General features: G+C 33.8%; 125 protein-coding genes, 2 pseudogenes and 3 other annotated features (2 of these 130 cut by a window edge). Of the genes and pseudogenes, 35 read left to right on the top strand and 92 right to left on the bottom strand.

Translation table 11 applies throughout. The features are described 5' to 3' along the window. Both A6J74_RS02460 and A6J74_RS02455 read right to left on the bottom strand, forming a co-directional pair. Positions 1 to 17 carry the 5' end (the start) of an AAA family ATPase gene (locus A6J74_RS02460; protein ID WP_000668770.1) on the bottom strand. It extends 544 nt beyond the left edge of the window, so the window shows 17 of its 561 coding nt (coding positions 1-17); its start codon is at positions 15 to 17; its stop codon lies off the left edge, out of view. A 100-nt stretch (positions 18 to 117) separates the two neighbouring features. Then, the gene (locus A6J74_RS02455; protein ID WP_000490896.1) at positions 118 to 879 is read right to left on the bottom strand and encodes a class I SAM-dependent methyltransferase; all 762 of its coding nucleotides are present in this window, start codon (positions 877 to 879) and stop codon (positions 118 to 120) included. A 204-nt stretch (positions 880 to 1083) separates the two neighbouring features. On the opposite strand from A6J74_RS02455, the gene A6J74_RS02450 reads away from it, so the two are divergent. Continuing rightward, entirely contained in the window at positions 1084 to 1353 is a 270-nt protein-coding gene (locus A6J74_RS02450) for a hypothetical protein (protein WP_001086637.1), read from the top strand. Positions 1354 to 1433: 80 nt separating this feature from the next. Here the strand turns inward: A6J74_RS02450 and A6J74_RS02445 are convergent, their stop codons facing one another. The 3 genes from A6J74_RS02445 to A6J74_RS02435 all read right to left on the bottom strand — a co-directional run bounded on the left by A6J74_RS02445 (position 1434) and on the right by A6J74_RS02435 (position 5451). Then, positions 1434 to 3230: a Xaa-Pro dipeptidyl-peptidase gene (locus tag A6J74_RS02445; RefSeq protein WP_000412268.1), complete on the bottom strand. Its 1797-nt coding sequence runs from the start codon at positions 3228 to 3230 to the stop codon at positions 1434 to 1436. A 204-nt stretch (positions 3231 to 3434) separates the two neighbouring features. After that, the gene (locus A6J74_RS02440) at positions 3435 to 4811 is read right to left on the bottom strand and encodes a HAMP domain-containing sensor histidine kinase (protein WP_001037230.1); all 1377 of its coding nucleotides are present in this window, start codon (positions 4809 to 4811) and stop codon (positions 3435 to 3437) included. Beyond that, positions 4804 to 5451, bottom strand: coding sequence for a response regulator transcription factor (locus tag A6J74_RS02435; protein WP_000865955.1), 648 nt, complete (start codon positions 5449 to 5451; stop codon positions 4804 to 4806). The genes A6J74_RS02440 and A6J74_RS02435 overlap by 8 nt, the downstream gene beginning before the upstream one ends. A 121-nt stretch (positions 5452 to 5572) precedes the next feature. On the opposite strand from A6J74_RS02435, the gene A6J74_RS02430 reads away from it, so the two are divergent. Then, positions 5573 to 5989, top strand: a complete 417-nt coding sequence (locus tag A6J74_RS02430) for a hypothetical protein (protein WP_000726753.1) — start codon at positions 5573 to 5575, stop codon at positions 5987 to 5989. 41 nt (positions 5990 to 6030) lie between these two features. Here the strand turns inward: A6J74_RS02430 and A6J74_RS02425 are convergent, their stop codons facing one another. The 6 genes from A6J74_RS02425 to A6J74_RS02400 all read right to left on the bottom strand — a co-directional run bounded on the left by A6J74_RS02425 (position 6031) and on the right by A6J74_RS02400 (position 11557). After that, positions 6031 to 6531, bottom strand: a complete 501-nt coding sequence (locus A6J74_RS02425) for a DinB family protein (RefSeq protein WP_000392137.1) — start codon at positions 6529 to 6531, stop codon at positions 6031 to 6033. Between the two features lie 101 nt (positions 6532 to 6632). Continuing rightward, positions 6633 to 7091 (bottom strand): GNAT family N-acetyltransferase, encoded by a 459-nt coding sequence (locus A6J74_RS02420; RefSeq protein ID WP_000651690.1) that lies wholly within the window; start codon positions 7089 to 7091, stop codon positions 6633 to 6635. 83 nt (positions 7092 to 7174) lie between these two features. After that, positions 7175 to 7849, bottom strand: coding sequence for an HAD family hydrolase (locus A6J74_RS02415; RefSeq protein ID WP_000484700.1), 675 nt, complete (start codon positions 7847 to 7849; stop codon positions 7175 to 7177). Positions 7850 to 7861: 12 nt separating this feature from the next. Further along, positions 7862 to 9451, bottom strand: coding sequence for a M3 family metallopeptidase (locus A6J74_RS02410; RefSeq protein ID WP_000544325.1), 1590 nt, complete (start codon positions 9449 to 9451; stop codon positions 7862 to 7864). A 380-nt stretch (positions 9452 to 9831) separates the two neighbouring features. Then, positions 9832 to 10392: a GNAT family N-acetyltransferase gene (locus A6J74_RS02405; RefSeq protein WP_000282372.1), complete on the bottom strand. Its 561-nt coding sequence runs from the start codon at positions 10390 to 10392 to the stop codon at positions 9832 to 9834. Between the two features lie 304 nt (positions 10393 to 10696). Beyond that, complete coding sequence (locus tag A6J74_RS02400) at positions 10697 to 11557, bottom strand: DegV family protein (protein ID WP_000538271.1); 861 nt, start codon at positions 11555 to 11557, stop codon at positions 10697 to 10699. A gap of 223 nt (positions 11558 to 11780) precedes the next feature. Between A6J74_RS02400 and A6J74_RS02395 the strand changes: the two genes are divergently transcribed. Beyond that, complete coding sequence (locus A6J74_RS02395; protein ID WP_000027173.1) at positions 11781 to 12212, top strand: GNAT family N-acetyltransferase; 432 nt, start codon at positions 11781 to 11783, stop codon at positions 12210 to 12212. A 234-nt stretch (positions 12213 to 12446) separates the two neighbouring features. On the opposite strand, the gene A6J74_RS02385 is transcribed toward A6J74_RS02395, so the two are convergent. The 3 genes from A6J74_RS02385 to A6J74_RS02370 form a co-directional block, all read right to left on the bottom strand. Further along, positions 12447 to 13679, bottom strand: coding sequence for a BC_2427 family protein (locus A6J74_RS02385; RefSeq protein WP_000795520.1), 1233 nt, complete (start codon positions 13677 to 13679; stop codon positions 12447 to 12449). Positions 13680 to 13806: 127 nt separating this feature from the next. Next, on the bottom strand, positions 13807 to 14502 hold the full coding sequence (locus tag A6J74_RS02375) for a CsxC family protein (RefSeq protein WP_001295000.1): 696 nt from the start codon (positions 14500 to 14502) through the stop codon (positions 13807 to 13809). Positions 14503 to 15050: 548 nt separating this feature from the next. After that, positions 15051 to 15821, bottom strand: a complete 771-nt coding sequence (locus A6J74_RS02370) for a GNAT family N-acetyltransferase (RefSeq protein WP_000638747.1) — start codon at positions 15819 to 15821, stop codon at positions 15051 to 15053. Between the two features lie 346 nt (positions 15822 to 16167). Here A6J74_RS02370 and A6J74_RS02365 point away from each other — a divergent pair. Further along, positions 16168 to 16359, top strand: a pseudogene (locus A6J74_RS02365) (isochorismate family cysteine hydrolase YcaC); the annotation flags it as partial. Between the two features lie 386 nt (positions 16360 to 16745). Here the strand turns inward: A6J74_RS02365 and A6J74_RS02360 are convergent. Continuing rightward, positions 16746 to 17525, bottom strand: coding sequence for a BC_2878 family exosporium-associated protein (locus A6J74_RS02360; protein ID WP_000340387.1), 780 nt, complete (start codon positions 17523 to 17525; stop codon positions 16746 to 16748). A gap of 255 nt (positions 17526 to 17780) precedes the next feature. Here A6J74_RS02360 and A6J74_RS02355 point away from each other — a divergent pair, with 255 nt between their 5' ends. Beyond that, positions 17781 to 18101 (top strand): hypothetical protein, encoded by a 321-nt coding sequence (locus A6J74_RS02355; protein WP_001062729.1) that lies wholly within the window; start codon positions 17781 to 17783, stop codon positions 18099 to 18101. Between the two features lie 55 nt (positions 18102 to 18156). Here A6J74_RS02355 and A6J74_RS02350 read toward each other — a convergent pair whose 3' ends face one another. The 5 genes from A6J74_RS02350 to A6J74_RS02330 all read right to left on the bottom strand — a co-directional run bounded on the left by A6J74_RS02350 (position 18157) and on the right by A6J74_RS02330 (position 23686). After that, the gene (locus tag A6J74_RS02350) at positions 18157 to 19692 is read right to left on the bottom strand and encodes an MDR family MFS transporter (RefSeq protein ID WP_000229598.1); all 1536 of its coding nucleotides are present in this window, start codon (positions 19690 to 19692) and stop codon (positions 18157 to 18159) included. A 24-nt stretch (positions 19693 to 19716) separates the two neighbouring features. Continuing rightward, positions 19717 to 20424, bottom strand: coding sequence for a hypothetical protein (locus tag A6J74_RS02345; protein WP_000401015.1), 708 nt, complete (start codon positions 20422 to 20424; stop codon positions 19717 to 19719). An 18-nt stretch (positions 20425 to 20442) separates the two neighbouring features. Next, positions 20443 to 21153 carry a polymer-forming cytoskeletal protein gene (locus A6J74_RS02340; RefSeq protein WP_001258574.1) on the bottom strand — a complete coding sequence of 237 codons (711 nt, stop codon included), beginning with the start codon at positions 21151 to 21153 and terminating at the stop codon, positions 20443 to 20445. 13 nt (positions 21154 to 21166) lie between these two features. Beyond that, complete coding sequence (locus tag A6J74_RS02335; protein ID WP_000106212.1) at positions 21167 to 21790, bottom strand: YhbD family protein; 624 nt, start codon at positions 21788 to 21790, stop codon at positions 21167 to 21169. Positions 21791 to 21949: 159 nt separating this feature from the next. Further along, positions 21950 to 23686: an ABC transporter substrate-binding protein gene (locus tag A6J74_RS02330; protein ID WP_000470187.1), complete on the bottom strand. Its 1737-nt coding sequence runs from the start codon at positions 23684 to 23686 to the stop codon at positions 21950 to 21952. A gap of 101 nt (positions 23687 to 23787) precedes the next feature. Between A6J74_RS02330 and A6J74_RS02325 the strand changes: the two genes are divergently transcribed. Then, on the top strand, positions 23788 to 25029 hold the full coding sequence (locus A6J74_RS02325) for an MDR family MFS transporter (RefSeq protein ID WP_001016147.1): 1242 nt from the start codon (positions 23788 to 23790) through the stop codon (positions 25027 to 25029). Between the two features lie 241 nt (positions 25030 to 25270). On the opposite strand, the gene A6J74_RS02320 is transcribed toward A6J74_RS02325, so the two are convergent. From A6J74_RS02320 to A6J74_RS02280, 9 genes are all read right to left on the bottom strand, one after another. Continuing rightward, positions 25271 to 25936, bottom strand: coding sequence for a YjgB family protein (locus A6J74_RS02320; protein ID WP_000643632.1), 666 nt, complete (start codon positions 25934 to 25936; stop codon positions 25271 to 25273). Between the two features lie 263 nt (positions 25937 to 26199). Further along, positions 26200 to 26409, bottom strand: coding sequence for a hypothetical protein (locus tag A6J74_RS02315; RefSeq protein WP_000834516.1), 210 nt, complete (start codon positions 26407 to 26409; stop codon positions 26200 to 26202). 169 nt (positions 26410 to 26578) lie between these two features. Continuing rightward, positions 26579 to 26725 carry a hypothetical protein gene (locus A6J74_RS02310; protein WP_000959555.1) on the bottom strand — a complete coding sequence of 49 codons (147 nt, stop codon included), beginning with the start codon at positions 26723 to 26725 and terminating at the stop codon, positions 26579 to 26581. Between the two features lie 184 nt (positions 26726 to 26909). Next, positions 26910 to 27305, bottom strand: a complete 396-nt coding sequence (locus A6J74_RS02305; protein WP_000844594.1) for a hypothetical protein — start codon at positions 27303 to 27305, stop codon at positions 26910 to 26912. 92 nt (positions 27306 to 27397) lie between these two features. Then, positions 27398 to 27640, bottom strand: coding sequence for a GlsB/YeaQ/YmgE family stress response membrane protein (locus A6J74_RS02300; protein ID WP_000638302.1), 243 nt, complete (start codon positions 27638 to 27640; stop codon positions 27398 to 27400). 164 nt (positions 27641 to 27804) lie between these two features. Next, on the bottom strand, positions 27805 to 28770 hold the full coding sequence (locus A6J74_RS02295; protein ID WP_001223668.1) for a nucleoside hydrolase: 966 nt from the start codon (positions 28768 to 28770) through the stop codon (positions 27805 to 27807). Between the two features lie 77 nt (positions 28771 to 28847). Beyond that, positions 28848 to 29036, bottom strand: a complete 189-nt coding sequence (locus A6J74_RS02290) for a DUF3970 family protein (RefSeq protein ID WP_000621879.1) — start codon at positions 29034 to 29036, stop codon at positions 28848 to 28850. A 69-nt stretch (positions 29037 to 29105) separates the two neighbouring features. Further along, positions 29106 to 29891, bottom strand: coding sequence for a class I SAM-dependent methyltransferase (locus A6J74_RS02285; RefSeq protein WP_000031294.1), 786 nt, complete (start codon positions 29889 to 29891; stop codon positions 29106 to 29108). 192 nt (positions 29892 to 30083) lie between these two features. After that, entirely contained in the window at positions 30084 to 30452 is a 369-nt protein-coding gene (locus A6J74_RS02280) for a hypothetical protein (RefSeq protein WP_033657361.1), read from the bottom strand. Positions 30453 to 30937: 485 nt separating this feature from the next. Between A6J74_RS02280 and A6J74_RS02270 the strand changes: the two genes are divergently transcribed. From A6J74_RS02270 to coaW, 8 genes are all read left to right on the top strand, one after another. Then, positions 30938 to 31090 (top strand): YqbF domain-containing protein, encoded by a 153-nt coding sequence (locus tag A6J74_RS02270; RefSeq protein ID WP_073990761.1) that lies wholly within the window; start codon positions 30938 to 30940, stop codon positions 31088 to 31090. Positions 31091 to 31253: 163 nt separating this feature from the next. Further along, positions 31254 to 31688, top strand: coding sequence for a hypothetical protein (locus tag A6J74_RS02265; protein ID WP_033659265.1), 435 nt, complete (start codon positions 31254 to 31256; stop codon positions 31686 to 31688). Positions 31689 to 31970: 282 nt separating this feature from the next. Further along, on the top strand, positions 31971 to 33173 hold the full coding sequence (locus A6J74_RS02260) for an MFS transporter (protein WP_000269231.1): 1203 nt from the start codon (positions 31971 to 31973) through the stop codon (positions 33171 to 33173). Between the two features lie 154 nt (positions 33174 to 33327). Next, entirely contained in the window at positions 33328 to 33621 is a 294-nt protein-coding gene (locus A6J74_RS02255) for a hypothetical protein (protein WP_002093668.1), read from the top strand. A 185-nt stretch (positions 33622 to 33806) separates the two neighbouring features. Continuing rightward, positions 33807 to 34172, top strand: a complete 366-nt coding sequence (locus tag A6J74_RS02250; protein WP_000760383.1) for a hypothetical protein — start codon at positions 33807 to 33809, stop codon at positions 34170 to 34172. A gap of 395 nt (positions 34173 to 34567) precedes the next feature. Next, the gene (locus tag A6J74_RS02245) at positions 34568 to 35767 is read left to right on the top strand and encodes an LL-diaminopimelate aminotransferase (protein ID WP_000222656.1); all 1200 of its coding nucleotides are present in this window, start codon (positions 34568 to 34570) and stop codon (positions 35765 to 35767) included. A gap of 56 nt (positions 35768 to 35823) precedes the next feature. Then, positions 35824 to 36222, top strand: coding sequence for a 3-hydroxyacyl-ACP dehydratase FabZ family protein (locus A6J74_RS02240; protein WP_000547668.1), 399 nt, complete (start codon positions 35824 to 35826; stop codon positions 36220 to 36222). 83 nt (positions 36223 to 36305) lie between these two features. Beyond that, positions 36306 to 37127, top strand: coding sequence for a type II pantothenate kinase (coaW, locus tag A6J74_RS02235; protein ID WP_000442513.1), 822 nt, complete (start codon positions 36306 to 36308; stop codon positions 37125 to 37127). A 15-nt stretch (positions 37128 to 37142) separates the two neighbouring features. Here coaW and A6J74_RS02230 read toward each other — a convergent pair whose 3' ends face one another. The 6 genes from A6J74_RS02230 to A6J74_RS02205 form a co-directional block, all read right to left on the bottom strand. Then, positions 37143 to 37652 (bottom strand): 2'-5' RNA ligase family protein, encoded by a 510-nt coding sequence (locus tag A6J74_RS02230; protein ID WP_001259264.1) that lies wholly within the window; start codon positions 37650 to 37652, stop codon positions 37143 to 37145. A gap of 118 nt (positions 37653 to 37770) precedes the next feature. Then, positions 37771 to 38250 carry a CcdC family protein gene (locus A6J74_RS02225; RefSeq protein WP_000502991.1) on the bottom strand — a complete coding sequence of 160 codons (480 nt, stop codon included), beginning with the start codon at positions 38248 to 38250 and terminating at the stop codon, positions 37771 to 37773. 41 nt (positions 38251 to 38291) lie between these two features. After that, positions 38292 to 38963 (bottom strand): DUF4052 family protein, encoded by a 672-nt coding sequence (locus tag A6J74_RS02220; protein ID WP_000177830.1) that lies wholly within the window; start codon positions 38961 to 38963, stop codon positions 38292 to 38294. Continuing rightward, positions 38960 to 39832: an ATP-binding cassette domain-containing protein gene (locus A6J74_RS02215; RefSeq protein ID WP_000457684.1), complete on the bottom strand. Its 873-nt coding sequence runs from the start codon at positions 39830 to 39832 to the stop codon at positions 38960 to 38962. Before A6J74_RS02215 ends, A6J74_RS02220 begins: the two co-directional genes overlap by 4 nt. Beyond that, on the bottom strand, positions 39832 to 40209 hold the full coding sequence (locus tag A6J74_RS02210) for a GntR family transcriptional regulator (protein ID WP_000805198.1): 378 nt from the start codon (positions 40207 to 40209) through the stop codon (positions 39832 to 39834). Before A6J74_RS02210 ends, A6J74_RS02215 begins: the two co-directional genes overlap by 1 nt. A 145-nt stretch (positions 40210 to 40354) precedes the next feature. Further along, positions 40355 to 40948 (bottom strand): DUF4825 domain-containing protein, encoded by a 594-nt coding sequence (locus tag A6J74_RS02205; RefSeq protein WP_000876550.1) that lies wholly within the window; start codon positions 40946 to 40948, stop codon positions 40355 to 40357. A gap of 440 nt (positions 40949 to 41388) precedes the next feature. Here A6J74_RS02205 and A6J74_RS02195 point away from each other — a divergent pair, with 440 nt between their 5' ends. Genes A6J74_RS02195 through A6J74_RS02170 form a run of 6 tightly spaced genes read left to right on the top strand, consistent with a single transcriptional unit; the run spans position 41389 to position 42377 of the window. After that, entirely contained in the window at positions 41389 to 41529 is a 141-nt protein-coding gene (locus tag A6J74_RS02195; RefSeq protein ID WP_000156182.1) for a YrzI family small protein, read from the top strand. Between the two features lie 27 nt (positions 41530 to 41556). Beyond that, complete coding sequence (locus A6J74_RS02190; RefSeq protein ID WP_000142746.1) at positions 41557 to 41700, top strand: YrzI family small protein; 144 nt, start codon at positions 41557 to 41559, stop codon at positions 41698 to 41700. 28 nt (positions 41701 to 41728) lie between these two features. Beyond that, the gene (locus A6J74_RS02185) at positions 41729 to 41872 is read left to right on the top strand and encodes a YrzI family small protein (protein WP_000668979.1); all 144 of its coding nucleotides are present in this window, start codon (positions 41729 to 41731) and stop codon (positions 41870 to 41872) included. A 26-nt stretch (positions 41873 to 41898) separates the two neighbouring features. Further along, positions 41899 to 42042, top strand: a complete 144-nt coding sequence (locus tag A6J74_RS02180; RefSeq protein WP_000668979.1) for a YrzI family small protein — start codon at positions 41899 to 41901, stop codon at positions 42040 to 42042. A 26-nt stretch (positions 42043 to 42068) separates the two neighbouring features. Then, entirely contained in the window at positions 42069 to 42209 is a 141-nt protein-coding gene (locus tag A6J74_RS02175; protein WP_000669820.1) for a YrzI family small protein, read from the top strand. A 27-nt stretch (positions 42210 to 42236) separates the two neighbouring features. Next, a complete protein-coding gene (locus tag A6J74_RS02170; protein WP_000668494.1) occupies positions 42237 to 42377 on the top strand; it encodes a YrzI family small protein in 141 nt (46 codons plus the stop codon). Positions 42378 to 42614: 237 nt separating this feature from the next. Here A6J74_RS02170 and A6J74_RS02165 read toward each other — a convergent pair whose 3' ends face one another. Then, complete coding sequence (locus A6J74_RS02165; protein ID WP_000837897.1) at positions 42615 to 43700, bottom strand: AI-2E family transporter; 1086 nt, start codon at positions 43698 to 43700, stop codon at positions 42615 to 42617. 149 nt (positions 43701 to 43849) lie between these two features. On the opposite strand from A6J74_RS02165, the gene A6J74_RS02160 reads away from it, so the two are divergent. Further along, a complete protein-coding gene (locus tag A6J74_RS02160; RefSeq protein ID WP_000189690.1) occupies positions 43850 to 44671 on the top strand; it encodes an HNH endonuclease in 822 nt (273 codons plus the stop codon). Positions 44672 to 44899: 228 nt separating this feature from the next. Here A6J74_RS02160 and A6J74_RS30285 read toward each other — a convergent pair whose 3' ends face one another. The 10 genes from A6J74_RS30285 to A6J74_RS02110 form a co-directional block, all read right to left on the bottom strand. Continuing rightward, positions 44900 to 44992 (bottom strand): putative holin-like toxin, encoded by a 93-nt coding sequence (locus tag A6J74_RS30285; RefSeq protein ID WP_001289320.1) that lies wholly within the window; start codon positions 44990 to 44992, stop codon positions 44900 to 44902. Between the two features lie 138 nt (positions 44993 to 45130). Further along, the gene (gene ssuD, locus A6J74_RS02150; RefSeq protein ID WP_000404867.1) at positions 45131 to 46243 is read right to left on the bottom strand and encodes an FMNH2-dependent alkanesulfonate monooxygenase; all 1113 of its coding nucleotides are present in this window, start codon (positions 46241 to 46243) and stop codon (positions 45131 to 45133) included. A gap of 76 nt (positions 46244 to 46319) precedes the next feature. Continuing rightward, entirely contained in the window at positions 46320 to 47168 is an 849-nt protein-coding gene (locus tag A6J74_RS02145) for an ABC transporter permease (RefSeq protein WP_000432143.1), read from the bottom strand. Between the two features lie 16 nt (positions 47169 to 47184). Continuing rightward, on the bottom strand, positions 47185 to 48171 hold the full coding sequence (locus A6J74_RS02140; protein ID WP_000276900.1) for an aliphatic sulfonate ABC transporter substrate-binding protein: 987 nt from the start codon (positions 48169 to 48171) through the stop codon (positions 47185 to 47187). 17 nt (positions 48172 to 48188) lie between these two features. Next, positions 48189 to 48944, bottom strand: coding sequence for an ABC transporter ATP-binding protein (locus A6J74_RS02135; protein WP_002093657.1), 756 nt, complete (start codon positions 48942 to 48944; stop codon positions 48189 to 48191). Between the two features lie 186 nt (positions 48945 to 49130). Next, positions 49131 to 49643 carry a ribonuclease FAU-1 family protein gene (locus tag A6J74_RS02130; RefSeq protein ID WP_001072801.1) on the bottom strand — a complete coding sequence of 171 codons (513 nt, stop codon included), beginning with the start codon at positions 49641 to 49643 and terminating at the stop codon, positions 49131 to 49133. A 134-nt stretch (positions 49644 to 49777) separates the two neighbouring features. Continuing rightward, positions 49778 to 50842: a hypothetical protein gene (locus tag A6J74_RS02125; protein WP_000117463.1), complete on the bottom strand. Its 1065-nt coding sequence runs from the start codon at positions 50840 to 50842 to the stop codon at positions 49778 to 49780. A 12-nt stretch (positions 50843 to 50854) separates the two neighbouring features. Next, positions 50855 to 51328, bottom strand: coding sequence for a tetratricopeptide repeat protein (locus A6J74_RS02120; RefSeq protein WP_000400640.1), 474 nt, complete (start codon positions 51326 to 51328; stop codon positions 50855 to 50857). A 142-nt stretch (positions 51329 to 51470) separates the two neighbouring features. After that, complete coding sequence (locus A6J74_RS02115) at positions 51471 to 52160, bottom strand: phosphopantothenoylcysteine decarboxylase domain-containing protein (RefSeq protein ID WP_000676697.1); 690 nt, start codon at positions 52158 to 52160, stop codon at positions 51471 to 51473. A 12-nt stretch (positions 52161 to 52172) separates the two neighbouring features. Then, a complete protein-coding gene (locus A6J74_RS02110; protein WP_141551486.1) occupies positions 52173 to 52973 on the bottom strand; it encodes an AAC(3) family N-acetyltransferase in 801 nt (266 codons plus the stop codon). Between the two features lie 185 nt (positions 52974 to 53158). Between A6J74_RS02110 and A6J74_RS02105 the strand changes: the two genes are divergently transcribed. Beyond that, positions 53159 to 53608 (top strand): hypothetical protein, encoded by a 450-nt coding sequence (locus A6J74_RS02105; protein ID WP_000721816.1) that lies wholly within the window; start codon positions 53159 to 53161, stop codon positions 53606 to 53608. A gap of 85 nt (positions 53609 to 53693) precedes the next feature. On the opposite strand, the gene A6J74_RS02100 is transcribed toward A6J74_RS02105, so the two are convergent. The 14 genes and pseudogenes from A6J74_RS02100 to A6J74_RS02035 form a co-directional block, all read right to left on the bottom strand. Further along, positions 53694 to 55063 (bottom strand): IS3-like element ISBth167 family transposase gene (locus tag A6J74_RS02100; RefSeq protein WP_087963641.1). Its coding sequence is split into 2 segments (ribosomal slippage): positions 53694 to 54598 and positions 54598 to 55063, totalling 1371 coding nucleotides; the frame shifts between segments, so codons are not numbered across the junction. 78 nt (positions 55064 to 55141) lie between these two features. Next, entirely contained in the window at positions 55142 to 56389 is a 1248-nt protein-coding gene (locus tag A6J74_RS02095; protein WP_000287862.1) for a glutathionylspermidine synthase family protein, read from the bottom strand. 20 nt (positions 56390 to 56409) lie between these two features. After that, complete coding sequence (locus A6J74_RS02090) at positions 56410 to 57018, bottom strand: hypothetical protein (protein ID WP_001242218.1); 609 nt, start codon at positions 57016 to 57018, stop codon at positions 56410 to 56412. Between the two features lie 219 nt (positions 57019 to 57237). Then, positions 57238 to 58401, bottom strand: a complete 1164-nt coding sequence (locus tag A6J74_RS02085; protein WP_000376143.1) for a DUF418 domain-containing protein — start codon at positions 58399 to 58401, stop codon at positions 57238 to 57240. A gap of 155 nt (positions 58402 to 58556) precedes the next feature. Next, positions 58557 to 58967 carry a GNAT family N-acetyltransferase gene (locus A6J74_RS02080; RefSeq protein WP_001053326.1) on the bottom strand — a complete coding sequence of 137 codons (411 nt, stop codon included), beginning with the start codon at positions 58965 to 58967 and terminating at the stop codon, positions 58557 to 58559. Positions 58968 to 59024: 57 nt separating this feature from the next. Further along, positions 59025 to 59963 (bottom strand): DMT family transporter, encoded by a 939-nt coding sequence (locus A6J74_RS02075; protein WP_080609281.1) that lies wholly within the window; start codon positions 59961 to 59963, stop codon positions 59025 to 59027. Positions 59964 to 60033: 70 nt separating this feature from the next. Beyond that, positions 60034 to 60639 (bottom strand): annotated as a pseudogene (locus A6J74_RS02070) (DinB family protein). 15 nt (positions 60640 to 60654) lie between these two features. After that, the gene (locus tag A6J74_RS02065) at positions 60655 to 61152 is read right to left on the bottom strand and encodes a GNAT family N-acetyltransferase (protein ID WP_000620331.1); all 498 of its coding nucleotides are present in this window, start codon (positions 61150 to 61152) and stop codon (positions 60655 to 60657) included. A 34-nt stretch (positions 61153 to 61186) separates the two neighbouring features. Beyond that, a complete protein-coding gene (locus tag A6J74_RS02060; RefSeq protein ID WP_000701132.1) occupies positions 61187 to 61732 on the bottom strand; it encodes a GNAT family N-acetyltransferase in 546 nt (181 codons plus the stop codon). A 15-nt stretch (positions 61733 to 61747) separates the two neighbouring features. After that, positions 61748 to 62449, bottom strand: a complete 702-nt coding sequence (locus tag A6J74_RS02055; RefSeq protein WP_000802436.1) for a nucleotidyltransferase domain-containing protein — start codon at positions 62447 to 62449, stop codon at positions 61748 to 61750. 22 nt (positions 62450 to 62471) lie between these two features. Then, complete coding sequence (locus A6J74_RS02050) at positions 62472 to 63149, bottom strand: DNA alkylation repair protein (protein ID WP_000923467.1); 678 nt, start codon at positions 63147 to 63149, stop codon at positions 62472 to 62474. A gap of 248 nt (positions 63150 to 63397) precedes the next feature. Next, positions 63398 to 64345: a PLP-dependent cysteine synthase family protein gene (locus A6J74_RS02045; protein WP_000636772.1), complete on the bottom strand. Its 948-nt coding sequence runs from the start codon at positions 64343 to 64345 to the stop codon at positions 63398 to 63400. 174 nt (positions 64346 to 64519) lie between these two features. Next, the gene (locus A6J74_RS02040) at positions 64520 to 64909 is read right to left on the bottom strand and encodes a VOC family protein (protein WP_000800673.1); all 390 of its coding nucleotides are present in this window, start codon (positions 64907 to 64909) and stop codon (positions 64520 to 64522) included. A gap of 205 nt (positions 64910 to 65114) precedes the next feature. Further along, on the bottom strand, positions 65115 to 65939 hold the full coding sequence (locus tag A6J74_RS02035) for an MBL fold metallo-hydrolase (RefSeq protein WP_000233816.1): 825 nt from the start codon (positions 65937 to 65939) through the stop codon (positions 65115 to 65117). A 383-nt stretch (positions 65940 to 66322) separates the two neighbouring features. On the opposite strand from A6J74_RS02035, the gene A6J74_RS02030 reads away from it, so the two are divergent. Both A6J74_RS02030 and A6J74_RS02025 read left to right on the top strand, forming a co-directional pair. Then, positions 66323 to 66970 carry a DJ-1/PfpI family protein gene (locus A6J74_RS02030; RefSeq protein WP_000407027.1) on the top strand — a complete coding sequence of 216 codons (648 nt, stop codon included), beginning with the start codon at positions 66323 to 66325 and terminating at the stop codon, positions 66968 to 66970. A gap of 150 nt (positions 66971 to 67120) precedes the next feature. After that, the gene (locus tag A6J74_RS02025) at positions 67121 to 67948 is read left to right on the top strand and encodes a peptidoglycan-N-acetylglucosamine deacetylase (RefSeq protein ID WP_000551440.1); all 828 of its coding nucleotides are present in this window, start codon (positions 67121 to 67123) and stop codon (positions 67946 to 67948) included. Between the two features lie 42 nt (positions 67949 to 67990). Here A6J74_RS02025 and A6J74_RS02020 read toward each other — a convergent pair whose 3' ends face one another. Together A6J74_RS02020 and A6J74_RS02015 are read right to left on the bottom strand one after the other, a co-directional pair. Then, positions 67991 to 68416 carry a WapI family immunity protein gene (locus A6J74_RS02020; RefSeq protein WP_000347502.1) on the bottom strand — a complete coding sequence of 142 codons (426 nt, stop codon included), beginning with the start codon at positions 68414 to 68416 and terminating at the stop codon, positions 67991 to 67993. A gap of 155 nt (positions 68417 to 68571) precedes the next feature. Then, positions 68572 to 69117, bottom strand: a complete 546-nt coding sequence (locus A6J74_RS02015; RefSeq protein WP_000105642.1) for a TetR/AcrR family transcriptional regulator — start codon at positions 69115 to 69117, stop codon at positions 68572 to 68574. Between the two features lie 173 nt (positions 69118 to 69290). Between A6J74_RS02015 and A6J74_RS02010 the strand changes: the two genes are divergently transcribed. Both A6J74_RS02010 and A6J74_RS02005 read left to right on the top strand, forming a co-directional pair. Continuing rightward, on the top strand, positions 69291 to 70751 hold the full coding sequence (locus tag A6J74_RS02010; protein ID WP_001168362.1) for a DHA2 family efflux MFS transporter permease subunit: 1461 nt from the start codon (positions 69291 to 69293) through the stop codon (positions 70749 to 70751). A 198-nt stretch (positions 70752 to 70949) separates the two neighbouring features. Then, on the top strand, positions 70950 to 71621 hold the full coding sequence (locus A6J74_RS02005) for a TerC family protein (protein WP_000346960.1): 672 nt from the start codon (positions 70950 to 70952) through the stop codon (positions 71619 to 71621). Between the two features lie 61 nt (positions 71622 to 71682). Here A6J74_RS02005 and ltaS read toward each other — a convergent pair whose 3' ends face one another. From ltaS to A6J74_RS01940, 12 genes are all read right to left on the bottom strand, one after another. After that, entirely contained in the window at positions 71683 to 73656 is a 1974-nt protein-coding gene (ltaS, locus tag A6J74_RS02000) for a lipoteichoic acid synthase (RefSeq protein ID WP_000808783.1), read from the bottom strand. Positions 73657 to 74204: 548 nt separating this feature from the next. Beyond that, positions 74205 to 75830, bottom strand: a complete 1626-nt coding sequence (locus tag A6J74_RS01995; RefSeq protein ID WP_000633859.1) for an ABC-F family ATP-binding cassette domain-containing protein — start codon at positions 75828 to 75830, stop codon at positions 74205 to 74207. A gap of 218 nt (positions 75831 to 76048) precedes the next feature. Continuing rightward, a complete protein-coding gene (locus tag A6J74_RS01990; RefSeq protein WP_105299422.1) occupies positions 76049 to 79165 on the bottom strand; it encodes an MMPL family transporter in 3117 nt (1038 codons plus the stop codon). Positions 79166 to 79375: 210 nt separating this feature from the next. Beyond that, the gene (locus tag A6J74_RS01985) at positions 79376 to 79942 is read right to left on the bottom strand and encodes a TetR/AcrR family transcriptional regulator (RefSeq protein ID WP_001107311.1); all 567 of its coding nucleotides are present in this window, start codon (positions 79940 to 79942) and stop codon (positions 79376 to 79378) included. A 124-nt stretch (positions 79943 to 80066) separates the two neighbouring features. Then, on the bottom strand, positions 80067 to 80522 hold the full coding sequence (locus tag A6J74_RS01980) for an NUDIX domain-containing protein (protein WP_000620964.1): 456 nt from the start codon (positions 80520 to 80522) through the stop codon (positions 80067 to 80069). A 108-nt stretch (positions 80523 to 80630) separates the two neighbouring features. Further along, positions 80631 to 81788: a GNAT family N-acetyltransferase gene (locus A6J74_RS01975; protein WP_001100940.1), complete on the bottom strand. Its 1158-nt coding sequence runs from the start codon at positions 81786 to 81788 to the stop codon at positions 80631 to 80633. Positions 81789 to 81941: 153 nt separating this feature from the next. Further along, positions 81942 to 83231, bottom strand: coding sequence for a 3-phosphoshikimate 1-carboxyvinyltransferase (gene aroA, locus A6J74_RS01970; protein WP_000664599.1), 1290 nt, complete (start codon positions 83229 to 83231; stop codon positions 81942 to 81944). A gap of 16 nt (positions 83232 to 83247) precedes the next feature. Then, complete coding sequence (gene tyrA / locus A6J74_RS01965; RefSeq protein ID WP_000335164.1) at positions 83248 to 84348, bottom strand: prephenate dehydrogenase; 1101 nt, start codon at positions 84346 to 84348, stop codon at positions 83248 to 83250. Further along, positions 84341 to 85441, bottom strand: a complete 1101-nt coding sequence (gene hisC / locus A6J74_RS01960) for a histidinol-phosphate transaminase (RefSeq protein WP_001197267.1) — start codon at positions 85439 to 85441, stop codon at positions 84341 to 84343. The genes tyrA and hisC overlap by 8 nt, the downstream gene beginning before the upstream one ends. A gap of 16 nt (positions 85442 to 85457) precedes the next feature. Beyond that, entirely contained in the window at positions 85458 to 86630 is a 1173-nt protein-coding gene (aroC, locus tag A6J74_RS01955) for a chorismate synthase (protein WP_001269417.1), read from the bottom strand. 53 nt (positions 86631 to 86683) lie between these two features. Then, positions 86684 to 86903, bottom strand: a binding site (T-box leader). A 9-nt stretch (positions 86904 to 86912) separates the two neighbouring features. Then, positions 86913 to 87989: a bifunctional 3-deoxy-7-phosphoheptulonate synthase/chorismate mutase gene (locus tag A6J74_RS01945; protein WP_001273577.1), complete on the bottom strand. Its 1077-nt coding sequence runs from the start codon at positions 87987 to 87989 to the stop codon at positions 86913 to 86915. A gap of 194 nt (positions 87990 to 88183) precedes the next feature. Beyond that, positions 88184 to 88420, bottom strand: a binding site (T-box leader). A gap of 54 nt (positions 88421 to 88474) precedes the next feature. After that, positions 88475 to 88711: a binding site (T-box leader), on the bottom strand. Positions 88712 to 88819: 108 nt separating this feature from the next. Continuing rightward, positions 88820 to 92302 (bottom strand): DUF4020 domain-containing protein, encoded by a 3483-nt coding sequence (locus A6J74_RS01940; protein WP_080609277.1) that lies wholly within the window; start codon positions 92300 to 92302, stop codon positions 88820 to 88822. 181 nt (positions 92303 to 92483) lie between these two features. Between A6J74_RS01940 and A6J74_RS01935 the strand changes: the two genes are divergently transcribed. Continuing rightward, positions 92484 to 92921, top strand: a complete 438-nt coding sequence (locus A6J74_RS01935) for a YndM family protein (protein ID WP_001013100.1) — start codon at positions 92484 to 92486, stop codon at positions 92919 to 92921. Between the two features lie 128 nt (positions 92922 to 93049). Here A6J74_RS01935 and A6J74_RS01930 read toward each other — a convergent pair whose 3' ends face one another. The 3 genes from A6J74_RS01930 to A6J74_RS01920 are packed head-to-tail and all read right to left on the bottom strand — an operon-like array spanning position 93050 to position 94437. Then, positions 93050 to 93580, bottom strand: a complete 531-nt coding sequence (locus tag A6J74_RS01930) for a cysteine hydrolase family protein (RefSeq protein ID WP_000709520.1) — start codon at positions 93578 to 93580, stop codon at positions 93050 to 93052. Positions 93581 to 93621: 41 nt separating this feature from the next. After that, positions 93622 to 94161 (bottom strand): GNAT family N-acetyltransferase, encoded by a 540-nt coding sequence (locus tag A6J74_RS01925; RefSeq protein WP_000898791.1) that lies wholly within the window; start codon positions 94159 to 94161, stop codon positions 93622 to 93624. 9 nt (positions 94162 to 94170) lie between these two features. Beyond that, entirely contained in the window at positions 94171 to 94437 is a 267-nt protein-coding gene (locus A6J74_RS01920) for a YfzA family protein (RefSeq protein WP_225988035.1), read from the bottom strand. A gap of 141 nt (positions 94438 to 94578) precedes the next feature. Here A6J74_RS01920 and A6J74_RS01915 point away from each other — a divergent pair, with 141 nt between their 5' ends. Next, positions 94579 to 95100 (top strand): kinase, encoded by a 522-nt coding sequence (locus tag A6J74_RS01915; protein WP_000987481.1) that lies wholly within the window; start codon positions 94579 to 94581, stop codon positions 95098 to 95100. Positions 95101 to 95139: 39 nt separating this feature from the next. Here the strand turns inward: A6J74_RS01915 and A6J74_RS01910 are convergent, their stop codons facing one another. The 4 genes from A6J74_RS01910 to A6J74_RS01895 all read right to left on the bottom strand — a co-directional run bounded on the left by A6J74_RS01910 (position 95140) and on the right by A6J74_RS01895 (position 98694). Continuing rightward, positions 95140 to 95805: a hypothetical protein gene (locus tag A6J74_RS01910; RefSeq protein WP_000206092.1), complete on the bottom strand. Its 666-nt coding sequence runs from the start codon at positions 95803 to 95805 to the stop codon at positions 95140 to 95142. A gap of 52 nt (positions 95806 to 95857) precedes the next feature. Then, positions 95858 to 96280 (bottom strand): SMI1/KNR4 family protein, encoded by a 423-nt coding sequence (locus A6J74_RS01905; protein ID WP_000665933.1) that lies wholly within the window; start codon positions 96278 to 96280, stop codon positions 95858 to 95860. A gap of 204 nt (positions 96281 to 96484) precedes the next feature. Then, positions 96485 to 97987 (bottom strand): cell wall-binding protein EntB, encoded by a 1503-nt coding sequence (gene entB / locus A6J74_RS01900; RefSeq protein WP_080609275.1) that lies wholly within the window; start codon positions 97985 to 97987, stop codon positions 96485 to 96487. 215 nt (positions 97988 to 98202) lie between these two features. Further along, entirely contained in the window at positions 98203 to 98694 is a 492-nt protein-coding gene (locus tag A6J74_RS01895; protein ID WP_000077241.1) for a hypothetical protein, read from the bottom strand. A gap of 180 nt (positions 98695 to 98874) precedes the next feature. Here A6J74_RS01895 and A6J74_RS01890 point away from each other — a divergent pair, with 180 nt between their 5' ends. Both A6J74_RS01890 and A6J74_RS01885 read left to right on the top strand, forming a co-directional pair. Then, entirely contained in the window at positions 98875 to 99255 is a 381-nt protein-coding gene (locus A6J74_RS01890) for a VOC family protein (RefSeq protein ID WP_000687540.1), read from the top strand. 51 nt (positions 99256 to 99306) lie between these two features. After that, positions 99307 to 99792 (top strand): GNAT family N-acetyltransferase, encoded by a 486-nt coding sequence (locus A6J74_RS01885; protein WP_001171007.1) that lies wholly within the window; start codon positions 99307 to 99309, stop codon positions 99790 to 99792. Between the two features lie 99 nt (positions 99793 to 99891). On the opposite strand, the gene A6J74_RS01880 is transcribed toward A6J74_RS01885, so the two are convergent. The 3 genes from A6J74_RS01880 to A6J74_RS01870 all read right to left on the bottom strand — a co-directional run bounded on the left by A6J74_RS01880 (position 99892) and on the right by A6J74_RS01870 (position 102419). After that, a complete protein-coding gene (locus A6J74_RS01880) occupies positions 99892 to 100437 on the bottom strand; it encodes an NADPH-dependent FMN reductase (protein WP_000335421.1) in 546 nt (181 codons plus the stop codon). A gap of 287 nt (positions 100438 to 100724) precedes the next feature. Beyond that, complete coding sequence (locus A6J74_RS01875; protein WP_001172119.1) at positions 100725 to 101261, bottom strand: DinB family protein; 537 nt, start codon at positions 101259 to 101261, stop codon at positions 100725 to 100727. A 111-nt stretch (positions 101262 to 101372) separates the two neighbouring features. After that, the gene (locus tag A6J74_RS01870; protein WP_001259285.1) at positions 101373 to 102419 is read right to left on the bottom strand and encodes a DUF2332 domain-containing protein; all 1047 of its coding nucleotides are present in this window, start codon (positions 102417 to 102419) and stop codon (positions 101373 to 101375) included. Positions 102420 to 102795: 376 nt separating this feature from the next. Here A6J74_RS01870 and A6J74_RS01865 point away from each other — a divergent pair, with 376 nt between their 5' ends. Further along, complete coding sequence (locus A6J74_RS01865; protein WP_000069153.1) at positions 102796 to 104298, top strand: malate:quinone oxidoreductase; 1503 nt, start codon at positions 102796 to 102798, stop codon at positions 104296 to 104298. A gap of 61 nt (positions 104299 to 104359) precedes the next feature. Here A6J74_RS01865 and lsrB read toward each other — a convergent pair whose 3' ends face one another. The 4 genes from lsrB to A6J74_RS01845 are packed head-to-tail and all read right to left on the bottom strand — an operon-like array spanning position 104360 to position 108817. Further along, on the bottom strand, positions 104360 to 105403 hold the full coding sequence (gene lsrB / locus A6J74_RS01860) for an autoinducer 2 ABC transporter substrate-binding protein LsrB (protein WP_000823645.1): 1044 nt from the start codon (positions 105401 to 105403) through the stop codon (positions 104360 to 104362). Beyond that, complete coding sequence (locus A6J74_RS01855) at positions 105400 to 106389, bottom strand: ABC transporter permease (protein WP_000683486.1); 990 nt, start codon at positions 106387 to 106389, stop codon at positions 105400 to 105402. Before A6J74_RS01855 ends, lsrB begins: the two co-directional genes overlap by 4 nt. Then, positions 106386 to 107339 (bottom strand): ABC transporter permease subunit, encoded by a 954-nt coding sequence (locus tag A6J74_RS01850; RefSeq protein WP_000827681.1) that lies wholly within the window; start codon positions 107337 to 107339, stop codon positions 106386 to 106388. The genes A6J74_RS01855 and A6J74_RS01850 overlap by 4 nt, the downstream gene beginning before the upstream one ends. Next, complete coding sequence (locus A6J74_RS01845; protein ID WP_000427975.1) at positions 107336 to 108817, bottom strand: sugar ABC transporter ATP-binding protein; 1482 nt, start codon at positions 108815 to 108817, stop codon at positions 107336 to 107338. The genes A6J74_RS01850 and A6J74_RS01845 overlap by 4 nt, the downstream gene beginning before the upstream one ends. A 270-nt stretch (positions 108818 to 109087) precedes the next feature. On the opposite strand from A6J74_RS01845, the gene A6J74_RS01840 reads away from it, so the two are divergent. The 4 genes from A6J74_RS01840 to lsrF are packed head-to-tail and all read left to right on the top strand — an operon-like array spanning position 109088 to position 112777. Continuing rightward, a complete protein-coding gene (locus A6J74_RS01840) occupies positions 109088 to 110038 on the top strand; it encodes a sugar-binding transcriptional regulator (protein ID WP_002048403.1) in 951 nt (316 codons plus the stop codon). Further along, complete coding sequence (lsrK, locus tag A6J74_RS01835) at positions 110038 to 111600, top strand: autoinducer-2 kinase (RefSeq protein ID WP_000105708.1); 1563 nt, start codon at positions 110038 to 110040, stop codon at positions 111598 to 111600. Before A6J74_RS01840 ends, lsrK begins: the two co-directional genes overlap by 1 nt. Before the next feature lie 25 nt (positions 111601 to 111625). Then, complete coding sequence (locus tag A6J74_RS01830) at positions 111626 to 111988, top strand: cupin domain-containing protein (protein WP_001224016.1); 363 nt, start codon at positions 111626 to 111628, stop codon at positions 111986 to 111988. A 6-nt stretch (positions 111989 to 111994) separates the two neighbouring features. Next, positions 111995 to 112777: a 3-hydroxy-5-phosphonooxypentane-2,4-dione thiolase gene (lsrF, locus tag A6J74_RS01825; protein ID WP_000219766.1), complete on the top strand. Its 783-nt coding sequence runs from the start codon at positions 111995 to 111997 to the stop codon at positions 112775 to 112777. Between the two features lie 122 nt (positions 112778 to 112899). On the opposite strand, the gene A6J74_RS01820 is transcribed toward lsrF, so the two are convergent. The 4 genes from A6J74_RS01820 to hmoA form a co-directional block, all read right to left on the bottom strand. Then, the gene (locus A6J74_RS01820; protein ID WP_000204930.1) at positions 112900 to 113403 is read right to left on the bottom strand and encodes a GNAT family N-acetyltransferase; all 504 of its coding nucleotides are present in this window, start codon (positions 113401 to 113403) and stop codon (positions 112900 to 112902) included. Between the two features lie 312 nt (positions 113404 to 113715). Next, positions 113716 to 114111, bottom strand: coding sequence for a VOC family protein (locus A6J74_RS01815; RefSeq protein WP_000773071.1), 396 nt, complete (start codon positions 114109 to 114111; stop codon positions 113716 to 113718). 226 nt (positions 114112 to 114337) lie between these two features. Further along, a complete protein-coding gene (locus A6J74_RS01810) occupies positions 114338 to 115045 on the bottom strand; it encodes a nucleotidyltransferase family protein (protein ID WP_000230058.1) in 708 nt (235 codons plus the stop codon). Positions 115046 to 115114: 69 nt separating this feature from the next. Further along, positions 115115 to 115343, bottom strand: the 3' portion of a protein-coding gene (hmoA, locus tag A6J74_RS01805) for a heme-degrading monooxygenase HmoA (RefSeq protein WP_000469501.1). Its footprint extends 98 nt past the window's final position; only the last 229 of its 327 coding nucleotides appear in the window; its start codon lies beyond the right edge, outside the window; its stop codon occupies positions 115115 to 115117.

Below are 115343 nucleotides of genomic sequence, written 5' to 3'. Positions count from 1 at the left end.
ATTAATATGAATTTCATTTATTTCCCTCCTATCGCTCTCTATAAACAATTACACAAAATAGAAAATAAGGCAGTCGATTTCGTATCGATTGCCTTATTTTTATTAATAGTTTCTGTACTATTTTTTTCGCACAGCTTCAAATGTAACCATTTGATTTGCATTTGACGGCTCTTTTTCATATACATAGTCAGCAGAGCAAGTAATGTTAGAGAAACCAATACTTTCTAAAAGGAGTTTAAACTCTTCTATACCATACCACCGCATTGCAAAACGTTGTAGTTCTGTTTGCGTTAACTGTCCTTTACTCCACTTTTCATATTTTAAATATGATACAGTAATTTGGTTCAGCCAATCTATTTCAATTGATTTATTTTCTAATGTAATTCCGTCACCACTCGGCAAAGAAAAATTTGATGTATGAATCTCTCCAGTCTTCCAGTCATGCGGAAGCATAATATCGACGATTAACCGACCACCTAGCTTAAGGTGCTCATAAAAACATTTCAATGCGTTTATAGAATCCACACGATTTTCAATTAAACAAAAAGATCCAGTAGGAATGATAATTGCCTCATATTTATGTGGCAGTGAAAATTTTTGTAAGCTTCCTTCATATAGATTAGGATGTAATCCTCTCTCTTTACATCGTATACGGCACGATTCTAGCATTTCAGGTGAATAGTCTATCCCATCTACTTTAAATCCAGCCTCTAGAAGTGGGATGATGACACGCCCTGATCCTACCGCTGCTTCGAGAATTCTTCCTCTACAATTTTTTAAACGTTCTTCATAATACTCAATATCACCATTTAAAGAATAACCGACAGGCTTTGTGTAATCATAAAGTTCCGTACAAAGTGTACTATAAAAACTAAACATTTATTTTCTCCTCCGTTTTATACGTACGGAAGATTTCAATTCAATTAATCTTCCTGTACCTTTAATTTTAATGAAAATTCGAAAGAGCTGACTGTCATACTATATCACTCGCTTTCCATAGAATATAATCACATTGTATAATATTTCCTTCAAAATGAATATATATAAATTGAAAATTCAGACTTATTTCGAAAGGATGATATGATGAATTCATTAATTGGATTTCTTTTTCTTCTTATCACTTTTAATGCTCTAATTTTCTTTATTGCAAAGAAGTATAGGCGAATATGGAAAATTGCCAGTGGCATTTTCATCCTTTCTTCCCCCATCATTTTCTTCGCGACTATGCATGTAATTGGTGAAAAAGTTGGAGATGGTTTCGCTGGAGGTGCTGCTGGGCTTATCTTTAGTGGAATTTTAATCCTAAATGCAATTGTTTTATTTGTTGTAAGTATTTTTAATAGAAATTCATAATCGCCTCCTCGTATTGATAAACAATTACACCCCAAAATTTAAAGAGCTTACTATATAGTAAGCTCTTCATTAAAAATCATTTATTTCACAATCGGTAATATTACTTCGCTTAATTTTACTGTAAGCTTCGTACCCGCTTTCGGTCTAATTGTATAATCATAGTCGCTAGCAATTAAAACCACTCCAATTTGATGCCCCGCTTTAAAGACATATTCATCTGGCTGCATGTCCCATGTAAATGTATAATCTTTTCCAGGTTGAAGTGCTGTTGAATTTTTTATACTATTTAAGTTTTGCGGGTCCATCCAGCCTCTCGTGACGATTTCAGGCTTTGCTCCACCGTAATCAACAAGTAAAGCTGTTAAATTCGCTACAGAACGGTCAATATTTCCTTTGAATGAAACTTGTGCTGTACCGCTTATTCGTGTATCTTTTTGCAATACTGGCATTGTATACACTAATCGATTTGCTACTTCTAATTCCGGGTTTGCTACTAATTGGTTTGATTTCATTTTTGCATCATCTACGAATGAGAAAGTCTTATTAGCAGATCCCATACTTAATGGCAAATTGACTGCTTTATTACTTAAATACATTCGGATTTTTGACGGCACAGCCGCTGGATCTGGCCAATTTTTTAACTTTTCCCATGTTTTATTTTCTCGTTGTACATCAACCATTGGTTCATCCATAATTCCATTTTCAATTCCGTACAACCAATAATCTAACCATTTATTTTGTGTTTGCTGCCAGTTATTACTTGATGTTCCGCCGTGTCCACCTTGATGTAACCACATTTTACGAGGTACATCATTTTCTCCAAGTGCATCCCACCATTGCGCGAACTGCTTCGTTTTTACGTTCCAATCGTTTAAACCGTGAACGACAAATACGCTCGCTTTTACATTTTTAGCATCTTTCACATAGTTACGTTTATCCCAAAAATCATTATAATTACCAGTTTTCCGGTCTTGTCCATCAGTGAGCTCTTTTATAACTTGTCCGCAAACTTCAGGGTTTTCCCTTGTTAGTACTGCTTCTGCCATATTATCTGTATCTTCCCCTTGATACCCACCTGGCGCAATGACTGCGCCATTTGCACGATAATAATCATACCAACTACTAATCGCTGCGATTGGAATAATTGTTTTTAACCCTTCAACTCCAGTCGTCGCAACAGCATTTGGTAACGTACCATTATAAGAAACCCCTGTCATACCTACATTTCCAGTAGACCAATTTGCATTTACTTCTTTTCCATCTTCTGTATATGCTTTCGCACGCCCATTTACCCAATCAATGACAGACTTCGTCCCCAATATTTCCTGTTCGTCTCCAGTCGTAGGACAGCCATCTGATTTTCCAGTACCGATACTTTCTCCTAAAATAACTGCATAACCTCTTGGCACGTAATAGTTTCCGTACGAACCAAGATTAACCGCTCCATACGGTTTTCCTTCATACGCATACAATTCTTCATCTACATTATATACAGGAACATCTTTTAATCCAGCTCGATATGGACTCATTTCATAAATAACAGGAACTTTCACATTCGGATCAGTTTTTGGACGCATAACCTTTACTGATACACGATCCTTTTTACCATCGCGATCACTATCAACTTCTGTTTCTACAAACAAATTTTCAATAATCGCTTCATCAAGTGAGTAAATAGGTTTTGTCATCCCATTTTCTAATTCAATTTTTGTGTTCGAATGTAATGCTTCTGAAACTTTTCCATTTAACTTAACGCCATTTTCATTTCTAGTGTTTGTTTCCTTATTTTCTGCATACGCAGTGATAGTAGAAACTCCTGATGTAATTGATAAAGATAAAATAGCTGATAGTGTAATTGCAATTTTCTTTTTCTCCATGCCCTTCCCTCCCCAATACTTCTCTTCTTACTATACAACAAAATTACTGAAAATTCAGTTTATATTTTATACAATAACTTGAGAAATTTGTAGAACATTCTCCCTACGAGCTTTCAAAATTATATAGTTCCACTTAATACTGTCTTATAATCATAAAAAAGCATCGTCTCCTATTGAAAATAGACGATGTTTTTTAGTTTTTAATTAGCCCTTCTTCATATAAATATCAAACTGTATCTCTCCATCTATAGTAGAGACTCCATATTCAAAACCATGTCTTTCTAAAATACTTTTCACTATCGCTAATCCTAATCCTGTACCTGATTTTTCTTTACTACGAGAAGATTCTAATACATAAAATGGTTCCCAAATTTTATCGATATCTTTAATTTGTTCAGCATGAATACCATTTTGAATTTGAAAATATATACCATCGTTTCTATTTTGTAAATAAATTTCCACATTTTGATTCGTTGTATATTTAATCGCATTAGAAATTAAATTTTGAAACACCATTCCCATTTTATTTAAATCTGCATAAATGATTGTATCACCAACAGTATTGTTCACTTGCAAATTGATTTCTTTCGATTCCAGTTCAATCTTATGTTTATCTATTATACTTTGGACTAGTGGCTCAATAGGGAATTCTTCTTTTTGTAATATATCTCTTTCTAGTTTAGAAAATCGTAATAACTCTTCAATTAGATTTGAAATTTGATCAGTTTGTTTAATAATTGTATCTACGTACGTACCATCATCTAAACCATCTTTTATTCCCATAGAATATGCTTTTACTAATGCGATAGGTGTTTTTAATTCATGAGTCATATCACCCATAAATTGTTTTAAATGTTCATTACGATCTGTTAAATCTTGATGTGCTTCATGCAATTTATCACTCATAATATTGATACTATTGGCTAAGTCTCCTATTTCATCGTTCGTTTTCACTTTCGTTCTTTTAAACTTCAAACGTGAAATTTCTTCTGCGACATCACTTAATTCTTTCAATGGTGTCGTGATTGTTTTTGAAAGTATCCACACAAGTAAAATAATGAGAAGGATTGAGAAACACAAAATGTATAAGTAGAATGTATTTAACGTATTAATAATTTCATTTGAATTTGCAATAGAAGTCCCAATTAAAATTATCGTATCATCTTTCGCAATATATTTAGCAAAAAAGCTTGCTTTTACCTTTCCTTGATCATATAGTTTATTCGATTGCCCTTCCGTTTTCACTTTTATGACTTCGTCTTTCGTAATCCACAGTTTATTTAATGTTACCTTCTTTCTCATAAGTTTTGTGTGTAGTGCTTCGTTCATATCAACTATTGACTGGTTGATTGGCGTATACACAATTGAAACATTACTTTCATTTTCAATTGTATGGATAACATCTTCTAAATCTTTTACTGATGTATTTTGTATTTGCATTGTAAATTTATTTAAGTTTTCACGTGTTTTATAAATATTATATTTCGGTAAAAGATAATTAATTAATAATAAAGAGATCATAAAAATAAGAATAACCGTTAAAGAAATGCTGAAAAATAGCTTTTTTCCAAGTTTATTCACTTTGTTCCTCCAGACTATAACCTAAACCACGATGCGTCTTTATAATATTCTCTCCGATTTTTTTACGCAATCTCCTCACATGTGTATCAACCGTTCTCTCTTCTCCAAAATAGTCAAATCCCCATACGATATCTAACAATTTTTTACGCGTTAAAATCATTCCTTTATGATTTAAAAAGCACTTTATTAATTCTAGTTCTGTTTTTGTAATATCTAATTCTATATCATTTTTATATACTTTATTTTTGGCGAAATTTATCTTTACATCTTGCACTTGAATTACATCATCCTGTTGTACAAGCTTTTTCGCTCGGGTAATTAGTACTCCTGGATGAAATGGTTTTTTCACATATTCATCTGCCCCGCTTTGAAGCGCTGCTAATTCATCTTCACTTTCACTTTTTGCCGTAAGCATTAACACTCTTACACTTGAATTCTTTTTTATTTCCTGACAGACTGTAATACCACTATGTTTCGGCATCATCCAATCTAAAATAGCTAAATCTATTTTCTCATCATAAAAAATTTGAAGTGCTTCCTCTCCATCTTTTGCTAATAAAACTTCGAAGCCTTCTTTTTCAAAATAAGCTTTTAAAATTTTCAACATATCTTGTTCATCATCTGCAATCAATACTTTCATAATTTATCCTCCATTACTTTTAAACAAAAACCAATTGTATCATACAACTTCTTTGTTACATGTATGTGACAGAAAAATATTTAAACCTTTTGAGGGTATAGTAAAGATGAGGTGTTGTATTATGAAAAAAAAAATCGGGTTCATTTCTCTTCTTTTCTTCCTATTATCAACAAATGTGCTCGCAAATACAAATCAACAAATTGAAGTGTTTGATTGCAAAAAAGAAATGGTCATTCAAAAACAATCTTTAGATCCAGCAATCCAAAAAGAAGCAGTTCAATACGCTAAAGCAATAACTGGACCATTTAAAAACTTAAACGTCGTTCCGAAAGATGGACATATGATAAAAATCCCTTTATCTAAACCTATTTCTATTACGAATCAATGGTTACATACTACAATAGACGAAGTACTTATACTGCTCCCACAAAATGAAAAACCTTATATTATGCTATATGATGATGAGAATAATCCGCATTTTTATTATGTAAAAGGTAATCCAAATAGATTATTGAAACAAATGAATGTTACATTATAATTTAAGAAAGATCCCACAAATATCATTTGCAGGATCTTTCTTTATCGGTTAACAACTTGATTTTCATTAAAAAAATGCATAACCTGTCTTTTATGATGTTTATCATGATCTACAAATTCTTTAATAATATATATAAGAGAATACGGCGTTCCAGTATGAGGACAATGTGATACTCCATTGGCAGTTACAGGTTTCTTTAGATTTCCAGCAGGCAATAAACTAAGTTCTTTTACGAGTAACTCTCTTTTTGTTTTTGCTTCTTCAAGAAGTTTCATCTTAGATATACCCGATTTGGCATAACTAGAGGCTATTTTATTATATGTATTAAAGTCAGGGAACTCCACTCCCTGTCCTTCTCTCACTGATGGTAAGACCTTACTTAAAAGACATTCATCCCAATTCATAATATGAGATACAATCTCACCAATAGTCCATTTCCCCTCTGATATTGATGCCACCCACAATTCTTCTTTCATACCTTTCAATGTATTTAACCAAATTGAATATTCATTGAAATCATGAATAATTTTATTTTCTTCCATCATCCAATTCCCCATTCTAATAATAGATTCAAATGAATTATATCATCAATCCACATAAAAATAGAACAAAAGTTCTGTCAAAGTGGATAAATAATACTTCACTACATCCTTTTATATAAGTTCAAATAATGGCTCGCTCCTACATATTTTTTCCCTTTCACAAATCCACCCGAAGTATAAAATTTGTCACCCTGTTCCGTATCTGTATTTAAGACAACGATATTAAAATATTTTTTAGCATCACTTAAAATTCGCACTAACAGTAACCTCCCTAATCCTTTCCTTCGGTATTCTTTTGCAATATAAAATCTTCTTACCCTACCAATCTTATTATTTTCTGTATATGGATCCTCATTTAGCCCTCCTATTCCAATTAACTTTTCCCTTTGAAAAATACCATATAAACATTCTCCAGTTTTATTAAATACATTTATTTTGTTTTCATATTCATTTATTAATTTTATTAGGAAGTTAAAACCTCCTTCCTTACTGTCCTGAACGAGATGACTAATTTCATATTTCATTAAATTTTCTATTTGTTGAATATGTATATCTTTCAAGTAAATTCCCTCCCTTAATATAAAAATATATAAAAATGCTCAAGAATCATTTATTCTGAGCATTTTTATGGTTGTTACCTTATTCAATTCGTAGCATGCGTATTCTGCACTTCAGACAATATTCCCTTCAACTCCATTAAATCATCTATTACTATATCGGCACGAGCCAGTTCATCTTCTTGTGCAAAATCAAAATTGCATCCAATCGCAATTAAACCGTTATCTTTCGCTGCATTTATATCAGATAGTCGGTCTCCAACTACGGCTGCCTCTTTTATATCATATTTGCTCAAAATGGTTTTGACTAAGTCACTTTTATTTAGCGATTGTATTTGTTCAATACTACATGTTTCAGTAACCCACTGATCCAAAGCATAATAAGATACGATTGCTTGTAAGTATTCTTTTAAGCCATTACTAGCAATGTATATTGAACAATTATTTTCTTTTATGTGCGTAAATACTTCTTTTACATTCGGATATAAAGCACCTTTTCCGCTCTTTATGTTTTCAATTAATCTTTCCAAAAAATATGCGTCTGTTTGTTCTCTCACTTCAATAGAATGGTCTGGTAATAACGTCTCCCAAACTTTCGGTAACGGCACACCCATAATTTCACGATACTTATCAATTGGCGTTACTGCATCCCATAATTGTAGTGACCGCAAATGATTAAAAGTATCATCTAGCGATACTTCTAAAATTTTATCTGTTTGAAATAACGTTCCGTCCATATCGAAAATTAGTGCTTGAAACATGTCATCCTCTCCTTACATAAGCTGCAAATATTCATCAATATCTTTAGAAATTTGTATAAAAGCTTTATCCCAAAATTCATAGCTTGTTATATCTATTTGAAAATGTTTTTTCATGAGCTCTTCTACTGGAGCTTTTCCTGTTTCTCGTAGAAATTCTTTATACTTTAAATGGAATGTACTTGAGTTTTGCTTCGCTATTTCTAATAAACTAAAACTTGCTAAATATCCAAATGTGTACGGATAATTGTAAAAAGGAACATCCGCAATATAAAATTGAATATATTTAATCCACACGAACGGCTGATATTCACTTAAAGCATGTCCATATGCTTCTTCTTGTGCCAATATAGATAACTTCTCAATTTCGTCAGCACTTATGGGACCTTCTTTACATTTTTCATAAAAATTCTTCTCAAATTGAAATGATGCTCGAATGGCCATAACATAATTAAAAGTATTTCTTATTTTCCAGCTAAGTAATGACTTTTTCATATCTATACACTTTGTTGTTTCGATTAAATAGTTTATGAGTACTGTTTCAAAGAAAATAGACGCTGATTCAGCTGTACTCATTGGCAAATAATCATCTAAAAAAGAAGTAGAGTGTTCAAAACTCATATTATAAAAATGCCAAGCATGTCCTAGCTCATGAGCAAGTACTCTTACACTATCTATACTCCCATCATAACGCATGGAGATTCGTGATTCTTTCTCAATGAAAAATGGAGCACAAAAACCACCTGGTGGTTTATTCTCTCTCGGTTCAGCATCTACCCATCCACTTTCTATCGCATTACGTGCAAATTCTGCCAATTCTTCATTAATATCTTTTAATGCATCATATATGTTTTGTACTGCTTCTGAAAAAGGAATAATAGCCTCATTATTTTTCTTTACTGTCATAAGTTCATGCCATGTAATGAAAGCTTTTCCGTTCTTATACACTTTTAAAACGCTGGCTAATTTATCTAGATTTTCTTCTGTCGCATCCCACATTTGTAATAATACAGTTTCAGAGATTTCATTCGCTTGGAGAGATTGTGTTAAAATCTCTCTATCCCCTATTTCGTTACTTTTTGTATTACGTAATCGCCCTATTTGATTTAATACAGTAGCAAAGATTTCTTTTTCCTTATGCAAAGCACTTGTAAGTAACTCGAATACTTCTAACCTTTCCTTTTCATTATCACTATTCATTGCAATATGATTTGCTTGACCAAATGATAATTGTTTATTATTGTGCTCTATTTCTATCTTATTTCTTAATTGTATGTACATATTTTCCCACGCATTTAGTTCATCTTTTATGAACCTAGTATTAATATTATCAGAAATTGCCACCTCACTTTGTTGTATTACTTGCTGTACTTCACTTTTTAGTTCCTTTACTTTCACAGTCAATATAGTATTGTCAGATGAAACACTTTCTTCAGCCGATCGGCAATACAAATAGTATTCTGCCTTTTCAATAGCCTGTATAAGTTTTGAAAGGATTTCCACATCCTTTGTCACTATATATTGTTCTTTCAACTCTAATATCGGAAATATAATATCTTCACACGAATATAATCGATCTAAATCCCACCTAGCAATTTCATGCATTTTTATAGCCGCCTCCTATTTTTACAAATAGTTACAGATATTTCTCCCTACCCAATTATATATGAAACTACAATTTTTTAATATCTTTAAATATTTCGTTTTTTGATGAGCAGGACTAGATTTATATTCGTTTCTTTCACCACTCAATCACAAATAGCATAAACACATGAATGATACGATGTGTAAAAAAGACAATAAAGTTATTTACTTTTAAGCCTAAAACAAGCATAACCCCGTTCTAAATTTAGGACGGGGTTAAAATATAGATGTATAATTTTCGATATAAGATACTTCACTGTACTTAAAAATATAACAATAAAGTCGTTTGAAAATCTAATTTTTATTCAACAATAGCGCCTATTGTTGAATAATGTTCAATTTTAAACGAATAAAGCCATTAATATTAAATTTTGATAGCCGTCATCCAATTTTACACCCTTTGCTTTTCTACCCTCTTCAAAAAATCCTAGATTCTTATATAACTGGATTGCACCTAGATTATCTTCCATTACCTCAAGACAAACTTTTTCAATCTTACTGTTATTTTTAGCCCAATTGATTAACGTTTCTAGAAGAGCTCTTCCAATACCATAATTTCGATATTCAGGTAGTATGGTCATCGCAAAAGCCCCTTGATGACTAATTTTTTCTTTGTTTCCGTTCTTAAAATCGATTGCACCGACTAACTTACCATCAACTTCAGCAATAAACTGTACATAATTTGGATTTTCATGATAAGCTTTTAACGTTTTTTGAATAGCATCAACACTCATCTTTTTTACACCTTCAACCGTACTTAGCATGTATGGAGCATTTATTAAAGCTTTTGAAGCAGCATTTAGCATTCTTTCTGCGTCCTGTTCTTTAGCTTCTCTAATTATTACTGTTTGTCCATCCTTAAATTTATAAGTAAAAACATTAGTTGATAATATATTATACACACCCTTTCGGAATATAATTAATCGGATTCTTTAACTATTCCACAATTCTTAAGTAAGAGAAAGTCGTATCACCTTTTCTGTAATCGCCCTCCTTTAACTTAATAACAATTATTTCAAATATTTTTAATTTTGACAAGAAATCGTTTCGTTATATAGTTCGATTGTTGAATAACATGACTGGCGTTTTTAAACAACTTTATTATCTCTGTACACGATTACTGATATAAGTATCACTTCACCAATACCATATCGACCAATTATCACAGATTAAAAATAAAAAAGGATTGATCAAAAGATCAATCCTTTACTCTACTTCATTTAAGAAAAATAATGTTATAACGCCAGGTCCTGTATGTGCACCGATTGCTGCTCCAATTGTATTTACGATAAATACTTCACAGCCGAATCTTTCCGTAATTAATGCTTTTAACGCTTCAGCTGTTTCTAAGTCGTCGCCATGAGTCATTGCGATTGTTTGACCTTTAAGTTCTTTCCCACGCTCTTCCATAATATCTACAATTCGGCCAAGTACTTTCTTTTTCCCTCTTACCTTTTCAAGTGGTACAAGTTTTCCTTCTTCCACATTTAAGATCGGCTTAATGTTTAATAAACCGCCGATAAAACCTGCTACTTTACTTAAACGTCCACCTCTAACAAGGTACTGTAAGTCAGCCACAGTGAAGATATGTTCCATATGGTTCATTAAAAAAACGACACGTTTTAAAATATCTTCTTTTGATGCGCCGTCTTTCGCCATTTTAGCAGCTTCTAAAACGACAAGCCCTTGACCAAGCGAAGCACATTTCGTATCAATAATCTCCAAATCTAAATCTGCATATGTTTCTTTTACTTCCTCTTTAATGACAATTGAAGATTGATATGTACCAGACAGTTCAGATGAAAAAGCTAAATATATACAAGGGTTACCTTCTTTTGCATAAGAAACAAATTTTTCTTGGAAAGTTTCAAGTGAAGGCAATGATGTTCTATAAACAGCGCCTTCTCTCATTTTTTGCAATAATGTAACTGACTCTAATGTAACTCCATCTAAATACTCTGTTTCTGCTTCATCATATACACGGAGTGGAATTAAATCAATATCATATGCTTGCAGCAATTCTACCGGTAAATCCGCCGCACTATCCGTAATGATTTTAACACCCATTTTTAAACCTCTATTCTGTTATAAATATAAAATAATAAAATAAAAATAGTACTTTTAAATTATATACGTAAAACTTAAATGAAGAAAGGAAAACACTTTATATTGTATGCACTATTCTCCAAAACTTGAACTGTTAATAAAAATCATGCCATTTTAACCACTTTTTCCTGAAAATATATTATGTATAATGGAAATAGTAAAAGTTTTCTGAAGGAGGATGCATATGAGTATTCAACTGGCTACATATAATGATCTAGAATGGATTAATAATCAATACGAATCAATAGGATTTGTACGGAGCGATTTAAAGCGAGATAAAGTTGCAATCATTACATACAACAATGAGTACGCAGGTGTTGGACGACTAGTCAAAATAGATGATAATACTATAGAAATGGGTGGGATTTTTATTCTCCCAAAATTTAGAGGTCTACAATTAGCTGGGGAACTTGTTTCATTTTTAGTAGAAACTGCGAAAAAATTACAAGTACAAAATGTGTATTGTCTTCCTTTTGAGGAACTAGAAAACTTTTATAAGAAATATGGCTATACTGAGGTCGATACTACGAAAGAAGTTGTCCATCCAATTATTCTAAAAAAATATAATTGGTGTTTAAAACATTATGATAAACATGTATTACTGTTTAAATTGTAAGTTTTCTATAATGGGGGTGGATACACTTTGTGTTACACCTCATGTTTTAACAAAGATTTATCCATTTCATCTATTAAAAGAATTAGTTTTTTAAAGCGATCCATCAATTGTATTTCATATCTTTCCCAAACGCTTATTAGCAAGCTCATTTACAAACTTGCTAGCATTATTTTTAAGTTTCTCTAATACATTTTCCTGAAGAAATTTTTAACTAATTGATGTAGAGATGATTAATTATCTAATCCGCACCCAAACTTCCTGTTCTTGTAACAATTGCACAGTTAATTCCAATACAAGGTTTTGTATTAACTGATACGCGTTATCATGCGGTGTACTTCGTTCCGATATAAATTCAATACATTGAAAAATATAACCTTCTACGAGTAAGCTCCCTTTTTCAATTTTAGATGGATTATTTCCTTTCCTTATTATTTTTGGTAATAAAAACTCATTTTTTGTTAAAATAATTTCCTGTGACACCTCTTTTATTTCTATAACTTTTTCTTTAAATACCACTTTTTCTCGTAAATTAATTTCACCTTTATACTTCCCTATTTCTATTGGTAATTTCGCAGGTATATAATTATTTACTCCTCCTTCATCTTCCTTATCTAAAATTATTCCGTGTATAGGAATCCACGAAGATGTTCCTACCCAATTCTCTTCCATATTACTTTTTATTTTTTGATTAGAAAGTTCTAAAAGCACTCTCTTTTCATAAAGGTTTGAAGAAACTAAATTACAATTAACTTCTCCTTGATAATGTTGCACTGTAGTTAATAACTTAGTATCCAATTCACAACCCCTTTCATCTTTTTGATTCCGAAATACAAATACTTCTTGATTTTTCACATTCATATTAGGGAATTTTATAAAACTAGTCACATCTGAAATAATAGAAAATGGGGTTTTTACTACTTTTGAACGTACTAAGGTCTCTATTTTTGATTCTGAATCTTGACGTTTTTTCTGTGACTCTGTTTCTTTACTCTTTTTCTCGGATTTAACTGCTTCTTCTTTTTTTGACTTTGTTTTTTTACTTTCTTTCTCTGATTCAATTGTTTCTTCTTCTTTTTTCGACTCAGTTTCTTTACTTTCTTTCTCTGATTCAATTGTTTCTTCTTCTTTTTCCGACTCAGTTTCTTTACTTTCTTTCTCTAATTCAATTGTTTCTTCTTCTTTTTTCGACTCAGTTTCTTTACTTTTTTTCTCTAATTCAATCGCTTTATCTCCCTTTTTTGATTCTGTTTTTTTACTTTTTTTCTCTAATTCAATCGCTTTATCTCCCTTTTTTGATTCTGTTTTTTTACTTTCTTTCTTTAATTCAATTGCTTTATCTTCTTTCTCTGATTCTGTTTCTTCAATTTTTTCCTTTTTTCTTATTTCGCGTGCATCATCTTGAACATTCAGCTTTTTCCCTTTATAAACTTTGTTCCATATTTCCTGACCAACCCATGGATTTTTCATCACCATCCCCCCGTCTAATGAAATTCATAAAAATATGTTTTTTGTACGCGACCATTTCATCATTATATATGTTTTATAATAATAAAAAAGACATTGTCTTTTTATCAAAGACAATGCTTTTTTAGTTTTATACTTGTACTTGTTGTACTTGTAAAACTTTTAAAGTAAGATCTAGTACAATTTTTTCACGAAGAGTATCAAATGGTTCGTTTAGGTCTGTTGGACAAGGTGAAAAGTCTAATTCAAAAAATTGAGCGCTGACTAATTCGCAATACGGTTGTTCATTATAAAAAACTGTATTTTCGAAGAAGTATTTGTCTAAACGTGGTAGATCACCATTTTTAGGATTAATAAAGTGAGAAGTAGTATCTGAGGAAGCAGCCACTATAGCTTGTGATAGAAAATCACCAGCTGTTAAATCAGCAAAACCAGAAAATGGAACATTAGCAATGCGGTCATATAGCACACCATTACACTCGTCATTTGCATATTCAATGTTTTTACGAATATATCCTTGTACAAATAATTTTGCTCTTGTAACTCGGCGGTAAGGTGTACCTGGTACTGGAGTAAATGCTACAGGAACTAACTTACATTGTGTTAAAAATGCATTTTTTAAGATACGTTTAATTTCAACCGCTGGAGGATCTAATGAAATATCAGATTCTACAACAATTTGAATTGTTCTTTCTGCTAATACAACCGGTATTTTTACAATTGGCGCTCCCGGAGTAGTAATTGGCGTTACAGGTGCATCACTTAATGGTGTTTGGGTTTGTCCTACTACCTGACATGGTACATTAATTGGACATTGTTCACTCATATTTTATAATCTCCTTTATAATAAAATTTAGAGTTTTTTAACTCTCTTTACTGTATATGTACTTTTTCTATTAATGCGTGGGTTTGTATCATAGTCACTTTTATCAATTGCATAGTAAAAGCTTCAATTCCTCTTGATAGTTAAAAATACATAAATTAATATATGGAGCCTATACTGATATCTACCTATATAAAATAGAATTTCTCGACTTTTTTATGATAAAGCTAATAGGTGTTCCAAAATTAATTTTTCAAGAGTCTTTTATTCTATCTAACAAAGAATACATTTAATAAGAACCATCTGCCAACTTAATACTATCCACAAAACAGAACATCACGACTATTGTCCCCTTTATAAAAAATAAAAACCGGCTAAAAAAGCCGGTTTTTGTACTCAATAGATTATAAAATCTCCTTATTATTGAAATAATCATTTTATCCCCTAATATTTCCATAGGAGTTTTTAACAATGCTATCGAAACATTCCAGTCATTTGTCTTTCCCTTTTTAAATTCTTTATTTTGTACAACTCTTACAATCTCTGCTCATTCATCTATTATCCACAAAATAAGTATCATACGCCTTATCAAAAACATATCCTAGCTTTTCTGCTAGTTTGGCAGATGTCGTATTCGCTGCATCCCAGTTTGGGTATTTTCCCTTTTCTAAACAATCCAATATTAACGCTGCACTCACTACGGTCGCCAAACCTTTTCTTCTATGGTTCAGATCCGTCGCAACTTCAATTTCTATCCCCTTATCGTAAATACTATACGAGGATGCACCGCATATAACTTCTCCATTATACAAAATGCTATAACCTATACCTCGATTTAAATAATCTTCTACCGATTGAAATTGACTTGTAAAGTCTTCAGAAAGCTTATGTAGTGTAGAATTATTTGCAATATGCTCATCTATTCTTCTTAACTCGTATCCTTTTGGAAGTGTTGATATAAAAGATTGTAATTTTGAACGGTCAAAAACTTCCGAATTACGTTTGAATTTATAGCGTAAAAACTTATCTATTTTTCTTTCATAAAATGTTTCTAAACGCTTTTTCCATTCTTCACTATTTACGATTACTAACATTTTTTCAGGAATATTACGTAATAACTCTTCTGTTTCTTTCACATTTGGATCTCCAGTATAAAATGTGAAAATCCCTACTGTAACTTGTGCTACTGTTGGATTTTCAAGATCGTTTACCCAGGCTCTTCCCATATGTCCTTGTAAATAAGAAAGTAATATAACATTATTAAAATCTTCGAACATGGAAACTAATTTTCTTCTAGTATATATATTCGCTTCATATATCATTTACATTCCTGCTTTCTACAAATCAATATAACTCTACATTTTCATGAGGTAACTTATACCCTTTTTACACATCCATTTATTCGGCATATAAGCAAACACCTCTTAGACTTAACTTTCATATAATTATAAATTATTCACAAATACAAAATCATTATAACATCAAATCAAAAAATAAAAATTCACTTTTTCAATTTTAAAATATATATCTTATTATCCAAATAAAACATATTTTTTGATAAAATTTTAACATATACCCAATCCAGTCGAATCACTGTAAGATTGATTTATAAATAAGCTTTTTAAGGGGGATTATAAAACGACTGATTTCTATTCTCGTCTTTCAAAAAGTGATGTCGCTCTTATGCGTATGGCTCATGGCGGGGTTCAACTAATGAACTGGTTTAGCATTGCAGCAGAATTACAGTGTGACTGGCGAAATGATGTTGAAGGCTTTGGAGCTTTACTTGCTAAACACCTTCCAAGTTATCAAAATATCATAGGAAGCTATATGGGAGCTCAAAAGGAATTTAGTAAATAAATTACTCAACTTTTGATTAAACATGCTATCAAGTTTGGATAACTATGTAAACACAATAAAAATAGCAACAGCTATGTACATAATTAAGAAAAGGGCTGCTTCAATAGCCCTTTTCTTAATTGCTTTATCAATATTGTATGCTCTTCCGTCACTTTATTTAAATCAATTACATACTATTCCCCTAGCTTTTCTGTAATAGCTTCTTTCATATTTTGCTGCAAAAGACCGCATTATAGGAGATTATCCATAACAAATCATAGTACAACTAACCACTCTATTTACTTCTAACACCGTACATACGACAAAAGTGATTTTCCCGCCGCTATAACGCTCCTATTATATGTAAAAACCCTCCTGTATTTTAAGAGGGTTAATCAATAGATACGTTATAACTCCTTCTTAGAAATAAAGGATTCCGTCTCACCATTTTTATATACTTTAGTCAATTTAACAACTGATTTGTACGTGTTATCATCATCGTTTATCATTTTTTTTAGCTCTTCTATTTCAGCATTACCAGTTCCACTCTCTATTTTTAAGCAGTTCGAAATGGAAAGGTATCCGCTTGATGCCAATATAAAAATAAAAATCGTATCAGGAAAATTAATAAATAACAACCCGTAGTTTAAAGGATCTCCAGCTGGATGTGATAAAAGCAGTCGAAAACCTACCAGTTCAGGCACTTGAACGAAATCTTTAGAAACAATTGCCTCACCTACTATAGTAATTTGCTTTACTACATTCCCGAGTTCATCTGTAAATTCAGTACATCTAGGTGGATTAATTGTGGTTGCTTGGAAAGACACATTTAATTCAGGATTGTTAAAATCAAAAAAGATTGTACTACCCTCCGTTAAACATTGCGGGCAAACATTTCCTAGCAAGCTAAAGTCCTCTTCAATAAATTTAACTTTCGTTTTACAACTACACACTTTTCCTATTCGAATCGCATCAATTTTTGAACAGTCTACAAATATTACCTCATTGTCTTCTTGTACAAATGATACAATGCCCTTCCTCTTGTTAAATGAAAGAAAATAAGATACATCGATTTCGTTTCCAGCTATTACGATACTTTCAACTTGAGTAAAAGGTTCTAGACTTTGTAAAAATTCACATATACTATTTTGGCAACACCCACAATTTCGTTTCGGCTCGCAATCCACTTACATTCAATCCTTTCCCTATATGTTTTTATCTAATACATATAATATGAGCGGAAGATAAGAAAAGGTTGGACAATATAATATTAACGTAAGGAGATAGTTAGCTACTCATTAGGTTAATAAGGGATTTACACCAATAATAAGTAATAACACATATTTTTTACTATAAATACATATAACAATTTCATCTTTCATGAAAAAAACGTTATAATAAGGTGTAGCCTCTACGATTACGTTATAAAGGAGATTAAAACAATGGCTAAAATTAAAGTATATCAAGCAAAAGAAGAAAATATGGACGCAGTAAAAAACATCATTGATGTTGAGGAACAAAACCCAACTGCTGAAAACTTACAAAATCTATACGCATGTGTATTAGAAACTGAAGATATGGCATTGCCTGAATCATACATTGAAGAAGATATCTTAATTGATTCTATGGAAGTTATGGTTAATGCTTCTCAAAGCAAACTAAGAGACTTAGGTACATATGATGTAATCGAAGTTCAAAACAAAGGTAAAAAAACACAAATTTTATTATTAGCAGACGAAGAATACGAAATCATCGAAGGCTAATCTAACACCGTACATACGACAAAAGCTCCTTTCAAATTTGAAAGGAGCTTTTTCATTAAGATTTTGATGCTTCACTCTTTATATTCTTTTGTTCTTTCTGAAATACCATGCGTTCATTTCCCATAAAGAAAATGAATACGAATGCTAAAACAGCTGGTACCAATGCCCACATGAATGTTTGAACAATTGAACTAGAAAGAGCGTCAATAATTTTATCTAATATTTGTGGCGGAATTTGAGATCTAGCCGATTCTGATAAAATGGCTCTTGAATCTCCTACAGCATTTGAATTCATTCCCCCGCTCATACCTTTAAATGCTTCTTCTAATTGATCTTGGAAACCTGTTCTTTGGATCATTCCGAAGATGGTAATACCAAGTGTCATACCTAATGAACGAATAAAGTTACTCGTTGAGGTCGCAGATCCGCGCTGTTCCATACCGAAGTTGTGAATTGAAGCCATGCTTAGTACAGAGAATGAGAAACCAACTCCGAATCCGATAATAATCATGTAAACCGTTAATAATGCCCGACTTGTTTCTGGCGTTAACGTGCTTAATAAGAATAATCCGATTAGCATAATAACAGCAGAAATAATCATAATGTTTCGGTAGCTAAGCTTTGTCGTTAAAAATCCGCCTAACTGTGCTGTTACGACTGACCCTAACATCATCGGTAAAAGTAACAATCCTGAGTTTGTTGCAGTCCCACCATATACACCTTGAATAAATAACGGAATGTACACAGTTGCTGACATAAATGCAGCTCCGTAACATAATGCAATAATTGTACTCATTCCAAACAGACGTTGTTTAAACATCTCAAATGAAATGATTGGCTCTTCTACTTTTCGTTCGATATAAATAAATGCGATTATTAAAATAGCGAATCCAGCAAATAAACTTAAAATAAAGCTAGAATCCCAATCATATTTTTGTCCGCCAAGTTCAAGTGCAAACATTAAAGAAACTACTGCACCAACTAAAGTAATTGCGCCGAACCAATCAATTTTTTGTTTTTTATGAACTCGTGATTCTTTATAAAAGAATGTAATAAAAATAAGTGCTAAAATGCCAAGCGGTAAGTTAATATAAAATACCCAGTGCCAACTAATATAATCTGTAATATATGCGCCAAGTAATGGCCCGAAAATACTTGATAATCCAAATACTGCTCCGAATAATCCACCCATTTTCCCACGCTTTTCAGGTGGAAAAATATCAAACACGATAGTAAACGCGATCGGCACTAATGCCCCGCCGCCAATACCTTGAATGGCACGATAAATGCCTAATTGTGTAATATTTTCAGCAGTCCCACAAAGTGCCGAACCAATCATAAAGACGATTAAACCGAAAATAAAGAATCTCTTTCTTCCATACATATCTGATAGTTTACCGAAAATCGGCATACCTGCCATTTCTGCGACCATATAGGCAGAAACGACCCATACAAAGTTTTCAAGACCTCCTAAGTCACCAACGATCGTTCCCATCGCTGTTACGACAATGGTATTATCCATTGATGCCATTAAAATACCTAGCAATAAGCCCGCCACAATAAAGCCAAGCTTATTATTCTTCTCAACCATATCTCTTGCTCTCCCTCGCATTACTTATATTTGTTTATGTTCTTTTACGACTGCATTACCTTTTTGGTTAAAACTAGTATGATATTCCACAACACTAATTTCACAGCCAGGACCAATGGTAACGTTGTTTCCTCTTACTACTTCAGCAATTGTATGTTCTAAATAAATATCATCCCCTTCAACAATTGAAGTTTGGAGGTTTCCAGCATGACTAGTAAAAGGAATAAATCTTGATTTCTTACGCACTGTAATCTTTTTGCCACCGATTTCTCTTACTTTACTTCCTTCATAACGAAGTGAGATTTCAATATGTTCAGCATTAAGCAAACCATCACTTTCAAGACCACCAGTTAGTGATAATTCTTCTACTTCAATATCTCCCTTCACATTTAAAGCACCTTTCACATCTACGAAATCACCTGAAAACTTCCCTGTAACATCAATCATACCTCTAATTTTTGTTTTTTCAATATGAGCATCACCATGCATTTGTGTATTACCATATACTTTTACATATGCTGCATCTACATTTCCTTGTACTTCACTATCTCCATACACGACATAGTTTTTAACTTTCATATTGCCACGCACATCACTTGTGCCATATGTTTTAAACTCATTACAACTCATATCATTCGCAATTGTCCCTTCACCGCGAATCTTCACTTTGTTATAATCTCCGCCCGCTGAATTACCAGAACCATTTACTGTGAGACTATGTTGATGTTCCATACTGATTACCCCCCTCCGTTAAACTTGCTTAATTTCTTTTACATTTGCGCTTTTATCAACAGTAATAACACCGCTATATTCAATCAGTTCAATCTCACAGTTCGGTCCTACTGTTACATTGTTTCCTCTTACTGTTTTTATGTGAGCATAATCAATATCGATATTGTCACCTTCTAACAATTCAGCTTCTAACTGCAAGCCAAATACTGATTTAAATAGTCTACTAAATGTACTCAATCTATGTCTTACTTTAATCGTTTGGCCACCAATTTCTTTCGCTCTACATGTACCGTGAATATTTATATTAATCTCATCTGCGCTTAATAAACCACCGATTGTAAATTGTCCTTCTGAAGAAAAAATATCAACTTCACAATTCCCATCAATCGTCGCTTGACCGTTGATTTTAAATTCTTCACCCTTAACGTTTCCACCTATCGTACCTTTTCCTGCAATTTTTAAACTATTCGCCTTTACATCTTGTGTAATTGTTGCTTTCCCATCAATTCGCATCGTTTCTGTATTAACTGTACCATCGACTTTACCTGATCCACTAATTCTTGCGTTGCTACTGTTCAAATCACCAGTTACTGCACCATAACCATTACATTGAAATTCATCACATTCAACATTTCCGTTCACAGTGCCTTTTCCATTTAGTTGTACTTTATGAAATTCACCGCCATTGGATGAACCGTAACCATTTATAATTAAATTTTCTGTACGCATTATTTCTCCTCCACTACAACAGTTTAGTTTTTAATGCTTCGGTATACTTCATAATCGCTTCTCGTAAAATAATCTTCGTTCCCTTTTCAAAAATTAAATCCTCAATATTCGATACTAAGAAACATGTAGAAATCCCTATTTTTCGAATCATAACTAAATCACAATTTTTATGTTTGATTGCTTCATAATTTTCTCGTAAAACTTGCAGAACCATTTTACCTTCTTCTAAACTAACTTCTCCTGATTGTAGTAACTCTTCTAACATATACACATAAAGAATATCTACAAATCGAAAGTCTGCCGTTTTGTTCGTTTGCTCAATAAAAAATTGTAAAACAGGTTCTGATGTAATCCCTTTACGGATGAGATCTTCTTTCGTTAAAAGGATTTCTGTCACACTCGGTGAAAACATATTTGCTAATTCATCTAGTGATAAATCTTCTTTCATCGTTTGGATTTTATCAATACGCTCTAAAATCTTTTCTTTCGGAAAAAATGTCTCTTGACCAGTAAATGTTGACTTTCGTACAAACCAATCTTCCGGAATTAAATTTTTTCTCTTCCACCTATATAACTGTCCGTATGAAATACCTGTAAGCTCTAATAATTCTTTTTTTGAAATTAAATTTGTACTCAACTGTGTAACACTCCTTCCTAATAACAATGTAACATAACACTGTTACGCTGTAAATGGAATTATACTACAAGTAGCGTAACAATGTGTAAAACAAACTTCTTTCACATAGAAAAAAGGCTCTGACACATCTTCTGAAAAATGCGTAAGAACCTATATATATCAAGACTTAAACCATATTTCATAAAAATCAATCCAACCTTGCGAATTAATCATTATATTTTGTACTTTTTCATGAGTACTTACCTCTTGTTTGTTACGATATAAAGGAATAATATGAATTTGACGTAACAATGTGTCCTCAAGATCGCGTAACAGTGTAACTCTTTTCTCTACTTGTTCTTGTTTAAAATAAGGGGACAAGATTTCGTGAAAGTTCATGCTGCTATGCCCATGAATAAAACTGTTTTTTGTCAGAAACATATATAGCAAACTATCTTCTATTCGTTCACTAATTGTTGCGCTATCATGCATGATATCAGCTTTTTGTATCGTACTTATTTGCAATAGTTCTTCTATTTCAAGAAAATTAATCTCTACACAAATTCCATACTTCGCGCACTCTTTTTGTATCCATTGTGCATCTTCAACGTGATCTCGTCCTTTAAATGTATACAGTTGTAGCACTTCATTATGATAAATACTTCTTTTCATTAAACTTTCTATATCTTCCTCTATCTCTACTATGCTGGCCTTTGCTGATATTAGTTCCTTTGCCACTTCTCCACGTTCTCCACCGAGTTCTTGAACGATTATATCGCCATGAATGATTTTATATAACGCTTTCCGAAATAACTTATCTTGCATTGGTCCTTCTTTCGTAAGATTGCATGTTACATAAGTCACGTTCGACTCAAGTCGAGACAGTTCTTTATTATGTTTCTCTTTATCTTTATACTGTGCCTTTACTAAAACATCATATGTATCTACACTTTGTTCTACATTCCACAACTCAACGCGATCTAGAAAAGGTCTCTCACGAAAATATAAATGATGCGCTTCCAGTATAAACAGATCTTCATTACTTTTGTATAACTGAAAAGGTCCTGTCCCCATTAATTTTCCTGCTTCATCTTCACTTACGATAGAACACTGTTCTAAACTTAGCATATGTAAAAACATCATATTTTCCGTATGTAATTTAATTTCTAAAACATATTCACCTACTGCATGAAAACTTTCCACATGCTGTAACATCCATGCGTGCGGGTTGTCTACAGCTGTCATAAATCGATTCAATGAATATATAACATCATGTGCAGTAAGGCGTTTTCCATTATGAAAGTGAACTCCTTTTCGTAAATAAAATGTCCATATTTTTTCTTCATCATTATATTCCCAGTGAAAAGCAAGTCTCGGTTCAATAGCAGTTCTTTCTTCATTGATATATACGAGTGTATCAAAAATATGTTTAACCATATGACATTCCGAGCGCATTGTAGCGTAAACTGGATCTAAAGCGATGTCCAGATTCATTTGTACTTGTAAACGGAGTACATCTTTTCTCCCTTCAGAAGTCATTTCAATTTTATGACCAAACATAGAATCAACCCAAGACTGGTATTCTCCCTTTACTGATGGAAAATGTGCGCTATAGCGTTCCACAAATGAGATCCCGCTTTTCACATTCCCTTTTTTCGTTATTTCTTTTCCTCTATCTAAAATCAATGGTGCCGGATTCTTTTTAAATATTAATTTAGAACGATTTCCTCTCCCGCGACCTGGAAACCAAGCGATCCAATGTAACTCTTCTAATTTTTTTATAATTAATTTACTATTACGCTCTGTACAAAATAAAGTTTCAGATATATTTTGCACTGTTATCTCTAATTGTTCTCCTTCTCGTTTCCCTTTCCCATAGGCAAACCATAATTCAATGTATTGATCTAAAATAAACATCATAATCCCCCTAAAAGGTGAAAAATACTCCCTTTTATTTCTACCCTTTTTCCATTTCTCCTTTCATCTTATCATTTCAATATAGAAAGGAGGAAATCAAATTGAACCATCTCTTACTACGTTACAATAAACCTATTATCATTAGACTGTGTGGTGAATTATTAACCCGAACAACGGAATCAATGTTAACCCTCATTATGATTATATACGTTAATAAGATGTTAAACGGCAATATAATGATGACTATGCTTATTTTCGGACTACAACCACTTTCAGACATTGTCTTTACACTTATTGCTGGAGGCGTTACTGATAAATATGGGAGAAAAAAAATTATGTTACTCGGCCTATTGCTGCAAGGTGTTGCAATCGGTAGTTTTATTTTTGCTCAATCCATTTTTATATTTGCACTGTTATACGTCATTAATGGTATTGGTCGTTCTTTATACATTCCAGCTCAACGTGCGCAAATTGCCGATTTAACAAAACAAAAGCAGCAAGCAGAAATTTTTGCTCTCCTGCAAACGATGGGAGCAATTGGATCCGTAATCGGTCCTTTAATTGGTGCTATCTTTTATACTACTCACCCTGAATATTTATTTATGATGCAAAGTATTACACTTATGATATATGCAATAGTTGTTTGGACGCAGCTCCCAGAAACTGCTCCAGCAATTACAACGCCAAAACAAAAACTTGAAGTAGCATCATCTCCAAAACAATTTGTACGCAAACATTACGCTGTATTTGGACTTATGGCTTCTACACTTCCTATTAGCTTTTTCTATGCACAAACGGAAACAAATTATCGTATTTTCGCAGAACATGTATTTCCGAATTTCGTATTCATACTCGCATTTATTTCAACTTGTAAAGCCATTTTGGAAATCATTCTACAAATTTTCCTCGTAAAATGGTCTGAACGATTTTCCATGACGAAAATCATCCTTATTTCTTACGCCTGCTATACGATAGCCGCAATTGGCTACGGGCTTTCAGCAACAATCTCGTCACTATTTTTCACATTACTCTTTTTAGTCATTGGAGAAAGTATTGCTTTAAACCATTTATTGCGATTCGTTTCAGAGATCGCTCCTACAGATAAACGTGGATTGTATTTTTCGATTTATGGCATACACTGGGATATATCTCGAACGTGCGGTCCTGTTATTGGTGCAGTATTATTAAGTAAACTAAACGGTAATATGCTATTTTATATTTGTGCATGTTTCTTAATAGTTGGAGGTATTGTTCAGGCACTTTTTGTTCAAAATTTAGAACGTAAAAAAATAAAGGGAAATGTCCAAAAAGATAATTCGCAACATACCCCTCAAGTTTTATAGGATGCTACTTTTTTAATAGATCGATATCTCTTATTGGATGAATTATAAAAAACGTTATCCTTCCCTATAAATCTATAGGTAGATAGCGTTTTTTTACTTACTTTGTATTTTTTTCAAAAATATAATTGAATTATTTCGCCATATGAAAGTATGTATCATAAGGTCGGAAACATACCTTGTTTACAATTGAATACACCTCACTTTTAAAATAATTGAGGTGTTCTGGAGATTATTTGATTTTTTATCCTGCCATTTTATTAATACTATCCTCTGGCGAAAATACCGAAATATGATATACCTTACCGATCAATTTTGGAATGATGAATTTTAACTCGAACTGATTGTTTACTTTATATACATATATTTGATCTTCACCATTTACTTTAACTGAAGTTGGTTTTCCTAACGCCTTTTCAATTTCTTTTAATGTAATTGACTTTAGTTCTGTTTGATATGAACGTACATCAAAAACTTGTGATCCTTTATTAAAACCGAAGACAACATTTTTATTTGTAAAGGTTGCGTACATTCCGCTCCCTGCTTGTTCTGTTTTATCTGCTTTCCCCCATGCTTTTTCTATTTCTTCGATATCTCCTGTATGAGCAGCAAATGGAACATTAGGTACTTTCCCATCTTTCGCTAGTTCAAATAATTCTTTAACATAGTTAATTGATTTTTGGTTAAGAGTTGGACTTTTTGAATCTGGCCCTGTTGAAGGTTTTGTTGAATCTTGATTTTTGGGGTTATTCGCTGACTCGTTCTCTTTTTGAGGTGCAGTTCCTTCATTCTTTTGTTCCGTATTTTTTTCAGATGTTGGGTTCGTCTGTTTCTTTTCCTCATTATTCGTACAAGCCATCAATGTTAATACACATGTTAAAGTGAACAATATTCTCAAATGCGCTTTCATATTTTACTACCTCCCATTCGTAAACACTCTATAACATGATTTTTATCTCACATTGATTTCAAACAGGTTGAGATGTGTTGTTTTTCCTTACTATACACCTTCTCTTCTTACATGCTTTATCCTTCTTCTATCACCTTGAATAAAGTACGTCACAAAAACGCAAAAAACCAACAGAAACTACGTAACATTTCCCTGCTGGTCTCATATTTTTAAGGTTTGAAATTTAATTACATCATTTCTTATTAGTAAACATATGATTCTCTCTACTCTTGTTTTAATGAAGTTGTATAATTTTTCTTTATAATATCTTTTATATGTATGATAAACGATATAAGGAATATCACTGCTAATACACCATTTATCCAATAATATGTATTTTCTTCTGTGTATTTATTATAAAACGATTGAACATTAAATAATAACAGAAACAGAGAAAACAAAGCAGAGCTTGCTAGCATGCCAAAACTTTTCACGAAATTCACCTCTTTTCTAAAATTTATGACCTTTATAATAATACATTTATATAAAAAGATTTTCAAATAGCAGATGAACTTATCTATACTTTAGTATAAATTAAAAAGAACCTGAAATAATACAGATTCTTTCCAAAATAACATATGTAGATAAGCTTTAAAAGCAAAACTAAGAGGTAAGCCTTACTTTCTTTACGTATGTAGAAATCGTACTTTTTACAGTTTCAAAATTATGAGCAAATGTATTATCTCCACTCAGTGCCGTTATACATGTTAAACTTGCCGCTTTAATAAAATGTTTTACATCTACAAGCATTGAATTAGCCCCCATGAATTTAATTATGCTTATTATAACAGATGTATTCCGATTGAAACATGGAAGAAATAAACAACCCTTCGGAAAATTCCATTTCCCCTCAACTTTTTAGCATACAACATACATGTACCTTTATTATATAATTAAAAAGCTGTCCAATATTGGACAGCTTCAAATATGTATATTACACTTCGATTGACTTACCATCTTCTACAATATGATAAAGTAAGTGCGCTAAATGATGAATTGGACCATATTCTTCCTCTTCTTCATTTGTTTCACCTTGGAATTCAAGATCATTTAAGTATAATGCTAAAAATTGATAGTATAATTGCAAATCAAATCCGTAGCAAGCACTTGGCTCTTCGTGATCTCCTTCATATTGTAACATTAAGTATTGATCATTTCCTTCTGCATCTTCTGCGTCAAAGAATACGAAGAAACCAACGTTTGTATCTAAATCAAATAGATGACGAGTACCTTTTTCTGTTGCTTTATTGAAGTCCTCTTCACTTAATTTATGTACTGTTGTCGCTTTTGCATTATCTTCTTGATGGAAATTTACTGTATATGATTTCAATGCTGACACCTCCTGATTGTATAACAGTAGCATAACAGATTAGGCCATATAATTCAAAGGGACTGCTTACAAATGTAAACAGCCCCCTGTATTCATTTTCGCATCGCCCGGAATATAAAGCTTACGATGAAAATCAAAATAATCGCACCTATTAAGGCTGGAACAATCGCATATCCACCTATAATAGGTCCAAATTTACCAAGTAACGCTGTACCAAGCCAAGAACCGACAATACCAGCAATAATATTACCAATTACACCGCCAGGTACATCCCTTCCAGTAATTAAGCTTGCAAACCAACCTAATATACCACCGACAATTAAAGACCAAATCATATGATAACCTCCTTTATAATTCACCAATCAAACTATAATCAGAAACAATTGCTTACCATTAGTTATGTTTCATTTTTCATAAGTTATTCATACAGCTCAACTATTAGATTATTTGAGAACGAAGCTCACTGGACAAATGATTTTACAACTTCACATTTTACATATTAGGGACAATCAGGCTTTAATATCGTCCTCATAAATTCTTCTTTAAAAACTGGATAATTAAAACCAACCGCAATTTTTTGTACAGGCCTATTATCAAACGTGATTGGCTCAGCTATTTTTCTAAAATCCGCAACACTTTGTCCTCTCGTTACATCATTCGTCGTACTAATCCAAACTGCTGATTTTTTATATTCAAAAATATCATCATTTATAAACGAAATAAACGGCAGTAAATCATGAATAGGACTCCCAGTAATACCCGGGTATTCCTTTTTATAAAAGTTCTCATAATAAAAATCGATCATTGGTTTAATGAGTTTCGCCTGCCCCGTTCCTTCTTTATTAATAATATCAAGCATTTCAGGAGTAATAAGCGCAGCCTGTGTTACATTTAACGGATATATAGTAGCGTTCTGCGCATACTTCATAACAATATTCGCCGCAATTGGATCGCCATAAAAATTCGCTTCAGACACGGGTGTAACATTACCTGGAAATAAGAAAGCGCCTCCCATAATATAATAAGAACAAATACGATTCATTACATTTGGATATAATAAAAATAACGTTGCAAGTGTTGTTAATCTTCCTGTCGCCACAATAACTATATCTTCTGGACAAGGCTCAATTAATTTAATTAATTCACAAAAATTTTCCCGTTTACAAATTCTCATTTCAGGTGGAATAATTGGCCCTAAACCGTGATCCCCATGAATTTCCGGGAAGAATAAAGGCTCTTCAGCTGTCATTGGTCTAGCTGCACCTTCGATGATTTTCACTTCTGTAGCATAGTATTTTTCTAAAAAATATACATTCTCTGTAACGATTTCTCGCGATACATTCCCATACTCTGCGACAATTCCTATAATATCTAATTTACAAGTTTTATTTGCATAAATTAACGCAACTGCATCGTCAATACCAAAGTCTCCAAAAAAGATAATTTTCTTATTAACAATCCTCACCTCTCTTCAGCATAATCTACTATTATTATTATGTGAAAAAGACAAGGCGGTGAAACGATGCAAACTAAAAAAGCCGCCTATTTATTGGCGACTTCAATCTTTTTATAAGACAAATATGCTAATACATTCTTACTTGAATCGTATTTTGGATTGTTTCCTTTTCTCGGTTCTCTCATATGCGTTTTTTCAAATCCAGGAATGTCCGGCATTTTCTCCATAAATTCAAGCATTTCTTCTTCAGTTCCTTCAATACGTACGCGAATCATTATTGCAATTCCTCAATTCTCATTTTCTCAGTACTAAGTATAACGCACTTTGAAAAGACTTCAAGAAATTTATCTTTTTAATGTTGTACTTTTTTTACAAATAAACATAGCCATTTCAGTATAGAACGACTTTACTTTATTATTTTCAAATAGAATATGAAAGTATTCCTTCATTTCGTTTGGTGTTTTCATCATACACTCTGTTAATTTTTCACGCTTTTGCATAGGTACTTCCAGCATGTCACACCACCAGTCGAAATCAAACTTTTTATCGAAAGTGAAGCATGACTGCATTTGCAAACCATTTTTTTCTAATAAAGTAATCCATTCTGTCTTTTTCAAAGCTCTTTCATGACTCGGATCACGCTTTTTTTCTATAAAATTATAAAATGTATCATATTCATTATTTTCTGGCGAAACATTATCTATTAAAATAAATAATCCATCATCTTCTAACGTTCGATTTACTTCATAAATAAATCGCGTCGGATTTGTAAAATGATGTGCTGCAATCCTGCATGTAATTGTATCAAATGCTTTATCAGCAAATGGCAATTTTTCAGCATGTCCAACGATAAAAGATACATTGTCATGCCCATTACCTAAAATGAATTTTTTCGCATTCTCTAACATTTTTTCAGTTAAATCTAATGCAACTACTTCTTTAAACAATGGTGCTAATAAATTTGCAACATGTCCACCACCAGTAGCAATATCAAGAAGACGATTATTATGACGAGGTTCAACTTGTTGAACTACATATTGTAAATCCAGTCCTTTAGCATGAATTTTACTTTTTACATACTTTTCTGCATTATTACCAAACTGTTGTTTCATAAGCTCTTCCTTACTCATTTTATCATCTTCCTTCTATTGTTATTAATATATATGATTCATATAATAATTAAAGTTCTCTTTATGTATTTTCAAATCCTCTTTTCAGCTCACCTCTTGTAATACAGACAGACCATCGTCAAAATGATATGAATATTACTTTAAAACAAAAAAGGTTATGGGAACTAATCCCCTAACCCAACTAAATATCTATTACATTTTTATTTCCTCATATATATCTATGTAATATAAATCCTCTTTCAACTTCATAATAACTTCTACTTCATTATAAGTAGCCTCTCGAGCATGTAAACCAAATTGATTCATGCCAATCCATATCCATCCAGGTGTATGATGAAGTATATCGATATTAAAACCATCTAACTTAGTAAGCTCCGATTTAATAAATGTATCTTTAATAGCGATTTGTTTGTCTATTAAGCCATATTCTTTTCCATTTTCAAATAGCGATATAATTTTCCCTAAAATCGGATGTTCCCGAACAATAAAATGATATTCCCTTTCATCTACATTCGCCACAATCAAACGAAAATCAGATACATCAGTCCCAAAATTCGGCATATTCATTTTTTCACCCCCTTAATTAGCTTCACTAATATCATAACAAATGAATATTTAAATAAAATTAATAAAATGTAAAAAATAAAAAAGCTGACTTCCCTTTAGGAATCAGCCTTTATATTTTAGTTACCTTTATACTTTTACAACCTATTACAATGTTTCCTTTTCCTCATCATTTCCAGAAACTAAATTTCCTATAGCATCTGCCGTTACTTCTACCACAAATTCACAAATACCTGCTACAACTTCTCCAATTACTTCATCCATCTTTTTCCCTCCTTATTTTATGTAACTTATTTGTAGTATAGAAGAGATTGGTTATTTTTAACTATCGGAAAAGGTGACAAAAACATTACAGATTTGTAAGCTATTTCAACATGTTAACATTTTTACTTCTACCTTTTGAAACCCAAAGTATGATTAACAGGTATATAGGCCACCATAATATAAAGCAAGTAATACATTCGATAGAGGAGGCGTGCAAAATCTATTACGTAAAATTAATTAAAGGAAAATCATTCTATGCGTTTGATCATCGTTACTTAGTGTCTGAAGAAGAAGAGGTTTCAGAAAAAATTTATAATTACTTACTACGTAATGAATTTTTCGAAGTTCGTAAAGAAGAATATTCTGCTTAATGTAGGAAGGGCATCAAGAAATAAACCACATACTCGTGGTTCTCTTCTTGATGCTTTTATATTATTCCCCTATATTCAACCCTATTCTATTACTATCTTCTAATATACGTCCAATCTAATCCGTCATTACCTTCATATTTTAATATATGAGGAGGTGACAACCATAACTCATATCATTGATTACCAAGCTATTCAGCCAATAAATAAAACTGACACAACTACTTTTACAATTCCCGATTCCCCAAACAAAGCAATTCTAGCAAATATTGAATTAAAAATTCCAATAAAAGATTCACGTGATAATCGAGGAGAATTAATTGCTACAGTTGGAGTTAAAGGTATAACTGATATATCACAAATATTGTTTAGGGTTTTCCGTAACAACATTGAAATTTTCAACACACAAGTAAGTATTAGATCTACAGATTCTGAACAATATTACGTTGAAACATTTCAAACAATTAATAAAAATATAAGCTGTGGGATTCACGAATACACTTTAACTGTGGAAAATTTAACAAGTGCTGCAAGTGCAGATGTTATTGGCCCCCTCACCTTTAGTGCATTAGCAATTGGACAAGGTCATAATAGTTATTAAGCAACTCTATTTACAATAGTGTATTTTAGAAAAGTGAGACGTACTATTACGCTCTTGCTTTTTTTATTTTTTATATGTAATTAATTTAAAGTTCATTTTATTTTTAATGCTTATTTCATCAACTCATAAATCCAATTTTCGCCAAATCAAAAAGATTGAAATCCACTAATGAAACACGTAATATAGACTCTGACTCTAAAAAAGTTCGTAAAAAAATACTACATAAATAAGGAGGTTTTATATACGAGTTTTTCACTTTAAAAGACGGAGAGGTTTTACATTATGTGGCGTAATAAAAATGTTTGGATCGTTTTAATTGGGGAGTTTATTGCTGGTCTAGGTTTATGGCTTGGTATTCTTGGCAACTTAGAATTTATGCAAAAATATGTCCCTTCTGATTTTATGAAATCAGTTATATTATTTATCGGACTATTAGCAGGTGTTATCGTTGGTCCAATGGCTGGTCGGGTCATCGATCAGTATGATAAGAAAAAAGTTCTTCTTTATGCTGGGTTTGGTCGGGTTTTAAGTGTTATTTTTATGTTTTTCGCTATTCAATTTGAAAGTATAGCCTTTATGATCGCCTTTATGGTTGCACTTCAAATTTCAGCCGCATTTTATTTCCCTGCATTACAATCTGTAATTCCACTCATCGTACGTGAACATGAGTTATTACAAATGAACGGTGTACATATGAATGTTGGTACAATTGCTCGTATTGCAGGTACTTCACTAGGTGGAATTCTTTTAGTTGTAATGAGTTTACAATATATGTATGCCTTCTCAATGGCTGCATATGCTCTATTGTTCCTTTCAACTTTCTTTCTACAATTTGAAGATAAAAAATCAACAGTGCCAAGCAAACAGGCTGCAAAAGATAATAGTTTTATGGAAGTATTTCGTATTTTAAAAGGAATTCCTATTGCTTTCACAGCACTTATATTAAGTATCATCCCACTATTATTTATTGCTGGTTTTAATTTAATGGTTATTAACATTAGTGAAATGCAACATGATCCAACGATTAAAGGATTCATATATACAATTGAAGGTGTTGCATTTATGTTAGGTGCCTTCGTTATTAAACGTTTATCTGATTATTTTAAACCTGAAAAATTACTATATTTCTTCGCAGTTTGTACCGCTTTTGCACACCTTTCATTGTTCTTTAGCGATATAAAATGGATGGCTCTTACATCATTTGGTTTGTTTGGCTTTAGTGTCGGCTGTTTCTTCCCTATTATGTCGACAATTTTCCAAACGAAAGTAGAAAAAAGCTATCACGGCCGCCTCTTCTCATTCCGTAATATGTTTGAGAGAGTTATGTTCCAAATTGTCTTACTTGGAACTGGCTTCTTCTTAGATACGATTGGGTTGCAATATATGGTTCTCATCTTCGGAGTCGTTTCGTTGTTGATTATTTCTATTTCCCTTTCTAAACAGAAACATTATGAAAAACAACCTTCGCAATCTGCGAATTTATAACGTAAACATTATTGGGCATGGATTCAGTTTTATACTGGGCCATGCCTTTTTGTTTTATAAAAAACCATTTAATATGTTAAGTGAAACGATTTAAAGGAGTCCCCCTTTCGCTTTCGAATATAGTATATAAATAATAAATAAAGGAGTTGCGAAAATGTATGATGGCATGCAGTTATTTATTATCTTTATTTTTGTAATAGTTATATTTAGCATCCTAAACTTTTTAACCATTTCCCTTTCTCAACATAGCTTTAAAAGGCGAATTGTGGCAGGTTTCGTTTTCTTATTGTTAACTCCCATTGTCTTTTTGACTACTACAGCATTCGCTTCTATATTCGATAAAAGTGGATTTAGCGTAGGTACGTTAGCCTTTATTATTGCAAGTGTATATATTTTAAATGGAATAGTCATCCTACTTTCCTCCTCATTTATCCTCAAAAAGGCATAGCAAAAATTATACTGATAGGCATGAAAAACTAGTATTACGGTAAATTCATGTCTTTTATTTTTGCTATGCTTTTCCCAATTTTTATGTGAAATTAAGTAATTCTTTAAAAAAATTTAAACTTTATTTATTACAATATTTCTATCGTATTCGCACGTTTATTAGCCATAATAAGAAAGGAGCACAAAATGAAAAAATATCTACTTATATTTCCTATACTGATCGTTTTACTTAGTGGCTGCAACAAGAATGATATATACGGTTCTTGGGAAGTCGTTGACAATAAAAACGGTGAATGTCCTGTATATTATAAATTTGAAACAGTTGTCAAAAAAGAAAATAAAGAGGAAATTGTTCAAAATTTAGTAGAAATGCAAACTACAAATAAAAAAGAGGATTTATATAAAGGTTCATTTGTCAAAAATTCTAATGTATATCACATTGATTATGGCAACTCATTTACATCAGATCAAACTTTAAAGGTTGTCGATGATACATTATTAAATGTATATTTTTTGACAGCTGAAAAATTATGTACATATAAAAAGAAATGATTACATTTCAGATGAGACGCAGGAAATATTTTCTGCGTTATTTCACTTTAGAAAGCTTTCTCAAAAACATTTCCCTCTTTTTAATCTTTTAATTTGAATGTATAATTGCTTAATAATCTAAATAATTTCACTGTGAGGTGCTTATTATGAGAAGTTTAAGTTCCTTACTTATATCAACAATTTGTCCCGTCATCCTAATCCGCGTAGAAAGATATAATAGACATTTCAATTAACCATTCTAGCCTATATACAGCTTCCTCTTTCAAAATAGACTAACCCTTCCTCTAAATTTGTCAATCGTTTTAATTTTCATAAAAAAGTGATAAAATGTAAACATGTGTTTTCAGAATAATTAAATACGTAGAAAGAAAGCACTGTTTTTAGGAGGGGTTTTGATGACTTACACGTTAGCAACTAGAATGAAAGCATTCCAATCTTCTATATTTAGTGAATTAGGGGCCTATAAAAAAGAGAAAATTGCAGCAGGTCATAAAATGATTGATTTAAGTATCGGAAATCCTGATATGCCTCCTGCTGATTTCGTAAGAGAAGCAATGGTACATACAGCAAGTGAAAAAGAAAGCTATGGATACACATTAACAGGTATTCAAGAATTTCACGAAGCTGTAACTGAATATTACAATAACACTCATAACGTTATATTAAATGCTGAAAAAGAGATTTTATTATTAATGGGTTCACAGGATGGACTCGTTCATTTACCGATGGTTTATGCAAATCCAGGAGATATTATATTAGTTCCTGATCCAGGATATACAGCTTATGAAACAGGTATTCAAATGGCTGGTGCAACATCGTACTACATGCCATTAAAGAAAGAGAATGATTTCTTACCTAACTTACAAGTTATCCCTGAAGAGATCGCCGATAAAGCAAAGATGATGATTTTGAACTTCCCAGGGAATCCAGTTCCAGCAATGGCACATGAAGATTTCTTTAAAGAAGTAATCGCATTCGCGAAAAAACATAATATTATTGTTGTCCATGATTTTGCTTATGCTGAATTTTATTTCGATGGCAACAAACCAATTAGCTTCCTCTCTCTACCTGGTGCAAAAGAAGTTGGCGTAGAAATAAACTCTTTATCAAAAAGTTATAGTTTAGCAGGTAGCCGCATTGGTTATATGATTGGAAATGAGGAAATTGTCGGAGCGCTTACGCAATTTAAGTCTAATACAGATTACGGTGTATTTTTGCCTATTCAAAAAGCAGCATCTACAGCACTAAGAAATGGTGCGGAGTTTTGCGAGAAAAACCGCACCATTTATCAAGAACGTAGAGATACTTTAGTCAATGGGTTCCGAACGTTTGGCTGGAATGTCGATAAGCCAGCTGGCAGTATGTTCGTATGGGCTGAAATACCGAATGGATGGACTTCTCTAGAATTCGCTTATGCATTAATGGATCGTGCAAATGTCGTTGTAACACCAGGTCATACATTCGGACCTCACGGAGAAGGCTTTGTACGTATTGCTCTTGTTCAAGATAAAGCGGTATTACAACAAGTCGTTGAAAACATTAGAAATAGCGGCATTTTTTCTCTTGAAATAATAGAGGAATTAGTTAAAAATTAGTTACTACTCCCCTGCTTAACTTTAGCAGGGGTATTATTTATTGGAGGTACTTTCATATGCACATTAAAGATACACTACCCCATCGTTATCCATTTTTAATGATTGATAAAGTAACAAGTATAAAACAAGGTGAATCCGTGACAGGATACAAACTCATTACAAATAACGAATGGTTTATAAATGATACGCAAAAACATATGCCTCATATGTTAATTGTAGAAGCACTTGCGCAGCTTAGTGCATTTGTAAATACAAGTGACTCTGAAGGATTAGGCTTTCTCTCCTCATTAGATGGAGTTGAGTTCCATGAGAAAGCATACCCTGGTGATAAACTTGATTTACATTATGAGCTAACACGTAACCGTCGAGGGTTTGTTCTCGGTACAGGTACGGCAACAGTTAACAGCCACCCTATTGTAACTATAAAAAAACTATTAATATATCAAGCAGATTAATCACTATTTGATCCGCCCGGGATATCTATCCCACGCCAATTGGGCTTATAAGATAAATATATTACGTAGTTAGGAGTAGGAAAATGGAAAGAACTATCGGTATCGATGCTGGAGGAACATTAACGAAAATTGCTTATATTAATGAAAAAAAGGAATTAGCTTTTGAAAAGTTTTATTCACATGAACAAGATAAAATTATGGATTGGCTTCAGAGCAATAATAGAATGAAACAAATATGTATTACAGGTGGTAAAGCGAAACTATTACAACAACTACTTTCGGATGCATATACAATAGTAGAGCTAAACGAATTTGAAGCTACTCTTGCAGGTGTACGATACATATTAAAAGAAGAAAAACATTCTATAAACAACTTTATTTTAACCAATATCGGTACAGGTACTTCTATCCATTACGTTTATAATGACCATTATATTCGAGCTGGAGGAACTGGAGTTGGCGGAGGTACTATTATGGGACTTTCAAAATTATTAACAAATATTGATCATTTTGAAGATGTAATCCCTCTTACAAACATAGGTTCTAGAAAAGAACTAGATATTACGGTGGGAGATATTTATGGTGGTATTCTCTCTCCTATTGATAATAGTTTAACTGCAAGCAATTTTGGTAAAGCCGCTATTACAGACTCAAATTATAATAGCTCAGATATAATCGCTACTGTACAAGGACTTGTCGGTGAAGTCGTTACTGCATTAAGCCTTCAATTCGCCGAAGCAAAAAACATTGACCATATTATTTATATTGGTTCGACTCTATGTAATAATGTACACCTTCAAAATATTATTAGTAGCTACACAAAATATCAAAATAAAACACCAATCTTTTTACAAGATGATGGTTATAGTGGTGCGATTGGCGCTTTACTTCATGCTACAAAATAAAGAGGCTGACTTTTGTCAGCTTTTTTGCAATGGTACTTCAAATTCAATAATTGACTCTTCGTTCTCTCCAATTCGCTCCACACTAATTCTATTAATCACACAATTTAATTTCTCATGAAAACTAGGAATACTTTTAACTACTTCAGCAGCTAGCTTAGCACTTTCTTTTCTCCCGACTGTTACATGCGGGATGTACGGAATGTCTTCTTTCAAAAACTGTAATAAAGGTCCTGTATACAGGATATTACGTAGATCTTCTATTTGTTCTTTCCCTTTTTCAACTCGTAAAAACAAATATGCTCCTTCACTCGTTATTTGATTCGCAAATTCAATTTCTATATTATATATCTTTTTTGACACATTCAAAATATGTAATTTCAACTCATCATTTGAAATAGGACTTTCAAACGGAAATACAATTGTAACATGCGGTGGGATTAATCCGAATAAAGGATCATGCTCTAGTCTAATGTCCTCTATTTCATGGATGGACATGTTGTTTAGAAAAAGTACAATGGTACGCATTTTTATATCCCCTACTTCCCCTTAATTTTTTATATTTATCATATTGTATGGCAGCCTGTACTTCAACAAATTGTTTTGCTTACATCTAAAAATAAAAAACTTCTCAAATGAGAAGTTTTCATATAGCAGGATTATTATTTTCCCGCCAAACTTTCCTAAATTTTATATAACAAGCAATTCTCCATGGAATAATATACGAAACGGCAACGACATAAAATAATAAACCAATCGTTTGTGGATCCAAATCAACAATATATTGCCTTGAACCGTATCTTAAAACAACAAGTGCAATAAAAGTAATTAGAAAAGCTGTGCTTTTTTTCGTATAAATATTCCCATCATCTCTTCGTTCGTAATTTGTTAAAATTATAAGTGGTACGGCGAAAAGAATCCCAATGCATGCTGCTAAAACCACTTGTAAAATAGCTGGATGTACGGGACCAAAAAACCATATTATCCCTGGCGTTAAAAATAGTAATGGCCACAAAATTCGTTTTCCTGTTCCTTTTATCGGTTTGTACATAGAACGGTAACGACGCCAAAATATTAGTAGTGCAATGCATACAAAGACGGTTATTAGTGAAGAAGTGTCTCCCATTTGTTTTTCCTACTCTCCCAAAATATATATTTAATTACACTTTAAATGGTTTGCTCAAATGATACTTTTCGAATAAATATACCGCTAGTCACGATATAGACGATAGTTAAAACAATTGAAATGACAATAAAGTATGGGATATCTATTAAAGATAGATTAGATGTAGAATTTAAATCCTGTATTCCTACTTCTGCATAAAGTACACTATTCAATGATATAAAAAATGTTCCGCCTATCATAAGACCAATCCACTTAAAACGTTTCTTAATCACTACTGCTACTTGAAAAAAAGTTGCAATTGTAACATACAATAATAGTTGTACAATAAACTGTTTAACTGAGTGTTCTCCTAAACTAATATTTACTGTTCTATACAATGTATTTTGTAAAATAATCACTTGAAGGAATGAGAAAACCGCAGCTTGTAATATGATATAGCAAACTGATCCAATGAAAAACTGTAATCTCGTTACTCCAAATGAAACTGCTAAACGAAACACATCATCCTGTATAATAAAAGTACTTACTACTATAAACAATGTAATTACAATCGAAGGATTATTTAATATATGTTGTAAAAATCCTTCTCTTATTTCTTTTAACTCCATTACACTTGTGATTCCTTTTATAAGTAAAGCTGTAATCCAAAATATTAAAATTGCTTTATAATGAAATTTTATATGTAACTTTAACTGCTTCATTATCATCGTCATTTCACTTCACCACCAGTTATATGAATAAATAGTTTTTGTAATGTAATTCTATCAACTACTAATCCCTCTTTTTCAACAGAATAATAATCTTCATTAGAAAGCTCTTCCCATATAACAGTAATGCCTTTGTTCCCATAAACTTCTCGATTTAAAACTTTTTTATTAATTGAGAACTCATCCACTTTATCTTTTTTCCCCGAAATAATATGTCCTTGTTGTAATAAATCTTCCACTGATGATTGAACAACTAATCTTCCTTCTTTTATGATGATTATCTCTTCAATTACATGAGTTACTTCTTCTACTAAATGTGTTGATAATATAATTGTTCGAGGATGCTCACCATAATCTTCTAATAGTAAACTATAAAACAACTCACGATGCGCTGCGTCTAAACCTGTAGTTGGTTCATCAAAAATAGTAATTGGTGCTCTACTTGCTAGTCCTTGTATTATTCCAACGACTGTTTGCATACCATGTGATAGTTTATGGTATTTCTCTGTCATATTAAGCTGAAACTTATCAGCAAGTTTTTCAGCGTACTCTCCATCCCAATTTTTATAAAACATGCTACACATCTTAAAAATTTCTCTTACTTTATAACTTAAATGAGCTTCTTCTTTCACTCTAACAAAACAAATATTTTGCATCGCTTTACTATTTTCAAATACATTTTCACCTAATATTGATACATTTCCACTACTTGAAATAATTTGTCCTGCGAGTAAATTTAATAGTGTCGTTTTCCCTGCTCCGTTCCTTCCAAGCAAACCATATATTTTATGCTCTTCCAATGAAATAGTTACTTCATTTACAGCTATTTTCTTTTTATATTTTTTCGTTAAATCTTTCGTTTCAAGTGCAAACATTACGCTTTCCCCTCCTTCGTAATTTTTTGTATCATATCCATCAATTCGCCTTTTGATATTTCTAGTACTTTTGCTTCTTCCCACACTTTAGGTAAATACTCTGTCATAAAAGTATTTTGTCTTTTTTTTAGTACGACTTCTTTTGCTCCCTTTGCAACAAACATCCCGATCCCTCTCTTTTTATATAGAATCCCCTCATCTACTAATACATTTACCCCTTTAGCTGCAGTAGCTGGATTTATTTGTAACATCTTTGCAAATTGATTTGTCGATGGAACTTGTTCTTCTTCAAGCAATATATCTTTTAAAATATCAGATTCAATAGTTTCCGCAATTTGTAAGTATATTAACTTATTTTGTTCTAGAGTAGGTTTCACAATTTCACCACCTTAGGTTCATAGGTTCATTACTTATGTAATTAACCATATCACATTACAAATGTTTTTTCCATAAATTTCTTATACATAAAAAGGAATTATTCATTTAAGAATGATTCCCTAAAAAAACTCGTAGTTTCAACAATTATTCCAACTGCTTCACTGGATATTTAGCAAATAAAGATTGCCTAAAATCTTTATCATTCACAAGCATTTTAATTTTTTCTTCATTGCCCTTAAAAAACTTTATAACTTTATTTTTATCCCATATATCTTTTTCTTTTGGAAAATCATCGAATTTCCTATGCAAAATTGATAACATTTCTTCCCTCGTTATCTTAAAGTTTTTATTTTCTATTTGAAACTCATACGCTTTTGCATTTGGTACTAAAATCACTAGATATATAGCATTAAAGAGAAAATTCTTCTTCATCGTATCCTTCCCATCAAACCAATACGTCTCAATCATTTCTTCTGTAAGAGTCCCACTCTCTTTTACGCCATAGTTCACTTTTATACTTTCATTTTCTAAACTTATACTTTGAACTGTTCCACCACCGGGTAAATTTTTAACAATTGCAACCACATCTGAATTATTACCAACGTACGTTCCAGTATATTTCTTAAAATCATCTGACCTAACATCAGATATATCTTTTATTCTTTCTCCGTTAGAACAAGCCGTCATAAATAAAAAAATTGTTAGCATAACGAGCACATTACGATGCATATATTTCATTTAGCATCCCCCATTTTTATCGATATTTCGTTACTTACTATACTGCTTTTCAAATCCCTTTTAAATATAAGCATTTTAATCAAAATTAAAAATTTTCAATTTTTAGGTTTACAATTATCCATTAATTGTATATAATTACTAACGTAAGAAAAAAATTCTAAAAGGAGGTCGAAGAAAATGATGAAATTACAATTACATGCATTAACTTTTGCGTTAGCTGCACCTTTGTTTTTCGGACAATTGAATATGAATTCGACCACCCTAATGGAGAATTGAAGATCGTATATTATTTCTTTTAATTCATAAATTCGCCACAGGAGGTCGTATACTTTCCTGTGGCTTTTTCACGCCCAGCCGTAGGAGAACTGTATCTTCCTGTGGTTTTTTTGTGCGGTTTTTTAGTCTCTTACATTATTTTTTAAAGAAAGGAGCAACATTCAATGACTATTAGCGTATTGTTTTTAAGTATTACGATTCAAAGAAATAGACGTTCCAATACGGAACTGCTTCATAATGCGCGAATTCAAAAAGCTATGGATGATGTTAAGGAGCGCCAAGTGCTTTATTGTGATCACCTGTAATTCCTTTTCGAAAGGAGGAATTCATTTATGACTTTTCATGTTTTCTTTTTTACGACTGCACTTCAGAAAAACACTTTATCTGAAGATGAAATCATTCGTAAACAACAAGTAAAACAAACAACTGATAAAATAACTGACATTAAAATTTCATACTATACACAAATGTATTAAAAATATATTTTAAAGGAGCAATATCTTCATGAAATTTAAAGCATTCTTTTTAACCATTACCATTCAAAAACGTAAGCTTTCACAAAATGAGGTTTTACACGATCAACACGTTCAAACTACTATGGACGAAGTAAAAGAGCTTCAATCTTCTTTTTACAATCGTCTGTTCTAAATAAATCCTAAAGGGGTAATAATTCAATGAAATTTAAAGCATTCTTTTTAACCATTACCATTCAAAAGCGTAAACTTTCACAAAATGAGGTTTTACACGATCAACACGTTCAAACTACTATGGACGAAGTAAAAGAGCTTCAATCTTCTTTTTACAATCGTCTGTTCTAAATAACTTATAAAGGGGTAAAAATCTAATGAAATTTAAAGTATTCTATTTAACCATTACCATTCAAAAACATAATTTTTCTGAAACTGAAATGCTTCACGAACGTCAAATTAATCAAGCTATGGATTATGTAAAAGAAAGACAGAGTCATTACTGTAGTCATTTGTAATTCCCATTTGAAAGGAGGAATTCACATATGAAGTTTCACCTTTTCTTTTTAACTATTACGATTCAAAAAGAAACGATTTCTCAAAATGAATTAAAACAAGAGCAACAGTATAAACAAATTATTGATGAAATTCGTGATTGTAAAAGTAAATATTACACTCACCTATAGTTTATATGAATTAACTTGAAAGGAGTCGATTATGATGTTGATAGTACGGTGTAAAGAAATGATTTGGATAGTTCAGAGGGATTCCACATAGTTTTATAGACCTTAAATCCCACAAGTTTACCGTTAAATTTGATATATAAAAAACATATAATAAAATCGCATTAATACACTTTTTTATATTGATTAACAAACGAAAGATACACCACTTAAAAAGCGGTGTATCTTCCTCAACATATACTATTTTCGATTATTTCGTTTCGTTTTAAACAATCTTACTAAGTTTGAAACAACTGTTTTTGTTACTGCATAAACTGGTACTGCTAAAATCATTCCGATAATTCCCGCGAAATTACCTACCCCTAAAATTAAGATAATAATTGTTAACGGGTGAATATTTAATTTCGAACTCATAATACGTGGTGAAATAATATTACTTTCAAACTGTTGTACTATTGTAACAATAATAATTACGTACAATGCTTGCATCGGAGATACGAACAAACCTACAATAACAGCTGGTGCCGCACCGATAAATGGACCTAAGTTAGGAATGATATTTGTAAATGCTGCAATAATTCCTAAAACAAAAGCGTACGGTAAATCGATAATTAAATAACCGATGAAAGTAAAAGCACCAACAAATATACAAACGAGCGCTTGCCCTTGAATATATGCAGATAACGTTTCATTCGTTTCCTTTATGATACGAAGTCCTTCTTCACGGTAAGACTCTGGTAATAAGCTAACCGCTTTTCCTGGAAAGGCATGCCCATCTTTAAACATGTAAAATAAAATGAACGGTACTGTAAAGATAACTAACGCAACGTTCGTGATGATACCAAATAAAGCCGTTGCACTCGACGTAATTGTATTTGGTATATCCTTTAAGTATTCAATTGCATTTTTTTCAATTGTTTCAATGGAAACGTAATTTTGTGTAGATAACCATTCAAACAATCTGTGATGTGATAAATCTTGTATGTATACTTTTCCCTCTTTTATATACCCTGGCATATTTTTCACTAAATCCATTAACTGTTGTGAAATCGTCGGAACAACTACTCCAACGCCAACCGCAGTTAATGTGATGATAAAAAGATATAACAGTAGAATCGCTAAATTTCTAGGTACTTTTTTATTCTCCAAAAAGACTAATACAGGATTAAATATGAAGTATAAAAAAAGCGCGATTAAGATTGGGAAAAACAATGTTGATATGAAGATACCAATCGGTTGAAATAGAAACGATATTTTTGTGCAAATAAATATGATTCCTACAACCATTAGCACTTCTAATGTCCAAAAGTGCACTTTCGATTTCAAACAAACGTCCTCCTTTAAACTAGCACTTCTCTTTATTGTACCAAATTAAACTTTAATTTCACATAATATTTTCCTTTACAATATTCCAAAATACCAATAAATACACTACAATGAGAATACATACAAATTTGCAGGTAAAGGTGATAAAAATGACACAATGCATCATTTGCAGAAAAGATACGAAAGAACTGAGTGAACAATATGTCATCCCAGAAATATTATGTGGCTATTATTTCACAAACTCAATTTGTGATACTTGTCATGAACAAATGACAACAAATATTGATCGCCCTTTAATTAGGCATAAATTAAGTCAATTTAAGATTGAGCAAATGAAAAAACAAATCGACTCCCCTCTCTATACAAATGAGCATGGTGAGGAACTTGCGGCGGCTGAAACAGATGTTGTTGAAGTAAGTGATGAAATACTTTATTCCAATGCATTAATTATGAAACTATGTAAAAAGCACGATATTTCTCTACATAATGAAATTTGGAAAGAAGAACGTGTAACGAAAGTAGCTAGCTCTATTCAACGTGAATTACTTTTAGATAACCGTAAATACAAAATGAGCGTATTAAAAATGGCTTACGCTTTCGCTGTACAAACAATTGATGGCTACTTTGAAGATCCAGATGCAATTGATATTTCTAATATTCTATCAAATGCCGATTTCATGGAATTAAAAGAAAAGAGTATTGTTCGTGACTTAAGCAAAAGTTCATTATGGAATACATTAAATACAAATAGTGAAAACCATTACTTTATTTTACTTAGCGATAAAGACGGCCTATTCTGCTTCATTCGTTTGTTTGACATCTTTGATGTTGTCGTTCATTTATCAGAAAAGCGATATGAACTTGCATCGCCAATTGTCGGCGTAAATAATGTGAATAAGCAAGAATTTTATGTCCAAACTTTAAAACAGTATATGGATGGGTTATTTAAAGAAACATCATCTACTATTTAATCAAAATCAGAACATACGGTCTCCTTTCTTCATGAAAAGACACTGTGTTATAATGAGTATGAAAAGAACAATCCAATCACATAAACTAATTATAAATTGTATATAAATAAAAAAGACTAGTGTGCGGCTACACACTAGTCCACGTAACTTAGCAGATTGGATTGTTCACTTATCCTATTTGTTTCTTACAAACAAAACAACCCACATTCTATTGGCTTAGGTGGGTTGTTATTTTTTGAGCTTGTCTATTAAAACAACGACGAACGTTAACAATGCAACGAGAAACAGTCCACCCTGCAGTAGCAACGCTATTTCACTCATGTATTATCACCCCCCTCCTATTCGGAGAAGTGATAATTGAACAACCAACCGTACCTTAAGTTACTATTTAATTTTACCATATTTTCTGATAGTTTACGATGAAAACCCGCATGCGAATCGCTTGCGGGTTTTTTCTCATTATTTTTTTAATGCAAATGCATCAGCTATCATTTCACCAACAATTTTATTTTCTTGTTTCTTCTCATCTTTCAATAAAGGGAATAACAGTTCTGCCACTTCATATGCCTCTTCTAAATGAGGATATCCCGATAAAACAAATGTATCAATTCCTAACGCTTCATATTCTTTTATTCTTTCCGCTACCGTTTGCGGATCTCCTACAAGTGCAGTGCCTGCACCACCTCTTACAAGTCCGATTCCAGCCCATAAGTTTGGGCTTATCTCTAACGACTCCCTTGTTCCTTTATTTAAATATGTCATCCGTTTTTGGCCAACTGAATCATATCTTGCAAATGTCTTTTGAGCAAGCTCAATCGTTTGATTATCTACATATTGAATTAAACGTTCTGCCTCTTCCCATGCTTCTTCTTCTGTTTCTCTTACAATTACGTGCAACCTGATACCGAATCGTACCGTACGCCCCTTCTCTTCTGCAAGTTTTCTTACTTCCTCTATTTTCTCTTTTACTTGCTGAGGTGGCTCTCCCCACGTTAAATATACATCACTATGTTCAGCTGCAACTTCTTTTCCAGCAGCTGATGACCCTCCGAAATATATAGGAGGATACGGTGTTTGGACTGGCGGGAACACGACTTTACTTTCTGTAACTTTAATATGTTTTCCTTCTAATGAGATCGTTTCACCTTGCAAGGTCGATTTCCAAACTTTTAAAAATTCATCCGCTGCTTCATACCTTTCGTCATGTTCAAGATACAATCCATCTCCTTGTAGTTCAACGGGATCTCCTCCAGCTACTACATTAATAAGTAATCGACCATCTGAAATTCTATCAAATGTAGATGCCATCCTCGCTGCAACTGTAGGTGACATTAATCCTGGTCTCACTGCTACTAAAAATTTTAGTTTTTCTGTTTCAGCAGCAAGAGCTGAAGCTAACACCCAAGGGTCTTCACATCCTTGACCAGTTGGAAGTAAAACACCCGTATATCCTAAATAATCAGCCGCCTCAGCAACTTGTTTATAATAACCATACTCAGCTGCTCTTCCTCGTTTTGTCGTTCCTAAATATCGACCATCTCCATAAGCCGGAATAAACCATAATATTTCCATACTCTTGCACACCCCTTATTTATTTTGAAACGCAAACTAAAAATCTGTATATAAATTACCCCTAATAATTTACATATTAATTCCCTGTCTCACCTTTAAAACTATCTCGCCACCTTAAAAACTTCACTTCTAGTAAACGGACGAGTGAATCAGAAAACTTCCCGACGAATGCAAAGATTATAATACCGACAAATACGATATCTGTATTTGAAAATTGCCTTGCATCCATAATCATATAACCGATACCTTCTGTAGATCCCATAAGTTCTGCTACTACTAAACTCACCCATGCAACACCTAACGATAACCTTGCTCCTAGTAAAAGGTTAGGCAATGCAGCTGGTAAAATTAGTTTCGTAATTAATTTTCGTTTATTAAACTCTAATACTCTCGCAACATCAAATAACTTTGAGTCTACACCTCGTATCCCTAAAAACGCATTTACGTATAAAGGAAAAAATGCACCGTCCGCAATTAATAATACTTTCGATGTTTCGCCAAAACCAAACCATAATACGAAAAGCGGCGCAACAGCTAAATGAGGTACAGTTCTTAACATTTGCACAGATGGATCTAAATATTGCTCACTTCTCGTTGAAAATCCAACAATCGTTCCTAAAATAACCCCTAAGCCCCCGCCAATAAAGAAACCAGCTGCGGCCCTGAATACACTAATACTTAAATGGCCGAATAACTCTCCTGTTTTAATAAGCTCTTGGAAAGCTAGAAAAATATCTAATGGTGTTGGTAAAACTGTTTTAGTGACAAGACCGAATACGCCAGCCAACTGCCAAATTATTAATATAATAACCGGTATAGTAATCGCCCTTACTAAAACTTTTATATTTAACTTCCGCACCTTCTTTACGCTGTTTTTCTCAATCATTATACTCGCTGATTTCATAACAGCTTTCGTATTTTCCACTTTACAAAACCTCTTTTCACTTCGCTTTCAACGCTTTTTCTACGAAAGAATTATCTACAACTTTTTCCGTCTTAATTTCTTTCTTTATAGAACCGAGCTTATATTGAAATTTCGCTGTCTTTTGTTGCTCTGCTATTATTTCCTTCGTTACCGGAACTAAAATTGGTTTGTCGTGATTAAAAACTTCTTTTACGATTTCCGCATCTATCTTTTTTACAGAAGTGTATACTTTTATTGCTTCATCTAAGTTAGCATCTTGCCATACACGTGCTTTCTCATAAACTTTGAGAAATTTCTCAACTAATTCTGGATGTTCTTTCGCAAATTTTGTTCTCGTAATTAAAAATTCTGGTGAAGAGACATCTAATGTTTCACCATCTGCAATCACTTTCGCGCCCTTATTTACCGTATGTAACGAAATAAATGGATCCCAAATCGCCCATGCATCTACTGATCCTGATTCGAATGCAGGCTGCGCTTCATCTGGTTGTAATTGAATGACATTTACATCTTTTGCATCAATACCTTCTTTATCAAGTGCTCGATATAATAAATTAAAGGCACTACTTCCTTTTGCTACTGCAATTTTTTTACCTTTTAAATCTTTTATACTCGCAATCTTGCTATCTTTTTGAACGAGAATTCCAGTTCCTTTTCTCGCATAACTTGTATTGGCGATTTCAGTAAATCCAATACCTGCTGCTTGCGCTGAAATGACTGGAGAATTCCCTACTTCACCAAAATCTAATCGGTTTGATGCGATTGCTTCAAAATAAGGAGGTCCACTTTGGAACTCTGTCCATTTCACTTTAACTCCTTCTTTTTTAAACTCCTCTTCAAACCACCCCTTTTTCTTTGCTAGTAATAGTGGACTTAATCCTTGCTGTATACCAATTTGTATTGTTACATCTTCTTTCTTACTACTTGCTGTACTTTTTTCGCATCCTAATAAAAATACTGATATAGCTAAAGCAAAAGAAAGAACTATAAATTTTTTATACATATAAAATCACCCTTTTCCTATATACTTGTTTGAATCAATCCCCCATATTCAAACTGCTGTAATACTTTCGTTCGAAGTTGTTGGAACGATTGTGAAGTTTTATTTCGCGGATAAGGCAACTTATTTTCAATCACTTTATGTATTTCCCCTGGTTTTGCACTCATAATGATGATTCGGTTTGAAAGATATATCGCTTCATCTATATCATGTGTAACGAATATCATTGTTGTTTTCTTCTGCTCCCAAATATTTAGCAATACTTCTTGTAAATGACTTCGAGTAAACGCATCCAGCGCTCCAAAAGGTTCATCAAGTAATAATACATTCGGATCTCTTAACAAAGCTCTTGCTATCGCAACACGTTGTGACATCCCACCTGAAATTTCTTTCGGATACGATTTTTCAAAGCCATCTAACCGAACGATTTCAACCCATTCTCTCACTTTATCTTTCACATACTTATCTTTTAACGACAAATCTGCCGCTATATTTTCTTCAACTGTTAACCATGGAAAAAGCCTATGTTCTTGAAAAATAAAACCTTGTTTCTTACTTGGTTTTACGATGCGCTCGCCATCAATAGCAACTTCCCCTTCAAAATCATTATCTAAACCTGCAACAATTTTTAATAATGTACTTTTTCCGCACCCACTCGGACCAATTATTGTAACAAAATCCCCTTTCTCTAATTGAAAATTAATATTCTCTAATACTTGAACACTACCTACCGCTTTCGCAAATTTCTTAGATACCCCTTTAATTGAAACTGTCACACGTTCACCCTCCCTACTATGAATCATTTGGATTAATTGATTATGCTGTTATGTAACTAATAAAAAAACCAAAGGCATTTTATCAATAGATAAAATGCCTTTGGTTTCTCCAATCAGCCACTTGTTATAGAATTAACTACATATTATACAAATATTTCCGATGAGTCAACTAGGTTTTAATGAACATTATTTATTTTTAAAGATAGTAGCAGTTTCTATTATAATTTTAGGAAGCAACTCTTGAATGGTATCCGTCAATGTATGAAGAGCTTCTTTTACAAATCCATCTTCAAAGTTTTCTATCGGCTCCGGTAATTCATCCTCATCTAATATGAAATATTCTCCATTTGGAAGTACCATAATATCGATAATTAAATCTTCGAAGGAAACTACTTCTTCTGTTATTTTTGTATTTTTTACGATATTAAAATAGGCACCTACATAATTCCCTTCCTTATCTCTCCATACGTATAAATTGTAAGGACGATCTTCCCAGTAGTATGCAATTGTGTAACTTCCTTTTTGAATAGTTAACTTTGTATCGTGTGCCGTCATTGTAAATGAATACTGGACCTCGTGAAATAACACGATACTTTCCGATTGTTTTTTCAGCAATAAGCAATCGTAATCCACTATTGTCGAATCATACCGAATTTTTCTTTCTGTAATTTCAATTTTTGATGTACGTAATTGATTCATTATTTTGTTCCCCTTATGCTATTTCTATCCTTAATTATATCCATTTATATAGCAATTAAGAAGTATATAGTTGTTTATATTGTTGTCTACAATTACACAATAAAACTCCCTCTTATTTTAGAAGGAGTTTTTCACTATTCATGACTTATAAGTTTTAACCTTTCAGAAATCGCATTATAAAATTTCCGTTCCTCATCAACATTTAAGTGCACACGATTTACTGTTTTAGAAAAACCATATAACACCTGCGCTTTTACTGGCTCTTTTAACGTTATTTCAAAAGTAGCAGGTTCTTTTATGAACTCCATAACAGTTGCATCCAATACCTCTTTCTCTTCTTTTGCTGTTAGTGATTCCCCCTTGTAGAACGTAATATTATCAATTTGTGTAAATGGCAAAACGATTTTCTTTCCTAATCCGATTTGAATCATTACTTGTTTTTCTGTTATGATAATTGGATTTTTACGTATCGCTTGTATTTCAGCTATAAAATAAATCATCGCATATACGTTTAAAATAAGTAAAATCCAAGCTATTACTGGATTCCATTGATGAAGTAAATAATGAAAACCGATACTTTCAATTGCTGTTGCGTGAATTATCATGCTATAAACACCTATAGCACCGGTGTTTTTATGGTAAGAATAGGTAAATTCGTCATCTGGTACTTTTGCACGCCAAGATAATAACGCATAATAGATTAGCTTACACTCAGTAAGCATGATATTTATAACCTTACTTCTTTTCATAGTGTCATCAAATGCTGCATCAATTGAATAAGAGAATGAAGAATACTCTTTTTTATGTGCTTTATATTTATTAATTATTTTAGGAAGCATTGTCACGATTTTATATAGAAGGAACAATTGTAAAGCTACAAATGCAATTTCCCCCGTCACTACTATATAAGAAACGAATGAAAAAGCTTGTAAATAGTCGCTTGGAATTATAAATCTCGCAAATATATATCCAGCTATTACGACAGGAAAGATATACGTTAACGAGTATCTTTTTCGAATAATAAAGAAATACGTAATGACTGGAATTACAAACATACAATCTAATAATGACCCAAGCACTACTTCTTTTGGAGCAGCTGGTACAATGGGAAGGGCATACAATAAATAGTTGGATAACATAATGCAAGATACGAGTCCAATCCAAATGCCTTTTCGCCTTCGCGATAGTGTGACACTCATACGTTCACTCCTTTATTTAAACACCTCGTTTAAGTGGTCTTTATAAAATGAAATAGCACGTTCAAATTCTTTTACTTCATCTACTTTCACGACTGTTTCAAGTAATAATTTCATTGCGGATTCATGTTCGTTTACATTATACTTTGCTAATGATAAAAATACTCTCATCGGATCGTTCTCAGGGAATTTCTTTACTCCAGCTTCTAGTACCACAATTGCCTTTTCATACTCTCCAATGCAACGATATGTACTCCCTAAACCGATATAGGCACCGCAAAGGGATTCACCATCAAGTCCATTTGCGATCGCCTGCTCATAATACGGAACTGCTTCTGTTTCTAATCCCATGACATCGTGTATCCATGCACATTGGTACAGTACTTCTGCATCTTTTGTAAAGTTTGTTAATCCTATAAGTATTTCTCTAGACTGCGCATATTTCTTTTCATTTCTAAGTTTAATAGCTTGCTTTAATAAATGTTCCATAGAATCCACTCCTCACCAATTATTCTGCGTATAGCTCTTGATTGGTTTATGCTTCACATTCGTGTAAAAGTAAAATTCCCACTAATTAAAGTTTCGCTTACCCATATACTATGCGGATTCATTCTTATCTAAAAACTTAATTTTACAAAGCAGTAATACGATTACATAATATCTCTAAGCTTTTGACAATTTCTTTCGCTGTTTCATCTTTCCCTTTACATAACTTTCCTTTACCATCTTGTCCAATTACATAGTGTACAGCCCCGCGCGAATATAAAGAATGTGGTGAATTTGCTATCATTACATTCGCCTTTGCTTCTTTCATTCTATTTTTCGCTCTCTCAAACAGTTCTTCTTCACTTAAATCACTTTCAAGCTTAAAACCAACGAGTACTGTTTCCGGATCCCATTGTTTTATTTGCTTCAAAACTTTTGGAGCTTTTTGAAAATGTATAATTGGTGCTATATCACTTGAAATTTTCCCATTCATATTAAGAACATTGCCATCTTGATCACAAATCTTTTCCACAACCCAATCTGATCCAGCCGCTGCCATAATAACCGCATCGACTTTTTCATGCGTAATGATACTTTTCATTTTATCTTGCAAATCAACAATTCCCTCAAATGGATGTAATTCTAATCCTCTATTTACATCGTTCGGTTTCTCAGCGAAATAACCGTGTAAATATATAACGTGTGCCCCTTTAGCTATAAGTTCTTCTGCGATTATTCTTCCAATCGTACCTTTAGCCATATTCGTATGTCCGCGTACTTGATCCCATTTTTCTAAACAACCACCGCTTGTAATTAATACCTTTTTCCCCTTCATTGTAACCATCCCTTACTGATTTTTCTTAAGAAACCATTCTGTTCCAAAGTCAACTATATCACGTTGCTTCATAAGACGGCTCGTTGCATTACCTATTTTCCCCATTGTTACAGTTCCTTTTCGCTCAAACTCTACACCAATTTCCACAAACGTATCTGATTCGTAATCCATTTCAACAAATTCTTTCCATACTCTTTCACCGTTTTCTATAATTGGTGCTCCTACTTTTATTAATTCACATGCACCAGAACGTACTTCAGATAAATGAACAGACGTATTCGAGTCATAGCCAACACCAATTAATAATATGTACCCATCAAAATCGTATATTTTTTTTAATGGTGATTCCTCTCCCAAACTCATCGATAGCGACTGATTCATTGTTATTTCCTCTGCATGTTTCCCCCATGCAGCAAAACTTCCTAATGGATGATTACTTCGTACTACATTCGGGTATGTACGAAAACATTCAACTATTTTCCCCATTCCTCTTGTTGGTGTTATACGTGGATCAAATGCTGGGACGCTATCACGTATAATTTGCCACCAATCTTCAGGTACAGGCGGCCTTGACCAATGTTTCGGATCAGATAAATCCGAAGATTGTGTTGGCATTATAATTGTTCCTTCTTCTGTAACGACTTTCATTAAAGCTTCTACTACTGCAACCACTCCGCCAGATATCCAGCCGATAGAACTTAATGATGAATGAACAATAATTGTCATTCCTTTTTCGACTCCTAGTGCTTTTAAATCGTTTGTAATTGTTTGAATTGTATTCGGAAATTGTGTACTCTCAACTATTTCATTCATTTTCATAACGGTTCCCCCACTAACCACGTATATTAAAATTTAAACTTTTATATAAATATATTATCATATTTTTCTTAATTTTTAACTTGATCGTATTCAATACTACAAAAAAATGGTAGTATTATTACGTAAAAAATAGTTAAATTATGGTATATTCATTTAAATTACTAAAAGAAGGTGAACAAATGAAAAAAATTCTATTTCCTTTTCTACTATTTGGGCTCATTTCTTTACATGCATGTGTTTCTATTAACAATGACTATGAGGGGTATTGGGTATTAGAAAAATCCAGATATAATGAAGGCGGATATGGGCCATTAAATTTATATGAAAAAGCACAAAAAGATCCAACTATGATTCATTACTCAAATGGTAGTATTAGTGAAGGAAAAAGAATGGTGTATGTAGCATTTGGAAAAAAGTATAAAAACGATAAAATTACAGTAAAAGAAGTACAAGACGAAAAAGACACATCTGTTATCGTATTACATATTGAAAAAGATAAAGGGCAAGATGAAAATCCCGTTTTATATATTGGTGCACCAAAACTTAGAAATACTATTAAAATTGTAGATGAAGATGGAAAGAAAATCTTTGAAATGAAGAAAGATGAAAGTGTTACATCACAGCAATAAAAAGTTACCATTTCAATTTACACTTTATAGATAGACGAAAAAGCCCATCAAAAATGAACTGAATCCAAAAAATTAGACAAATATATTAAGCAGCTACTAAGGATTGAACTCTGTATTGCACAGGGGACAATCCTTTTAGTTTTGTTTTAATTCTTTTGTTATTGTAGTAATGAATATAAGTTTCTAGTTCTTGCTTAAATTGTTCCATACTTTCAAACTCTTTAAGATAAAGTAATTCAGACTTTAATAAGCCAAAGAAATTTTCCATGACTGCATTATCTAAGCAATTTCCCTTACGGGACATACTTTGGATAACGTTATGTTTTTTAAGCGACTGATGATATTGTCGCATTTGATAATGCCAACCTTGATCCGAGTGTAAAATAGGAGTTTCCTTATCATTCAAACGTTGAAACGCCTTATTCAACATTTTAGAAACAAGGGAATAGGCAGGTCTATGTTCTATATTGTAAGCTATAATTTCTCCGTTATATAAGTCTAAAATGGGTGATAGATATAGTTTTTTACCATGTAAGTGGAACTCCGTCACATCTGTTACCCATTTTTCATTTGGTTTTGATGCGTGAAAATTACGTTTTAAAATATTAGGAGCGAATTTCCCGACAGTCCCTTTATATGAACGATATTTTTTTAATCGAACAAGACATTTTAATCCCAGGATATTCATTAAACGTCGAACGGTTTTATGATTTAATGCATGGCCTCGATTACGTAATTCCAATGTAATACGACGATAACCATACCTCCCAAAATTCTCACTAAAGATCTCTTTAATTAATTCTTTAACTTTCTTATATTTATCTGGACGTTTCGCTTGTTTCATCCAGTAATAATACGTACTACGAGCGATATTAGCGACTTTCACAAGGTCAACGACCTTGTATTTATGCCTTAATTCATAAATCAATTGCGCTTTGTCTTGGTCTGTGATGTTTTCTTCTTTTGAACTAAGGCATTTAACTTTTTTAAATAGTCATTTTCCATACGCAGACGTTCATTCTCTGCTTGTAGCGCTTCTATAGAACCTTCAAGAGATACTTCGTTTTGTTTTAAATGTTGTAGCTTAGCTTTTTCTTTGGCCATGGTTAGACGCCCCTTTTTCTTTGATTTTAGGGCATCTAATCCTTCTGTTTCATAAGCTACTTTCCATTTTCGGAGTGTTTCGCAAGAAGGAATATTAAAAAAAGCAGCTGTTTCTCTCAGAGATGTCCCATTTTCATTCATATAATGAATTACATCTAGTTTATACTCGAGAGAGTAAGTTGTATAGCGTTTTTCAAACGCCTTTTCCCCTGAAAATTCAAACCGTTTAATCCATTGATAAAGTTCTCTAGGATGAACCCCTATAGAATTAGCAATGGTTTTTCCGCCTTCTGTACCTTCTAGATATCGTTTTACTGCTTGTATTTTATCTTTTGAAGAAAATTTAGCCATAAAAAGTGCACCTCCAATTGTTAATTATGTGTCTAACAATTGGGGTGCACTTCAAAATGATGGGCTTTTCTTTTCATTTTATCCTTCAATCGTAACCCCAGTAAACATCGATAAGTTTCCCGTTATTTTCTCACCAACTCGTAAAAATAACCCTGCCGCTCTCCCACTAATACAATGTGAGCCAATTAATAATTTACCAGTATACGGACCATCCCATGTATCAATGGTATAGTCAGGCATTTCTATGTATTGCTGATATATTTTCCGTTGTTCAAAGTAATATTCCGTTTTATCTTCAGCTAATAGTTCATCATTTTCGTATATAGATACGCCCCCACCTTCACGTCCATATAAAGGTTTAGAAACAAATGATTCATTTCTTTCTTTAAATGGCTTATTTGTAAAATATGTTGGTAAGAAGTATTTATTAATAATAACACGCTCTTCTTCTTCAAAGAAAACCGCTTTTTCATAAAGCTTCCAAATTAATGCAAGCACATTTTTATTTTGCATTACGAATGCGGCTGGTGGATTAATAATTTTCACTCTTCCTTGCGCTATATGATTTAAAAACTGCAGACCAATTCTTTTTCCATTTTTATCAACATCTGTAACTAAATATTCAATTGGATACAGTCGATATAAATAATGAATTCGCTTGCCATTTGGCGTATATATTCCATCATCTGTAACTACAATATCTTGAATTCCTACATATTCCGTGGGCTGATTTAGGCAATAACTTCTTAAAAACTGGACTGTTTGATGGTCTTCATCGTGCCAATCATAGCTACTAAAATATATCGTTTCTTCAGGATCAATATTATAGTCATGTTTAATTTGTTCCCATGCCTGTACAATATGCTCCTCAATATGATTCGGGTGATTCACATCGTGATAACGGCACAACACTTCATTTGCAACAGAAGGTTCTAAATATCCTGTTGGTGTATCACAATTCACTTCTATTAATTTAATAACATCACCATTTACGATAAAGTCGAGCCTTGTAAAATAAGAAAACAAACCAGTATGTTTCATTCTCGCAATCTCCCACGTTTCAGGCGGGAATCCGAGTTTTTGAAAATCTTCTGTCGTATGTACAATATATTGATACGTTCTATATAACACATACATTATTTCTTCTGTCGCTTTCGAAATAGCGGTATATGTGTTTACCGACATACGAAACATCCCTGTTGCCATATACTGATTCCACTCTTCATTCTCTAATAGACTCGGCCACGTAAAACCATTCCTACCAGCCTCTTCCGCAAGTGAAAACCATATTTTCATATACTCTTTCTGTTCTTGTTCTGTATACATGACTCTATTATCCTTTCTCTTTATGATCCGGCCGGCGCTTTTGCGTTCCCAATTCCACTTGAACCAGAATTTACTTTCGGCGTTTGTGTCGTAGATGATTTAGATGTATTTGTATCTGGCGTCACTTTATTTGATGGATTGTGCTGTTGTTTATTTAAATCCACTTTCTTTGAAGAATCGTTGTTGCTAGTAGTTCCGCCGTAATAACCTCCGCCACCGCTGCCACCAGTTCTCCGTTCATCTTTTTCACGATAAGAAAGAACATTGTTTGTATATGGTTTCTTCATTACATTTGGTTTGACTGTATAGTTCATATTTGAGGTTTTACTTGCTAATAAATATCCTGCTACGAACGGTAATATCGGTAAGTGAGAGTTTTCTTGATACGATGAAAATGATGGATTATTTTCCTTGCATAACTCATCTTTTTCTACATTTTCAGTAGTTGGGGCTCTATCATCACAATTTAATGGTTCTTGTTCGCTCCCTTGCTTCCCACCATCCGTTTTAACAGCGGTATTTTCTTGTTGTACATTTTCTTCTTCATAGTCACCACAACCTGTTAATAAAAAAGATGACACGCCAATTGAAGCAGCGACTTTCAAAAATTTATTTTTTTCCATTCTCATGTGCTATACACCTAATTTCTTTTATCTATATTTTTCCATTTAACTATATTATATAATGCAAATATCACTTTTTACAAACTATACTCAATATGCATATTTACATATTTTCATGCTATTTATTCCCTAAATGAAAATGAAATATTATAATAGCCGAATTGTCTATCTGTACACCTAAATAAAGTGAAAGACGATTTTGTATTATGTCGTCTTTCACTTTATTTATTTTTTATATACTAAACGTCTCAATAAAATTTCTAATGGTCCATTAAGATTATTTTTTTCCATTATTAAAGCTACTATGACAGACAATATCCAAATACATATTGCTATCAATGCAGCAAAAGCGTTACTTACATGCCCTCCTAAATCAAATGCTACTGGTGATAAAAATATAACAAGCAGTGCTTCATTTAAAACAAAAAATGTTAATGAACGTTTTCCTAGAGCGATTAACGCAAGGCTAAAGTACCCTGGATTTTTCAATCTACTCCCTATTATCCCGAAACCTGTTGCATATGCTAATCCTCCAGCAATTCCAGTTAAAATATGGATTCCATTTATCATTCCAGCTGTAAATACAGTTGGATACCATATAGTCCCTATAAAAGATAAAGGCAAAGCACCTATTAAAGAAATTGCTAATCCTATAGTTGTTATAAAATATAATTTTTTTAACTGTTGCTCTGGTTTTATTAATAACTTATATCTAGCAATCCACAAACCAAGAATTACAGAAGGAAGAATTGGGAACATAAAATGGATGAGTACAGGTATAATAGGAAAGAAAAGTAATCGTGTCATTGTAGTACTAAGATACGTGTCTTTTGCCGAAACATCTGGTGAAAAACCATAATCACCTATTGATTGCATATTAAGTCCCCATATTATTGGAATAAAAATGGTATACAATATAGCGATAATTATAAACGTTCGAATTAATGTTTTCATTTTACACTTTAATAGTGGACTAACAAAAATACCCGCTAAACCATAGGCCATAAGAATATCTTGCCCTCCAATTAAGACCGCTAACACAATCCCAAACAGTATTAAATACAAGGAGCGTTTTCTTACTATTTTTACAGCCTGAATTTCATTTTTCCCTTTTGATATTTGCCCTTCAAATGCTAGAACTAAACCGTAGCCTAATAATACGGCAAACATTGCTCTTGCACGGTTATCAATTATGAATATACCAAAAAGATTTACAATTTGATCAAAGAAACTACTGCTTTCCACTCTATGCATAATTCCAGGATCTGCTGCATACAAGTAAAGCGGTGCATGAGCAAGTACGATTAACAGTAGCATAGTGCCTCTTGCTAAATCCAATGAGACTGCACGCTTTTTTTCAATTGTTCTATCATTTATTGATCTATCCATATTTTACTTCCTTCCTTAACATCAAATGAACATTCCAATCTTTCTTAAGTTTTCGTCAAAAACTAAGAAAGATCTTCTATTAAAAATAGAACAGATAAATAAAAAACGAACTATCTCTTCAATTCCTATTCCGGATATTATATTCTCAGATTATTTCAATATGTTTTATTTTTAAAATACAAATGAAATCTTTCTATCCCTGGATATTTTTCTCCTAAACTTTTAACCTTAAAACCAATTTTCTTATAAAATTCTACTGCCTCATTGTCTGTCTCAGCTTCGACATAAGTCAATTGATGCATTCTTACTACTTCCCTTATCATTTGAAACGCAATTCCTGTATGACGATATTCTGGAACGACTGCTATGTGGCATATTCTCGCTTCATTTGCTCCGATTATTTCAATACCTATACAAGCCTTTTTTTCATATTTATATAATCTACCTTTATTGCTTTGATAAAATACTACCGCTTTCTTTAAGCTTGTTTCACTTGGACCGACTGCATACTGTAGCACATTTAAAATTGAATCCCTTCCAATTTGTTCAACACGTTGCAAATTCATATCTTCATCCCTTTCTATGAAAAAAGATTAGCTCTTTATAAAAAAGAGCTAATCTCATTACGCTGTTATCTTTTCTTCTTTTTTCACAACGACCGCCACATAACTATGCAGTATCATTCCGACAATAACGAGACTCATTCCAACCCAAGATAAAGATGATGGAATTGGAGCAGAAAGCCAAATAAGCTCTCCTACTAAAGCAAATAAAACTTCACCGGATTGTGTCGCTTCAACCGTTGCTAGCTTTTGCGGATCATCTTTCACAAGATTTGTCGCAAAGAAAAATAATACTGTCGCGATTAAACCTGAACTAACTGCTACAATAAAACATTGAAAAACTTGGCTACTTGACGGTAATCCACCTGTTGATACTTCGTAACCAGATAGTAAAAACCAAAATGGTAAACTTGCTAATGTCATCCCGAGAACTCGCTGGAATACATCTAATTCCCCTTTACATACTTGCATCATTTTTCGATTTCCAAGTGGGTACGCAAACGCCGCAATGAGAACAGGAACTACACATAAAATGGTTTCACGAATTCCTAAAGAAGAAGCATGTTCTACTTGCATGAGTACAACACCGAATAAAATAATACCCGACATTACTAATTCTTTCATCGGAAGTTTTTTATGTAATGGGTCTACCGCAAAAAATGGTGTTAACAAAATCCCTGCGACTATCGTAATTTGCCATGTTGATGCAACAAGCCACCCTGGTCCAAATGCGCCAGCAAAACTAAGTGGTGCATAAAAAAGACCAAAACCTACAATACTCCATACCAACCATTCTTTCGGATTGTTTTTCATATATTGAAAGAGTTGCTTTAAGTTGCCTCTATACATGACAATAAGTAGTAGCATTGGTACCATAAAGTAATACCGTAATGATGCACTCCAAATCCAACTTCCACCTTCTAAGTCCATCGCCCGGTTTAAAACAAAGGTAAAGGCAAAGAAAAATGATGCCAATATCCCTATTGCAATTGCTTTCATTATAAAACCCCTTGTTTAGTTTCTTCTTAATACTATACAACAAAATGAATATAATTAAAATTCACGCACTTTAACTTACATGTAATCTAGCTCTATATAATTTTCTTAACTGACCAATATGCGCTTGATGATACCGATTATGATCAGCTATATGCCATATGCCCCATCTTATTGTCGCATTTTCGCCCTTTTCATAAAAAACTTCCCGTGTTAAATCATTTTCTGTTAGTTTCATACATTCTTCATAAAGTGAAACTTTAATCAGTGGGGGTTTTGTTCATCCCCCACTGATTATTAGTTTAACCAATCGGGCTGCCCGTTAATGCGGGATAAAACAATTGTTGCACTGCTTCATAATCTTGCATTAACTCTTGTAACGTGTGTTTTCTTAAAACTGGCAGTTCTCCCACTTCATTCAACATAGGCCCATATTTATTTTTTAGTGCAGTGGAACTTCTTCTCCCTTTAAGCGATACACCCAATGTAAATCGACAACTGCTAAATGCTGAAGTAGCTGTCCGATGCTATTTTCATTATTTTCAGACCCTTTAAAAGATAATTCCTTCTCTTCAGTACTTTCTACTAAATTTCGCAATCGTATATATGTATCTCGAACCGTTGCATACAAAATTGCTACTTGCGGATTCATGTTTTTTTCTAAATAAAGATCTTTCATGATAAACTCCGTCCTTTAAAGGAACAGCACCATATGCTCATCATCACTGTACGCACCATTAATCTTTATAGCCCTTTTTTCAATTCCATATGTTTTAAAGCCCATTGATTCGTACAAATTTTTTGCTGGTTCGTTTGTAGATACAACACCTAATGTCAATTGCTCTAGTTGTATATCCCGCGCTCTTTGAATTGCATTTGCAATTAGCTCACGTGCCAACCCGTTTCGTCTGTTTTGTGCGTCTACATACATCGCAACGATATGGCCTTTATGCTTATATGCTACTTTCTCTTCCGTTAGTAAAGTGACTACACCAATTAATTTTTCTTCATTAAACGCGCCAAGTGTACAACTAATAGTAGATGTTAAATTCCCTTCAACTCGCTCAATAGGATTTTCCTGACGAATCGCCTCTTCATAAGTTGTTATAAACGCCTCTGGGTTTACTTGTAATGCTTGTAAACGTAAATCCCAATATTTTTTTGCATCTTCTTTCGTAAGTAATCGAATCATGTATCTCTACCCCTTTTTAATTTACATAATATTTTTATAAACCACTAATTATAGATTGATATTCTTCTTTTAACATACTATAACGATAGCGATGAATGAACTTCTTTTGACGTAACCGATCATTTCTCATTAGTCCTTCACAAACAAAGCCAGCCTTTTCATAACTCTTTCTAGCTTGTAAATTATCCTCATCTACACGTAGCCAAACTTTCTCCAATTCGAAATCAAAGAATCCCAGTTGTAATATACTATATAGAGATGCTATTCCATACCCTGTTCCCCAATACTCTTTATCCCCAATCGTAATTCCTAGTTCCGCATTTTTATTTGTTTTGTCAAAATTTTTAAGGTCTACCCAGCCAATGTGTATATTGTTTTCTGTAACGATAGCCCTTTGTTCATAACCATTCTTTCGACTTATGCATGCTTCAATCCATTTTCTCGTATCTTCACGAGTGAACGGAGGATATTGATCTGGTACGACTAAGTGTTTTGTCACTTCTGTATCTAATGACCATTGATATCGATCTTCTACATCCTCTAGTGTCAATTCCCTTAATTGAACGAATGGTATTTTCATTTTACTATCTCCTTTTTATTTGCCAATAGAAAATCCTTCGAACACTCTTCCTCCGTATAGTTCTAACGTCTTTTCTGTAAAATTAATTAATACATTTTTATCACCGTTTTTATAAAAATGATCAAAAGCCGCTACAAATTGTTCTGCATAATGGTCATCATATCTTCTTAAAACTCTAATAAACCATTTTGAATTTCCAAGCCATTGGCCATTTACTCTTAATACATATTCATGTATTAATTCCGCTAATAAATTAGCAATGAATAGTTCTTCTTCTCTTTTTGATGCACCAATGAAGTCATCCAAAGTATCCGAAATAAAATAGCGCTTCTGTTTCATCGTTTCTTCGGTCCATTTATCTGGTCCTTTAATTAGTAAATCGTTCGCTTCTTTTTTTAATTTCTCAACAATTTCACTTTCCCCTTTTAATACAATTCCTTCTGAAACTAATTGAGGTAGAGAAGGTCGCCCGCGATCACAATCCATTTTAAAAAAGGTTTTATACGTTACAAAATTATGTACAAATACTTCAACGGGCCATCCATTACTATAGAAGGATTCTCTATAACAAGATGACAAACTTTGATCGACTATAACAATATCAAGGTCAGATGTTTTTGTCGCTTCTCCTCGTACAACGCTTCCTCCCAGTAAAGCTACATCACAATTCGGAAATTGTGATGTAATTATGCTTTGTGCCGCTTCAATTGGTTTCATTTTCTTTTCTCCTTCGCTTATTTTACTTTCTTTTTTCTGCTCTTTCTCGAGCCTTTTTTATATACGGTTCTGCATCTGGTGTTTTACATGACGTTGCACCGTGATCAATTTTTACTTTTCCAATTTCACGAGCAATTTCAATTGCTTGTTGCTCTAAAGCTTCATTTCGAATCCCTATCGCAATTAAAGCGCTATTCATTGCTTCTCTTTTTCTATTTTTTTCATTATGTATATGAACTTTAATCTCTTCTAAATACGGCATGAAGAAGTTATCGTCTAACTTTTTATTTTTTATTGCGATATTCGCTAATAATGACCAACCTGCTCTCCCGATCCATTCATCATCAGATTTCGTCCATTCGTCCATTCTTTCTATTGCGATTGGCGACGTACATATAGCTGTCATAAGAACGTCCATTAAACAATAATAATCAACATCCCTAATCCAACTATTCAGCTGTTCTGATGTTACATTCTTCGGTTCTAAAATATACGTTGCTAAAGTCATTGCATCCATATTTTTTGTTTCCCATAATGAAATTGCTAAATCATGATCTTTTTTTATCTTCTTTTTTAATAATTTTAAATTTGCAAAACTGACTCCGAATAGCGGCTCTTTCGCCCCATGATTTTTATACGTTTTTCGATTTTGTTCCGTTCCATATTTCTCTAGTTGCTGCATGACCTCTTCAAGTAGCATTTGTCCACCTCTTTTATGTTTTCTGTTGACTTCATATAGGTATGTACGATATATTCTACATTATTTTTTGATTTTCCTATATTTATTTTTAAAATACGGTATGTGAAATTTTAAATATACTACGCAATCACACCATGAAAAACCTACACATTGTAAACATGCAGGTTTTTCATGGTATCAAATTTCCATAAAATAAGAAATAAACGAAGGAACCACCTTTGGTTCGTTCTCTCAATAATTTATCTCCGCTATATTTTGGCTAAACTCTTTACATCTGACCACTCTTCTATAGAACCTGCATCCGGAAAAACGGTAACTACATTAAAATTCGCACCTTTTTCTTTTCCTAATTGTTTTGCAGCTAATAAGTTTGCTGCCGCAGACGTTCCTATTTTCATACCAGTAGCCTTATAAAAACGGGCCATTTCATACAAGGTTTCTTCATATGAATAAGTCCATTGCTTTTCTATCAAATTGTCTTCCTTTTCTATGAAATGTTGTTTCCGTCCTAGACCGAATCCACCTGATCCTGCATATTTCTTTAAAGCATTTGGCGGTTGTTCAGATCCATATGGTAATTCGGCAGGCATTACTAAATGTAGCTCAACATTTTTTGTATACTTCTTTACTGCTTTATAGACCCCAATTAGAGTTCCACCAGTACCAGCGGATGCTACCCATGCGTGTATTGGTTTTCCGTTCATTTGTGCAATAATTTCTCGGCCTGTTCCTTCTATATGACTTAATAAATTTGCATTATTATAATGTTGGAACAAAAAGTATAACTCTTGTTTTTGTTTGCTAATCTCTATTGTCTTCTCAATTACAGCGTAAAATCCCTTACATTTATCAACTAAGATTACGTTAGCACCATAATATTCGAGTTCATTTAATAGAGATTGACCAGTTGCAGAACTTAACACTAACGTGCATTCAATCCCTAAATAATAACAAAGATAGCCAATTGACCTCGCTAAGCTTCCACCACTATACTCTAAAATATGTTGTTTTTTGTTCGCTTCTTGTAAATATTTATTGATCATTCCAAGTGCTGCTCTATCCTTAATCGATCCTGTAGGGTTGTGCCATTCACATTTAGCATAGATTGAAAGATTCTTCGTTTCTTCGCATTCTAATTTAATGAGAGGGGTATTTCCAACATTTTTAGAAAACTCTTCAAAATGGTTTACTATCATACTTTTATACCTCCGTCATACATCATATTTATAACATTTGTTCTTAGTCAAAATACTTTCTATATTTCAATTACGCTATTAACTATATTTTCCTATAAAAAATCCCTACAAACGTTGTAGGGATTTTTGTCTAAATCATTTTGTTGCACTCTATTACATACGAAAAGAACTTCTTTATTCAAATGCATTCATAAGCACAATTCTCCAGCCATCTGGATCCTCTATTGTAGTACCTTTCTCTATCCAATACGGATTTTCCGGTTCCACCTCATGGTAGCCCATTTCACTTAACCGATTCGCGATTATTTCAATTTCATCTTTATTCGGCATATAAAAAACTAGTAAATTATCTTTTGTCGGTGCTGGGCATGGGCTTCCATTTACATGCGTAGTAAACTCCAAATGGTACTCTTCACCCGGTAATCCAAACATAACCCCGTCATATCCTTCATGATTGTGAAATTCCCCTATACGTTTTAACCCTAATCCTGTTTCGTAAAAACTTATAACTTCTTCAAATTTATCTGTTGGTCTTGCAATTCTAAATTGAACCCAATTCTTCATGCAAATCTCCTCCTTTTCATTTTCCAAAGCTTTATAGTAGCCATTATAAGTTACATATATTTAGTTTAATATCCCTCATTAGTGTGAGAACTGCTTAAGTTGAAAGACCTATTCGTTCATACATAGTAGGACTTTAGTATAAAATTCATATAAACTTAGTTATACAAATATGGAGATAAAATAACGATTTCTTCCATATATATTATTACGTATGAAATAATTCTCCTTGTAGGGCCTTTATATATCGATCAGCAGATCTTTGTACAGCCCTATTCGCATCTTCCATCACAACACCATGAAACGCATTATACAGTCGACTAAATTGGATTCCTTTTACTTTCTCTGCCATTTTTCTAACTTTATTCGCTGGTAATGGGATAAGATTGGGATAACTATACATAAAACTTACCCATTTTCGATCCGAAACTACTTGTATAATATCACCTGATAACAAAATACCTTTCCCCTCATTACCGTCTTTCCAGTGCATAACAGTTCCACCTTTAAAATGGCCACCTAACCGATGCAATGTAAGTTCTTCCGATAATATCAAATGTTCCCCAGACCAAAATTTAATTTGCTTACTCGGGCGGACCACCCATTCTTTATCATCTTCATGAATATAGATAGGTATATGAAATGTTTCCGCCCATTTTACTTGTGTAGAGTAATAATGTGGATGAGAAAGTGCTATTGCTTGAATACCACCTAAATCATATATACGTTGTATCGTTTTATCATCTAAATAACTAATACAATCCCACAAAACATTTAGAGTTTTACTTTGTATTAAAAATGCTGTTTGTCCAATTGCAAACTTAGGTTTAGTAGTAATGCTATACAAACCAGTTTCTTCTTTTATTATTTCATTTTTGTATAAATTGCTATGTTGCATTGTTTCTAATGTTGTCCATGACTGCCCCATTGGATTCATATATTGCCTTTCCTCATTACAAATTTTACAACGCGAAGGTGCCTCTTTATTTTCGGGATACTGAACTCCACATGTCGTGCAAATATAATGAACCATATTCCCACTCCCTTTTTAAATGTAATTGATTCTTTACCAATATTTTAATAAAAAACGAAAATAATTAAATCAATAATTGTGACTAAAATGAAGTCATACGAAAGTACGATTATTCCCCTTCTATTTAAGAATTTAGTCTAAGTACTATATTTTATATTTCTTCTTTCTGGGAAGTTAAATTTTTCAATCATTACATGAAAGAGTAACTCTATACGAAATAAATGAACCTATTCATAGTTTTTGTCACAAGTTTGACACAGTAGTATAAACTAATACACATCTGGGGTATAGTATATTTAAAGTAACGATAAAAAAGAATATTGAATAAATTCTTTTTTAATCGTTACTAGATTACATTTGTAATAACTTAAGGGGAGATTATAATGGAAATCGTTATTATGCTCTATGAAGGGATTACTGCATTAGATGCTATTGGTCCGTACGAAGTATTTGCAGCAGAAAGCAATAACAACATAAAGTTTGTTGCTAAAACTACGGGCTTAATTAAATTAGATTCAAAAATGGGCTATTTACATGCCGATTATAATTTTACTGAAGTTAATTCAGCTGATATCCTTATTATTCCTGGATGTCGCCCGCCTAACTTTAAACAACTTATGGAGGACGAAGAAACTCTCAATTGGATTCTCCAAATACATGAAACTACTAAATGGACTACAACTGTATGTACAGGTTCTTTAATCTTAGGTGCTACTGGCCTACTAAATGGTGTTAAAGCCACTAGTCATTGGAGCTCTTTTGACTTGCTTCGTTCTCTCGGGGCTATTCCAACTGAAGAGAGAGTCGTTCGCCATGAAAAAATCATAACAGCAGCTGGTGTATCTGCAGGTATTGATATGGCTCTCCAGTTGATGGCTTGGGAATTCGGAGATGAAAAGAGTAAAGCAGTTCAGCTCATGTTAGAATACGACCCACAGCCTCCTTTTGATACAGGTTCACCAAAAAAAGCATCCGCATCATTATTAGAAGAATTAAATTTGATGCTTGAAGATTTTCATAATAAAGTTTAAAACCTTCCAATTTTTCAAGAATGCAGTTGATACAAAATCTTGCATATTTTTGACCAAACTTTTTTACAGTTGTAAAAAAGTTTTTTTGCATTTCCCTACCTATAATTGCTAATATAGTAGAGTAGAACTTTTATAGAGAGAAGGAAAATTATGCACAATGGAATTCGAATGACAACTTTAGTAAAAAGGGCTATGTTGATTTGCGCTGGGGTATTATTTACATATGAGGCCGCTTTAGGATCGGTACATACTGCTCTAGCAAGTACAGAAGATGGAGCAAAGTCTGTTCAATTTGTAAGTGAAATTCAAACATCTCTTGCACCGAAAGAAGCTCCAAAACACTATAATGGGCAAGTTAGAAAAGTCGCTTACTTAACATTTGATGACGGTCCTGGAAAATACACAGCTGAGCTTTTAGATATGTTAAAGAAAGAAAATGCAAAAGCAACATTCTTCCTAATTGGTTCAAACGTGAAAGCTTTCCCTGATCTTGTGAAACGTGAAGATGCTGAAGGCCACTATGTTGGGATGCACAGTATGACTCATAACTATAAGAAACTATACACAGAAGGACATTACGTAGATGAAATGAAAGAAGATCAAGGCTTAATCGCTGGCGTTCTAGGCAAATCACCCGTATTAACTCGTCCATCATACGGCTCAATGCCAGGATTAAACGAAGCACTTCGCAACAAAGTGGTGGAAAACGGGTTGAAAGTTTGGGATTGGACAATTGATTCTTTAGACTGGAGATACAACAAAATGCAAGTTGATGCTGCATCAGCTAAAATTGTAGAAAACGTTCTACATGGTGCTACAAATCCAACAGAAGTTATCCTTATGCACGATATTCACCCACAATCAGTTAAAGCAGTACCTGGAATTATAAAAGGACTGAAAGAAAAAGGATATGAATTAGAAGCCTATAATGAGAACGAACACTTCCCATTAAACTTCTGGCATGATAATCGTATGTAATGAAAAGACTTGATTCCCTCTAGTAGGATATCAAGTCTTTTTTTAACGTTTTGGAAAGTTTCTTTGTTGCTCTTCAATAAAACGAATAATCTTTTCTCTGTCCTCATGCGTAATACTTATAGAAAATTCGTACTCCTCTTCCTTACACCACGAAGGGGTAAGTTCCTGAGATAATCGGACTACAATTTGAAACTCACCTTCATTTTTCCCCATTAATTCAAACGCTATATTAGGCTCTATGAAATCTAATTCGGTATATGTAGGATTCGGTAATGATTGAAACCATTTTTTCATATGCTGTAAGTCGAAAGTTTGTAGAAAAGGATCCATCGTTTCAAAAACTTTATTTCCTTCTGACAGTTTCGCTTTTACTATAAGCCAATTTCTATCACACTCCTCTTTTGCATCTTTAAATTGGTATCTCACCACCTCTAAATGTAATGCTACTTTTTCATTTTGAAAATCCATAAATTGCTCCCCTTCTTGCTATAAAACTTTTACTTTATAAATTTGAAATATATAAGCCTTTACTTGCAAGACAATTATTTTTCTATCTCCTGTTAATTTCAATTCTTAAATATAATGATTTTCGTTTATTAATACACATGACTGATTCTAACATATCATTCTTTATACATTAAATATATTTGATTTGCTATATAATCTGAACTAAAGTGAAGTCCATTCCTTATCCACCACATGATAATACCTACCAAAGAGGCTGTTTTAATATCAACTGCAACATAATCATCAGGTAATTTATTTTTCGTATTCTCTCTTCTCGTTTCTATTAATTGCTTTAAAAATAAAAATAATTGCTCTTCAAATTGATTCATTTTAAATAATATAAATAAAAAATTCCGGTGGATATATAAATAATCTAGCAATTGTGTTAGCTTTTGTTTTTCTGATAAATCTTTTGCATGTATTAAATCAACAATTTTATTAGAAAGCTCATTTAAAATCTCGCTATTGATTTGGTCTAGTAAATCTTGAATATCTTGATAATGTAAGTAAAATGTTGTTCGATTTAATCCTGCTTTTGTTGCGATTTTCTGAACCGTTAAGCTTGAAATAGTAGGATTCTCACATAAAAGAGAAAAAACAGCATTTTTAAACATTTCTCTTGAACGAACTGTACGAGGGTCCTCTTTTTTAAGTGTAGACATTTTGAAACTCCTTTATAGATTTTCTCTTTACTTTCTCGACAGTACATATCTTCTCTGTCGAGTAGTGAACATTTTCAACAAAACTGTTCATGGTCAGAGAAAACGTATTTTGTTACCATTAATTTTATCGACACAATGTCGATAAATCAAGGTAACAATGAAGGAGATTACCAATGCAAAAGGAAATATCAGAAAGAAATAAAAAAATTATACTAGTTGTCCTCATTACCGGCTGTTTTTTATCAACCTTAAATCAGACGCTATTAAATGTGGCAATGAGTAATTTAATGAAGGTATTTGATGTAACAGCTGCAACAGTGCAATGGCTATCAACAGGCTTTATGCTCATAAATGGTGTTCTAGTTCCAATTACTGCATTTTTAATGAAACGATTTACAACAAGGCAGCTATTTATTAGCTCAATGCTCTCTTTGTTTATTGGGACCGTTCTCTGTGCATGCGCCATGAATTTTAGCATTTTGTTAACAGGAAGAATGATTCAAGCAGTTGGAGCAGGAATTATTATGCCACTCATGATGACTATTATTTTATATTTGTACCCTAGTGAAAAACGCGGAAGTATTATGGGGACCATCGGATTCGCTATAATTTTTGCGCCAGCTATCGCTCCAACTTTATCTGGCTTTATTATTGAATATGTATCATGGAGATGGCTATTTATTGGATTAGCTCCATTTATATTCATCGTAATTATTCTCGCGATTAAATATTTAATGAATGTTGCAAATACAACAAAAGCAAAATTAGATATCGTAAGTGTCATTTTATCAACAATTGGCTTTGGTTGTGTTATATCCGGATTCAGTAGTGCAGGAAGTAAAGGATGGAATCATCCCGTTGTTATTATAACAATTACTATCGGTATCATCGTTACAGCTTTATTCTGTTTACGTCAAATAAAGTCTAATGATCCATTATTGAATTTATCAGTATTTAAATATAAAGTTTTCACTCTTACTTCAGTCATTAACGTACTCATTACGATGATTATGTATGCAGATTTAATTCTATTACCCATTTACTTACAAAACGGACGAGGTTTTACTGCATTTGAATCAGGTTTACTTCTATTACCTGGAGCTGTCATTAACGCCTTCTTATCACCTATCACAGGCAAAATGTTTGATAAATATGGAGCGAAACCACTCTTTATTACCGGTTTAATCTGTGTCATTATTTCGATGTGGGGTGTAATTGATTTGACCGACTCCACAACTTATATGTATTTAATGGTTCGTACCATTATTTTACGAATTGGGTTAAGTTTCATTTCAATGCCTTTAAATACAGCCGGCTTAAACGCTTTGCCAATAGAACTGGGTTCACATGGTTCAGCAGTAAATAATACAATTCGCCAATTAGCAGGTGCGATTGGGACAGCAGTTATCATCACGGTATATACAATTCAATCTACTTCACACATATCACAGTTATCTAGTGGGAATGGAAATATAACAGCTACACAAGTAACAAAATTATCTTCTATCTTCAGCTCAAGTGATGCATACGTGTTTATGTTAGTCTTATCTTTTATAGCTTTGATTATCGTAAGTTTCATGCCCAAAAAAGTAGTAATCAAAAGATACGAAAGTAAATCTTCAAACATAAAATGATTGTTAAAAATTAAGCACTTAAAAGATGGCTCCGGAATTATACCGAAGCCATCTTTTTGAGTGCTTACGACTATAATTATAATCCTCGATTACTATTTGAAGAGATTATATTTTACAGTTATGCTTTTAAATAATCGTTAGAATTCTTAATACTGACTAGCTTATAAGTACATATTAATCATAAGGAGTGATATGTATATGGATTTTCTTTCATCTGAATATTTGTCAGCCTTGCTTGCCATTATTGTAATTGATCTAGTGTTAGCTGGAGATAATGCCATCGTAATTGGATTAGCAGCAAGGCGATTACCGAAAGATCAACAAAAGAAAGTTATTATATGGGGAACTGTCGGGGCTATCGCTATTAGAGCCCTCGCTACCTTAATTGTCGTTTGGTTATTAAAAATACCAGGATTACTTCTAATTGGTGGTGTACTCCTCATATGGATTGCTTACAAATTAATTGCTGAGGGTAAAAATCATGATATTAAAGCTGAAGAAGGATTTTGGTCTGCTATTAAAACCATTATTATAGCGGATGCATTAATGGGAATTGATAATGTACTCGCTGTTGCGGGAGCTGCGCATGGTAATTTTTCTTTAGTAATCATCGGATTATTAGTGTCTATTCCAGTAGTCGTATGGGGCAGTACATTAATTTTAAAATGGGTTGACCGTTTCCCTGTCATCATTACGATTGGAGCAGCTGTTTTAGCTTATACTGCTGCAAAAATGATTGTAGATGAGAAATGGTTCGCTGGATTTTTCGAAAGTAATCCTTTCATAAAATGGGCATTCATTATTATTATCATCATCGGTGTGGTATTCTTCGGAAAGATGAAACAAAAAACTAAAGATGGTACTATGTAATGTTAATGTAATTATAGTTACAAACAAAAGCGCTACTCATATGAGTAGCGCTTTTTCATATTTATTTAGCTTCTCCGTCTTCAGTCGTTTTTACCTTCGTTTTATTTTTATCACGATGGTTATAGTTATACTTCGAACGATCTACTGGAGTGAAGCCTTCTGGTGTGTAGAATCGTAATAAGTCACCATTTACGACTTGGTCAGAGTATTTTAGTGATTTTTGAACCATTTGTTCATTTTGTTTTATTTCATCTGTTAATTCTACAGGTTTTCCAGTTGTTGTATCATAATATTTTCCGTTCAATGCCGTAACTGTTGGGCTTACATAATTACCGTTACGGAATGGAACAACTTGTTTATGATCTGGTGATAATAAATCTGAACCGAATTGAACATAATTTTTCGTATCTGTACCTAGTAAGTGTAATAACGTAGGAAGAACGTCAATTTCACCGCCATATTGATGTTGTACGCCACCTTTCACTCCTGGTACACGAACTATTAATGGTACACGTTGTAACTGTGCATTTTCAAATGAGTTCATTTCTTTACCCATTACTTGTGACATTGCTGCATTATGGTTATCTGAAATACCGTAATGGTCACCATACATAACGATAATCGAGTTATCGTATAAGCCAGATTGTTTCAAGTAATCAATGAACCCTTTTACAGACTCATCTAAATATCGTGCTGTTTGGAAATACGTATCTACTGATGAATCACCTGTAGTCGCTGGTTCAATTGTTGCTTCCGCTTTATCAATAGGATAAGGGAAATGGTTTGATAACGTAATGAACTTCGTATAGAACGGTTGTTTTAACGTTTGTAATAATGGAATTGATTCATTAAAGAACGGTTTATCTTTTAAGCCATAGTTTACTACGTCTTTTTCGTTCATATCATAGTATGACGCATCAAAGAATTTGTTAAAACCAAATGATTTATAAATATCGTCGCGGTTCCAGAATGTTTTATAGTTACCGTGGAATACCGCTGATGTGTATCCTTGTTGTCCTAAAATAGCTGGTGCTGATTGATACGTGTTATGAGCCTTATTTGTAAAAACAGATCCTTGTGGTAATCCGTACATTGAGTTTTCTAACATGAACTCCGCATCAGATGTTTTACCTTGTCCTGTTTGATGGAAGAAGTTATCAAAGTATAACGTATTCGCATCTTTTGTAAATGAATTTAGAAATGGTGTAACTTCTTGCCCATTTAATTTATAATCGATTAAAAAGTTTTGGAATGACTCTAAATGAATATAAATTACGTTCATTCCTTTTCCTTTACCGAAGTATTCAGGATTTGGACTTGCATATGTTGATGCAAGATAATTTCTAACTTCTGTCATATTATCTCCATCAGCTAACGCTCGTTCTGTTGATGCTTTCGCACTTTGAATACCATCATAAATCGTATAGTTGTATGCCCCTAAATATTTCACAATATAATTACGGTCAAATGTTCTTGTCAATAATTCAGGACGATCAGATTCTGCAAGCCCTAGGTTCACACTGAATAATAAAATACCTGCTACAAATACTAGTGATAGTTTATGTTTCGCAACACGAATAGGTTTTGGGTTTGCAAATTTTGTTGCGACTAAAACAATTAAAATGATTGTATCTAAGAAATATAGTGGATCATATAAGTGTAGTAACGCGAAAATACTACCACCTAAATCACCAAAGTTATTCGTTTGTGTTAATGTCGGGAACGTAATAAAATCACTGAAAAAGCGATAATATACTACGTTTGCGTATAAAAGTATCGACAATAACAAATTAATAATAATTACCCAAATATAAGATCGTTTCCCTTTTGCAAATAATGCAAGTCCTAAAAATAGAACTGCTGAACTAAGCGGGTTAAAAAACAGCAAGAATTTTTGGATTGTGTTTGAAATTCCTAAATTAAATTCCGTTACATAGGCTGTATATGTTTTGAGCCATAATAAAATAACGGCAAACAGAAAGAATCCAAAATGATTACTTAACACACTTTTGCTCTTTAATAAAAACTGTTTCATCTCTCCACCTCTTTTAATCATCCAAGGCTTATTTTTTATAAGTCCGTCTCTGTATTTAATTTTCTTCTTCAAATAGATTTTATTTGTTTAACTACATGAAGAATATTAGTAATTATAAATTGAAGCTTTTATTTATTCAACTATTTCTTTTTAAACATTGTGACCTTGGTTTCTATTTAACAAAATTAATTTGTAACATTTCCTGTTTTCTCCCAAGTTCCATCCACTACTTATGACTCCACATACTATAAACCTTTATTCACTACTTCGCAAACTAATCTATCTCCATTTTTGGTACATTTTTCACATAACAAAAAAGTGTAGTTTGACCTTATTACTCAAACTACACTTCTCCTGTTACAATTAACTCCTTCAATCCTATACACATTAAATCTCATCTATGTGCCAAAAAACTATGCAATCATAACATTACAATTTCTTACCACCGTTAATATTATATTTGAATAATTATTCATTTAATACCTTAGTCTTCATCTCTTTTCAACAAAACCCCCGCTCTAACAAAGAGCAGGGGTTTTCATCATATATTATTGACCTTTATACATTGCATCTACTTGTTTTTGAAGTTCTTCATTTTCTAAGTACTCATCGTAAGTTGCCTCTTTATCGATTACACCGTTTGGTGTTACTTCGATAATGCGGTTTGCAATTGTTTGTACGAACTGATGGTCATGAGATGTGAATAACATTGTACCTTTGAATGCAATTAAACCGTTGTTTAATGCAGTGATAGACTCAAGATCTAAATGGTTCGTCGGATCGTCAAGTGTGATTACATTCGCACCACTTAACATCATTTTAGATAACATACAACGAACTTTTTCGCCTCCAGATAATACAGAAACGTTCTTCTTAACTTCTTCACCTGAGAATAACATACGGCCTAAGAAACCACGTAAGAAGCTCTCTGACTCATCTTGTGGAGAGAATTGGCGTAACCAATCAACTAAGTTGAAGTCACTGTTCTCAAAGTATTTAGAGTTATCTCTTGGGAAATACGATTGAGATGTTGTAACACCCCATTTGAATGAACCGCTATCTGGCTCCATTTCACCCATAAGGATTTTAAATAATGTTGTCATCGCAATATCGTTACGACCGATAAATGCAACTTTATCACCTTTATTTAAAGTGAAGTACACATTATCTAACACTTTTTCGCCATCAATTGTTTTAGAAAGTCCTTCAACAGTTAATAAGTCATTTCCTATTTCACGCTCAGGTGTGAAACCAACGAATGGATAACGACGTGATGATGGTCTAATATCATCCAATGTAATTTTATCTAATAATTTTTTACGAGAAGTGGCTTGTTTCGCTTTAGATGCGTTTGAGCTAAAGCGTGCAATGAAGTTTTGTAACTCTTTTACTTTCTCTTCTTTTTTCTTATTAGCATCTTGTGTTAATTTTAAAGCTAATTGGCTTGACTCATACCAGAAGTCATAGTTACCAACATAAAGTTGAATTTTACCGAAATCAAGATCAGCCATGTGCGTACAAACTTTATTTAAGAAGTGACGGTCATGGGATACAACGATTACTGTATTTTCAAAGTTCATTAAGAAGTTCTCTAACCATTGAATCGCTTTTAAGTCCAAGTGGTTGGTAGGCTCATCTAGTAATAGAATGTCAGGTTTACCGAATAAAGCTTGAGCAAGTAATACTTTTACTTTCTCTGCCCCAGTTAATTCTGACAATTTCTTATCATGAAGATCTTCACCAATACCAAGTCCTTTTAGTAAGATTGCAGCTTCTGACTCAGCTTCCCAACCGTTAAGCTCAGCGAACTCACCTTCAAGTTCAGCAGCACGCATACCATCTTCATCACTAAAGTCTTCTTTCATGTAAATAGCATTTTTCTCTTGCATTACTTTATAAAGTTGCGTGTGACCCATAATTACTGTTTCTAATACTGGGAACTCTTCATATTCGAAGTGGTTCTGTTTTAATACTGCTAGACGCTCACCTGGCGTAATATGTATGTCACCTGTTGATGGTTCGATTTCTCCAGATAAAATCTTTAGAAATGTTGATTTACCAGCACCGTTTGCTCCAATTAAACCGTAGCAATTACCTGGCGTGAATTTTATGTTAACATCTTCAAACAATTTGCGATCCGCGAAACGCAAACTAACGTTACTTACTGTAATCATTTGTGTCCTCCTACTAATACCGCTTATTTCAGCGTTTTCTCACCGATTGTCTTAAAAAATCGCATATTACGACTCAATTATTGTAGACTATAGCTATTATATAGTAGAAGCTGGATGAATAGCAACGGTTGATTACCTTTCTACAATGAAATCGGATAGTTTTTATCGATTCTCACTCTGTAATACATTGGATTAATTTCCTATTTTTAATTTTTTTCTTATTTCGTATTTATTATTTTCTCTTTATAACTCTTCAATTTACTCGTTAATCCTATTAAAGCAGGTAACAATATCGGTATCACGATTAAAGCTAATAGTAATAGTGCAACGCCAACAACTGATGCTACTTGTATAAGTGTCAATACACCTGATGGAATTAATGCGGCAAATGTCCCGCCTAAAATTAGCGCCGCTGATAATACAACTCCTCCTATATGACGAGATGCAGTTACAATTTTCGTTACCGAATCCCCTTCTATCTCGTTATAGCGCATCATTACGAAAATACTATAATCCACTCCTAAAGCGACAATCATAATGAAGCTAAAGAATGGAACATTCCAGCTTAATAAATCTACATGTAATACATGTGCACTAATTTGTTCGCTTATACCAAGTGATGCAAAGTACGCTAATAGTAATGAGCCAATAATAAATATTGTGTTTAGTAATGAGCGTGTAATTACGATTAATACAATCGCAATTCCAATCAACATAATCGTAGCTGTACGCAAGAAATCTTGCCCGGTTACTTCTTTTAAATCAACATTTCTAGCTGTTGTCCCGCCGATCGCTTTTTTCGCCGTTTTTAATTCAGTACCATTTAGCGTACCATCTATCGTTTTATTAATTTCTTGAATGATTGGCATCGCTTCTTTTGAATACGGATTTACGTCTAAAATGATTGTCATTTTAGCAGTCTTTCTATCATGTGACATGTACGTATTCAATGCTTTTTGGAAATCTTCTCCCGCTAACACTTCTTTAGGAATATAAAATTTCTCAGAGCTTTTTGACTCATTAAGCTCGCCTAAATATTTCTGAGCATCCCCTAGGCCGTTACTTACTTTTCCAAGCCCTTCTGTACTTTTAGATAAGCCGGATTGTAATTGCCCCATCTTTTCTTGCAGGTCTTTCAATCCAGTTAAAAGCTGCCCTTGCCCATCATTTATTTTTGTTAAGCCGGATTGTAGCTCAGATGATTTGTTTGCAATTTGTTTTGAACCTGTAGCTCCTTCGTTTAATCCAGTTTTTAGTCCGGCAGCTCCTTTTTGTAACTTGGTAACGCCATTATTCATTTCCTTTATGCCGTTATCTACTTTCAGTAATGATTGATTCGCTTCTTTAAATGAATTCACCGCAGCTTTATGTTGCACTGCTAATTGATTTAATTCTTTTGAAAGTCCACTTAATTGCTTTTGAGCTTCCTTCGCAATTCCTATCGTTTGCTGTACATTAGGATCATTTGCTACTTCTGGTTTCGTTTGAATGAAATTAGTCATTAACACTTCAATTTGTTCATATCCTTTTTTCGCACCGTCAATCGCTTGAGAAATACTTCCGAAGTATTGATCGTAAGAACTTAAACCCTTTTCTAACTGTGCATAACCAGCATGAAGCTGTGACGTTGCACCCGATAGGACATTTATATTTTCATTTACTGAAGTTAACCCACTCTCAATTTGCTGCGCTCCTTGTGCACCTTCGTTTATGCCAATGGATAATTGATTTAAAGCTGTTCCTAATGCTGATACTCCATTTTTCGCTTCGTTCGTTCCATCAATTAACTTTTGAACATTTGCAAGACTATTTGAGTCATTACTACCCATTTTATCTTTCGCATCCGTTAAGCCATCATTAATTTCCTTTATGCCACCATTGGCATCGCCTAAACCAGTATTTAGTTCTCCCGCTTGTTTATTTAAATATAATTCTTTTATCTTATCACCAGTTGGACGCGTCGGTGCATATACTTCTGAAACACCTTTAACTTTCGAAATTTTATCAGTTAATTCATCTAAAGTTTGTAGAGACGTTCCTTCATCTAATTTTTTGTTAGATTGAATCACTAACGTACTTGGTGAAGAAAATCCTGGTGGAAAATGTTCTTCTATCACATTAATACCCATTTTTGATTCATACTTATTATCCACTTCAAACAAATCATTGTAATTCAGTGTATTAGAGTATTTTAATACGAAAGGAATCGATATCACGAATACGATGATTAAAGCAACAAATGGTCTTGCTACTGAATTTTTAGCAAAGAATCCCCATAAACGGCTATCCTCATGACCTTTAAATGTTTTAACTGGATAAAACATTCCTTTTCCTAAAAGCACCATAAAAAATGGATTTAAAGTGGTTATTACGAGTAGTAATACTAAAACACCAATTGCTACCGCTGAAGTAGATTGATATAATTTAAAACTCGCTAAAGCAAGTGATGCAAAACCAATTAGCACCGCTATCCCGCTATATAAAACGGTTTTACCTGCCGATTTAAATGTTTCTTTCGTGGCCAAAAATGCATTTTCTTGTTTACTTAATTCTTCTTTAAACCTCGTATATAATAAAATGTTGTAATCTGTTCCTACTCCAAACAGTACGACAACTACAAACACTTGCGTAAAGTTAGAAAACGGAAAATTAAATTGATCTACAAGATGAGCAATAATACCCATTGAAACTAAATACGATATACCAACTGTAAGAAGAGAAACAATTGGAACAATTGGTGAACGGAATACAATGATTAATACTATAAGAATGAAAATAATTGAAATAACTTCAGTCCTTTTCACTCCCTCTTGAGAGGATGTAAGAAAATCACCCGCTATTAAGTCACTTCCTGTTAAGTACGTTTTTACTCCTTTCGTTTGCACTTTTTTATGAAGATTATTTGCAACTTTTGATATTTCACCATGCTTTTTATCTATTGATATTTGCGTTAAAATAGTCGTATTATCTTTAGAAACTAATTGTTTCTCCAATTCTTTATTATCTAAATGTGAAACAACTTCCTTAATTCCTAATTGCTCTTTTTCATTTTGCAAAGCGTTGATTGTTTTTGTTATTTCCTCTTTTTGCTCAGTAGTTAAAGCTGTTTTATTGTCACTATTAAATACGGCGATAACTTCGTATTTTTCAACTCCTTCTTTATCCATTTCTTTGATCATCTTGTCAGCAATACTGCTTTGTTCTGTATTAGGGATTGTAATTTTCCCTTTTTCCTTCACTAGTTTATCCATATTAGGCATCGTTACGACCATTGTAATAGTAATAACTATCCATAATAGAAAAGATAAACTTCTCCAACTTTTTAACTTGCTCATTTGAATCATCTCCCGTTTTTAGCGTTTCATGTTAAGTTCGGAATGAACATTCATTCCTATCACTCTATTAAATTATTTTTAAAACTCTATTAAATTATTTTTAAAACTCTATTAAATTATTTTTAAAACTCTATTAAATTATTTTTAAAACTCTATTAAATTACCTTTAACGGAATGAATGTTCATTCCTGTCCTTATAAAGCTATAGAATCAAATGATTCTAATAGCATTCCAAGAGCTTTCTTCCAATTCTTTTACTAATTCTTTTGAGTATTCTAATTGCCCCGTTGCCATTACTTTAGTTAATTTTTCTAGCGGTTGGTATACAATGATAATTAATGCAACTGGAGGCAATGGACGGAGAAACCCTTTTGCGATTCCATCTTCTATAATATTCATAAAGAAGCCTATAAAATCGTCAAATATTTTCTTACTCTGTTCATCAAGAAAATAACTATCACAGTGAGAATTTGTAAAAAGAAAAGCATCCACATTGTTTCTCGCAAATTCAAATAAACGGTTGTACGTATGACTAAACTGTTCACGAATATTTGCTTCAACAGGAAAATCTGTTTTTATCATTTCAGATAGTTGCAACATACTTTTTGAAAATAATGAGTTAACGAGTGCCTCTTTATTTTCAAAATAGCGATAAATCGTACCAGCGCCGACATTGGCTTTTTCAGCGATCATCGGAATTGTCGTACCATCGTAACCACGCTCTGCGAATAGTTGTATAGCTGCTTCAAAAATGTCTTCTTGTTTATTTTTAGCCATTTTTCTCACCTCAATTTTCAGGAATGAAAATTCATTCCGTTTTTAATTATAAATTAGATGGATTAAAAGTCAAGTGTGTGACTACGCAAATGTAGCATTTTCAAATAACACACTCACTTAGATTTCAATGCATTTTTTGAATTAACACTTCAAAAAAATTCTTTGTATCATCGTGACTTAAAATGCTCAATATATCTTGTGTTTTAAAAAATTGAACTTGACTTATTTCATTATCTTTTGGATTCAAATCTGTTCTATCACCTATATATTCTACATAAAACATAGTTGTTTCTTGTTTTTCAAATCCAGTTTTCACTTTTAATTCTTCAGGAAACTCAAAGTAAATTTTATCTTCCATTTGTTTCATAACTATAAACTTTTTTGAACCGGTTTCTTCTTCAAGCTCTCTCAATATAGCACTTTCTAAGTCATTATCTGTATGTTTTAATCCGCCTTTAGGAAAATCCCACTCCCCCTTTGACAAATTGTATTCTCCTTCTATATCGCTTATTTTTACCTTATGTACCAATAAAAATTCACTATTTTGGAATATGATTGCGCCTACAGCTTGCCTAATCATTCTATTTCCCCTCCTAAAATAATGCTTTCATTCTATTAATAGAAAAGTACTATAATAACTGTTTTTCATTATAGTACTTTTTTAATGACACATTGCACAGTGTATTAATTAAAAGAAATCATAAATAAACGGCTTACGCACTGGTACTAAATTCTCAAATGACCGCATTGCCTCTTCGCTTCCGCTAATTAATTCAAGTTCGTTTAGTTCTAATGGACGTTTGTATCCAAACATTATTGTCGATAGTGCATTTATATCCAGTTTGATTCCTTTTTCCGTTGCTTCTTCTACAATTGTTAATTCATGATTTGCAAGTCTCACTACTACGTTATTCCACGGAGCAAATGAATCTGTAATATGTAAGATCACTTCTTGCTGTACATCGTTCCAGTTAAATTCATATTGTTTTAAGAACTGCTCTACATCTACAATTCTGCCCATAAAATATGGTTTCACTTCTGTCTTCACGCGTGGCTCTTGCAATGTATATAACAACGGTTCGTTTTCACTTACTGTCATTTCAAGTTCTTTAATCATAGAATCATGCTGGCAAATAAAGTTCCACAGACCATTTCGTGCTTCATTATGCAGTGGTACAAATTCTTCTACTGTCATTTTATAGTTTTCTATTTTATATAACATGTAACCAGCTGCCGTTTTATTTTCATCATAGTAAATCGCTAATGCTAAATCATCATAAACTACTTGTAACCACCAGTTCTTCTCTCGAACTAACATACCTGAAACACGTTCTGCAAAGGTTTCATATAGCTTCTCGACTTCTTCTGGATGATTTTCTTTATTGAAACGTTTCACGGTGCCATTTACTTGTTTTTTCATAACTAAATCGCTCTTAGTCATATGACATACGAGAAGATCCGCACAAAGTTCCCAGCCGTATTTACGGTAAAATGAAACAGAAAATGGATGTAACATCGATACTGTATATCCATCTTTTTTCATCGTTTGAAGAGAATGCTGAAGTAGCTCTTTTACATACCCACTTCTTCTATACTCAGGATACGTCGCTACCCCTGCAACGCCGCCCATTTTAAATGTTTCTTTTCCTATGTATATATGAAATGGAATAAGATGTAGTTTTGCTGCTAAGTCTTCCCCTTCCATAATGCCGTATATTTCATGACTTTCTTTCATTCGAGTGATTTGCTGCTGCAATCGTTCCTCATTTACTTTATATTGAAAAGCGTATTCTGATAAACGTAATGCTTCTCTAAATTTATCTTCTTGTAATTGTATGACATTCATATAATTCTCCTCCATTCCCTGATTGAATTGTATCATAATTCTTACTATTGTAGTTCTGTAAGTGAAATTACACAGACGTTTCAACAAAAAATATCGATTTTACAACAACTAACATAAAAAAGCAGATACATAATGTATCTGCTTCTCATCACCTTATTTTGCTAACTTTTGAAGTTCTTCAAAGAATGTAGGGTATGATACACCTACTGCTTCTGCATCTTCAATTGTTGTTTTTCCCTCTGCTAGACAGCCAGCAATCGCAAGCATCATTCCGATGCGGTGATCACCGTAACTATTTACTGTACTGCCTTTTAGAGCTGATTTTCCGTATATAATCATGCCATCATCAGTTGCTTCTATGCGAGCTCCTAGTTTCGTTAACTCCGCAACGACTGTATCAATACGGTTCGTTTCTTTTACTTTTAACTCGTGTGCATCTTTAATAACTGTAATACCTTCTGCTTGTGTTGCCGCTAAAGCGATAACTGGAATTTCATCGATTAGTCTTGGAATAATATCCCCACCAATTTCAATTCCTTTTAATGAAGATGTTTCAATCGTAATGTTTGCAGCTGGTTCTGATGCCCCTTCGTTAATCGGCTCTACAGTAAATGTAGCACCCATTGTCTCTAAAACATCAATAATACCTGTACGAGTTGGATTCATTCCTACATTTTGTAATACTAGTTTACTATTTGGAATAATTGCTCCCGCTACTAAGAAAAATGCTGCTGATGATACGTCACCTGGTACTTGAACGTCTGTCGCTGTTAACTTCTGTCCACCTGCAAGTTTCACTGTTTTTCCCTCACGAGTTACGTTAACACCGAATGCTTCAAGCATTCTTTCCGTGTGATCACGCGAAATATGTGGTTCTGTAACAGCTGTTACACCTTCTGCCCGAAGACCTGCAAGTAAAATAGCTGACTTTACTTGTGCACTTGCAACAGGAGAAATATACTCAATTGCTTTTAAATCTCCGCCACGTATTGTGAGCGGCGTAAACGTTCCTTCTTCTCGGCCATCAATTTTTGCGCCCATTTGTTTTAATGGATTTGTAACACGTTTCATCGGTCTTTTTGCGATAGACGCATCACCTTGTACGCAAGAGAAAAATGGTGTATTTGCTAATATTCCTGACATTAATCGTATCGTTGTACCAGAATTACCAACATCTAATACAGCTTTCGGTTCTTGTAAGCCTTCAATTCCTTTTCCAACTACAGTTACTTCATCACCATTTTGCGTGATTTCTACTCCCATTTCCTTAAAGCACGAAATCGTACTTAAACAGTCTGCACCGGGCAAGAAACCTTTAATTGTCGTTTTTCCTTCTGCAATTGCGCCGAACATAACAGCACGATGTGAAATGGACTTATCACCTGGAATTGTAATGTTGCCGTTCAATCCGCTATTTATAGGTTGTATCGTTCTTTCTTTCACGTTTTCACCTTCTCATTTAAATTGTTTCATAAGTTTGGTATTCTTCTTCTCCAAGCGCTAGTTTCGCTTTCATACGATCTTCTTCTCTTTGGAAGCTAATGCGTAATACGCCAAGCAATCCTTCTCGCGCTTCTAATATTTGCAAGTTCGTAATACTAATTTCTTCACGCGCCAAAATACTCGTAATATGAGCCAATGCCCCTACTTTATCTAAAACATCGACGTATAAGTCGTGATAGGCAGGAATTGCCCCTCTTTTTCGTACTGGTAAAGAATCACGGTATTCTTTCGCATCTGCAAAATAGTTTTGAATCTCGCCTGCATCTCCAGTAGAAACAGTATCATATAATTCTTCCATTTCAGAGATCCACTCTTTTAATAATACCATTAAATGCTCACGATTTTGCTTTACAATATCACTCCACATTTTCGGGCTACTAGATGCAATGCGTGTAATGTCTTTAAATCCGCCAGCAGCTAGCTGATGAATGAGCGGATTATCTCCTGCATGTTTCTCCACTTGCTTGACTAACCCTGCTGCGATAAGATGCGGAAAATGACTAACGATTCCTGTTACATAATCATGCTCTTCTGTATTTAAAACGAGAAAATGAGACCCCGTTCCCTTTAACCAACCTTTTAGTTCTTCCACTTGTTCATTTGGCACATGGTTCATCGGTGTTAAAATGTAAAATGCATTTTCAAATAAATGTGCTTTTGCACTTTCAACCCCAGTTTTATGAGAACCTGCCATCGGATGTCCACCAATGAAAGAAATTTCCTTTGAAAATAAAGCTTCCGCTTCGTTCATAATTGTTCCTTTTGTACTACCAACATCGGTCACTATCACATCTTCTCGTAAACGAAATGACGCTAATTTGTGTAATAACTTCTTCGTTTCTTCAACTGGAGAAGCAAAAACAATTAAATGTGCCTCTTCACATGCACGCTGTAAATCTACTGCTACTTCATCTACTACGTGTAATTCTTTCGCACGCTCTACTTGCTCTTGAAATATGTCATAACCTGTTATCGTTACATCGTGCTCTTTCTTAATTGCTAATGCGAGAGAACCTCCTATTAAGCCTGTTCCAATTAATACTACCTTTTTACACATTTGCCTCATCTCGAGACTTATTTTTCTTATTTTCAAAGTGTTGTTTTAACACTGAAATCACTCCTTCATTTTGCTCCCTTGTGCCGACTGTAATACGGACACCATTCGGGAACGGACGAATAATAAACCCTGCGTGTGCACAAGCTTCATAAATCTCTCCACCATTCTCTACCGGTAAGAAGATGAAGTTTGTTTGTGACGGATAAAATGGAAATTCGTTTTCCTTACAAAAACTTTCGTATTGTTGTATTCCCTCTGTATTAACACGTACAATTTCTTCAATAAACGCTTCATCGTTAAAAGCAATCGTTGCTGCTTTTTGCGCTAATGAAGATACGTTAAATGGCAAACGTACGACATTTAATTTCTCGATTAACTCTTCCTGTCCAATCGCATAACCAACGCGGAAAGATGCTAATCCGTACGCTTTAGAAAACGTTCTAAGTACAAGAATGTTGTTATGTTTTTCTAGAAGCGGTAATGTCTCAGGGAAATCTTTTGCTGTTACGTATTCATAGTACGCTTCATCAATGACAATTAACGTATTTTCACTAATGCTTTCAATGAACTGAGTCAATTTTTGCTCATTCACATATGTGCCTGTAGGGTTGTTCGGATTACAAAGCCAAATGATTTTCGTATTGTTATCAACTGCTGACGAAATTTCATCTAAGTCGTATACACCGTTATTTAAAGCAACTTCTTTCACTTCACAACCTTCAATAATTGCATGATGACGGTACTGTGGGAATGTTGCACCTGCCGTTACGATGTTATCTCCAGCTCGAAGTACGGCGCGACTTATTATTTGAATGACCTCATCTAAACCACTACCGCAAAGTATTTGTTCCATTTGGACTTGTAATTTCTCTGCAATTGTTTGACGGAGCGTTGTAGCACCTCCGTCAGGATATAAAGCATGTTCTAACCACGATTTTTGCAACTCTTCTAACACTCGTGGCGAACAACCGAATGGATTTTCATTTGATGCTAATTTCACAAACGAATGATCTCCGTACACTTCTTTCATTTGTTCTGGTGATTTACCTGGTTTATATGGTTGTAAGGATGATAGTTGATCTTTTACTTGCATGTTAAACCCACCTTTTTTAAAATTCTTTTGCGTATTTGTTATGTTCTGTAATGTTTTGCTTTAATAATTCCATACGATCTTTTCCGAATTGTTCGACTAGTGCATCTGCAAGTTCCCATGCCACAACAGATTCAGCTACTACACCTGCTGCTGGTACTGCGCAACTATCAGATCTTTCAATACTCGCTTGGAATGCTTCTTTCGTATCAATATCAACGCTTGCTAACGGTTTGTATAATGTAGGAATCGGCTTCATAACACCTCTTACAACAATCGGCATTCCCGTTGTCATACCACCTTCTAAACCGCCGGCATTATTCGTTTTTCTCGTGTATCCTTTTTCTTCATCCCAAAGGATTTCATCGTGCACTTTACTTCCTGGCTGTCTTGCCGCTTCAAAACCAACACCAATTTCAGCACCTTTAAATGCATTAATACTCATAATAGCACCAGCGAGTTTTGCATCTAATTTACGATCGTAATGAACGTAACTACCAACACCAATTGGCATACCTTCTGCAATGACTTCGACAATACCACCGATTGAATCTCCACTACTTTTTGCATTATCGATCGCATCCATCATCTCTTGTTCTACTTCTTTATCTAAACATCGAACAGGTGAATTTTCAGTTATCATTTGAATCTCTTCAATTGATAAGTTGGAAATATGCTTCGCTTGCACCCCACCAATTTCAAGCACATGCCCTGCAATTTCCACACCTAACTCTTTCAAAATTTGTTTCGCAACTGCTCCAGCAGCTACACGAACTGTCGTTTCTCTTGCAGATGAGCGCTCTAATACGTTTCTTATATCACGATGACCGTATTTAATAGCTCCGTTTAAATCTGCATGTCCTGGACGTGGTTTTGTAATTGTGCGTTTCATTTCTTTACTTTCTTGCTCTGAAATCGGGTCTGCACCCATTACTTTCGTCCAATGTTTGAAATCATCATTTTTTACGATTAACGTAATCGGTGAGCCAAGTGTCATCCCGTGACGAACACCACTTACAATTTCAACTGTATCTGTTTCAATTTGCATGCGTCTTCCGCGCCCATGTCCTTTTTGTCTTCTTAATAATTCCTTATTAATATGTTCCGCTGTTAATGTTAAACCTGCCGGTACACCTTCTAAAATAACTGTTAACTGCGGACCATGTGATTCTCCAGCTGTAATGTATCTCATTTCTTTTGCCCCTTTACTATTTTTTTGTACAAAAAAGTCCCTACTGAGCGCTCAGTAGGGACGATGTTTATCGCGGTACCACCCTAGTTGTAGACAACTATCGTCTACCTCTCTTCTTCTTTAACGATCGTTTGACCGTCCTCCCCTCCAAAAGTTGTCGGGAAAGATGCTCCAAGGCTGTAATTCATGCTTATCTTTGTACTGATTCACACCGACCATCAGCTCTCTTTAACAGTGAGATAAGCACTACTGTTTCCTCTTCAGCGCATATATGATATGGAATTAAGATAATTTATTTTTGAAACCTTTTAACTCATCCATGAATCTATGGAATTCTGGAATGTCCATTTGTTGTGCAGAATCTGATAATGCAACTGCTGGATCTGGATGAACTTCAGCCATTACTGCATCAGCTCCAATAGCAAGTGCCGCTTTCGCTGTTGGTAATAATAAATCTCTACGTCCAGTTGAATGTGTTACGTCAACGATAACTGGTAAATGTGTTTCTTTCTTTAAAATCGGTACTGCAGAAATGTCTAATGTGTTACGTGTTGCTCTTTCGTATGTGCGGATACCGCGCTCACAAAGAATAATTTGGTCATTACCTTGCGCAATAATGTATTCTGCTGCATTAATGAACTCATCAATTGTTGCTGCTAATCCACGTTTTAGTAATACTGGTTTATTAACTTTACCTACAGCTCGTAGTAAATCGAAGTTTTGCATGTTACGTGCGCCAACTTGAATTACATCAACGTATTCTAATGCCATTTCAACATCGTTCGGATTTAAAATTTCACTAATAATCGCTAAGTCGAACTCATCTGCTACTTGGCGTAAAATTTGTAACCCTTCTACTCCTAAACCTTGGAAATCATATGGAGATGTTCTCGGTTTGAAAGCACCACCGCGCATTAATTTTAAGCCTTGGTCTTTCATAGCTTGCCCTACTTGGCGAACTTGCTCTAAGCTTTCTACTGCACAAGGCCCCATGATGAACGTTTGTGTTCCGTCCCCAATCAATTCACCTTTTACATTAACGATTGTATTTTCTTGTTTCTTTTTACGTGATACTAATAACGCCTTACGGTTATCATCTTCTTGTAATTCTAAGCTAGCTTTGAAGATTGTTTTGAAAATATGTTGAACTGTTGACGTTTCGAATGGTCCTTCGTTGTGCTCTGCGATCATATCAAGTACTTCACGCTCACGTACTGGATCAAAGCGTTTCGTACCTTGTACTTGCTTTTGCTCCCCGATTTTTTGAACGATTTCACCACGTTTGTTTAAAAGGTGTAATAGTTGTAAGTTAATTTCATCTACCTGTTTACGTAATTGATCTAATTCATGATTTGCCATTTGGAAATCCTCCTCTAATGTTTTAAAAGTATAGTAAGAGAATGAAAAATTCTCTATTTTCTGAACTGGTTAATTATACAAATTTAAAGTGGAATCGATACCTCTTCTTATCTTAAACTAATAATTACCACAAAGACACTAGCTACTAGCTGAAAATCACTTTTTTTGTACAAAAAAGCCCTACTGATCCAATCAGTAGGGACGATATTTATCGCGGTACCACCCTAGTTGTAGACTTCTTTCGTCTACCTCTCTTCCTTGTTAACGATCAATGTGACCGTCTTTCCCTTCATAAAGACAATACTATCTTTACTACGAAAAAGATGCTCCAGGACTGTAATTCGCTCTTGTTTTTGTACTGGTTCGCACCAACCACCAGCTCTCTGTTACAGGGAAACAACAACTACTGCTTTTCCTTTCAATGCATGACTATTTTATTTTCAAGTTGGACCACTAAAATACAAAAAGTCCCTACTGAATAAATCAGTAGGGACGATATTTATCGCGGTACCACCCTAGTTGTAGACTAACTTTCCGTCTACCTCTCTTCACTGTTAACGATCAATTGACCGCTCTTTCTTCATAAAGACAATCCTATCTTTACTACGAAAAAGATGCTCCAAGACTGTAATTCATGATTATCCCTGTACTGGTTCACACCAACCACCAGCTCTCTGTTACAGTAAGACTAACCACTACTGTGATCTCTTCATTGCACTTTGTTTATTCAAATGTTTTTGAAATTGAATAAGTATGATTCGTATTATAGAACGCTTTTCAAAACACTGTCAATATGTTTTTTATATATTTTTTAAAATTCCACTTTCGTCCTATATTTCTTCTTGTAAATTCCCCATTACAATTCCGATGCGAATCATCTCATTTTCTATTAAGTTTAATACGTGTTTTTCTATTCCAAACTGGGCTAATCGTTTTTTTATTTGTATGATTTCATTTTCAAGAAAATCAGCTTCCTGACGTGTTTGCAGTAAAGTGAAAAACACATTTGCATACATTTCTTTATACGCTTTCATACTCTCTTTCTTTTCAAGCATTTCAATAAATAACTGTTTCATTTCCTCTCCTGCACATTCTCCATTTACATCTATAAATGTACGCGACAAAATACGTAATCCTTTTTCTAAAATCTCATCCATGTATAAAATAATACGTAAAATCATTACATATTCTCTCGTTGTTATCTCACCCATTTTTGGTCGTTCTCGTAAAAATATACTGAGCCAAGCTGTCCAAAATTTTTGTTGTTCTTTTACACTTAATGTTTTAACGTAATAGCATAAATGTTGCATAAATTTAATTTTATTCTCTTCATTTTCTCGTATAAGCAACGGATATAGCCAATCTGTTTTTTGTTCCCAATACAGCACACATTTTATAAATACAAAACTAATCCACTTCAAGAAAGCTTCCCTCGTATGCGGGTGTAAAACTTCTAAATGCTCTACTGCATACTTAATAAACCTCTTCATTTCAGTAAATAAAGGTAAATTTATTTGCGTATAACATAGACCTGCCCAAGCATATTTCGTAATCTCATTTTCTTTCTTTAATTCTAAGTAAGGTAACAAATATTTTCGGCACCATTGTTTCTCAATATGATATAAAAATGTAATATCTGCTATTAAACGCGCAAACATAAAGTTTGTCCGTTCAGAACTTACTCTTACTTGTTCTTCAAATAAAAATAAATATTCATACACATTGCGATCGTATAAATGATCATATGATAACAGTTTTAATAATACAGCTGTCATTTTTCCAACAGGATGCTGAATCGACTCATTATAAAAGTCTTGTTTTCCAATCTTAAAATCTGTATCGCTTTTCATAACTTGAGGAAATACCGAAAAAGCAAAACGTTTTACAAACCGTATACTATTCTCCTCTAACTCTTCTAATCGATTACTAATCTCATATAGAAAACTACTAATTAACCAATGAAACGCAGTGTTTCTAACAAATTTCTGTAACAGCGGAATAATTTTTTGGATTTGCCCATTTGTCAGTCTCCGGTTATTTCGCCACTCTCTAATACAAACAAACCACACTTCGTTACTTATTTCATGCATGCCTACTAATTGGTACGCAAATGAAATACTCCACTCTGTATTCAATTTACATGCCTTTGATAACATCTCTAAAAAATGACGTTGTTCAAAAACACCGTCATTCGAAAATTGCCGAATTTGGTTCATGATTTCATCGTCTTTCAGCTGCAGTAATCCATCGGCAGTTACATTACAAGTAATACTTTGTTCGATAGCCTTTTTTTTAGGTACACTGTATAGAACAGAATGAAAATGCGGATGTTTCTGTTTCATTAGCTCGTATCCTTGTGCTGTTGATGGACTATTTGAATCACAAGTGAATAATAAATCTAAGACTAAACAAACATCAAATGCCCTCTCCTCTGCAAGGTGCTTCGTTGCAGTTTGAATGACTTCTTCCTTTGTTTTTTCTAAAGAATGTGCGTAATGATTTTTTAAAAGTTGAAACACCTCATGTTTATATGTGACATCTAAAAGAAGCCCTTCCTGTAACAACCATTTCATTTTATCATCTACGCTAACAAATAAATTTTTATTCATCGCATCAATTGCAATTCGCTTTTGAAGCAAACTATTTGCTTCTATCATTTCTGTAATATAATAATTCGCTTTTTTCTCATTGTTTTCACATAAATAGATTAGACACTCTTTTACAATTTGAATTAAAAATGCAAGGTCATTTTGATGAAACTCTTTTTCTACATTTTCCTTATTTCTTTTTTTCAGTGCCGTTTGTCTTAATGACAACATTCGCATCTTCTCTAATCCCATCATCAAAATGGGAACTGCGTAATAAGAAATATGCGGTCTCATCTTCTCATTCCAAATTTGCTCCACATGAGAAAATGTAGACACCGGTAACCGACTCGATTCCTCGAGTTCAATGGATTCTTGCGTATCATTTCCTAACTTTCTTTCACGCTTCAACTTAAGTTTTCCGTCCAAAATAAACGTTAGTAACAATAAAGCAATTTCTTTATGCTCAGGAAAAGAACACTTTTGCAATAAGTAAGAGATTTTTTCTATAGATTTACTATCTTTTTCAGCTGTTTCTAATAAAAGGAGTGTCCATCTTGCAAACAACAATGGGTCCATTTTGATCTTCGTCTCGTTTAAATAGCTGCAAATTGTTCTCCATAATAACGGGGATATTTTAGAATGATTTTTAAAAATCAATTGAAATAATTCTTTCTGATGACTAAAAAGAAATTGTTCCACCAACCATTCTGCAAGCAATTCATCTACTTCATCATAGGTTGACGTAAGCAAAAATAAATTTCGTAATTTCCCCTCTGCTTCAAGCCATTCCACCCATTCATAATCTCGGGCAAATTCAACAAAATATCGAACAGTTTCAATTTTTTTAATGGACTGTTTTATGTAGGATAATTGTTCCTGCTCTACTGATGGTGGCACTGTTACAATGTCACGAATACGCATTCTTTTTGTAATATAATTATCCCCCATTAATTCCGCCCAGCGTTTTACCGCTTTGACGAGGGACTGGTGATTATTTGATTTATTCGGATACACAATCGGCCTTATCCCTAAATGTTCCCAGTGATACGTATTTTCTCCTTGTGCGACAAATGCATAGCGCCTTGTACTTGGTGGTAAACCAGTTGCTAAATATTTCATTACTGGGTCATTATGGCTATACCCAACGAATAAAACGGTGTAATTGGAGAATAAATCAACTAAAAATCTTCTCGCCCATCCTTCCGTTAAGTAAGCCCTTCCAAAATCACCATCTGTTAAAATTAAAGCTTCCTTTTCTTGTTCTATATTTCCATGTATGTAAGCAAGCCCTTTAAACGCTCTACCTGTAGGTAAAGCAGGTGCATAATAAACATTTAATTCTCTATTCATTTCGTTCATCGCAGTTGTAAAATGTCGATCAAAATTCGTCGTTACAATGCGAACTTCTGTATCTAAAGGAAACAACCTCGGAATTGCAAAATGAAGCGGATTTGGTTTTGACGTTTCTATATGAACTAGGTCTTTTGCAACTTGATGTACATCTTTTGTTTTCGCAATTTTACCAAGATAATAATCATGAGGTTCTGTTATTTCACGCTTTTCGACATATAAAGTTTTTGCAATTTCATCAACTAAATCATCAAAATTCGGTAAGTTTGATTTCCCTTTCATAGAAACTCCCGCTCCAACAAACAATACTAACTTTCCTTGTTCAAGATGATCGATTAGCTCATCTGGAATTTCTACTTCTGAAGTAATCCACATTTGGATTCACCCCTTACCTAAAAATGTCATATACTCTCATTTTACTATAACATTTTTTTGTTATTTTTTTAATATTTAGACATAAATTCGAACATGAAAAAGTTTTATTTAAATATATTAGTTACAATGTATGAACTCCTGAGTTTATTGCAAAACTATGTATAAATCGGAGGTGTAACTATTGAATGGTTTTACTGTAGTACTTATCAAATTCATATCATGCATTATCGCATTTAGTATCGGACTAGCTTTATTTTTCCCTGCAACGTTCGTCCAAATTATTTCATTCAGTCTTTTTGTGACAATCGTATCTTATATGTTCGTTGATAAAATTATTTTAAATCGCATTGGCAATACTGGTGCCATTATGACAGATTTCTTATTAGCGTATTTAAGCGTTTGGATTTTCGGTAATATTTTATTAGACAACTACATGCAAATTGCATGGGGAAGTATCCTTTCAGCGATTGTCTTCACATTATCAGAAGTAATTGTACATCGCTTCTCTAACTCACACACAAGACATCACAACGATAATATTCATATTAATCGCCGATTTGCATATGGTACGGAGTTTGCTGAAGAACAGAATGTATTGGATAAAGATAAGAAGAAGTAACATCTTGATGAAGGAGCTCCCTTTTTAATCATGTGGGCTCCTTTTTCTGTACTATCATTTCGGTACATGAAATTATATAGACTTACCAACAATATTTGATATGTTATCTTCAAATAAAAAACTGCCTCTTATTTAGAGGCAGCCACTTTCAAATCTTTTAACGTCACAACATCAGCAAACGCTCCAAACACTACGTTATGATGCTTCACAATATCTTCAGCACGTAACACATCTGTATCAAATGTACTATGTGCATCACTTACTAACGTTACTTTATACCCTTCACTACATGCTCTGCGCGTTGTCGTATCCACACAGTACTCTGTTTGCATGCCTGAAATAATAACATGTTCAATTCCTTTTTCTTGTAACACTTCGTTTAAGTTTGTTTTATGGAATGAATCTGGCGTCGTCTTTTCAACGATACTATCACCCTCTTTTGGTGCAATTGCCGCATGCACCTCCCAGCCATCTGTCCCTTTTTCTAACGGGTGATCTTTTGGCCCGTTATGTTGGACATACATAACCGGAATATCATTTGAGCGACATTCCCCAATGAGTTCTTGTAATGTTTCTAAAAACTTTTCCCCATTATGTACTGGTATTCCTGCTGTATACATACCTGCTTGTACATCAATTACTATTAATGCTTTTTTCATTTCGCTCATCCCCTTTGTTTGTATAAGCCATTGGATATTCACTATAGTTGTTTATATTCTATCATCCAACAATCTTCTAATTTCCCCTCATGCAGTTCATGTTCCTTTAAAATCTTCACTTTTTTAAATCCGCATTTTTCATAACACTTTATCGCACGTTCATTATTTACTTTTGGATCCATTGCGATTGCTTCCGCCCCCACGTTCTCTACAATATATGTAATCGCTGCTTGAACGAGTTTTGTTCCGATTCCCTTTCCCCAAAAGGTCGGTTCTCCGATAAATTGATCCATCCCCCATATATTTTGCGATTCTTCATATCCATATAACGCTTTCCATTCAGAATCAACTTGGTACATTTGAATGTATCCGATCGGCACTTCATCAAATTCTATTAAACATCTTTTTTCATGGCTGTTTGGATTATGTATAAAATGAGTAAGCACCATTTCTACAGATTGCGGATTATCGCGTCCTTCGTAATACTGCAAAACTTCTGGGTCTGTTAACCATTTAGACATGATAGGTGCGTCATCTTCTATTACGTACCTAACCAATAAATCTCCTTTTTGAAAAAGCATGTGACACCTCTATTGTTCCTGTATATTTTTCTTTACTATTACATCTTTACTTGCACCTACTAGTGCATATGGTAGTAATGTTATCGCAAAAAATATTGTAAATACATTCAATTGCGAGATTTTATATGGTGTGAACCATTCCGTGAAAAATTGAGAATGTAAAACTCTATTAAAAAACTCTCCGCCCAGTCTAAAGTTTGGTTTCCATTCAGTAACATCACAAATAATAAAAATGAATTGTACAATTAAAAATGCCCCTAAATACCGAAACCAAATTCAATTCCAAATCGGCTGCACTTTATTTAATGTATCTTCCATCTAGCTCTCACCTTTTTTATTTCTATCATATTGATTATACACTTTCCTCACTTTATTTGTTAAAATTTTCTATACAATCAAAGATGTTGGGGGAAATATATGATGTCTAATCCTATACAAAAATCAACTTTAATTATCCTTCGGGGAAACTCCGCAAGTGGCAAAACAACAATCGCAAAGGAACTGCAAGAACATTTCGGGCAAGGTACACTATTAGTCTCACAAGATGTCGTGCGTAGAGATATGCTAAAAGTACACGACACAATGGGTAACTTATCTCATGATTTACTATTTGAAATTACAAAGTATGGAAAAGGAAAATGTGAATTTGTTATTTTAGAAGGTATTTTAAACAGTCGTAGATACGGTAATATGCTGAAAGAATTAATACACCACTTTGATGGAAACGCGTATACATACTACTTCGATTTATCATTAGAGGAAACGATCAGACGCCATAATACAAGAGAAAAACGAATTGAGTTTGGAGAGGATTCATTACGAAAATGGTACAATCCTCACGATACAATTGTAGTGAATAGGGAGACTGTTTTTACAGATGCTTTTACGCAAAAAGATATATTTCATGCGATTCTTAATGATGTAACGATACAAAAATAAGACCGACAGAATATGTCAGTCTTATTTTCGTTATGTACTTTATATTTTGGTTTTTATAATTGAACAATCTTTACATAAATAAAAATATATATTCATTTCCCCGAACTGGAAATCAACTACTGAAATAAGTTTCCGTTCCTTAATATCTTGTGTAATTGTAGCAACATACTTCATTTCTTTAGAGCAAGTTGGACATGCAAAATCCTCTGGAAGATCTTCATATAATGGTGCCCCTAATAATCTACAAACATATTCTGAACCGAACAAGTCAAAAGCTTCCCAGTAACTATTCTCATCAGTAGGTATATCTTCATTTTTCATATTTATAAGCTTTACAGTTGTTTTTGGTAATGAAACTGGAAGCTTATCTTCCTCTTCCATTACCCATTCTTCTGTATTTTCTTGCCGTATAATTTGAACTGTTTTACCTCCATTACTTAATTGGAAATATTGTGGCTCCCACACCATTGCACAATTCAAGCATGAAACTAATGGTAAAATATTTAGTTCTCCACTTTTAAGTTCAGCAAGCCGCTCATCATTCAAATCAAAACAAATGATTTGGTGCATCTTCTCACCACATAACTTACATACTGGTAAATGACAATCTTGATCGCCGAAATAATGATTATACAAATCTTTCCCTTCGATTACTCTATACCCTTTCTTTTCATTGCAATATGCGCCATATAATTCCGTTGTCATATTCCATCCTCGCTTTATATAAATGTGATCCACCATATTATATTAATTAACACTAAAAAGCATCGTCTTCCTGCATAGTTTCTATAATAAATCCTTTTAAATTTCGGGCTATTTCTTCCCTTTCCGCATCTTCGTGATACCAAATATATATTTCATCACAAACTATTCCGTTATGTATTTTAAAGCACAATTTATCCCCTGAACCATCGTCACCAATTATCATAAGGTCTTCAGATATATATTCATCTCTCAACTCAATATTTTGTCTAACTACATCATCCCAAGTTTTTGCTACATTTTTATTATCTTTAATAGGATATAATATCCATTCCCCTATTTCAGCGTTATTTACTAATTTAAAAAGATCTCTATATTGTGCTGGGAAAACAACACCTAACTTTTCTTCGGTTTCTTTTATATACAATTCAAATACACCTTGTTTCTTTGTTTCAATAATTTCTCTTACTTCTTTCATACAATACACCTATCCTTTGAACTTAATTACACGAATATGAGTGAAAGTGCTTAGCAAATAATTTAATTTATATATTTCATTATATATTAACCCTTCGTTGCCATCATACTGTTCTTGTCAATTTCTCAATGAATCACACTAACTCAAAAAATAAAAGCCAGCCTCAATAAAGAGAACTGACTTCTATCTAGATAACTATATATATTATAGAATTTTCACTTTAACGGTTTGTCTTCCCCAATTCATAGCTTTACTTTTTGACCCCATTAAAACATCAATGCGATTACCTTTAATTGCACTTCCGGTATCTCCAGCGATAGCTTCTCCATAACCTTCTACCCATACTTTAGATCCTAAAGGAATTACTTTCGGATCAACTGCAATAATTCTCATATTCGGATTAGCCGTTAAATCATGCCCCATCGCAGTTAAAACGCGTCCACCATATGTACCATTTTCACTTGGATCAGCAGTATATGCTGTCGCTACTACCGTTAATTCACGTTTAGCAGACTGTGTGTTATTTTTAGATTCTTCTTTTGCTTTCGCTTCTTCTTTAGCCTTTTCTATTTCTCGAGCTTTCGCTTCTTCCTTAGCCCTTGCTATTTCTTGGGCTTTCGCTTCTTCCTTAGCCCTTGCTATTTCTTGGGCTTTTGCTTCTTCCTTAGCCTTTGCTATTTCTTGGGCTTTTGCTTCTTCCTTAGCCCTTGCTATTTCTTTGGCTTTTGCTTCTTCTTTAGCCTTTGCTATTTCTTGGGCTTTCGCTTCTTCTTTAGCCTTTGCTATTTCTTGGGCTTTCGCTTCTTCTTTAGCCTTTGCTATTTCTTGGGCTTTCGCTTCTTCTTTAGCCTTTGCTATTTCTTGGGCTTTCGCTTCTTCCTTAACTTTTTCTACCTCTTTTACTTTTGCTTCTTCCTTAGCCTTTGCTATTTCTTGTACTTTCGCTTCTTCCTTAGCCTTTGCTATTTCTTGGGCTTTCGCTTCTTCTTTAACTTTTTCTACCTCTTTTACTTTTGCTTCTTCCTTAGGCTTCGCTATTTCTTGTACTTTTGTTTCTTCTTTAGGCTTCGCTATTTCTTGCACTTTCTTTTCTTCCTTACCTTTTGCTACTTCTTGTACTTTTACTTCTTCCAGCATTTTTGTTGTTTCTTTTGTTTTTGCTATTTCCTGTATTTTTGCTACTTTCTGCGTTTTGGCTTCTTCCTTAGCTTTTACCGCTTTTTGTACTTTCGCTACTTGCTTCGTTTTCTCTCCAGCTTTCTTTTCACTTGGTGCTGTACTTGATAGGAAAGAAACATTTGCATAAGCTGTTTTTCCTTTATACTCAAATTGTAGCCATCCGTCTTTTGCTTGATGCGTTGATTCAATTACATCATCTTTTTTCAGTCTACCAAGAATTTCTGATTCTGTGTTTGCTTCAGAGCGTACATTTAACAAGTTTGCTGTTACATGATAAATATCTTTTGTAAACTCCGAACTTACAAACAATTCTTTACCATTTAAATCAATTTTTGACCATCCTTCTTCGGTATTTATTACTTTTAACTTTTGTCCTTCTTTTACTTTTTCGATAACTTTTGATTCCGTAGTTGGCTTTTCACGTACGTTGAGTACATCCGCTGTTACGATCGTTTCTGCGATAGCAGATGTAGTAAAAGCCCCCAATCCAAAAACTGTTGCTGTTGCTGCGCCAATTATTTTTTTCATATTAGCCTCCATTGCTTTTTTTGGGTTTTATGAAATGCTCCCATAAAATTAGGTAATTTCACGGAATATCAAAACATTTGCAACGATATATTTATACTGCCTAATATAACGTTATTAAAACCCTTTACTCCAATAGTATCAAATTCTCATTTTTAATTCTATAAATTATCAATCTCTTTATCTTATATAAACGTTTCTAATCCTTTTTCTTTTTACTAAATAGTCGTTGCAATTCCTGCCAGAAATAAACTTACAATTGCTAAAAATGAAGTACCGACTATAGCCCCTCTTAAATGGAACATGTAATCTTTATATCCCTTCATCCCATCCGTACAAGGAATAACAACAAACCTCGGAGTAATCCAGCAAAAAATAAGCCAATCAATTATAATTAAATCTACTAAATTGAAGATCATTAAAATGCCTAAAGTATGTAAATAAGCTTCAATATACAATAATTTTTCTTGTTGATGTAGTATATATGTAGAAACGAAAGGAGTACCGAAAAGAATTATATTGTATGCAATATTAAAGTAAATCGTTTGCTTTTTTTCATGAATTGATTTCGGAAGAACTACCTTTTGAATATCTTTCGGATAATCATTTAATGATAGACGAGGATTATAATATACAGACCCCAATATCATTACGGAAAGTACAATAGACATAATGACACCAGCGTACATCATTTGCTCAAATTGACTCATAAGCCTCATTCACCCTTTTCTGTAATTCCTATGTAAGTCATTCACTTAATTACACATTGTATGTACGGACACAACTAAAAATTAAAAATTATCTTTTTTGCCAAATCAAATCCCTTGTAATATAAATACAGTTTTTATACAGTGAAAGCCTAATTAGTACAGATAGGATTGGTGGAACCTATGAAAATTGAACATATCGCAATTTGGGTAAATGATTTAGAATTAATGCGTGATTTTTATATAAAATACTTTAACGGTAAATCAAACTCTTTATATCATAATGAAGCGAAACAATTTGAATCTTATTTTATTACGTTCAAATCTGGAGCAAGGATCGAACTAATGCGTAAAAAAGGTATAGAAAACCAGCCTAACCTTCATATAACTGGCTATGCACATATGGCTTTTTCTGTCGGTAGTGAAGAACGTGTAAATACATTTACTACAACATTACAAGATGATGGTTACCCTTTATTAAGTGGACCTCGTTTCACTGGAGATGGATATTACGAAAGTGTGATAGGCGATCCGGAAGGTAATCAAATTGAAATTACGATTTAGCTTACTTTTTCTTTTCTGAAGAACAAATAAAAATTGGTTTGGAGGAATATTATGCAAAAGCTATATTTTACTAAATATGGAGCAACAGATTTCAATCAATATTTCCAACTCGTATCAAATGAAGAAGTGATGGCGCAAATTACCGAGCGTGCCATTCCGTTAGATGAGGCACAAAATGACTTTGAAAAATTGTTAAAGCGCAACGAAAAGCATCGGCTATTTGGCTCCTATAAAGTGTATGACTCTATTACAAATGAATATATCGGCCTTGGACACGTTACACTCAGTGAGGAAAATGAAAAAGAGGCTGAAATTGGTTATATGATTTTGCCAGGATACTGGGGAAAGAGATATGGTAGTGCGATTGCAAAGGAATTAATGCATATAGCGAAGCAAACAGAAGTAAACGTATTAAAAGCAATTATTGATCCGAATAATATCCCCTCTCGTAAAATATTATTAAACTTCGGTTTTACATCTGAAAAAGTTTGCGAGATTGATGGATTGCCTGGGGAGATTTTGAGTACATATATTTAACTATATAAAAAAGCAGTGCTACATTTGAACTAACCGTAGCATTGCTTTTATCTTTTATTATTATAAAAGTCCATTTTCACTTTAATACGAACTAAATCATTATTTCTTTATCTCGTCTACTACACTTTGAACTAAAGAGATAAGAGCTTCCTTTGTATCCTCATCTGTTACCTTTGCATCATTACTAAATTTAGTGCGCGCTGATGAGATTAATAGCGAACCATTTTGAACGACAATTGTATCTAGCATACCTAGCGTAAGTAATAATGATTCATGAGCTTTATCCCCTCCAGCAATCGACGGTGAAGCTGTTATAATAGCAACTGGCTTTTTATAAAGTTCCGCTGATGAAACAAGCCATTCTAATGCATTCTTCAAAACTCCTGGAATACTTTTTGCGTACTCTGGTGTACAAATAATAAGTGCATGTGCCTCACTTAATGTCTTTCGAAATTTTTCAACAACAATCGGTGCTCCAACTCGATCTACATCCGGATTAAAATGAGGTAGTTCCCCTATCCCATTATAAATAGTGTAATCTATACCTTCTGGAATAAATGCTGCTAAAGTTTTTAATACGTTTGTGTTGGATGACCCTTCCCTAATACTTCCTGAAATCGCTATGACCCTTTTGTATTTACACATATGATCCCCCTAAGAACATCATACTGATACAGCCATAGAAAAATCAAAAATATTGAATCATTTAACAAATGTACATCCGTTAAATTTGTTTACATAATAATATTATGAGTATAAAAAACGAATCAGTTATTACTTTCACCGTTTTTCATTTAGTCTCTACATACCACGCACTATTCCACCACCGAAAGTAAAACTTTCTCAAGCTCTTTTTTAGACAACATACTATCGTTTATATACACTTGGTATGCATTTCTTCCTTTTTTTGCAGGTACTACTATTTTTTTATTTTAACATGCTGGATATGCATTAGAACCCAAATAACGTTCTTTTATAATTTGACGATGATGAAGCTCATGACCAGCGATAATGTTTGCTAATGCAAGAACCGTGACTTCAGAATTGTTCGCGATTCCCCTTTGTAACCAGGCTTCTTTATCTAAACTTTTAAGCAAATGCACAGTAGATTGGCGAACAACTATTAAATTCTCAAGAAGATCTTGCATAGATTGCTTATCAAAAGCTGCTCTAAGAACATACATATCATCGTTATATCCAGGAAGTTCTGCTGTCTCGCCTCTTGCTATGGAAAGCAATCGATATGCCATAATACGTTCAGTATCCACAATATGACCGATTACTTCTTTTATACTCCATTTATTAGGAGCATATCGAAAATGTCCCTCACTATCAGAAATATCTTTCAATAAAAGATTTGTTTCCTTCATTTGTTGCTCTAGAATACGTATGATATCTCCATTTGGTATTAAATTTATGTACGTTGAATAATACGGATTATATTCATTTGCGTCTGGTCTCTTTTGCATGCTTATCATCCTTTTTATCTTATCTTTATATACAACTTATCATAAAGTATTATCATATTAATCAGATAATTTAAATTCTAAAACAAAAGGTCCCCTTCCTATAGAATTACATTAACAAAGCGACTCATCCCCAAGCTTCCAACTAAACCATCTCCCATGCCCTTCCGTTTCCCCAACAGTTTCACGATATTCGTTTCCGTTAATATAATAATCAATATGAAGATCACGATCCCACATGTTGTTATATAGGTGGAATACATCACGTTTTGCACCAATTTCTTTCATTTGTTTTTCTAGCGTATGTTTTACATTTTCAGGTATTTGGTTTGCCACATGTGTATGGAAAATACAAATAACAGCATCTTCCCTTATTTGATTTACAATGGCCGGAAGAAGCGCTACACCGTCCCCTTCAATTAATTGCACTGATTTTTCTTTTACAAGCGTCGCTGCTTGGTCAAACATTTCAAGCCTTTCTTTATGTTCTGGCCAAATGAGTGCACGTAGCCATAAATAATTTTCCTCATTATGTAAATCATTCACATGTAAATCAAGCCCGATTCTTTCTACGACAGGCGGACTTTGTTTTAGAAAACGCGGCACATTCTCCCCTCTTATTTCAGAAGTTACATGCACATTTGAATTTACATTTCCGTACATTTCATCCGTTCCGTACGAATAACGGTATTGGTCCCAGAACAATTGTAATCCAGAGCTTGTCCCAATTTCAATTAATGCTACTGGTTTATTCACTTTGTTAAATATGTAACAGAAACTTGGGTATAAGTATGCACACCTCCTTACTTCATTTGTTTGAACGAGTTTTGTTTGTAACAAAGTAATGATTTCTTCTCGGTATTCTTTACAGAAACCTTTAAAATAATCAAAAGCTTTATCTAAATTTGTTTCGGCATTTTCAACTAAACTACTATAATACGTTTTTAAATGATGTTCTTTCCCTGCAAGCAATAAATAATGTACTGCACCTAATAATAAGTTTGGGACTGGTTGACCTACCTGAGCATAGGACGATAGTGTAAGTACTTCCTCATCTTCAGCAATTTTCATTGATAAATATTCATATAAATCACTTAACCCTTTACATTCCTTTATTGAAAAGTTTCGAAATAAGTTTGAAATTTGCTCTTTTGTACGCATTAAAGTCCCTCCTTTTTTTCAGAATAATCTTACCATTACCGAGAGAAAAACCCCATAAAAAGGTACTCGATTTAGTCACTTAAGGATACGTAAGCTTTTTCGAGATAATTTCAAACTGTAATTTTTTTCTATTCATTAACTGAAAAGTGCTTGTTAAATAAGAATTTTGGCAAATAAAACGTTAAATAGTTTAAAATTATCAGATAACACTAGATATTTTAGTCTATTAATTATTATAATAGAGTATGAGATGGTTATATAATTGAGACAAAAAAGGTATACACCTAGGTGGGGCCTAGGCGGTGTTTCTCTTTTACGGCTTAGACATAGAAAACACCTACTCTTTTTTGCCAATATAGGGGATGGAGAGATTATCATGAGCAACATGCAGCAAAAAACAGACGTTATCTTAATTGGTGCAGGAATTATGAGTGCAACGTTAGGCTCATTACTAAAAGAATTAGCACCTGAATGGGAAATTAAAGTTTTTGAAAAACTCGCAAGTGCCGGGGAAGAAAGCTCTAACGAATGGAATAATGCAGGTACAGGGCATTCTGCGCTATGCGAACTGAACTATACTTCCGAAAAATCTGACGGATCTATAGATATTAGTAAGGCTGTAAAAGTGAATGAGCAATTCCAGCTTTCAAGACAATTTTGGGCATATCTTGTAAAAAGCAAATTAATTCGTAATCCACAAGATTTTATTATGCCACTTCCTCATATGAGTTTAGTAGAAGGGGAAAAAAATGTAGAGTTTCTAAAAAATCGTTTTGAAGCGCTTTCAAAAAATCCACTGTTTCAAGGAATGGAGTTTTCTGATGCTCCTGAAACATTAAAAAAATGGCTTCCTCTCATTATGGAAGGTCGTACATCTAATGAACCGATGGCTGCAACGAAGATTGACTCTGGAACAGATGTTAACTTCGGTGCATTAACACGTATGTTGTTTGATTACTTACAAACGAAAAATGTCGAGCTAAACTACAAACATAGTGTCGAAAATATTAAACGCACGAAAAATGGTTTGTGGGAAGTAAAAGTACACGATATGAATAGTGGTAAAATTGAGCATCATACTGCAAAATTTGTCTTTATCGGTGGCGGTGGCGGTAGCCTACCTCTACTACAAAAGACAGGTATTCCTGAATCAAAACATATCGGTGGATTCCCAGTAAGTGGACTATTTATGGTATGTAAAAATCAAAAAGTCATTGAGCAACATCATGCAAAAGTATACGGTAAAGCTAAAGTTGGTGCTCCGCCAATGTCTGTACCTCATCTGGATACGAGATATATAGATAATAAAAAAGCTTTACTGTTCGGACCGTTCGCAGGGTTCTCACCTAAATTCTTAAAAACTGGTTCAAATCTTGACTTAATCGGTTCTGTTAAACCGAATAACGTCTTAACGATGTTAGCTGCTGGTGTAAAAGAAATGGGACTTACAAAATACTTAATTCAGCAAGTTATGTTATCACATGAAAAACGTATGGAAGAATTACGCGAATTCATTCCGAACGCGAAAAGTGAAGATTGGGATATTGTAGTTGCTGGGCAACGTGTACAAGTAATTAAAGATACTGATGCTGGCGGTAAAGGTACACTTCAATTCGGCACAGAAGTTGTAAGTGCAGCTGACGGATCAATCGCTGCATTACTAGGTGCTTCACCAGGTGCTTCTACTGCCGTTCACGTCATGCTTGAAGTATTAGAAAAATGTTTCCCTGATCGTATATTAGGATGGGAAGAAAAAATAAAAGAAATGATTCCTTCTTATGGCATTTCTCTTACTGAAAATCCAAGACTATTCCAAGATTTACACACTTCAACTGGACGTACACTTGGATTAAACGAAAAAGAAACTGTTCATAATTAATGAATACATTCACAAAATGACATAATAAAAACGTCCGATATATTCGGACGTTTTTTCTTCATTAAAAATTATACTTATCAATATTATCTTTCGTAAAGACAACTCGCTCTGGTAATACGATAATTCCGTTTCCTTCTGCCTCATAGTCATATCCTTGTATGGAGTTAGGCTCTACTTTCACTTTTCCGATACCTTTTACTTCGAAGCTATCCCCTACTTTTAACTTCTTCCCTTTTACAACAATTTCATTTGCTACATATGTTGCGAGAGCCCCTTGCTGTTTTACATCCCATAATCCAAATTGTTGTACTGTTCCTCGTTTTACATAATCACGCATAACGTTCGGCGTAGAAAATCCAGTTACAACTACTTTTTTATCCATTTTTAAATTTTCTGCTGCTTGTGCCATTGCTGGAAGTGCTGTTGCATCTGGACAAATGACTGCGTTTATATCAGGATACGTTTTTAATATGTTCTCCCCTACTGACAAAGACTTTTGCGCATTATTTTCACCATACTGAGTCGTTACAATTTCCCAGTTCGGATATTTCTTTTTAATTATTTCTTTCGCCTTCGTTACCCATTGGTTTTGATCCGTTACAGTTGGACTTGAATAAAAGAATGCTACTTTTCCTTTATCTCCAATTTGCTTTGAAGTCATTTCAATCAATACATTAGCAAGTTGATCTGGTGTTCCTTGACTTATATAAAAAGAACGATCTTTCGGATTCACATCAGAATCCCACGTTAACACTGTCATCCCTTTTTTCTTAGCACGTTGCAGTGATTGTGATAGGCCGTCCACCGACGTAGAAGAAACCATTAGTGCATCATAGTTTTGGTTAATAAAATTGTTTATATATTTTACTTGTCCTGATACACTCGCTTCAGACGGTCCATCATATTTTACTTGTACACCTAGCTTATCCCCCATCTCTTTCGCGCCTTCACCACCTGATGTGAAGAAACCAACTCCAGTTAATTTCGGGATGAATGCAAATTTTACATCATCAGCCTTTTTCTTATCTGCTGTTTGACTAGAGCAAGCAATTAAACCGATTAAACAAATACATACAATAATAACAATCCCCAGTTTTCTCTTCATGACATTTCCCCCTTATGCAAATTTCTTCTTTTTCCCGCTAAGAATGGATGTACTTTGAAATGTCTCATAATAACTGAAAGAATAAGGATAATACCAATCACTACATTGGATTGTTCATTAGTTAAGCCTGTCATTTGCAAGCCATACTGCATTAGTCCTATAAATACACTCGCTAGTACAGTACCGATAATACTTCCTTTTCCCCCTGTAATAAGTGTCCCGCCTAATACGACTGCTGTAATGATCGGTAAAATTGTTTCACTTCCCATATCAGCACGTGCGGAACCAAAATATGCAGTTAAGAAAGCTCCCCCTAATCCACCTCCTAACCCAGAAATTATATAAGCGATGATGACTACTTTCTCCGTTTTGATTCCGGTGTATTTCGCTGCATTTTCGTTTGCGCCTGTTAATTTTACGTGGCGCCCATATATGGTACGATGAAACAATACAGTGCATAAAACAGTTAATACGATTAGGATCCATAATAGATTAGGTATTCCTACTAAACTACCATTTGCCAGTTGCACATACGCATCAGGTAAACCACTTATTCCTTCGTATCCAGAAGCGCCCGCACCTCCTGAAATGACGAGTGCAATTCCTCCGTATAAAAACATCGTTCCGAGTGTAACGACAAGTGGTTCTACACCTGTCATTTTTATAATGATTCCGTTTAAAGCGCCTGCTAAGCAACTTATTATTAGGGCGATTATGACAGCAAACAAAATAGGTATTCCGCTCATCCAAAGTACACCAATCAAAATCGAAGTGAGCCCCATTATTGAGCCGACCGATACATCAATTCCTCCTGTTACAATAACGAAAGTCATTGGTATCGCCGCGATTGCGATAAATAGGAAATCATTTGTACTAAAAAGGAGATTACTAACGTTGAAGAAATCACTATTTAGAAAACTAAAGAGAATGAATTCTATAAGAAGGAATACGATTAGAACACCTTCCCATCTGTAAACATGCTTCATATATTCATCCTCCTTTCTGCTCTCCACTTTTTCATTACACTATCTAATATAATAATAAGTAATAGTAAAAATCCTGAAATAGCATTATTCCAAAATGCTGGTATTTTTAAAAAGACGAGTGAACTGCTTATTGCTTCTAAAAATAATGCACCTAATGCGGCCCCAAATATAGAACCTGTTCCCCCTTTTAAATGAATTCCTCCTAGCACAGCAGCTGCGATAACCTGTAGTTCTATTCCTGTACCTGTTTGATTTGGAACGAACCCGATATTCATAACAAAAATGCAACCAGCAAGTGCCGCACTTAAGCTCGATATAATAAACGCATTTATCTTCACTTTATTAACAGGTATCCCAATGAGTCTTGCACCATTTTCATTATCACCTACCGCATAAAAGTATCTTCCGTACGGCACTTTCATTAAAAAGAAATAGAGTAGTAGTAAAATAATAAGAACAATCCATACAGTTATCGGTAGACCAAGTATGACGATAGATGACAGCTGCTTAAAATCGTTTGGAATATCTTCAATCCACTTCCCGCCTGTGAAGATTAACATTGCACCTCTAATAATTCCTAGCATGCCTAATGTCATAATAATGGCTGGTACCCGAAACTTCGCAACGCCAATCCCGTTTAAGAAACCGATAATAGTGCCAAGTATCATAGTAGCAACAATTGAAAAGAATGCACTATACCCGTTCGTTAACAACATTCCGCAAACCGCTGCGCTTAATCCCATAATCGAGCCAACTGATACGTCTATATTTTTCGTAAATAAGACGAAAGATTGGCCAATTGCTAGAACGACTAAAATAACGCTTGATTTCATCATTAAAGATAACGAGTTAAACTGAACAAAACTAGGATTTATCATTCCGACAATGGCTATATACATAAGTAGTAACAGTATGATAGACGTTTCGTGCATTTTATACATGCGTTTCATTCCGTTACACCCCCGTATGCAAGACGTGTAACTTCACCTACACTCATTTGTTCTTTCTCTAAATGAGAAACAAATTGACCATTTCGCATTACATATACACGGTTAGAAAATTGGACAATTTCCTCAATATCTGAAGAGATCATTAATATGGCGAGTCCTTCCCCTTTCATTTTTTCTATCGCCCCATACACTTCAAGTCTTGCTTTTGCATCAATTCCGCGCGTCGGTTCATCGAGAATAATAATTTTTGGGTTACATGCTAAATATTTCGCAAGCACGACTTTTTGCTGATTACCTCCTGATAAAGATGCCAGTTCTTCATTCATGTTTGGCACAACAATTCGAAACTGGTCTATATACGACTTCACTAAAGCGCTTTCTTTTTCTCGGCTAATAAAAAAACGATTATTTTGCTGTAAACATGCTGCTGTAATATTTTCTGTAACAGATGCGATTGAGAAAATCCCATTCCTCGCCCTATCCTCTGGCACATAAACGATTCCTTCGCCTAGCCTTTTATGCAAAGAAAATGTATCAATAGATTTTCCTTCTAATAAAATAGACCCTGTTTTTATAGATTTCAATCCAAATATCGCTTCTGCTAATTCAGTTCTACCTGATCCAACGATGCCAGCAATACCTACAATTTCTCCAGCGTGTACAGCGAATGATATATTTGAAAATGCGTGGCCAGTTACATTCGTTACTTCTAATATTTTTTTCGTCCTTTCTATCTCTTGAACTACTTCTCTTTTTTCTTCCTGTTTATATCCTTTTGGCAATAGTCCCTCCATCAGCATGTCATAAGTATAGTCACATACATCCCCTTGGCTTATAATCATTCCATCACGTAATATCGCTACTTTATTAGCAATTTCAAAGATTTCTGGAAAACGATGCGTAATGTATATCATCCCAATTCCTTTTTCTTGTAAACTTTTCATCAACACAAAAAGACTCTTCATTTCGTGAGTTGTTAATGTCGATGTTGGCTCATCTAAAATAAGAATCTCGGCTTCTCGTATTAATCCCCTAACGATTTCTACTAATTGTTGCTGCGCAATGGATAACGATGCTCCTAGCTCATAAAGGGCAATATCCCAACCTAAACTGTCCATTAATTGCTGAATCTTTACTTTCAGTTCCTTTTTCTTTCTGTTTAGCCCAATACATATATTTTCTTCAATAGTCATATGCGGAAAAATGAGTGGTTCTTGTGGTATTAAATACATACGTTCTCGATGTGCTTCTGACGGATTTGAAAATTGTTGCCTCTTTCCTTTTACATACATTTCTCCACTATCATACGAATATAACCCCGTTAATATTTTCATTAATGTTGATTTTCCAGCACCATTTCCCCCAACTAAAGCGTATATATCTCCACGCTCTACTTGTAAGTTCACTTCTTTTAGCACAAGTTGATTTGAAAACGCCTTACTCATTTTCTTTACTTGTAATAAGGGTATGTTCTCCACATGATGTCACCTGCCTTTATCCCGCTATTTACTACCCGTTCATGCCCGATTGGTGCGGGCTGAAAATCAGTGGAATGAATAAAACCCCCACTAATTACAGTTTCACTTTATGCAGAACATTTTTTGAGAAAATGATTATTTGTTCTACTTGTTTTGTAGCATTGTATATTCCTTTTTTCATATCTAGAACACTTTTTTCACCAGACGTTTCATCGTTTCAACTGGAATAAACAACATATGTGGCACATATGTTTAAGCATTGGTCAATTGTTGAAAGGGATGAAGAGTATGCCACAGCTGAACTTTGAAGAAAATTTGTTAACAAAAGTCGCTTGGTACTATTATAAAGATCAATTAACACAACAAGAAATCGCTTCACTTCTTCACATTTCAAGAAATAAAGTGGTTCGGTTATTAGATAAGGCGCGCAGTGAAGGAATCGTTACTTTTCACGTAAAAGGGACTGGTTTACACTGTTTGAGCATTGAGCGTGACCTAATGAAAAAATTCAACCTAAAAGATGCTTTCATTATCCCTACTCCAATAGACAATTATGCCACTTCTCTCGGAAAAGCTGCTGCACAATATTTAGAGACTCAGCTCCAGCAAGGCGATTTACTCGGTATTGGCTGGGGAGAAACGATTAGCAAAATGCTAGAAAACATTCATTTTGAAAGTTCTATTAATCTTTCAATCGTAACGCTAACAGGCGGAGTCAACCACTATCTCCCAAGAAAACAAAATTATTTACATTACATGCAAGGTGATCTTCATATTATCCCCACTCCTTTTCTTGCATCTACTACTGAAATGGCAAAAAGTATTTTATCAGAACCGAGTGTGAAAGATATGCTTCATGTCGCTTCACTTGCACAAACGGCAGTTGTCGGTATTGGAGGGTTATCTCAAGATGCTACCATTGTGAGAGAAGAAAAATTAACACTACGTGAAATGACATATATTCGTAGCCAAAACGGTACTGGCGATATTTTAGGACAGTTTTATAATACGAATGGCGATTTATTGGAGCTTCCGCATCACAATCGTCTTATTGGCACGCCGCTCTCTATTCTTCGCAATATGAAACATGTCATTGGTGTTGCTGGAGGTACAGAAAAGATAGATGCAATTTATGGTGCCTTAAAAGGAAAGTTCATTCATACATTAATTACAGATGAGGAAACAGCCCTCTCCTTATTACGAAAGGATGGTGATTGTTAATGTCTACTTTATTAGCTTTTGATGCTGGTACGGGAAGTATTCGAGCTGTACTTTTTGATTTACTCGGTAATCAAATTGCGGTCAGTCAAAAAGAATGGGTTCATAAAACCGACCCTCTTTACCCAGGCTCTATGAATTTTGATGTAATTGAAAACTGGGAGCTAGTACAACAGTGCACGAAAGAAGTTCTACAAAAAAGTAATGTCTCTCCTTCTTCTATTCAAGCTATTAGCGCTACTAGTATGCGAGAAGGTTTTGTTTTATATGATAAAGATGGGCAAGAAATATGGGCTTGTGCAAATGTTGATGGGCGCGCATCCGCTGAAGTTAGTGAACTAAAAGAAATTCGGTCACATCTTGAAGAAGATTTATATACAAGATCTGGGCAAACTTTTTCATTAGGGGCTTTACCTCGCCTACTTTGGATTAAAAAACATGAACCTGAAGTCTATAGCAATATTCATTCTTTTACGATGTTAAATGATTGGATTTTATATAAATTAAGCGGCGTACTGCAAATCGACCCTTCAAACGGTTGTACGTCCGGAATTTTTGATTTACACAATAGAACTTGGGATAACGATGTCGCTAAAGAGTGCGGGATAACTTTACCGTTTTCACCAAAAGTAAATGAAGCTGGCACCGTGATTGGTAATGTTACAAAAGAGTGTGCAGCATTAACTGGTTTACGCGAAGGAATTCCTGTAATCGCCGGGGGCGGAGATGCTCAAATGGCATCACTCGGAACTGGAGTCGTGAAGCCTAATCAAACATTAATATGCGGGGGCAGCTTTTGGCAACAAGAAGTGAATATTACTAAACCAATAACAGATCCGCATGCTGCGATTCGCGTAAATTGCCACGTCGTTCCAAACCTATGGCAATATGAAACGATTGCCTTTTTCCCAGGTCTCGTTATGCGCTGGTTTCGAGATGCCTTTTGCCAAGAAGAAAAGAAACTTGCAGAAAAACTCGGTGTAGATGCTTATGAATTGTTAGAAGAACAAGCGAAAGACGTACCGGTCGGTTCACATGGCATTATCCCTACTTTTTCAAACGTCATGAACTACATTTCTTGGCGTCATGCCGCACCTTCTTTTTTAAATTTAAGCTTAGATGCTGACAAATGTGGAAAAAAAGAAATGTTCCGCGCTATCGAAGAAAATGCCGCCTTCGTTACACTTGGTAACTTAAAATTAATAGAAAATCTAACTGGTACGTTCCCTTCTGAAGTTATTTTTGCTGGTGGCGCCGCTAAAGGAAAACTTTGGCCACAAATTCTTTCAGACGTACTCGGAATTCCTGTTAAAGTACCTGTTGTGAAAGAAGCAGCTGCTTTAGGAACTGCGATTGCTGCTGGTGTTGGTGTTGGCATATATTCATCTATAGGAGAGACTGCCGAACAGTTTGTACAGTGGGAAAATACATTCGAACCAGTTACTGAAAATCACGAACTGTATAAGGCGTTCTATGAAACTTGGAAAACTGTGTATGACAGTCAGCTCACTTTAGCTGATATAGGACTTACATCACATATGTGGATCGCACCAGGTGCACTGTAACACATTACATAAAGGAGTGAAATGTATGCGAAAAGCGAATGAAAATGATTTCTCCTATCGCTTCGGTGATAACGGGCCGAAATATTTAATACAAGGTCCAAATATTGATCTTGGCCTTGTTGTCATTCAGCCTGGGCAAGAGTTTCAAAATCATTACCATACAACATGCGAGGAAGTCTTTTATGCATTAGAAGGAGAAATAGACTTCTATGTAAATAATGAAAGAGTTCCAATTAAACAAGGTGATGTCTTACAAGTTCGTCCTCATGAATCTCATTATCTTATTAACCATTCTGACAAACCTTTTAAAGCTGTTTTTATAAAGTCACCACATTTACCAAATAAAGATACTGTACAAACGGAAAATCCAACATTAACGAAGGAGTGATTTCGAATGACTTGGGGATTTAAAAATCGATTAAATACAATTTTACCTGATGGAAGAGCGGTTATGTTAGCGATCGACCATGGCTATTTTTTAGGACCGATTCACGGACTAGAACAACCATTAGAAACAGTTAAAAACTTACTTCCTTATACAGATTCCCTTTTTTTAACGCGAGGTGTACTTAGCTCTTGTATTCCTGAAAACTGCAGCACACCGATGGTTATACGTGTATCTGGCGGAGCTACTGTCGTCGGTAAAGATTTAGCGAACGAAACTATTGTTACACCTGTGAAAGAAGCAGTAAAACAAAACGCAATTGGCGTCGGCGTTTCTGTCTTTGTTGGATCAGACTATGAAACACAAACGGTTTCAAATCTCGCAAACGTAGTTTCAGAAGCTCATGATTACGGATTACCAGTTCTCGGCATTACCGCGGTCGCAAAAGAACTACAAAAACGAGAGGCACGCTTCCTCGCACTCGCTTCCCGCGTATGTGTTGAAATGGGTGCTGACATTATTAAAACGTACTACTGCGAAGGATTCGAAAAAATAACGAGCACATGCCCTGCCCCAGTCGTCATCGCCGGTGGACCGAAACTAGATTCAATCGAAGACGCATTAAACATTACGTACAATGCACTGCAAGAAGGTGCAATTGGCGTAGATATGGGCCGAAACATATGGCAATCTGAACATCCAGCTGCAATGATTCAAGCAATACATGGTATTGTGAAGAACGGATTGAATGTGAAAGAGGCGCTGGAATTATATGATGATGTAAAAAACTAAGATAATAGATAGACTATTACACTTAAATATATACAAAATCAATATTTACTATAAGGAAAAGCCCATATCTAACATATGGGCTTTCTTTTACATTTTTAATTGTTCCGAATCTAATCCGATTTCTACAGATCGCGTACGTTCCAAACAATCTCACCTCGTTCACCAAACGTACTGTGATGCCGCTTAAATCCTATCTTTTCTAATACCCGGAAGGACGCCGTATTCCAAGCACCTACAGTTGACCAAAGTCTTTTGCGACCCGTAGCAATCGCAGCCTCCAGTACTGCTGATGCCGCCTCTGTCGCATAACCCATGCGATGAGCACTGCGGAACAACTCATATGCAATCTCCGGCTCTTCAAGCGTGGAACGACCGATAATTAAGCCACAGTATCCGATGAAATCGCCTTCGTCTCGTCTACGAATCGTGAGAAGGGATATGCCATTTTCGGTTGCTTTCTTGCGCTTCTCAATAAGATCGTTACGAACAGATTCAACGGTTGGCATTTCCACTCCACGTTCACCAATTAGTTCTCTAAGCCAGACTGCATCCGATTCCTCCCACATATTCAGGTCGAGTCGTTCCGTTCTTAGATGGAACGCCATATCTTTAAATACAGATGTCATAGTAGTAACCTCCTATTTATATCACTGTACTACTTATAATAGTTTTGTACTGTACCATATGGGAAACCTGCTTGATTCTCTAGATTTTTTGCATTAAGAAACATTATTGCTATTTTATGCATAAGCAATTCCTTTGCAAAATAGACTTTGTTATGAAACTTTATTTCAAATCTATAATATTTAGTTTAAGAGGAATACCCTCTAGTTTATAAACATTTTGATGTTCACTTATCATACAAATAAAATGCTCAAGCCCCTTTCCAAACTGGATAAGGGGCTATATTCACATCTTCAAAACAATTTCTCTTATTGCTATCGAACTTTCTTACCATCTTTATAGTCAAGGCACGATACTTCAATTAACAATCCATTAAACATTGTAAAATAAAAACCATAACTACTACCTCTCATCACATAAGGTGCCTTGTCTATTTCAATGCCCCCAGCTACTAAACGATTATATGATTTATCAACTTCATTTGTAGTTTCCACTAAAAAACCAATATGAAAAGCTTCTGGATACGTAACGTCCTTATTCCCCTTGAATGCTTTTGGATCACTTAATACAAGTATAAATCCACTCTCATCGCTCATCACTACAAGTGCCTTTCCTTTTTGCTCCAAAAATTGAAAATCAAAAAAAGTTTCAAAGAAATGTCTCGCTTCTAATAAATCATCAACACATAAATTCAAATGATTCAACTTCATTCACACATCTCCTTTTAAACAGGGGCTATACAGAAGTATATTGACCCATATTAATAACACCCGAATGTTTAAGGTTGTATTCAAGTGTTCATTTTTTAATAGTTTAATACTTTTTTCTATCGTCTAGAACGTTTTTTCAATGCAACTTTTAAGATACAGTGAATGAAATTATACGAACGATTCGAAACGGAATATCTATTTACCAATAAAATTTAACAATCGTATTCTATTGTTTATTCTCCAAATGAATTAAAATCCACTCAATCAAGAAAACTGCTGAAGAGATTCGCTCTGTCGTGTCACCTAAAAACAGTTTATTTATAAAATCTTCAAAGTGAGTTGGTACTTTGGATAATGTTTCAATATACTTCAAAACAGATCCAGCTGAAGGTACTGGCTTGTTATTAATAGCCCATATTCCCTCTAACAATGTCCAAGTTGATGTTTGAACTATATATGATGCTTTTAACTCATCTTTTGCTTTCAGAGCAGTCTTAATTTTAATTAGCGAACTATGTAACCAATGAGAAATGCCCTTTACTTTATCACTAGCAACTCGATAGTTTTCAAATTTTTGTTTTGCTATTGCCTTTAATTCTTTCAATTCACCGCTTTTATCAAACAAAATTTTCCCTTCTAAAAATGAATATAGTTCCATCTGATTATTTTTAAAGTTTACTTGTATTTGATTAAAATCAGCATACTTATATTCAACTAAAATATCTTCTCTCATTTCAGAATAAAATCGCTTCTTTTGTCCGTCTTCTAAAAGAATATATAAGTCTAAATCCGAATCAGGATATGCATCACCTCTTGCGACAGAACCGATGAGCATAAATCCGGTTACTTTTTCTATAGATAAACATTCGTTTAAAATTATTTCCACTATTTCTTTATGTTTTTCATATGTAATAAATGAAAGGTTTTCTACCACTTACATCCCTCCAGTACTAAAAAAGAGGATACATGTTAATTTCTACAACATGTATCCTCTGCTTATATTTTACGACTGCTGATAAGCCGCTTTCGATGATTTCACATAATAAACACCGTGTTCAACGTTAATGATATGATCTGGTTTTGGTTTACCACGGCCCGCTCTATGTCCAGCTAAATGTTCTTCACTCGTTTCCCAGTTTTTCCATGCCTCTTCAGATTCCCAGCGAATCATAACGACAACTTCTTCATCGCCGCGTCTTACTTTTTTCACAAGAACACTTAAGTCAATGAAG

Origin of the sequence: Bacillus sp. FDAARGOS_235, assembly GCF_002073415.2 — a bacterium.
GTDB lineage: Bacteria > Bacillota > Bacilli > Bacillales > Bacillaceae_G > Bacillus_A > Bacillus_A toyonensis.
The sequence above is the reverse complement of the archived record's forward strand: the minus strand, read 5'-3'. Positions and strand labels throughout refer to the sequence as shown.

Coding starts and splice junctions, on each gene's coding strand:
- A6J74_RS02285 (WP_000031294.1), bottom strand. CDS start 29,891: ATGAGTAAGGAAGAGCTTATGAAACAACAGTTTGGTAATAATGCAGAA.
- A6J74_RS02205 (WP_000876550.1), bottom strand. CDS start 40,948: ATGAAATATATGCATCGTAATGTGCTCGTTATGCTAACAATTTTTTTA.
- A6J74_RS02350 (WP_000229598.1), bottom strand. CDS start 19,692: ATGGTTGAGAAGAATAATAAGCTTGGCTTTATTGTGGCGGGCTTATTG.
- A6J74_RS02035 (WP_000233816.1), bottom strand. CDS start 65,939: ATGGTTCATTATATTTGCACGACATGTGGAGTTCAGTATCCCGAAAAT.
- A6J74_RS02400 (WP_000538271.1), bottom strand. CDS start 11,557: ATGGGTGTTAAAATCATTACGGATAGTGCGGCGGATTTACCGGTAGAA.
- A6J74_RS02430 (WP_000726753.1), top strand. CDS start 5,573: ATGAAAAAAAAAATCGGGTTCATTTCTCTTCTTTTCTTCCTATTATCA.
- tyrA (WP_000335164.1), bottom strand. CDS start 84,348: ATGTGTAAAAAGGTAGTATTAATTGGAACAGGCTTAATAGGAGGTTCT.
- ssuD (WP_000404867.1), bottom strand. CDS start 46,243: ATGGAAATATTATGGTTTATTCCGGCTTATGGAGATGGTCGATATTTA.
- A6J74_RS02240 (WP_000547668.1), top strand. CDS start 35,824: ATGCACATTAAAGATACACTACCCCATCGTTATCCATTTTTAATGATT.
- lsrF (WP_000219766.1), top strand. CDS start 111,995: ATGACTTGGGGATTTAAAAATCGATTAAATACAATTTTACCTGATGGA.
- A6J74_RS01855 (WP_000683486.1), bottom strand. CDS start 106,389: ATGAAGCATGTTTACAGATGGGAAGGTGTTCTAATCGTATTCCTTCTT.
- A6J74_RS02005 (WP_000346960.1), top strand. CDS start 70,950: ATGGATTTTCTTTCATCTGAATATTTGTCAGCCTTGCTTGCCATTATT.
- A6J74_RS02040 (WP_000800673.1), bottom strand. CDS start 64,909: ATGAAGAATTGGGTTCAATTTAGAATTGCAAGACCAACAGATAAATTT.
- A6J74_RS02110 (WP_141551486.1), bottom strand. CDS start 52,973: ATGAATGAAATAGTTGAGAGTACACAATTTCCGAATACAATTCAAACA.
- A6J74_RS02245 (WP_000222656.1), top strand. CDS start 34,568: ATGACTTACACGTTAGCAACTAGAATGAAAGCATTCCAATCTTCTATA.
- A6J74_RS01850 (WP_000827681.1), bottom strand. CDS start 107,339: ATGAAACGCATGTATAAAATGCACGAAACGTCTATCATACTGTTACTA.
- A6J74_RS01990 (WP_105299422.1), bottom strand. CDS start 79,165: ATGAGCAAGTTAAAAAGTTGGAGAAGTTTATCTTTTCTATTATGGATA.
- A6J74_RS01985 (WP_001107311.1), bottom strand. CDS start 79,942: ATGGCTAAAAATAAACAAGAAGACATTTTTGAAGCAGCTATACAACTA.
- A6J74_RS01865 (WP_000069153.1), top strand. CDS start 102,796: ATGAGCAACATGCAGCAAAAAACAGACGTTATCTTAATTGGTGCAGGA.
- A6J74_RS02290 (WP_000621879.1), bottom strand. CDS start 29,036: ATGATTCGCGTACGTATTGAAGGAACTGAAGAAGAAATGCTTGAATTT.
- A6J74_RS02340 (WP_001258574.1), bottom strand. CDS start 21,153: ATGCGTACAGAAAATTTAATTATAAATGGTTACGGTTCATCCAATGGC.
- A6J74_RS02415 (WP_000484700.1), bottom strand. CDS start 7,849: ATGTTTCAAGCACTAATTTTCGATATGGACGGAACGTTATTTCAAACA.
- entB (WP_080609275.1), bottom strand. CDS start 97,987: ATGAAAAAAATAATTGGCGCAGCAACAGCAACAGTTTTTGGATTGGGG.
- A6J74_RS02090 (WP_001242218.1), bottom strand. CDS start 57,018: ATGAGAATGGAAAAAAATAAATTTTTGAAAGTCGCTGCTTCAATTGGC.
- A6J74_RS02330 (WP_000470187.1), bottom strand. CDS start 23,686: ATGTTTATTTTAGATCAATACATTGAATTATGGTTTGCCTATGGGAAA.
- A6J74_RS02105 (WP_000721816.1), top strand. CDS start 53,159: ATGAAAAAAATTCTATTTCCTTTTCTACTATTTGGGCTCATTTCTTTA.
- A6J74_RS02395 (WP_000027173.1), top strand. CDS start 11,781: ATGAGTATTCAACTGGCTACATATAATGATCTAGAATGGATTAATAAT.
- hisC (WP_001197267.1), bottom strand. CDS start 85,441: ATGCAAGTAAAAGATCAACTATCATCCTTACAACCATATAAACCAGGT.
- A6J74_RS02185 (WP_000668979.1), top strand. CDS start 41,729: ATGAAATTTAAAGCATTCTTTTTAACCATTACCATTCAAAAACGTAAG.
- lsrK (WP_000105708.1), top strand. CDS start 110,038: ATGTCTACTTTATTAGCTTTTGATGCTGGTACGGGAAGTATTCGAGCT.
- ltaS (WP_000808783.1), bottom strand. CDS start 73,656: ATGAAACAGTTTTTATTAAAGAGCAAAAGTGTGTTAAGTAATCATTTT.
- A6J74_RS02195 (WP_000156182.1), top strand. CDS start 41,389: ATGACTATTAGCGTATTGTTTTTAAGTATTACGATTCAAAGAAATAGA.
- A6J74_RS02085 (WP_000376143.1), bottom strand. CDS start 58,401: ATGGATAGATCAATAAATGATAGAACAATTGAAAAAAAGCGTGCAGTC.
- A6J74_RS02385 (WP_000795520.1), bottom strand. CDS start 13,679: ATGAAAAATCCATGGGTTGGTCAGGAAATATGGAACAAAGTTTATAAA.
- A6J74_RS01915 (WP_000987481.1), top strand. CDS start 94,579: ATGATGTCTAATCCTATACAAAAATCAACTTTAATTATCCTTCGGGGA.
- A6J74_RS02060 (WP_000701132.1), bottom strand. CDS start 61,732: ATGAAAATACCATTCGTTCAATTAAGGGAATTGACACTAGAGGATGTA.
- A6J74_RS02280 (WP_033657361.1), bottom strand. CDS start 30,452: ATGCCGAATTTTGGGACTGATGTATCTGATTTTCGTTTGATTGTGGCG.
- A6J74_RS02160 (WP_000189690.1), top strand. CDS start 43,850: ATGACACAATGCATCATTTGCAGAAAAGATACGAAAGAACTGAGTGAA.
- A6J74_RS01910 (WP_000206092.1), bottom strand. CDS start 95,805: ATGACAACGGAATTATATGGCGCATATTGCAATGAAAAGAAAGGGTAT.
- A6J74_RS02260 (WP_000269231.1), top strand. CDS start 31,971: ATGTGGCGTAATAAAAATGTTTGGATCGTTTTAATTGGGGAGTTTATT.
- A6J74_RS02435 (WP_000865955.1), bottom strand. CDS start 5,451: ATGAAAGTATTGATTGCAGATGATGAACAAGATATGTTGAAAATTTTA.
- A6J74_RS02320 (WP_000643632.1), bottom strand. CDS start 25,936: ATGAAAGCGCATTTGAGAATATTGTTCACTTTAACATGTGTATTAACA.
- A6J74_RS01885 (WP_001171007.1), top strand. CDS start 99,307: ATGCAAAAGCTATATTTTACTAAATATGGAGCAACAGATTTCAATCAA.
- A6J74_RS02300 (WP_000638302.1), bottom strand. CDS start 27,640: ATGATTTGGTCTTTAATTGTCGGTGGTATATTAGGTTGGTTTGCAAGC.
- A6J74_RS02220 (WP_000177830.1), bottom strand. CDS start 38,963: ATGACGATGATAATGAAGCAGTTAAAGTTACATATAAAATTTCATTAT.
- A6J74_RS01995 (WP_000633859.1), bottom strand. CDS start 75,830: ATGATTACAGTAAGTAACGTTAGTTTGCGTTTCGCGGATCGCAAATTG.
- A6J74_RS01945 (WP_001273577.1), bottom strand. CDS start 87,989: ATGGCAAATCATGAATTAGATCAATTACGTAAACAGGTAGATGAAATT.
- A6J74_RS02450 (WP_001086637.1), top strand. CDS start 1,084: ATGAATTCATTAATTGGATTTCTTTTTCTTCTTATCACTTTTAATGCT.
- A6J74_RS01870 (WP_001259285.1), bottom strand. CDS start 102,419: ATGCGTACAAAAGAGCAAATTTCAAACTTATTTCGAAACTTTTCAATA.
- A6J74_RS02355 (WP_001062729.1), top strand. CDS start 17,781: ATGGCTAAAATTAAAGTATATCAAGCAAAAGAAGAAAATATGGACGCA.
- A6J74_RS01815 (WP_000773071.1), bottom strand. CDS start 114,111: ATGAAGTTGAATCATTTGAATTTATGTGTTGATGATTTATTAGAAGCG.
- A6J74_RS02030 (WP_000407027.1), top strand. CDS start 66,323: ATGGAAATCGTTATTATGCTCTATGAAGGGATTACTGCATTAGATGCT.
- A6J74_RS02025 (WP_000551440.1), top strand. CDS start 67,121: ATGCACAATGGAATTCGAATGACAACTTTAGTAAAAAGGGCTATGTTG.
- A6J74_RS01930 (WP_000709520.1), bottom strand. CDS start 93,580: ATGAAAAAAGCATTAATAGTAATTGATGTACAAGCAGGTATGTATACA.
- A6J74_RS02125 (WP_000117463.1), bottom strand. CDS start 50,842: ATGAGTGTCACACTATCGCGAAGGCGAAAAGGCATTTGGATTGGACTC.
- A6J74_RS30285 (WP_001289320.1), bottom strand. CDS start 44,992: ATGAGTGAAATAGCGTTGCTACTGCAGGGTGGACTGTTTCTCGTTGCA.
- A6J74_RS02410 (WP_000544325.1), bottom strand. CDS start 9,451: ATGCATGAAATTGCTAGGTGGGATTTAGATCGATTATATTCGTGTGAA.
- A6J74_RS01940 (WP_080609277.1), bottom strand. CDS start 92,302: ATGTGGATTACTTCAGAAGTAGAAATTCCAGATGAGCTAATCGATCAT.
- A6J74_RS02175 (WP_000669820.1), top strand. CDS start 42,069: ATGAAATTTAAAGTATTCTATTTAACCATTACCATTCAAAAACATAAT.
- A6J74_RS02180 (WP_000668979.1), top strand. CDS start 41,899: ATGAAATTTAAAGCATTCTTTTTAACCATTACCATTCAAAAGCGTAAA.
- A6J74_RS02445 (WP_000412268.1), bottom strand. CDS start 3,230: ATGGAGAAAAAGAAAATTGCAATTACACTATCAGCTATTTTATCTTTA.
- A6J74_RS01980 (WP_000620964.1), bottom strand. CDS start 80,522: ATGATTAGGCAAGCTGTAGGCGCAATCATATTCCAAAATAGTGAATTT.
- A6J74_RS01830 (WP_001224016.1), top strand. CDS start 111,626: ATGCGAAAAGCGAATGAAAATGATTTCTCCTATCGCTTCGGTGATAAC.
- A6J74_RS02375 (WP_001295000.1), bottom strand. CDS start 14,502: ATGAGTGAACAATGTCCAATTAATGTACCATGTCAGGTAGTAGGACAA.
- A6J74_RS02370 (WP_000638747.1), bottom strand. CDS start 15,821: ATGATATATGAAGCGAATATATATACTAGAAGAAAATTAGTTTCCATG.
- A6J74_RS02255 (WP_002093668.1), top strand. CDS start 33,328: ATGTATGATGGCATGCAGTTATTTATTATCTTTATTTTTGTAATAGTT.
- A6J74_RS02190 (WP_000142746.1), top strand. CDS start 41,557: ATGACTTTTCATGTTTTCTTTTTTACGACTGCACTTCAGAAAAACACT.
- A6J74_RS02055 (WP_000802436.1), bottom strand. CDS start 62,449: ATGAAACCAATTGAAGCGGCACAAAGCATAATTACATCACAATTTCCG.
- A6J74_RS02045 (WP_000636772.1), bottom strand. CDS start 64,345: ATGATAGTAAACCATTTTGAAGAGTTTTCTAAAAATGTTGGAAATACC.
- A6J74_RS02250 (WP_000760383.1), top strand. CDS start 33,807: ATGAAAAAATATCTACTTATATTTCCTATACTGATCGTTTTACTTAGT.
- A6J74_RS02075 (WP_080609281.1), bottom strand. CDS start 59,963: ATGAAAGCAATTGCAATAGGGATATTGGCATCATTTTTCTTTGCCTTT.
- A6J74_RS02140 (WP_000276900.1), bottom strand. CDS start 48,171: ATGTATAAAAAATTTATAGTTCTTTCTTTTGCTTTAGCTATATCAGTA.
- A6J74_RS01975 (WP_001100940.1), bottom strand. CDS start 81,788: ATGAATGTCATACAATTACAAGAAGATAAATTTAGAGAAGCATTACGT.
- A6J74_RS02065 (WP_000620331.1), bottom strand. CDS start 61,152: ATGATTCGATTACTTACGAAAGAAGATGCAAAAAAATATTGGGATTTA.
- A6J74_RS02020 (WP_000347502.1), bottom strand. CDS start 68,416: ATGGATTTTCAAAATGAAAAAGTAGCATTACATTTAGAGGTGGTGAGA.
- A6J74_RS02010 (WP_001168362.1), top strand. CDS start 69,291: ATGCAAAAGGAAATATCAGAAAGAAATAAAAAAATTATACTAGTTGTC.
- A6J74_RS02345 (WP_000401015.1), bottom strand. CDS start 20,424: ATGGAACATCAACATAGTCTCACAGTAAATGGTTCTGGTAATTCAGCG.
- A6J74_RS01890 (WP_000687540.1), top strand. CDS start 98,875: ATGAAAATTGAACATATCGCAATTTGGGTAAATGATTTAGAATTAATG.
- A6J74_RS02170 (WP_000668494.1), top strand. CDS start 42,237: ATGAAGTTTCACCTTTTCTTTTTAACTATTACGATTCAAAAAGAAACG.
- A6J74_RS02455 (WP_000490896.1), bottom strand. CDS start 879: ATGTTTAGTTTTTATAGTACACTTTGTACGGAACTTTATGATTACACA.
- A6J74_RS01820 (WP_000204930.1), bottom strand. CDS start 113,403: ATGACATCTGTATTTAAAGATATGGCGTTCCATCTAAGAACGGAACGA.
- coaW (WP_000442513.1), top strand. CDS start 36,306: ATGGAAAGAACTATCGGTATCGATGCTGGAGGAACATTAACGAAAATT.
- lsrB (WP_000823645.1), bottom strand. CDS start 105,403: ATGAAGAGAAAACTGGGGATTGTTATTATTGTATGTATTTGTTTAATC.
- A6J74_RS01880 (WP_000335421.1), bottom strand. CDS start 100,437: ATGTGTAAATACAAAAGGGTCATAGCGATTTCAGGAAGTATTAGGGAA.
- aroC (WP_001269417.1), bottom strand. CDS start 86,630: ATGAGATACATTACAGCTGGAGAATCACATGGTCCGCAGTTAACAGTT.
- A6J74_RS02080 (WP_001053326.1), bottom strand. CDS start 58,967: ATGAATTTGCAACGTGTTGAACAAATTGGAAGGGATTCAATTTTAAAT.
- A6J74_RS02115 (WP_000676697.1), bottom strand. CDS start 52,160: ATGAAGGGGAAAAAGGTATTAATTACAAGCGGTGGTTGTTTAGAAAAA.
- A6J74_RS01895 (WP_000077241.1), bottom strand. CDS start 98,694: ATGAGTCAATTTGAGCAAATGATGTACGCTGGTGTCATTATGTCTATT.
- A6J74_RS02215 (WP_000457684.1), bottom strand. CDS start 39,832: ATGTTTGCACTTGAAACGAAAGATTTAACGAAAAAATATAAAAAGAAA.
- A6J74_RS02310 (WP_000959555.1), bottom strand. CDS start 26,725: ATGCTTGTAGATGTAAAACATTTTATTAAAGCGGCAAGTTTAACATGT.
- A6J74_RS02095 (WP_000287862.1), bottom strand. CDS start 56,389: ATGTATACAGAACAAGAACAGAAAGAGTATATGAAAATATGGTTTTCA.
- A6J74_RS02425 (WP_000392137.1), bottom strand. CDS start 6,531: ATGGAAGAAAATAAAATTATTCATGATTTCAATGAATATTCAATTTGG.
- A6J74_RS01925 (WP_000898791.1), bottom strand. CDS start 94,161: ATGCTTTTTCAAAAAGGAGATTTATTGGTTAGGTACGTAATAGAAGAT.
- A6J74_RS02230 (WP_001259264.1), bottom strand. CDS start 37,652: ATGCGTACCATTGTACTTTTTCTAAACAACATGTCCATCCATGAAATA.
- A6J74_RS01875 (WP_001172119.1), bottom strand. CDS start 101,261: ATGCAAAAGAGACCAGACGCAAATGAATATAATCCGTATTATTCAACG.
- A6J74_RS02225 (WP_000502991.1), bottom strand. CDS start 38,250: ATGGGAGACACTTCTTCACTAATAACCGTCTTTGTATGCATTGCACTA.
- A6J74_RS01905 (WP_000665933.1), bottom strand. CDS start 96,280: ATGAAAGAAGTAAGAGAAATTATTGAAACAAAGAAACAAGGTGTATTT.
- A6J74_RS02050 (WP_000923467.1), bottom strand. CDS start 63,149: ATGCTACTTGAAGAGGTCATGCAGCAACTAGAGAAATATGGAACGGAA.
- A6J74_RS02120 (WP_000400640.1), bottom strand. CDS start 51,328: ATGGAACATTTATTAAAGCAAGCTATTAAACTTAGAAATGAAAAGAAA.
- A6J74_RS02130 (WP_001072801.1), bottom strand. CDS start 49,643: ATGAATCAATTACGTACATCAAAAATTGAAATTACAGAAAGAAAAATT.
- A6J74_RS02015 (WP_000105642.1), bottom strand. CDS start 69,117: ATGTCTACACTTAAAAAAGAGGACCCTCGTACAGTTCGTTCAAGAGAA.